Origin of the sequence: Priestia sp. BR_2 (assembly GCF_041954005.1) — a bacterium.
GTDB classification, from domain to species: domain Bacteria; phylum Bacillota; class Bacilli; order Paenibacillales; family Paenibacillaceae; genus Paenibacillus_AQ; species Paenibacillus_AQ lautus_A.
This window is the reverse complement of record NZ_JAVFHM010000350.1, coordinates 1-115,343: the sequence shown is the minus strand read 5'-3', so window position 1 is coordinate 115,343 and position 115,343 is coordinate 1. Positions and strand designations below refer to the sequence as shown.

Here is a 115,343-nt window from a genome sequence, read left to right as displayed (position 1 = left end):
CATGAACGGCAAGCGCTTCGAGCTGCAGATGGGGACAAGCTACAACAAGCCGCTTCAGCAGGATTGGAAAGAGTTTGGAGAGGATGCGTTTGTTTTTGAGATCCTGGAGAAGATTGAGCCGAAGGAAGATCCGTTCTTCGATTTGAAGGGTGCGGTCAGCAAGCGGGAAGCCTATTGGATCGAACGGCTGGAACCTTTTGGGGAAAAAGGGTATAACGGAGACGGAAAATAAGGCTTTTGTGTGGCGAACCCAGGCGTAGGACGTGAAATCATCCCCCTTCCATTTGCAATGCGCCGCAAGGGTAAGATATGATGAAATGAGCGGCTTAAATCGCTTCCATTCCTATTTCTTACTACACGAAAGCGAGACGTGAACACGATCATGAGATCCATTGCATGGGTAACCGACAGCACGAGCACTATCGACCCTGAATTCGCCAAGAAGCATCATATTTACATTGTGCCTTTGAGGTTGATTCTGGGCCAAGAGGCCTACAGGGAAGGAATCGACATATCGGCAGAAGCCTTTTATGAACGGATGAAAGACGAGCCGAAAGTCAGCAGTTCCCAGCCTCCCATCGGAGAATTCATTGAGCTTTACGAAACCCTGAAAGTGAAGTATGACGATATTATTGCGATTCACTGTTCTTCGGAGCTCAGCGGAACTTTGAATTCTTCCCTGCAGGCGGCCGAGATTGCCGAGGTACCCGTGGTTGGCATCGACTCTCAAGCGGGAGCGTTTCCGGTGCGCGAAATGATTATGTCCGGCATTCACTGGCACAGCCAGGGGGATACCGTACAGGTGATAAAGGATAAAATTCAGACCATGGTGCACAACATGTCGTTCTATCTCATACCGGCAAGCCTGCATCGACTTCATATCAGCGGCCGGGTGTCCGGTACGCAGCTGCTGCTGAGCAATTTGCTCCGCATACATCTGCTGCTCCGTTTTGACGAAGGCAAAGTCATTGTGGAGGAGAAGATCCGGACGTTTAAGAAAGCCAAGCAGAAAATGATCGATATCATGAAAACAGACATACAGAAAATTAAGAAGGTGTGCATCATGCACGCGAACAACGTGGAAGAGGCCGAGGAGATCCAGAAGGAAATCAGCGGAGCTCATCCGTCGCTTAAGACCGAAATCATGACCTTTATCCCTGTTGCAGGCATACATGCAGGCGAAGGCACCATTGCCATGTCATGGATTAAACACCATCCTGCCTATTCTTAGTTATACTTCCGCCCCAGCCTGCAGATACTATTTGCAGGCTTTTGCTTTGCTTATCGATTCTATTCTGCCCTCCGTGGTTTTATTATGTAATAGTAGGGATGAACCCAAGGAAAGGATTGAGGCAGACATGAAGGTTATTATCACGCAAGCCGAGGCGATGCAAAAGAATATATGGGACGATATCATGCTGATGTTCGGAAGAACGGAAGAGGATGAAGTGTGGGAGACGGAGCAGTTTATATTGACGGAGGAGCAAGCCCGTCAGCTCGGATTGCTTAAATAGAGAAGGAAGGGCCGCCATCGCTGCGGCTCTTTTCTTCTTGTTTTGCAACGGGGGGCTTTCGTTGTGGATTGTTTTGGCCCTTAACGAAATCATGTTATGATGGAAGGACTCTGCGGGACAGAGGGCGAATACAGTAGTGTGAACATGAAGGAAGGTGACAATGTTGAAGCGAAGGACACCATGGATGAGCTTAACGATGCTGGTTGTCATCTTGCTGCTGGTTCTGGCAGGTTGCCAGGGCCGTTCGGAGACGGGGAATGCGGGCAATGATGGCCAAGGAACTTCGCCATCGGAGGTAGGACAGGACCAGAACCCGCCTTCTCAAGAGAATGACAACGAAACCGAGCCTCCGTCAGGCAGTACCGACAATGAAAGCGAGGACGGCAGCCTGCCTCCGAACGAAACCGAAGATGAGATCGCTGAGCTTATGAACGACATGACCGTCGAGGAGAAGATCGGCCAGCTGGTACTGGTCGGACTCGAAGGAACGGCCATCGATGAAACTTCGCGTAAATTGGTGAAGGATCACCATGTTGGCGGGTTTATCCTCTTCAAAGACAATATAGAGAGCGTAGAGCAGACGGTAAAGCTGCTCAATGATCTGAAGGAAGCCAATGCTGCCAATCCGGTGCCCCTGTGGCTGAGTATAGACGAGGAGGGCGGACGGGTTACGCGTTTTCCCGAGGAATATGTAAAGCTGCCGTCAAGCGGCAAAGTCGGAAGCAAGGGGGATCTAGCGCTCACGAAGCGCGTTGGCGGCCTTATCGCGCAGAAGGTTGCGGGACTCGGGCTCAATATGGTATTCGCCCCGGTGCTGGACATTCATAGCAACCCGAACAATCCGGTCATCGGCGATCGATCCTTTGGCACTACGGCGGAGACCGTTACCGAGCATGGGATTGCCTCCATGAAGGGGATACAGGAGAAGGGAGTCGTTCCCGTCGTGAAGCATTTTCCAGGACATGGCGACACTTCGGTCGATTCCCACCTCGGTTTGCCCGTGGTGGAGCATGACTTGAAGCGTCTGCATGAAATGGAGCTGGTTCCGTTTCAACAAGCGATTAATGAAGGGGCCGATGTGGTCATGGTTGCGCATCTGCTCATGAAGAGCATCGATCCGGATACGCCATCCTCGTATTCAAAGCCCGTGATCAACGATTTGTTACGGGAAGAGATGGGATTTAAGGGAGTTGTCATTACGGACGACATGACAATGGGTGCTATATCCGGCAGCACGGACGTAGGTGAGGCTTCCGTGAAATCCGTCGTCGCAGGAAGCAACATGGTACTGATCGGACATGAATATGCGCAGGAGGAAGCCGTCATCCAGGCATTGACCAAGGCTGTCCGGAGCGGCTTGATCCCGGAGGAGATGCTGAACGACCGTGTAAGGGCGACGCTTGAGCTAAAGCACAAATATGAGCTAAGCGATGATCCCGTGAAGGCTCCCGATATAAAGCCGTTAAATCAGCATACGAAAGCAGTACTAGATCAAATGAAGTAAACGTAACATATGTAATAGGAATATATAAAAACCCGATCTCAGAGTTGAGATCGGGTACAACGGACTAGAATATATTAGAAGTTGATATAGTCTATAAAATATGCTAGAATGAAGGATAAATAACTATTGGTTTAATGTCATAATGATCTAATGCTAGATTAGCATGAAAATATGGGATTGTCAACAGGGGGGCATAGAATGGAGAACCGTCAGAGTGCGGATTTTGCATTGGAACGCGAGGTTACGGATACAGAGAAATCGGCTAATTCTCCAACAGAGGATTTTTCGGTTCACGACGATCTCTCGCTTCCGCCAGGCATCAAGATTAGCGATCCAGTTCGCATGTACCTGAAAGAAATCGGTCGTGTTCCCCTCCTCTCAGCCGATGAAGAAGTGGAACTGTCCAAACGTATAGAGGAGGGAGATGAGGAAGCGAAACGCCGTTTGGCCGAAGCGAATCTTCGTCTCGTTGTTAGTATAGCAAGACGCTATGCCGGTCGGGGAATGCAGTTCCTTGATCTGATCCAGGAAGGCAACATGGGCTTGATCAAAGCGGTGGAGAAATTCGACTACTCCAAGGGCTTTAAGTTCAGCACCTATGCCACTTGGTGGATTCGTCAGGCGATTACCCGCTCGATCGCCGACCAGGCCAGAACCATCCGGATTCCGGTGCATATGGTGGAAACGATCAATAAACTTGTGCGTGTCTCCAGACAGCTCCTTCAGGAGCTGGGCCGCGAACCGACGCCGGAAGAAATCGGCAAGGAGATGGACATCTCACCGGAGAAAGTGCGCGAGATCCAGAAGGTATCCCAGGAACCCGTGTCCCTGGAAACGCCTGTCGGAGAGGAAAGCGACTCCAACCTGGGCGATTTCATCGAGGATCAGGATGCGTTGGCACCCGCAGATGCGGCGGCTTTCGAGCTGCTGAAGGAACAGCTGGAGGAAGTGCTCGATACGCTTACAGAGCGTGAAGAGAACGTGCTTCGGCTTCGTTTTGGACTCGAGGACGGACGGACCCGTACGCTGGAAGAGGTGGGGCAGGTGTTCGGCGTAACGCGCGAACGCATCCGCCAGATCGAGGCGAAGGCGCTCCGTAAATTGCGTCATCCGAGCCGCAGCAAGCGTCTCAAGGATTTCCTCGAATAAATCTTGGTAACGTGATGAACGAATCCCTGGTTACGGTCTACGAGCCGTAATCCAGGGATTTTTTGCTATATGGCCAGGATTTCGCCCCAGATTGACACCATCCGAGTAGTTGCATCATAATGATGTAACATCCCCACATTTAGTAAGGGTTGTTGTGCCTAATGTGAAGAATAGGGAGTGACATGTCTACGATGACTTTACATACATCTGCTATTGACCGATTGTGCAAGCGCAATGTGGAGCTGTCTGCCTTTTCGACGTACGGGATCGGAGGTTCAGCCAATTATCTGGCCATGCCTGAAACGGCAGCCGACCTGGCGGAACTTTTGCAGGATTGCAAAAAACGCGGGTTGCCATGGTACATTTTCGGAATGGGCTCCAATATCCTGTTCCCGGACGAACCGAAACACGATCTGGTCTTTATCTCGCTGAAAAACCTGGTGGAGCTGCAGGCTTCGGGAGACAAATGGTACGTTTCATCCGGAACGCCGATGTCCCTGCTTTCCTTGATGGGGTTAATGGGCGGAACCGATTTGCTCGACTTTACTTTTTTGCTGCCGGGCTGCGTAGGCGCCGGCATCTATATGAACGCCAAATATAATGCGCGCCAAATCTGCGATATCCTGGATACGGTATATTATATCGATACGATGGATCCGGGCCTGAAGGTGCAGTCCATTGCGGCGGGGGACTGTTTATTCGCATACAAGCAATCCATCTTCCAGCAGCATCCATGGATCATCGTAGGCGCCGATCTCAACATACCGGTCAGCTCGGAGGAGCAGATCCATTCGACTTCGGCGCTGCTCGCGGAGTGGAAGAGCCGCGGCAGCCATCCGTCCTCGCTGCCGTCCTTTTTCTCGTTCTTTCTGGGCGAGGTCCATGCTTTGGCCGGAAGGGGAATCGAGACGCCGCAGTCGATGCTCGACATCATCAAGTACCGGACGAGTAAGCGTCATTTCGACTATCCGTCCTGCGGTTCCGTATTCAAGAACAATTACGATTACGGGGTAGCCGTAGGCTCGCTCGTGGACCAGCTGAATATGAAGGGGACCGAATACGGAGGCGCCATCATTTCTCCGCACCACGGCAACATGATTCTGAACCAGAAGCATGCAAAGGCAACGGACATTCTGTACTTGATGAATCTGATTTCGGAGTCGATCAACAACCAATTCGGGTTCGTTCCGGAACCGGAGATTGTATTGGTATAAACGCTCTCTGAAAATAATCTCTGTAAAGGAATTGGAATAAGTAGAATTTAACGCTATAATCAGATAGGTGATCATCTGTTTATTGGTATAAACGATGAAATTCATGTTGCGAGAGGGGCATTAAATATGGCTAAAACTTTAATTTTTGGACACAAAAATCCGGATACGGACACCATCTGCTCTGCTATTGCATATGCTGACTTGAAGAACCAGCTTGGTCTTTCGGCCGAGCCCGTGCGTCTTGGCGACGTTAACGGCGAAACGCAGTACGCGCTCGATTTCTTCAAAGTAGAGGCGCCTCGCCTCGTTGAGACGGTTGCAAACGAAGCGCAGGACGTCATTCTCGTGGACCATAACGAGCGTCAGCAAAGCGCCAGCGACATTGATCAGGTTCGCGTAATCGAGGTTATCGATCATCACCGCATCGCTAATTTTGAGACAAGCCATCCGCTGTACTACCGTGCGGAGCCTGTCGGCTGCACTGCTACCATCCTGAACAAGATTTATAAGGAGAAGGGCGTAGCCGTTCGCAAAGAAATTGCCGGCTTGATGCTGTCCGCGATCATCTCGGACTCCCTCTTGTTCAAATCTCCAACCTGCACGGACGAGGATGTGGCTGCTGCTCGCGAGCTGGCTGAAATCGCCGGCGTGGATGCCGACAGCTATGGTTTGGACATGCTCAAGGCAGGTGCCGATCTGAGCGACAAAACCATCGCTCAATTGATCTCCCTCGATGCCAAGGAATTCCAAATGGGCGGTGCCAAAGTCGAAATCGCCCAGGTCAACGCGGTGGATACGAATGATGTATTGTCCCGCCAAGCAGAACTCGAGGATGCGATTCAATCGATTATTACGGACAAAAACCTGGACTTGTTTGTCTTCGTGGTGACGGACATCCTGAACAACGATTCCATCGCGCTGGCGCTCGGTAAAGAGTCCAAAGCCGTGGAGAGAGCGTACAATGTATCTCTGTCGGAGAACAAGGCGCTTCTTAAAGGCGTGGTTTCCCGTAAATCGCAGATCGTTCCGGTTCTGACCGAAGCATTCAATCAATAATAGCTGGTTATAGGAACAAGCCTGACCATCGACTGAGGAATCAGCGGGGCGGGCTTGTTTTTGTTTGGCTGTTTTCTCGCATTCTGCATCATGCAGGACCGCTCCAATCGATATGAAGCGCTTTCGAAAATTGAAATATTGTAATGAATTTACATCGAAATGACATCCTTTTTACGGCGGCGATTCGTATAATGAAGGAAAGAAATAGGAACGACAAGTACATAGGTGTTTCAAATCCCAAGAATTGGGTTAATGACCATTAATGTTTGTTGAGTCGGATTCCGAGGCAGAAAGTAGTATAAATCTGATCTTTCAATAGAAGTATGAAGAGGGAGCGATGAGAAGATGAAGAAGTCGGCTTGGAAATTGGGAGCAATGATGCTGCTTGTCCTGATCATGATGACAACCGTCGGTGTAGCCTCAGGCAACAATTATGAGCCGGTTCCGAAAGCTTCGAATCAGGAAGCTGCCTACATAAACGGACTGGAGATCAAAGACGGCAAGGTCTTTCTTCTAGTAGATCCTATCGAGTGGTATGAGGGAGAGGAAGCGAATCAGGTGTTCCGCGAACGGGAGCAGGACCCTGAGATGACCGAGGCCCCCGACGGCTATTATATCGTGAACGATACGGAAGAGCATATCGAACTTCCGGTAGCGGACGATGCAGAGGTGCTGCTCCAGCTGTACGACCATACCGGACGCTATGAGGATGCCCAGATTTCCTGGAATCAGCCGGTGAGCCTGAGCAAATTCGCGGACATTTACAAAAAGGATGATATCGTGGACATGAAATGGTTTCCGTTTCATATCACCGTTGAAGACGGCGTCGTCGTGAAGATCATCCAACAGTATGTGCCTTAATTTATCATGAAAATAGAGAAGCGAACTGATGAAGAGCCGCTCCATTTCGGTTAATCCTACCGAGGGGCGGCTCTTAAGTTTGTTTGTAAGCCTAACGGCAAGCGTTAACCGGCATCTTTGCTGTAGTGCTGGTGTTTCATCGGTTTGATTTTACCGTTGACCACGTCGCTGACGAAGGGGGCTATCTTGGATTTCCGTTCTTCGTATTCTTCCTTCGTCACCTTGCCCTCGGACAGCTTCCGATCCAGGCGCTTCGTGAGTGCCTGGACTTGCTGATCAATGACGGACTGGACGGGTACGCCTTGCTCCTTCGCGATCTGGGCCAGCGATTTTCCGGATTGCAGCGATGCTTTGAGTTGGTCCGGCGTTGTCTTCAGCAGCTTGGCCAGCTCGTCGCTATCCGAGATCAGCCGGCCGTGCCGCTGATGCATCCGCTGCTTGTGCCATCCGCCCTTGGCGTCAAGCAGCTTATCCGCCGCTGCGGAGTAATCGATGGATTTGCCCAGCTGCTTTGGATGCGAAGCGATTTTCTCCTTCAGCAGCTCCATGATCTTGGCTTTCATGGCATCCCGCGATACGCCTTGCTCTTTGGCTATTTCCGCGAGGGTCGAGGTTTTGAGTTTATCCCGGAGAACTTGCGGCTCCAGCTTCAGAAACTCGGAGATGGCCTTGAACATATGGCCGGGTTTATGTTGCCCGCGTTCGTCCTTGGACGAAGGAACAGCCGGTGATTCCGATTGCTGTCCGATCGGTTCCGCCGAAACCGAGACGGGAAGATAAGCGAGGCCCATGACTAAAGCGATGGCGAGCAGCACCAACCGCTTCACTGACTTCATGTGGGTTGTCATTGTTGTTTACCGCCTTTCATGTTGTTGGTCTTACAGTCCATCATTCTTTCCCGCTAAACTGAACTCATCCTTAAAATAACCTTAAAATAGGATGAAAATACATAAATTTCATGCGAATGGTGAAAAGTGGCCATTCTATGAAACTATCGACTCTTCTCTGCTAATATGCTATCATGGAGTCTTGATAACGTATTAAAGTGAAAAAGCAGTTATGCATAGGACGAGGATTGATGCAGATCCCAGAATATGACTGCGCTTAACGTCTACGAGGGGGATTTTCTGGTGAAAAAGATAGCATCCGTGTTAGCAGGCTTCATGCTTTTATTAACGGTAGTCGGCTGTTCGAGCTCGGCAAGCGGGGGGAATGAGCTGGTGGTCGGAATTGACGACAAGTTCGCGCCCATGGGATTCCGCGACGAGAGCAATGAAATTGTCGGCTTTGATATTGATTATGCCCGCGCAGCGGCCGAGAAAATGGGCAAGGAAGTCAAGTTCCAGCCAATTGACTGGAAAGCGAAGGAATCCGAGCTTAGCAGCGGCCGCATTGACTTGATCTGGAACGGTTATACCATCACCGATGAGCGCAAGGAGAAAGTGCTGTTCACCAAGCCTTATCTGGAGAACAGTCAGGTGGTGGCGGTGCTGAACGATTCGGATATCGCAACGATCGGCGATTTGGCCGGCAAACAGGTCGGATTGCAGTCGCTATCCTCGGCAGCCGACGCGCTTAGCGCCAATGCCATTCACGAGCAAGTGAAGAACATTTCCGAATTTCCCGATAACGTGCTGGCATTGAGCGATTTGAAGAATGGACGCGTAGACGCCGTGATCATTGACGAAGTAGTCATGAAATACTACATGTCCAAGGAAGAGGGAACGTACAAGATTTTGGAGGAGTCCCTGGCACCGGAGCAGTACGGGATCGGAGTTAAGAAAGGCAATGAGGAACTGCTGGAAAGCCTGCAGAAAGCCTTGGACGAAATGAATGCCGACGGCACGGCCGCCAAGATTTCCGAGAAGTGGTTCGGGGAAGACAAAGTGTTGAAGTAGGCATTCCCAAGAGGTTGGTCATCCAACCTCCCCATAGATATTCCAAGAAACCGGACTTTGACCAAAGGCTCCGGTTTTCTGTTCCAATCGGTCGGTACAATGAAATCATCGGAGAACTTCAGCATTCCGGAAGTTTTTCCATTAGGAGTTAAGCAAATATGAGTATGGATTACATCGTTCAAATCGGCAAACCGATGCTGGAGGGCGCGCAGACCACGATCCTGTTGTTCTTGATTTCCATTCTGGTCTCCATACCGCTCGGGTTTGTGTTCACGTTAATGGTTCGAAGCGCAATCAAGCCGCTGGCTTGGTTGGCCAATGCTTATATATATGTTTTTCGAGGTACCCCGCTGCTGCTGCAGCTGCTGTTCTTCTGCTTTGGGCTGCCGGTGCTGCCGGTGATCGGAGAATATCTCGTTTTGGATCGTTTTGTAGCCGCATGCTTGGCATTCGTGCTGAACTATGCCGCTTATTTTGCGGAAATCTTCCGCGGAGGACTCTTGGCGATTGACAAGGGGCAATATGAAGCGTCTAAGGTGCTGGGCCTGAACCGCTGGCAGACGACCACGAAAGTAATTCTGCCCCAGATGTTCCGCGTAGCCCTGCCTGCGGTATCCAACGAATCCATTACGCTGGTAAAAGATACGGCGCTGCTGTATGCGGTGGCGGTACCGGAGCTGCTGCACTTCGCGTATACGGCGGTCAATCGGGATTTCACGATAATGCCGTTTGTTATTGCGGGCGTGATATACCTGCTGATGACGCTTGTGTTAACGCTGCTGTTTAAATATCTGGAACGCCGATTCAAATATGAATAGAAGGACTGTCGCGCAATGGCAATTATCGAAGTAACCCATATGAAAAAATCCTTCGGCTCGCTGAACGTGCTGAAGGACGTCAGCTTTGAGATTCAGAAGAATGAAGTGATTGCCGTCATCGGGCCTTCCGGTTCGGGAAAGAGCACCATGCTCCGCAGCCTGGTGCATCTGGAGGAAATCAACGGCGGATCGATCAAGGTGCAGGATCAGTATTTGGTGAAGGACGGCGTGTATTCCAGTCCGCCGCAGATCAAAGCGATCACGTCCCGGATGGGCATGGTATTTCAGCACTTCAACCTGTTTCCGCATCTGACGGTACAGGAGAATCTGGGCCTCGCGCCCAAACATGTCAAGAAACAAAGCAAAGAAGAAGTTAGAACGAACGGCACCGCACTTTTGCAAAAAGTCGGTTTGTCCGATAAAGCGGATGTATACCCCGGTAATCTGTCGGGCGGTCAGAAGCAGCGCGTGGCCATTGCTCGGGCGCTCATGATGAATCCGGACATCATGCTGTTTGATGAACCGACATCGGCGCTGGATCCCGAGCTGACCGGCGAGGTGCTGGCCGTCATCAAGCAGCTGGCCGAGGAGCACATGACAATGGTGATCGTGACGCATGAGATGAGTTTTGCCAAGGAAGTGGCGGACCGGATCATCTTCATGGATCACGGACAAGTAGTCGAAGCCGGAACGCCGAATCAAATATTTAACCAGCCGAAGATGGAGCGGACCCGCGAGTTTTTAAATCGGGCCGCGCATTAAAGAGGACTGGCTCAAAGCTGGATCGAAAGATCGGCTGTGGGCTGGTCTTTTTTTTGGCAAAAAATAAGGCCAATAGAGTGAAAGCGTTTAAATTATTGGTTGACGGAATCAGAATTGATCGATATCATTGTTTTAAAGATTTATAAACTGTTTCATATAAACATCTATAAAATAATAGCGAGGAGCGGAAAAAGTCATGAGTCAGGTTATTACCATTCATTCGGACGTATCCAAAGGCAAAATCAATCGCAATATTTATGGACATTTCTCCGAGCATCTGGGCCGCTGCATTTATGAAGGAATATGGGTGGGCGAGGATTCGCCGATACCCAATACGGAAGGGATCCGCAATGACGTGCTGGATGCGTTGAGACAGCTGAATATACCTGTTTTGCGCTGGCCGGGCGGTTGCTTTGCCGACGAATACCATTGGAAAGATGGCGTCGGGCCGCGGGAGAATCGGAAACAGATGGTCAATACGCACTGGGGCGGCGTTGTGGAGAACAACCATTTCGGCACGCACGAATTCCTCCGTCTCTGCGAGCTTTTGGGCTGCGAACCCTACATATCGGGCAATGTCGGCAGCGGTACCGTTCAGGAGATGTCGGAATGGGTTGAATACATGACTTTTGACGGCGTGTCGCCGATGGCCGCATGGCGTCAGGAGAATGGCCGCGAGAAGCCGTGGAACGTGAAATATTTTGGAGTCGGGAACGAGAACTGGGGCTGCGGGGGCAATATGCGACCGGAATATTATGCGGACTTGTACAGACGCTATCAGACTTACGTCCGCAACTATGGCGAGAACAAGATCTACAAAATTGCCTGCGGCCCGAATGTGGACGATTACCGCTGGATGGAAACCGTCATGAGGGAAGCGCATCCGTACATGGATGCCATAAGCCTTCATTATTACACGGTTCCGGGCGAATTCTGGACAGGCAAAGGACCTGCCACCGGATTCAGCGAACAGGAATGGTTCACCACCATGAAGAAAGCACTCCATATGGATGAATTGATCACGAGACATTCGGCGATTATGGATCAGTATGATCCTAATAAGCGCATCGGTCTCATCGTGGATGAGTGGGGCACCTGGTTTGATGTCGAGCCCGGCACGAACCCTGGCTTCCTGTACCAACAGAATACGATCCGTGATGCCCTGGTGGCGGGTTTGACGCTGAATATTTTCCACGAGCATAACGATCGGGTGGTGATGGCAAACATCGCGCAGATCGTCAACGTCCTGCAGTCCGTCATCTTGACCGAAGGCGAAAAGATGATCCTTACCCCGACCTATCATGTGTTTGATATGTACAAAGTGCATCAGGATGCCGAACGTTTGGCTACCCATCACAGCGGGGCCGATTATGAGATGAATGGCGAGAAGATCCCGCAAGTATCCGTGACGGCCTCGAGGGATGAAGCCGGCAAAATCCATGTAAGCCTGTGTAATGTTAGTCACGCGGAGCAGAGCGACGTGAAGATCCAGCTTCGGGGATTAAGCGGTGCGGTGAAGCAAATCGTAGGCCGGCAGCTTGCCGCCGATTCGCTGGACGCTCATAATACCTTTGAATCGCCGGAGGTTCTCAAGCCGGCTGCATTCACTGCATTTGAACAGGAAGGTGACGTACTGCGTGCGAAGCTGGCACCGATGTCCGTTACCGTTCTCGAGATCACGGCGGAATAAACGAAGGTCATGGCGGATAATCGGTGTAAAGGTTGTCATGACGATTACCGGGTCAGCGATGAGCAGATCACGCGCGTGCTGTCCTCCCCGATGTTCTCATCGGACCGGTGCGTGCCGGATGACGAATATGATGCCCGTCTTCGTGCGTGCTTCTCATGCCCTAAACTGCAAGGGGGCACCACGTGTACGCTGTGCGGATGCATCGTACAGATTGCCGCGAAGCTGAAAGACAAGCGCTGCCCGTGCCCGGGGCAAGACCGTTGGTCGATCACCGTTAGTGCTTCATAGAAAATAACGCATAGTCAAAGGCCTGTTCTCATGGATGGATCATGGGAGCAGGCTTTTTTAGAACGGGAAAGGTTCAATAGCTTTACAGAAACTTATAAGCTATGTTATGACTAATAAAAAAAGATCGGCACGTTAGGATAGGGTGTGACATGAAAGAAGGAGGCTTTTTATATTACTGGACCGCGCACTCGAGCATTTCGCTGGCAGGCGTTGTCTATATCATGGTGCTGACTACCTTTATGTATCAGGAATCCGGTTCGGCTTTTATTGCTGCGTTGTTCCCGCTGTTTAACGCAGTGGCGCGGTTTGCCGCCGGCTTTACGGCTCCGCTCGTCATGGAGAAATTCGGCTTCTTCAAGCTGCTGTTGAGGCTTCAGGTTCTGAAAGCCCTGCTGTTGACCACGCTGGTAGTCTTGTTCCCGTACATATCATCCCAGGTCGTGATATTGTGTATCTTCATATTATTCATAGCGTTTACCGAAGGATGGGGGAACCCGCTGATCCAATCCATGGTACCAAGAATGGTCGCTCCTGACCGGTTGGTAAAGGCCAACAGCTCGTTATCCGTGACCAGCCAATCCTTGCAGATTGCGGGATATACGTTTACGGGGTTTCTGGTCATACGCTACGGACATATGCCGACATTAATCATGAGCTGTACGCTCATCTGGCTATCCGTATTCTGTCTTTGGATTGCGGCTCGATCCATGCAGTCGAAAGCTCCTGCTGCAGCCGGACGAGGGAAACCAAGCTGGGAACTAATCCGTGAAGGCTGGTTCTATCTGTGGAGAATTCCTACGCTAAGAATCGTCACGATCATGGATATGGTTGAGGGGATAGCCGGAACCATCTGGGTGGGAGCGATCACGCTGGTATATGTAAAGGAAGTGCTGCATCAAGGCGAGGCCTGGTGGGGATTTATTAATGCCAGTTATTACGTCGGCGCCATTCTTGGCGGTTTGCTGATGCTGCTGCTGTCTTCCTTCATCCAGAAAAATTTGATACCCTGCATGGCCGCAGGTTCCGCAGTATTCAGTCTGCTTACTTTGTGGTACGGCCTGAACAGTATCCCGGTTGTGGCTCTAATCCTATGTATTGCGATGGGGCCGGCCTATCAGCTGAGGGATGTGGCGCAGCAAACCGCTCTCCAATCCAGTGTGGATCAGGAGATGCTGCCGAAAATATATGCTTCTCGGGATATCTTATTATCCACGGTAACAAGTGTATCGATTGCCGTTATTGGTCTTATCGCGGATACGCTCGGTATTCGCATGGTTTACATTGCAGGGGCAATCTGTATTGCCATATCCGCAGGGCTGTCGTTCACAATCCTGAGGCTGCAGCGGAAGCCGGCTTCAGCGGCGGAAGCGGGAGGCAGCATCTTGTCATGAGATCAATAGAAAAGAGCTGTACCAGTCTCATTCCTTTCGGAATGGATCTGCGCACAGCTCTTTTTCATGGGATCGACGCTCCGACAACCTTGAGGATGCTCTTGTCCGCGTTAGGCTTTGTTCTTCTTGCTGAACAGCGAATCAACCGAGAGCAGGCTGCTGCCGCTAAGAATAAGATGTAGGGCCATGGCCAGCAGCGCGATATCCAGTTCATAGCCACCCAGGAAACCCATGCCCAGCTTCGCCTGAAAAATCGCCACGACAAGCACGACCCCAAGAACCAGAGAAGCGATTCTCGTTCCCAAACCGATAATCAGCGCAATTCCGCCCACGATTTCGATAATGGCTACAACGGTAGCCATAAAAGCAGGGATTCCCAGACTTGCGAAGAATCCTTCGATATTCCCGATGCCGCTCTGGAATTTATCCAAACCGTGAGCCATAAAGATGACCCCCAGAATCACCCGAATAATGAAAGTGCCTGCAGAAGAATAACTACCCATGAAATAGACCACTCCTTGTCTTTTTGGTTTAAAATGTTATCAACTAACTTAAATATAGCTGAGAACTATAGGTTGTATCATACTCAATTTAACTATTGAATGTCAAGTAACTAACTAAAAATACTTGGATTTTACAATATCCGATCATGATGCCAGATGATTAGATGAAGTTCAGCCAATACAGAACAATAGCCATCCTCAAAGGGATGGCTATTGTTCTGGTACTCGATATTGGAGGTTCTTTTATGCTTTTCATGGCTTAGTGCCTGGGCCGGTATTCGGTCGGCGACTGCCCGGTCCAGCGGCGGAATTGCCTGGAAAAATGGCTGGCTGAGCGAAAACCGAGTTTGTCGGCGATTGCGTTCATCGGCAGATGGGTCGTGACCAGCAGCTCTTTGGCCAGACTGAGCTTCTGGCGGCTGATATATTGTCTTGGCGAGATCCCGTACACTTGGCGGAATAACTTGGAGCATTGGCTTCGGCTTAAATTAAGCTCTTGGGACACAGCCATGACCGATATCTCTTCGGTCAATCCCGACGACAGCTTCGCTTCGATGGCATGAGCCGCATCCGCTGCAAGCAGGGAGGATGGTTTAGGGGTGCCTGCTGCCGCAGATAAAGCGCGGGGCGGCTTCAGCGCATCCTGCCTCTTCAAGAGAGAGAGCACATCATGGATGATGAGCAGGGTGTAGGACTGGAGCAGAAGCCTGTCCTCAAATGTAAGATTGTAATCGCTCGGCTGGTTCTCCGGACGGACCGAATGGGCTGCCGGCTGGCTGCGCCGGACGATTCCTTCCAGCTCTTGAACGTAGGCAGCCAGTTTGCTGCGCTCGCTTTCGTGGTGGCGAATATGTCGGTAAGGGGCAGCGGATAATGAGCTTCGAATTTCTGCATCATCCAGATCGAAATGAACATTGAAGTACCCATACTGCTTGTTGGATGCATTCGAGGTTTGATGGGGCACCCCGGATTTGATCAGAAGCCATTCCCCTTCGCGGAGCTGAATGGAATCCCGATGAATTTCCTGCAGGACTTCGCCTTCCAGACAGTATAGCAGCTCGAACAGGTGATGGTGATGCCTCGGATAGCTCCAGCCTGGCGGCTGGGAATCAAAATGGCATCCGGTTACCTGCAGCGTTTGAATCATATTGGGAAAGCGAAAAGCGATATCCATGACAGCTGGCTCCTTTTGGGCATCGAAAACGCCGGTAATGATGCCTTATATTGTATCATAACGATGATTCGGCACAAAAGGTATAAAGAATGCCCCATTTGGAGATTGAGCAGCATGGGATTTTGATAGATGATGGCAATACAAAGCAAATGAAACGTGTTAGGAGGAAACAAGCTATGAAAGCTCAATTGAAAGCGGTTAACCAACAATTCGTGCTGGGGGATGAACCGATTCAGATTTTGTCGGGTGCCGTCCATTATTTTCGGGTGGTTCCGGAATATTGGGAAGATCGGCTGATGAAGCTGAGAAGCTGCGGATTGAACACGGTGGAAACCTATATTCCGTGGAATTTGCATGAACCGAAGGAAGGACACTTTGTGTTTGATGGCATTGCCGACCTGGAAAGGTTCGTCCGTATCGCCGGCGATCTCGGGCTGCATGTCATCCTTCGGCCGAGCCCTTACATCTGCGCAGAATGGGAATTTGGAGGACTTCCATCCTGGCTGCTGCAATATCCGGATATTCAGCTTCGATGCATGGACCCGGTTTATCTGGAGAAGGTCGACCAATATTATGATGAGCTGATTCCGCGATTGGTTCCGTTACTGACCTCCAAGGGTGGTCCCGTGATTGCGATGCAAATCGAGAACGAGTACGGGAGTTACGGAAATGATACGGCATATCTGGAGTATTTGAAGGATGGCTTGATCAAGCGGGGCGTGGACGTGCTGCTGTTCACTTCGGATGGCCCCACGGACGGAATGCTGCAGGGCGGAACCGTTCCCGGCGTGCTTGCCACGGTCAATTTCGGATCAAGAACGAAGGAGGCGTTTGATAAACTGCGGGAGTACCGTCCGGAAGATCCTCTGATGTGCATGGAATACTGGAACGGTTGGTTTGATCATTGGCTGAAGCCACACCATACCCGGGACGCGGAAGATGCTGCTGCCGTGTTCAAGGAAATGCTGGACTTGAATGCATCCGTGAACTTCTATATGTTTCATGGCGGAACGAATTTCGGATTCTATAACGGGGCGAATTTTCACGAAAAGTATGAACCGACGCTAACCAGCTACGATTATGATGCCCCTCTCTCGGAGTGCGGGGACGTGACGGCCAAGTTCGAAGCCATTCGAAGCGCGATCGCGCAGCATCAGGGGAAAGAGCTCTCCGATTTGCCAAGTCTTCCGCAGCCTGTCAAGAAGATAAGCTATGGCTCGGTAAGCATGACGCACTATGCCGACCTGCTGGAGCATCTGCCTGCGCTTTCCGAGGAGCAGAAACGCACGGCACCCGTACCGATGGAACGGCTGGGCCAAAGCTATGGCTTCACGGTATACGCAACGCATATTTCCGGGCCGCGTCAAGGGGAGTCCCTGCATCTGCAAGAGGTGCATGACCGGGCTCAGGTATTCCTGGACGGAAAGTATCAAGGGACGGTGGAACGTTGGGATCCCAAAGCCCTGCCAATCGATGTTCCGGCAGCCGGCGCCAAGCTGGAGATCGTGGTCGAGAATATGGGACGCATCAATTACGGCCCGAGGCTGAAGGATTATAAAGGAATCACGGAGGGAGTCCGAATGAACAACCAGTTCCTGTATGACTGGAGCATCTATCCCTTACCGCTTGACCATCCGAATACGGCACCGTTTCAACCGCTGGAGGGACCTTTTGAACAGCAGGACCGACCTACCTTCTATCGCGGCGAATTCTTGGTGGATGACATTGGCGATACGTTTATCCGCTTAGACGGATGGGGAAAAGGGGTCGTCTGGGTCAATGGCTTCAATCTGGGACGCTACTGGGAGCAAGGGCCGCAAGCAGCGCTGTATCTGCCTGGACCGCTGCTGAAGCAGGGACGGAATGAAATCTTGGTATTTGAGCTGCATCATACCGAAACGGCAAGCATCGAACTTGTCGACACACCCGACTTGGGTTAATTCGTCCGGAACAGACCGACGATGGATAAACAAAAGGGAGCCCTCTTGTAAGCTGAGAGGGCTCCCTTTCATGTTGATTCGAGTATCAAATTAATTGCTTGCGGACTTTTAAATAACGGTATAAGACGATACCGAATAGCGAACATAGGACGGCACATAATCCAATGAAGCCATAACCGGCCTGGAGCCCGCGCAGCAGGCCGAGCTCTGTACCGCTGCCGTACATTTGCTTGAATCCGTTCGTGATCGCGCCGATCGCGTAATTGCCGATGACGCTGCCGATCCCCATCATGGTGACGGTGAACGTAATCGCGGTGTCGCTCTCATTCGGATATCTTTTGGCAATGAGAGCCATGACCGTCGGATAGATCGGGGCAATCCCGATGCCTGCCGCCGCAAACAGGAAGGCGTAGGATTCTCCGCCGAAAATCGCGACAAACGTACATACTCCGGTCAGTCCGGACAGAATGATGATGGACAGCGTGAAGCCGATCCGGTCCGTTATCGGGCCAAGCAGCAGGCGTGCCGCCGAGAAGCAGAGGAAGAACGCGGATAGCATGCCGGCTGCCGCTGCAGGTTCCCATTTGTACGATTTTTCAAGAAAGTTGACGAGCCATCCGCCAACCGCCATCTCCGATACGACGCCGAAGGATAGGATCATGACGACCAGCCACAGCGCGGGATCTTTGACCAGCAGCTTCAGCGGAGTCCGTTCCGTTTCGGATAGATCGTCCCCGGGAAACTTACTCATGAGTGCCGGGATCATGGGAAGTATGGATAACATCAGCATGGCCAGGTACATGCCCCGCCAATCCAGCGTGTAATTAAACACGGTAACGGTCATGAGACCGGATGCAATCATCGGGGCCACCGTTGAGCTGATACCGTAGAAGAAATGGGACAGGTTCATCATCGTGCCCGTATTGCGCACAAAGATCCGGGCTGACAATATCGCGAGTCCGATCTCCAGCATACCGTTCCCAATGTACATTAAGAAGTAGGATGCGGTAAACAGCGGGTAGCTGTGGGACAGGAAGATCAACACGCCCGAGATGGCCATCGATCCGAAGGCGGCCATGCTGACCCACTTGATTCCGATCTTCCGGGTCAACAGCGCGGTGAAGGAGCACGCGATCAGGTACCCGAGCGCGTTCAGGGAGAGCAAGGTGCCGATCTGCATTTCATCCAATCGAAAATCGAATTGGATCCGCGGAATGGCGGGCCCCTTAATATTCTCCGATATCCCGAATATGATAAAGCCTAGAAAGATCGTTGCCAAATGCAGAGTGTAGTCTTTGCTCAATTTAGGTTTTGTTTTTGGTTGAAGGTCAGTATTCACGGTTAATCCCCAATCGTCATTGTTGAATTTTACATTGCGCTTGTATCGGATATCATCATATCCAGAGCGATCCGCTGCAAGCCGGCTAGATAGTCGTGTTCCCAATCGCGAAGCAGCATTTCGGGAAGATGCCGCTCCGGAACGTAGGCGGAGGCACGCTCTTTAATGGAGACAAGGGCGGAGGGCGAGAGATTATTCTCGCACCACAGAATGGCATCGGGATTGAGAATCGCGGTGAAGGCGGCACTTAGCCGGCTTAACGCATCGATTTGCTCCTGATCCGGCTCGATGAGACTGCTCATCACGGAACGATTACGTTCCAATATGTCTTGAAAATTGCTGCCCTCGCTCATCGGGACGAAGCCGATCTCGCCCGTGAAGAACGAGCGGCCGCGAACGACGTTTCCATTAATGAGCAGTCCGGCCCCCGGTCCGTTGTGACCGAGGTACACGTATACGAGGGAAGCCTCCTCCGAGCCGCTGAGATTGTGGTAACCGAGCACGGCTGCATTCATGTCATTCTCTACGATGACAGGAATGGAGAACAGATCCTCCAGGTAAGATTGGAGGTTGTAATCCTGGAATGTTCCATACGACGGCACATGGAAAATAAGACCGTCCCGCACCGCCGCAGGCATGCCAACGGCGATGGAGCGTATCTCTGGATAACGGCGGGTCCAGTTTGCCATTTGGGAAGCCAAGGCTTCCGGTCCACGATGAAGGATGCCGTCTTCAGCTTTCCGCTCGAGCAAGTCGCCGTTCCAATTAAAAACAGTGTATACGCTCTGCTCTTTCTCATAATAAACGGCGAGACCCAGCATATAATCCGGATTAAAAGCATAGCGGTTCGCACGTCGGCCGCCGCTGGATTCATCCTGCCCGAGCAGGTTGACTTCACCTTCCTGCACCATGAGCTCCATAACTTTGCTAACAGTCGGAAAGCTGATGCCGAGTCTTTCGCTGAGCTCGGCTTTGGTTCCGCTCCCCAGCTCCAGCAGCGTCGAACGGAGCGCGCGCCGGACGGCGAATTTCATGGATTGCGGCGTAGGCAAAGCTTCTTTGCGCGTATGAATCACCTCGTTCACTCTTTTTAAACGTGTTTAATAAGTCTATGGGGATGATTATTGCACATCCGATAAGACGGTGCAAGAACAATATGTTGGTTTCAAAAAGAATAGGATGAAGGATGGGAAAGCGGTTGACAACAGCCATGCTCCATGAGAAAATGTACGCGCGTACATAAATTGCAGGAGGCTTGATGATTATCGCTAGTCGTAAAGAGGTAGCACAGCTTGCCGGCGTTTCGGAAGCAACGGTATCCCGCGTCCTGAATGGTGTCGGGCCGATCAAGGAGGAGACCAAGCAGCGCGTGCTGGAAGCGGCGGATCGGCTTGGATATACCCCAAGCGCGCTAGCCCGCAGTTTTGCGCGGCGCAGGAGCGGTAATCTTGGCGTCGTTATGCCTTACCTGCCGAAAGCTCGCATATTCTCCGCCTATTATTTTTCGGAGATCCTAAGCGGCATCGGCAGTAAGGCGCTGGAGAGCAAGCATGACCTGCTGATGCTGTTCCGTGAACCCGGCGGTTCGATGGATTACTTGAACCTGTTTCGTACCCAGAAGGTGGATGCCTGCATCATTCTCGGCGCCCGGGACGATGAAGGCGAGCGCGCAGCCATCAAACAGCTGAGTGAAGCGGATCGCCCTTACTGCCTTATTAATCAATACTTTGACGGCGAGGCGTTTCACGTCATGGATGCCGATCATGTGGAAGGCAGCTATCAAGCCGTTCATCACTTGATCGGGCAGGGATTCCGGCAAATTGCTTTTCTTAATGGCCCGCCCCAGTATTCCAACAGTCGCGACCGGCTGAAGGGGTACACCCGGGCGCTGGACGAAGCGGGAATCAAGCCGGATGAATCCTTGCTGTTTGAGGGCAACTTCAGCCGCAAGAGCGGTTATGCCGCAGCCGAGCTAATCGCCGGGAAGCTGGACCGGATCGAAGCGGTGTTTGCGGCCAATGACCGCATGGCGATCGGATTACAGCAGGGCCTGCGCGCGTTAGGTATTGCAGAGGATCGAATGCCTGCCTTTGTCGGTTATGACGACTCGGAGGCTGCAGAGCTCTGCACCCCGCCGCTCACCAGCGTAAGAGTTCCTTTCTATGAACTGGGATATCTTGCCGCGGAGCATGTGCTTCGCCTGCTGGACGACTCCGATTCGCCGGACGGCAGCGGATCGAACGCCGCGCTGCATCGGCAGCTGCCTACTCGCCTGGTGGTCCGCGCATCTTCGCTTCATCAAAATCAATGAACCCTTATTCAAGGAGGAATGAAAGATGAAACAATTACGTGTCGGCATGATCGGATATAAATTCATGGGCAAAGCCCACAGCAACGCATATCGAAGCCTTCCGATGTTTTTTCCGAAGGCGCTGAAGCCTGAAATGGTGGCAATCTGCGGCCGCAATGCGTCGGCCGTGCAAGAAGCGGCGGATCAGCTGGGCTGGCGTGAAAGCGTTACCGATTGGAAGCAGCTCGTGAATCGGGAGGATATCGATCTGGTCGATATCAATGCTCCAAGCGACGCCCATAAGGAAATTGCGTTGGCCGCGGCGAAGGCCGGCAAGCATATTTTCTGCGAGAAGCCGCTCGCGCTGACCTTGGCCGACGCCAGAGAGATGCTGCGGGCGGCGGAAGATGCGGGAGTCACCCATATGGTCGGGTTTAACTACAGATTTTCTCCGGCCGTAAGACTGGCCAAGAAATTGATTGATAGCGGCAGATTGGGCCAGATCTATCACTTTCGTGCCTGGTTTCTGCAGGACTGGATCATGGACCCGCAGTTCCCGCTGGTATGGCGGTTGCAGAAGGAAGTGGCCGGCTCCGGATCGCATGGGGATCTGGGCGCTCACCTGATCGACCTCGCGCATTATCTGGTCGGGGATATGCAGGAAGTAATCGGGATGAGCGAGACCTTCATCAAGGAGCGTCCCATTGCCAGCGAGATGACAGGATTAAGCGCAAAAGGAAGCGAAGGCGGCCCCATGGGCCAAGTTACGGTAGACGACGCTACGTTATTCATGACACGCTTCGAGAATGGGGCGCTGGGCAGCTTCGAGGCAACGCGGTTTGCCGCGGGACATCGCAGCACCAATTCCTTCGAGATCAACGGCAGCTTGGGCAGCGTGAAATTTGATTTTGAACGGATGAACGAACTGGAGGTTTACTTCACGACCGACGATGAGGACGTTCAGGGCTTCCGCCGGGTACTGGCTACCGATCCCGTACACGATTATATGGAAGCATGGTGGCCGCCGGGGCATACGATCGGCTTCGAACACACCTTTACGCATGAATTTCTTGAGTTGTCGAACGCGATTTCGGAGGGACGGCAGCCGGTGCCTAATTTCGCGGACGGCGTAAAATGCCAAGCCGTCCTGGAAGCCGTGGATAAATCGATCGAAGAACGACGCTGGGTGCAGCTGTCTGAAATGTAATCATAATCATTCGGCCAGGGCTTGGCCGGACACATAAAAAAGGAGTGCTACGCATGAAAAAGGCTTTAATCGTATGGGGCGGCTGGGACGGACACGAACCGGAGCAGGTTGCCGGCATTTTCGCGGAATTGCTTCGGGGTGAGCACTATGAAGTGGAAGTATCCGACACGCTGGATGCATTTAACGATGCGGAGAAGCTGCAGGCTTTGGATCTGATCGTGCCGGTATGGACGATGGGCGAAATATCGAAGCAGCAAGTGGAGAACGTATCGCTTGCCGTGCAGAAGGGAACCGGCTTGGCCGGCTGCCATGGCGGGATGTGCGATTCTTTTCGCAATAATGTGGACTGGCAGTTCATGACGGGAGGAAACTGGGTTGCGCATCCGGGAAACGACGGAGTGGAGTACCGGGTCGAGATCAAATCCAGCTCCAGTCCGCTTGTGGAAGGGCTGCAGGATTTCACCGTGGCATCCGAGCAGTATTATCTGCATGTGGATCCGGCCGTCGAAGTGCTGGCCACCACCCGTTTTCCGGTTGCGGCAGGACCGCATCTGCTGAACAAAGCGGTTGACATGCCGGTGGCGTGGACGAAGCGCTGGGGATACGGACGGGTGTATTACAATTCGCTAGGTCATCATGCAGATATCGTCGACATGCCGCAGGTGAAGGAAATGATGCGGAGAGGACTGCTGTGGGCCGCCGAGGGCAAGTCATTGTATGCCGGCTCGGACATGAGTTTCTTTACCGAAGGTCAGGGCTACACAGGCATGGGAGATAGCCAATAAAGGCAGAAGGAGACTGGGATCATGAAGAAGGTAAAGGTAGGCATTATCGGCTGCGGTAAAATCAGCGGCATTTATATGGAAAACTGCCACAAGTTCGACATCCTCGAGCTGACGGCCTGTGCGGATATCGATCGAGCCCGTGCCGAGGAACAGGCCGCCAAATATAATATCCCGAATGTTTATACCACCGAGGAGCTGCTCGCGGACCCGGAAATTGAGCTGGTCATTAATCTGACGATTCCTGCCCTTCATGCGCAAATAATGCTGGATGCATTGGAAGCCGGCAAGCATGTGTACGTCGAGAAGCCGCTGGGCGTAACCCGGGAAGAGGGCAGAGCGGTGTTGGACATGGCAGCAGCCAAAGGGCTGCTGGTAGGATGCGCCCCCGAGACATTCCTTGGAGCCGGTATCCAAACGGCCCTGAAGCTGATTGAGGATGGACGTATCGGCAAGCCGATCGCAGCTACCGCATTCATGATGAGCCGCGGACATGAGCATTGGCATCCGGATCCGGAATTTTATTATGCCGCCGGCGGCGGTCCGATGTTCGACATGGGGCCTTACTATCTGACGGCACTGGTCCAATTGCTGGGACCGATCCGCGGTATTAGCGGAATGACCGGCGCTGCGCTTGCGGAGCGGACCATTACCAGCGAGAAGAAGCAAGGGCAGAAGATTAAGGTAGACATTCCTACGCATGTAGCCGGACTTATCGATTTTCAGAATGGAGCCATCGGCACGCTGATTACGAGTTTCGATGTTTTTGGAGGCAGCACGCTTCCTAATATTGAGATTTACGGCACCAAGGGTACGCTTCTCGTTCCGGATCCCAACACCTTCGGCGGGCCGGTAAAATACCGATTGACCGGTGAAACCGAGTGGACGGAAGAACCGCTGCTTCCGGGGTATAACGAGAATACGAGGGGGATCGGCCCTGCGGATATGGCCTACGCCATCCGGAGCGGAAGAGCTCATCGAGCGAGCGGCGAGCTTGCCTATCATGTGCTTGAAGCCATGTGGGGGTTCCATGATGCTTCCGATGACGGCAAACGGTATGAGATGTCCAGCACCTGCGACATCCCGGCACCGCTTCCGCTTGATTTGCCGAAGTACACCCTGGATCAATAATATTGCGTCACATGTTAAAAGCGGCTTACCCCAAAGGTCAACTGGACCCGGGGTAAGCCGCTTTACACTGTGTCGGGAACTCTATATTGCACTGGCTAACCTGTCTATTCCGTACTGGAATGGAGCGACAAGAGGTTATTCTTTTACGACAAGACCGAATATTTTCGTTAGCGGAATGGCTTGATGCGGCGATATAATGCATCCTTGAAGATCTTCCAGCGTCGCGCCGATATGGTGGAAGTCCGTTCGGCTTAGATCGATTCCCGCAAGCTTCGTGCCGGAGAACTGCGATTGATCGATCTGGCAGTCCATAAACTCTACCTTGCTTAACTCGGAATGATAAAAATCCGATTTGACGAGCGATGTCGATTGGAAGGATACCTGCTTCATGTTGGCAAACCGGAACGTGGCATAGTCGCCCGTACAATGGTCGAATACGACATTACGGATGGTGGCGGCCGTCAGGTCGAGCCCCAATATTTTGCAATGATTAAATTGTACCCGATACATGATGGCCTCGCTGAGATCAACATTGGACAAGTCGCAGTGGTTGAACACGAGGTCCGTCAGCTCGGCATGATGGAGCGTGACGTGCTGGAACGTCACGTTATCGAAGATCATTTGGTCGAACTGAACCTTGTTGGCCGTAACATAGACAAGCGTCTCGTCCTGACAAGCGGATTGAACGAATGAGGATTCGTCGTCAACACCGGCGTCGGACAGGATCACAGGCTCAAGCTGCTTGGGGAGCTTGGGTTTCACGATTTTGATCGGTGCCGATGAACCGGCCGTATTGGGGGGTGCCATGATTTTTTCCTCCAAACATAGGAATAAGGATTGTAATAATAACTTAACGGAACACACCGCATAGGTTTGAATAGAAGTATAACATGTCCTTATCCCATTGTCCGGTCCCTCGCATTGATGGCGGCGTCCAGGGTTCCGCCGTGCCGATTCGGTGACCATGCCAGCAGACTGACGCGGCTGTTGCCCGATAGATCAGCAAGGAAAGGCGTCGTCTGTTCTCCGGCAGCCCATGGCCCAAAACTTTCTTCCTGCCGCCCGAAGGCCGTTCCCGAGCTGTACAGGATGAACCACTTCCCTGAAGCAGGTTGAACGAGAACCAAATCTTCCAGCCCGTCTCCATCGACATCCCCTAACACCACGGACAGGGGCGAACCCAAGGGATCCTCGGCGGAATACCAAACGCCGGCATTCCGAAGCCGTGTACCGCTGCTTAGCCAGACCTGACATGCTCCGGAGGCGGAGTTCCACACCACCAGATCGTCCAGGCCATCGCCATTTACATCTCCGATGCACGGTATCATATCATTGCTCTGTAAGGAAACCTCATGCTGAATAAGGGGAGGAGAAAAGCTCCCCCCGGAACTGTAAGCGATGGCGGCTTTACCGGTGACGTCATCCCATAGAAATAAATCATCTCTGCCGTCCCCGTTAAAATCTCCCATTAAGGATTTCCAATTCAGGACTCCGGGCTCGGACAGCCAAATCCCGTCAGGTGCCAAACGGCTGCTGCCGGCGCCCAAGGCAACATGGCATATCCCAAGCTCTGCATGCCATACTGCCGCGTCGATAAAGCCGTCGCCGTCGAAATCGCCTGTCATTGCGGTGCCGCTAGGGGTTGGCGGCCAGTCGGCCAATAGCGGACGTATCGAATGTATGCCATTATGGATTCTAAGGGGAGACCGGATCCCAAGATCCATAGCGTACCAAATGTTGCTGGCCTCGTCCCGAATGATCCATCGGTTCGGGAGCTTGTTTCTTTTGGCGTGTAGAAACTTGGGACGCTTCATGCTCAACCTGTCCGACAGCCGGGTTTCCCTGAAATCCGGTATGAAGGGGAGGATGGAGGTTAAGGATACGAACGATTTACGCTCCCTATCGAAGAACCGAAGGATCCTTCTGAGCGGCGAGTGTCTGTCATAATGCACGGTGCCGTCATCAAGGAATCGGATATATGGAAATTCAAGATAAGGGTGGTAAAAGAACGAGGCCAGTTCGCGTTCACCCGTGAAATCCTTTAAAGTCTGTTCCATCCGAGCAACTTGGGCTTCGATGTTATGGCCTGAAACATAATAAAGCGGCGTGGGAACATAGATCGTTCCGTTCGTCAACGGATCGTCCGGGTTGTGCCGGAGCACGGCTGTCTTCGCATTCGGTTCGTCCGGCGGAGATTCGTACAGGACCCCGTTGCAGATCTCGATGATCTGCCGCTGAACCGGCGATGCGGCATAATGCGGCGTCTCGAACCAGGCCGCGGCAAAGCCCGCCGTTTGGAACGCTTGATGCCCCAGCTGAACCCGCCGATAGGCATAGGATTGCTGCAGCTGCAGGAGCGAAGCCACAGCCTCGGGTGGATCATCCGGCGGACAATCGGCGGCGCATTCCGAATATGCAAATTCGAATCCGTCGCCGCTTGCCGATTTCCCGTACTGATGCGTATAGCCGTGAATGCCAAGCGAGGCGCCGAGCGCTGCCATCGTGCGGAGCAGCCGCACAAACCGAAGGGAAGCTTCATCCTGCAGGTCGGCTATCGAACGGTCCGTATGTTGCGCCGGATCAACGTATCGGGGAATAACGGCCAGATGAAAGGGGATTCGCAGCTGGTGCAGGAATCTTGCGATGACAAGCAGCTTCGCTTGTTGTTCTTCCGTCCCGTACCATCCGCCAGGGCCGATATCTTCAAGCCGTATCATTGCTTTATTCATGTACAGGCCCTCCTTTCATGGGCATCCGAGCGTCATCAGGTATCCGATACATTTTATTTATGCTAGTTGTGGGCTTAGCGTCATCAGGGATGAAGCAATCAATGATAAAAAGAGGATCTTCGAGCCTCTCCGCGAATACCAAGAGATCAAGAGAGGAACAGGAGGAAGTGGAAGACCATGCAGATTCGAATTGCAAACGAGCAAGATGCCGAAGGCATTGCTAGCGTACATGTAAACAGCTGGAAAACGACGTACAGGGGGATCGTCGATGATGATTTTTTGCAAAAGCTTTCCGTTGCGGACCGCGTAGAAGGCTGGCGCAGGAAGCTTGCCAATATGCCCGAAGACGAACAGCTACTGGTTATTTCAGACGAACATGGCAAGGTTTACGGGTTTATGTCGTACGGGACGGAGCGTGAGCAGAAGATCTCCCATGAAGGAGAACTCTACGCGATCTATCTCCTGGAAGAAATTCAAGGGCAGGGATGGGGAAAACGGCTATTTGCCAGGTTGAAGGAATTTCTGCAAACGAGAGGATATCGTTCGTTGTCGGTTTGGGTGCTGGTAGGCAATAAAGCCGAGCAATTTTATAGACATATGGGCGCTCAAGAGCTGAAGCAAAAAGAGATTGTCATCGGGGGAAAAAGACATGCCGAATTGGCACTGCTTTGGAGTTCCCTTGACCAAATCCGCTCATCTTCCTGAAGGTCTTCGCTCGGTTTTACATTAATGAGAGAATCCACTATGATGGAGATATACCCCGGCGGGTAACTCGATTTTTGATTTTGCCGCATTATAGGAGGTTCGCATTTGAGTATTATTCCGATAGGTCCGTTGATGATCCGAGCCGATATTGTGATATTTCTGATCTGCGCCGCGGCCGGGTTCGCCGCGCTTCGCATTCGTTTGCGCCAAATGCCGCAGCGGGAATGGATCCTGGACACCTATTTATCCGTCATCATCATAGGTTTTCTCTCATGGAAATTCGGGATGCTGGTGTTCGATCCGATCCGCACCCTCCAGCATCCGACCTCGCTGATCTACATGACGGGGGGAGTCAGGGGAATATGGCTGGGGGTTGTCCTCGCTATCGTCTACGCTGCACTTCGCTGGAACAGGAAGAGGGGGGAGTTTGGCCTGCTGCTGAAATCGGCGCTGTTATCGGCCTTTGCAAGCGGAACGGCAGGGTATCTCTTTCAGTGGCTGTGGGCGGATGGTGCGAGTGTGACGTCTTCGTTATTCTATGCTCTGCTGTTCGGCGTCTTGCTGACGGTCAGCTGGCTTCGCTTCCAGGCACCGCTGTCCCAATTCCTTACGCTGGGTTTAGGAAAAAACAGGGCGGTCCTGGTCGTGATGGCAGCTCTCTTCGCGTGGGTCATTTATGACTTCACTTCGAACACGGCCAGCGAGCGGGAAGCAGCCGCACCGCCGCATCAAGAGGGAAGCCAGGAAATCGCAGCGGAAGGTTTGAAGCCTGGGCTTCGCGCGCCGGATTTCACGCTGACCGATTCAGAAGGCCGGGAGATCAAGCTGTCCGATTATCGCGGGCAAACCGTTCTCCTTAATTTTTGGGCCTCCTGGTGTCCCCCTTGCAAGGTCGAAATGCCTTATATGCAGGATTTTTACGAGAAACATCAGGATGAGGATGTCATCATACTGGCCGTCAATATGACCCATCTGGAAAAAAGCATGATCGAGGTACAGTCTTTTGTTGAGAAAAACGGCATCACCTTTCCCGTCCTGTACGACCAGCATGGTGAGAACACCGGGCGGTACGAGGTGGTGGCTTATCCGACCACCTACGTCATATCGCCTGGCGGCATCGTATCGGAACGGTTTCAAGGCGCGATCGACGAAGATATCATGGCTAGAGCTTACCGCAAGGCTAGCGATTAAGTAAGGTTAATGGCGGAATTTTGGTTGCATGGACTTCTATCTCTGCCGCCTTCTCCCCAGAAGGAATATAATACACAAACGCTTGGGAGGGGGAGAAGGATTGCAGCCAATACCAATTTCGGCAGAAGGATGCAAAGGTTACGTCGGCAAAACCGTTTGCGCTGTCATGCATGATGGGAGGGAAGTCGTGGGGACGATTCGCGGTGTACATGATCGCGGTCTTGAACTCGAATTTGCGAACCCATCCGCATATATATTGTCCGCCAAAGGGAAAAAGGGCAGAAAATCTTCGAAGTCGACCAAAGGCGGTGCACAAACGTCCGCATTTGGACCGTACGGCTACGGCGGTTTTGGACCATATGGAGGCTACGGTTTCGCAGGCAATGTGCTTGCTTGGGAAGCCATTGCCTTGTTGTTCCTCATTCCGTTTTTATTTATCTAAACCCGCATCAGGATATGGATCAAGGCCAGCAGTTTTCGCTGAGACAGTTGGGGAAGGTGCCCCATACTGTCTCTTTTTCTATGTCCATTTTATAAATTTCGGGTGGATCGGGTACGGTTGAAAGGTTCGGCGGATGCATCGGATTGACTGATCAGCCATATCACAGGGGTAAAGGCAACGAGAAAACAGCTGCCCGCCAGAATCGGCAGCAAGGACCATTCCGCCACGGAGTAACCGAGAAGCGTCTGCCATCCGATGGCGATCAGTCCGAATAAATAGGCGAGACCGCTGATATGGATGATGATCGGTTTAACGGCAGCATTGACGGATTTTCTCATGGACAGCCAGGCCACCAAAGGAATGGCCTGCAGTGCATGAAACCCGAGTCCGTGCAGCCAAATGATATTGCCGCCGATCCCGGTGAAACGACCCGCGTTGATGGAAATCCAGATGCCTGCCGCAAAAGATACGAGCACCGCGATCATGGCATAACGGATGCCGAGACCAAGCTCCGGATGGGCCTCTATTACACGTTTGCGGAAATATTGAGCCCCCAGGATCAGGTAAAACACGATGAGCAGAAGCGCAACGGCAGGAAAAATCGTGGAGATGACATGATCGAAGGATGAACCGTTCTGAACGAACCTCGGATCGACGCCGCGGAAATGTTGTACGGTCTCGGCGAAGTAGGTGAACAACACTAGGGGGATGTAACAGCAGCGGTAGATCGATTGGCTTCGTGGCCGCATGCCGGAAACCGGTAGAATGCTTGCGGTTGATAGGATGAATATTCCCAGGGCCGCGTTGAAGGAAAAGGCTTTGGAGACATCTCCGTCCGGTGAGACAGGTCCGCCATGGAGCAGCACCCATACCCCGCAAATTCCGGCCAGCAAAAAGCCGAGCAGACCCGTGAGCATGAGCCATGTCTCCTGTTTATACAGCCGGTATGCCCCGCTGGCCGCTTCACGTGCAAGTTGGTTCATAATGAATACCCTCTTTCGGAAAGATGAATTGTTTCTAATGTACAAGAGAACGGGAGCTGCTTTAACGGGCTGGGGATGTAATGGGCACCGTACCCCGGGATGATTTCATGGCTGGGCTTAAGCCGGGGATGAGATGGTTGTTCATCCGCATGGGGAATGAGGAGGTCAGTGCTTTTTTACTAGATCGGGACCTGATGAAAATGAATCCTTCGCTTGATTGTTCCTTTCCTGTATACCTACTAAAATTGAAAAATGTGGTTATTGCTTGGTAGTTCGGTTTAATAGTTTATGGAATTGAAATTTGTTGGTAGACTGCCTGAAGAAGCAGGGCGGCGAGACAGAAGGGGCGTCCGTATTTATGTCCAATCGAATATTAGTTACACCCGAGCAGCTGGAGCAGGTATCCGCGCAATTTGCCCAATCAGGGCAACTTAGCGGCGATATGGTGCAGCGGCTTCAGCGAAGCATTCACGAAATGGAAGGTCAGTGGGAAGGGATGACCCGCGAGCGGTTTTACGGGGATTATCAGCATGCCAGGACGACGATGCTCAAGTTTGTGGAGTGTTTGCAAACGATATCCACCGAGCTGAAGCAAATATCCGTCAAATTCCGTTCCACGGATGAAATGGTGAACGGTGCTGCAGCTGGAGGAGCCGTAGCAGGCGCGGGCATTATGGCAGGGGCGGCAACCGGAGCGGGAATCGCTGCGGCGGCAGGCGCTGCATCCAAGACTTCCGGCGTGGCCGCTAAATCCTCAAGCAACCCGCTGGATGCAGCGCTCAAAGGAGTAGAAGTGGAAGGCAGCGTAATCAAGCACGAAGAGAATGGACTTTATGCCAAAGCAATAACAGGCAGCGCGGGAGCAAGCTTATCCGAAGGAGCGCATGCCAGCGGGGCTGTTGTTGAAGCAGGCTATGCGAATGATCATGTCGAAGGATCGGTTAGCCTGGTGAAGGCCGAAGTCGAGGCGGCGGTCAAGGACGGCACGCTTAGCGTCGGAGCTGAGGCTACATTAAACAAATATGAGGGCGGCGTGAATATTCCGCTTCCTTGGACGGATAAAGAGCTGCACATCGGAGGTTCCGCTTCACTGGGCGTACTCGGCGCATCCGCGGAGGTGGGCAAAAGCGGTTTGAAGTTCCACATCCCGTTGGGACCGGGAGCAAGCCTCGTCGGAGTCGGAGGAGCGATAACGGTAAAATAGAAGGGGGCGCACAGCCGATGAGCGACAGACAAAAACGGTTCAAATACATAATGGTGATTATTGCTATTGTCGGCGTTCTGGGCACGGTGATTCCCAATCTGCTGGACACGAGTTACGCGGCAGCGGAAAAAGCCGTCATCTGCCTATCCTTTCTTATTGGCGTACCACTCGTAGTGTCGATTGTTTATTGGATCGGTAAAAAAATAATGAAGGGTTGATCAACATGGAACAGCATGAGCAAACGGAGCAGAAGCTGCTGCCAATCGGATCTGTCGTCAAGTTCAAGGATTGGGACCAGACGCTGATGATCTATGGCCGAATGCAGAACGATTCCAAGACGCTAAAGCGTTGGGATTACGTTGCCTGCTTCTATCCTCACGGAAATCTGACCGCGGATTCCAACATCTTTTTCAACCATAAGGACATCTCGGAAATCGTATTCACGGGTTACGTCAACGAGGATGAAATTGCATTCCGTGATGCATTGTTGGAAGGAATTGCGAAAGCGGATCAAATGGCGGCCGCGGGCTCCGGCTCGGACCATTCATAAATCAAATATAGCAGCTCGGTTCGTAAAGCAGCTCTGACAAGAGCTGTTTTTTTGTTTGTACGGGAGTTGCATTGAAAACCAAACAAACAAATACAATATCTTCGTTTATTTTTGAAAATACGCTATTCAAAAATAAACGGGCGTGTTAATATGGGAAACAAATGAAAGCAAATTCATATGGTCAATCGGAGGGGAAGCTTCATGGTTCAGAGCTTATGGGAACAATCAAAGGCACAGCAGGCACAAAATACATTGGATGAGCTTGTCTATCGCTCGAATTTGATTGGTGCCGACCGGCGCGTATGCAACTGGGGCGGCGGCAACACATCCAGTAAAACAACGATTCAGGATTTTCGCGGCAACGACGTCGAGGTGATGTACGTAAAAGGCAGCGGATCCGATCTGGCCACCATGAAAGCGGGCAATTTCACAGGCTTGCGCATGGAGGATATCCGGCCGCTGTTCGAACGAGATTCGATGTCGGATGAGGAGATGGTGGCATATCTGGGACATTGCATGGTAGATGCGAAGCACCCGCGCGCTTCTATTGAAACGCTGCTGCACGCGTTCTTGCCGTTTCGGCATGTGGACCATACGCATCCGGATGCCATTATCAGCTTGTGCTGCGCCCATAACGGCAAAGAATTAGCCCGGGAAATTTTCGGCGACCGATTCGTGTGGGTTCCATATGTCCGCCCTGGCTTTACGCTGTCGAAGATGATCGCGGAAGGGGTGCTGGCTAATCCGAACGCCGAGCTTGTGCTCATGGAGAAGCACGGCCTTGTAACCTGGGGCGACACCTCGGAAGCTTGTTACGCACAGACGATTCGCATCATAAGTGAAGCGGAAGCCTTCATTGAGGCCCGAGTGAACAACGACAAGCTGTTCGGCGGCCGGAAGCATGCGCCGCTTGCCGCGGAAATCCGCCGGAGCATCGCTGCGGAAGTGATGCCTGCCGTACGCGGAGCCGTCAGCGACGCGAAGAAAATGATCCTGTCCTTCGATGATCAAGACGATGTGCTGGACTTCGTCGGCGGCATCGATTCGCCGAAGCTGTCCCAAGTAGGCGCCGCTTGTCCGGATCACCTGGTTCATACCAAGGTTGTTCCCCTCTTCATCGATTGGACGCCGAACGCTGAAGATATCGAAGGCCTTAAAGCAAAGCTCATCGAGGGCATTGCGGCATACAAAGCGCAGTATCAAGCCTATTTTGAACGCAACCATCATGAAGGCGACGTCATGTTCGAAGCGGCTCCGCGCGTCATCCTGATTCCCGGAATCGGAATGATCAACACCGGCAAGAGCTGGGCGATGTCGCAAGTCAGCGGCGCCCTGTATCATCGGGCAATCGCGGTCATGCGCGGCGCAACGGCGCTCGGCGACTTCGTATCCCTGAGCGAGAACGAATCCTACAACGTGGAGTATTGGCCGCTCGAGCTGTATAAATTGAGCCTTGCGCCGGCCGAAGCGGAGTTTTCGCGGCAGATTGCTTTTATCACCGGGGGAGCCGGGGGGATCGGCAGTGCCGCGGCGCGCAGGCTGGTAGCCGAAGGAGCCCATGTCGTGCTGGCGGACCTAAATCTCGAAGGCGCGCAGCAGGTTGCCGAGGAAATCAATGCAAAGTACGGGGAGAATCGGGCATTTGCTGTTAAAATGGACGTAACCGACGAAGAGGCCGTGCAGCGCGCCTATCGCGAAACCTCCGTAACTTATGGCGGTGTCGATATTATCGTGAACAATGCGGGCCTAGCAACGTCCAGCCCGTTTGACGAGACGTCTCTAAAGGAATGGAACCTGAACATGAACGTGCTGGGCACAGGTTATTTCCTCGTGGCCAGAGAAGCCTTCTCCTTGATGAAGGTACAGGGTATTGGCGGGAGCATGGTGTTTATCGGATCGAAGAACTCCGTTTATGCCGGAAAAAATGTGACCGCATACAGCTCAGCGAAAGCGCTCGAGGCGCATTTGGCCCGCTGCATCGCTGCCGAGGGCGGGGAATACGGCATCCGAGTGAATACGATCCTGCCTGACGCGATATTGCAAGGCTCTGCGATCTGGAACTCGAACTGGAGAAACGAGCGGGCTGCAGCCTACGGGATCGAACCGGATCAGCTGGAAGAGCACTATCGGAAACGCACGACACTGCTCGTGAACATCTATCCGCAGGACATTGCCGAAGGCATTGCATACTTTGCTTCGTCCAAATCATCGAAGACGACCGGCTGTATGCTGACGATTGACGGGGGAGTACCGGCAGCGTTTACTCGATAATCGAAAGAATGAGTAACCAACCTAACGCAAGGAATCAAGAATTCTTATTAAGATGGGGCGCTGGGTTGATTCAACCCGGCTGTCCTCATTCATATGGGAGGATATGCGATGAGGCAGGACGTTGCAAGGAACTTTGAGGAAGCTAAACAGCTCTATGGACAGCATGGCATCGATGTGGACCAAATCTTGACGGAACTTGAGCGCATCAAAATCTCCATCCATTGCTGGCAGGGAGATGATGTTCGCGGATTCCTGTTCCGTGATCAGGACCTGTCCGGCGGCATCTCCGTGACCGGGGAATATCCCGGGGCAGCCGAAACGCCGGACCAGCTGAGGGCCGACCTGGAAAAAGCGTTGTCGCTCATTCCCGGATCCCACAAAGTGAATCTCCACGCGATTTATGCGGATACCGACGAGTCCGTTGATTTGGATCAGCTGGAGCCGAGGCACTTCCAGTCCTGGGTGGATTGGGCCAAGGAGCAGGGGATCGGACTCGATTTTAATCCCACCTGCTTTTCCCACGACAAGTCGAAGGACGGGTTTACGCTGAGTCATGCCGACCCGGCGATTCGTCAATTTTGGATTGAACATTGCAAGGCTTCGCGAAGAATCGGAGCTTATTTCGGTGAACAGCTGGGTCAGACCTGCGTGACGAATATTTGGGTTCCGGACGGTTACAAGGATATGCCGGTAGACCGAATGGCACCGAGACAGCGGCTGAAGGATTCGCTGGATGAGATTTTTGCCGAGGATATCAATCCGGAATGGAATTTGGATGCCGTCGAGAGCAAGCTGTTCGGGCTCGGCTCCGAAGCCTACGTTGTGGGCTCGCACGAGTTCTACATGGGGTATGGCATTCGGAACAACAAGCTGATCTGCCTGGATGCGGGTCATTTTCACCCAACCGAGAGCATTGCCGGCAAACTGTCGTCGCTCGCCCTTTTCACCGATGGACTACTCCTTCACGTCAGCCGGCCGATGCGCTGGGACAGCGACCATGTCGTCATCATGGACGATGAGCTGACCGAGATCGGACGCGAGCTGGTGCGCAATCAACTGCTGGATGTTACCCATATCGGACTGGATTTCTTCGATGCCAGCATTAACCGCATCGCTGCGTGGGTTATCGGAACCCGCAATACGATCAAGGCGCTGCTGCGCGCCAAGCTTGAACCGGTCGATCGGCTGAAGCAGGCTGAACTTGAAGGCGATTACACGACCCGCCTGGCGTTGACCGAAGAGTTTAAATCCTATCCGTTCGGAGCGGTCTGGGATTACTATTGCGAACGTTTGGGAGTGCCGGTCAGAGAAGAGTGGCTGTCCGAAGTGAAACAGTATGAACAGGACGTATTGCTGAAGCGTTCGCAAGCATGAGAAGAGATGGAATCGTCATCGGGTTCATGCCCGAACCGTTGATTATGATCTGACAAGGAGGCTGGGGAGCGTTGAGCGTTCTTGCATTTGATTTGGGAGCAAGCAGCGGCAGGGCGATGCTGGGCCAGCTGAACAGCCGCACCATCGGCGTGGAGGAAATTCACCGGTTCCCGAACGATCCCGTTCGAATCGGCGACCGCTTTCAATGGGATATCTTACGGATCTACCATGAGATGAAACAGGGCTTGCTCAAGCTGAAGGGGAAACATCGCTTGCCGTCGAGCATCGGCATTGATACCTGGGCGGTGGATTTCGGTCTCCTGGATCGGGGCGGGGAGCTGCTCATGAATCCGTATCATTATCGGGACACGCACACGGATGGCGTGATGGAACAGGTCTTCCGGGAGCTGACGCCTGGAGAAATTTTTGATCGGACGGGAATACAATTTCTCTCGTTCAATACGATGTACCAGCTTGCTTCGCTCCAACGGAAGAAACCCTATCTGCTTCAAGAGGCTGAGCGATTCTTAATGATCCCCGATTTGCTGCGCTACTTCTTGACGGGCGAGATGGCGAACGAATTCACGAATGCGACCACGACGCAGCTGTATAACCCGCACTCGGCCAGCTGGGATGATCATCTATTGAAATCAATGAAGATCCCTCATGGGTTATTTCATCCTGTGGTTCAACCCGGTACCCATATCGGGGGGTTAAGGCCAGCCGTAACCGAGGAACTGGGGCTTCCATCCATCCCGCTTTATGCGGTTGCAGAGCATGATACGGCTTCCGCCGTGGTTGCGGTTCCTGCATTGGAGCGGTCGTTCGCCTATTTGAGCTGCGGCACCTGGTCGTTGATGGGGACCGAGGTCGACCAGCCGGTCATTCATGAAAGGGCCCGTGAGCTGAACTTCACGAATGAAGGAGGCGCATACGGCACGTACCGGCTGCTCAAGAACATCATGGGGCTGTGGATCCTGCAGGAATGTCAGCGGACCTGGGGGCGGGAAGGGATGTCGTATTCGTATCCCGAATTGGTTCATATGGCGGAAGCGGCACCGGCATTTGCTTGCTTCATCGATCCGGACGATTCCATGTTCCTCCCTGCGGGAGACATGCCGAAACGGGTAAGGGAATATGCTGCCCGCACGAACCAGGGCGTTCCGCAGAACGAGGGCGCGCTTGTGCGCTGCATTATGGAAAGCTTGGCCATGCAATACCGATATGTGCTGGAGTTGACCGAGGAATTGTCCGGACGGAAATTTCAGGGCTTGCATATGGTAGGCGGTGGCATTCATAATGAAACATTATGCCAGTGGACGGCGAACGCCATTGGGAAGCCGGTATGGGCGGGGCCTGCGGAAGGCAGCGCCATCGGCAATATGGCCGTACAGTTCATTGCGCAGGGTGAGCTGTCCGATATATGGGAAGCGCGCGCAGTCATTAGGGAATCCTTCCCGGTCAAGACCTACGAGCCGCAGGATGCCCCCTTATGGGAGGAAGCTTACGGGGTGTTCGGTCAGCGGACCGGGAAGAGATAGAATATACGAACAGTAAGGATGGGCGGTATGATGCTGGTTGCAGAACGATATGAGAAAATAGTACAGTTGGTCAACGAAAGAGGGAGCATTCGAGTCTCCGAGCTGAGTCAGCTCTGCGGCGTAACGGAGGAAACGATTCGCCGCGACCTTGACAGGCTGGAGCAAGCAGGGCGCCTGCGCCGTTCCCACGGGGGAGCGGTTAGCGTGAAGGATCAACCGGAAATTCAGCGGTCTCAGCCGGAAATACCGTATGCTGAACGGGAAATCATGCATGCGCTGGAGAAGCAGCGAATCGCGGAGGAAGCGGTCAAGCGAATCCATCCGAACGACCGCATCCTGCTGGATGCAAGCTCAACCGCGTGGTACATGGCCAAGATCATACCGGACATTCCGATTACCGTGCTGACGAATTCGATTAAGGTGGCCGCTGAGCTGAGCACCAAGGAGCGCGTTCAGGTCATCTCGACGGGCGGGATCCTGGCTCATCGTTCCTTGTCCTTCGTCGGTCCGCTGGCGGAGCGTTCGCTGGAAGCTTACTACGTGGATAAAGCCTTCCTCTCCTGCAAGGGCGTGCACATGGACCGGGGCTTGAGCGAATCCAATGAGCTGCAGGCGAGAATCAAGCAAAAAATGATCGGGATGACGGATGAGACCATTCTGCTTGCCGATGCCAGCAAATTCGGCACGCAGGCTTTTGCGCAGGTCGCCGACCTCGCCGAAGTGAACCTGATCATCACCGACCGGAGATTGACGGAAGAGGAAGCGGCGCCTTATCGGGCGCTGGGTCTTCGAATCGAATCCGTATAGAGCAAGCTGCTGGATCATATCAAGATGGAATCCCCCCGTTCCGGGGGGTTCTTGCTAGAGGCCGACTCATCGGCCTATCCTGACGATTAGCGGGGTGAAGAGGTTGAAGATTTCATTGTTTGTCACTTGCCTCAGCGATGCCTTGTTCCCGCGGGTAGCTGAATCGATGGCAAGACTGCTGGCAAGGTACGGCGTGCAGCTGGAATTCCCGGAAATCCAGACCTGCTGCGGCCAACCTGCCTACAACAGCGGTTATTGGGAAGAGGCGCGCATCAGTGCCAGGACGATTTTGGACGCTTTTGACGACAGCGACTTTGTGGTGTCCCCTTCGGGGTCCTGCACGTATATGATTCATCATTATCCGGATTTGTTCAAGGACGATCTCGTTTACCTGGATAAAGCGAAAGCGCTTCAATCCAAATGCTATGAGTTTACGCAATTCCTCGTCGACGTGCTGGGCGTGACCGATGTTGGCGCCGTCTATCCGCGCAAGGTAACCTATCATCCTTCCTGCCACGGCAGCCGCCTGCTCGGGGTGAAGGACGAACCGATGAAACTGCTGAGTCACGTCAAAGGGCTGGAGCTCGTCCCCTTGCCGTTTGCCGAGGATTGCTGCGGGTTCGGGGGAACGTTTGCCGTGAAAATGGCGGATATTTCGGGCGCGATGGTAACGGAGAAAAGCGATCATGTGCTGGAAACCGAGGCGTCCGTGCTGGTGGGACTTGACATGGCCTGCCTCATGAACATTGCCGGCAATCTGCGTCACCGGGGCGAGAAGGTTCAGGTCAAGCATTTGGCCGAGCTTTTGTACGAGGGGGTGAGCGTGCATGAGCACAGCTGAGACGAAAGCGCAGACGGTGAAGGAGCGTGCAGGTTACGCTCTGAACAATGAATTTCTGCGCAACGCGGTGAAGTTTACGACAGAACGGCTGCGGCTTGGCAAAAAGCTGGCGTCGGAGGAGCATGGCAACTGGGATGCGTGGAGGGAACGGGGGCGCCAAATCCGGCTCCATACCATTGCGCATTTGGATTATTATTTGAATGAGTTTGCCGAGCAAGCCAGGGCGAACGGAGCGCATGTCCATTTTGCGGAGACGGCAGAAGAAGCGGTTGCGATCTCCCTGCAGATAGCGGAGCATAAGTCGGCCAAATCCGTCGTCAAATCGAAATCGATGGTGTCCGAGGAGCTGCACCTGAACAAGGCACTGGATTCCATCGGGGTAGAGGCCGTGGAAACGGATCTCGGCGAGTACATCATTCAGCTTGCGGATGAAACGCCATCCCATATTATTATTCCCGCCATCCACAAGAACCGTTATCAGATCGCAGAGCTGCTGTCCGCGGAGGCGGGAGAAGCGCTGCCGCCGGATACGGCGATTATGGCGGGTTTCGTCCGCATGAAGTTGCGAGAGAAATTTCTCGAAGCGGACATTGGCATGACGGGCTGTAATTTTGCCATCGCCGAGACGGGCTCTATGGTCCTGTTCGAGAATGAAGGCAATGCCCGGATGGTGACGACCGTGCCGAAGACGCAGATCACCCTAATGGGCATGGAGCGGATTATACCCTCATGGTCTGACCTCGAGGTGATGGCTACCTTGCTGCCGCGGTCCGCGACCGGCCAGAAACTGACGGTATACATGTCCGGCATCAGCGGGCCGAAGAGAGAGCTGGATGCCGACGGACCAGACGAAATGCATATTATCATTATTGATAACGGGCGCTCTCTCCAGCTCGGCGATCCGGAATTCCAGGAGCTGCTCAATTGCATACGATGTGGCGCCTGCCTGAATGCTTGTCCGGTATATCGTCATATTGGCGGGCACGCCTATGGAGGCACGTATAGCGGCCCAATCGGTGCCGTATTAACGCCGGCCTTGAACAAGAACGTCGCGGAATGGGACGATATCGCAAACGCATCCAGCCTGTGCGGCGCCTGTTATGAAGCATGCCCGGTCAAGATCCCGCTGCATGACATGCTGGTATCCTTGCGCCGCCGGAAGATTGAAGCCGGACGCGGCGATAAGCTGGAAGCGATGGGGATGAAAGGCTTCTCGGCGGTCATGGGTAATGCCAAGCGTTACCGCAGCGTGGTATCCCTCGGAAAATGGGGCCAGAAGCTGGTGGTGCGGGGCGGAGAGATCCGAACGAGAATCGGTCCTTTGAAGGGATGGAATTCGTACAGGGTGACCCCAAGCCTTCCCAAACATTCCTTCCGTGATCGATGGCCCGAGATGGAGCAGGATATTCGCAGAACCTCGGGGACCATGGATCCCGTAATCGCCGATCGGTTGAGCGAGCGGCTTCGGCAGCAGAAATCCGGGAAGGGGGAGAATGCGCATGACTAACGAAACCGATCGCGGCTGGTTAACCCGTCTAGAAGAACAATCCCGCAGGAAGCAGGAGCAGTTCATGGATGGGATCGCCGCGAAGCTGGGTAGAGATCGGATTCGCTCCGCTCCGGAGCACCCTTTCCGCGGTGCCCCGGATTTCTGGAAAGAATTTAATTGGCCGCTCGAGGAGAAAATTACGCAGTTTACCGCGAACTTTGAAGCAGCCGGAGGCCATGTGGTCAGACTGAGCCATCGCGAAGAGGTCACCCGGTTTATCAGGGATAAAGCGATGGAGATGAGCGCAGCTACGATTCTTCGTCAGCAGGAGGACGCGCTGGATCGACTGGGTCTGGAAGAGAGTCTGCCCGATGCGCTGGTTCTCTCCTGGAACGAAGCGGCGGACACGGATTGGAGGGCTGTCGCCGCCAGAGCCGACTTCGGCGTTGTCATGGCCGATTACGCTGCGGCCTACACCGGTTCGATTACGGTGAAGTCCGCCCCGCATAAGGGCCGTTCGGTCAGCCTGCTGCCGACCGTACTGATGGCTATCATTCCAATCGACAGAATGGTTACCCGATTAGGAGAGATTCTCGTACAGTTCGATCAGGCCGGACGTGAGCAGCTGCCAGCAGGAATCCATTTCATATCGGGTCCGAGCCGTTCCGCCGATATCGAGAACGATCTGACGATTGGCGTTCACGGACCCGGCATCGTATATGCCTTGCTGGTAGATTCCTACGAAGCATAATATGTAATCTTAAACGCAAGATGAGCCCCGAGCCGGGAGCAGTCCGTTGGATGCTCCCGGCTTGGGGCTCATTTAGATTATAGAAATACATAAGTTTTCAGAGAAACTGAAAATTCGATTCACACCTATTCCGCCTTCTGTTTCCGTCTTCGGTGAAAGTAGATGGAACGCTGCTTTTCTTGCGTATATGCTATTTGCCTTTGCGCGTCAGCTCGGCCAACCGATCCCACTGCTCATGGGTCACTTCGGCCAGCTCGTTGAACTGTCCTGCCCCCTGCAGCCATTCGCCGCCGTCGATGGTGATCACGTCGCCATTAATATAGCCGGCATAATCGGAAATCAGATAGGCGGCGAGATTAGCCAGCTCCTCAGCATCCCCAACGCGCTTGAGGGGGATGCGGTCGATCATTTTCTGCTCCAGTTCCGGCGTTGGGGATAATCTTGACCAGGCGCCTTCGGTTGGGAACGGACCCGGGGCGATGGCTACCTGGCGTATGCCGTATGGTGCCCATTCCACGGCCAGGGAGCGCGTCAGCGCAAGCACGCCTGCTTTGGCAGCCGCGGACGGGACCACGTAGCCAGAGCCCGTAGAAGCGTATGTGGTGACGATGTTGAGCATCGTTCCGCCTTTGCCTTGTTCGATCCAGCGTTTGCCGACCTCCAGGGTGGCATAGAAGGTGCCATGCAGCACGATGTTGAGCACGGCATCCACAGCCCGAGGAGAAAGGCGCTCCGTGGGGCTGATAAAGTTCCCGGCCGCATTGTTGACAAGCACATCAATGCCTCCGTAATGCTGCTCTGCCGCTTCAACAAGAGCCGAGATTTGCGCAGGGTCGCGAACATCGCAGCTTTTGTACCATACCTCGCAGCCCTTTTGCTTTAATTCCTCAGCGGTTTGCTGCAGCACTTCTTCCCGGCGTCCGCATATGGCGAGCTTGGCGCCCAGCAGCGCGAATTTCTCTCCCATGGCGCGCCCCAGGCCCGTGGCGCCTCCCGTAATCAAAACGACTTTATCGCGAAGCAAATCGTCGGTGAACGGTCCCATCGAAAGCTCCCCTTTCAGGCAGATATGGATTTTCGGATCCTTTGTCCGCGTTCTTTATAGAACAGGCTGCATACATTCAATGCTTATTTTCTTGCAACCGCTTACTTTAAGCGTAACATGGTTAACGAATCCAGTCACCACTTTGTTTGATCTGATATGGCGTAAGCGCATAAAGTGAACTCCTCCAAAGAAATCGGGCCGCAGCAGAACATAATCCCCTAATTCAGTTTCAGAAAGCCCTTGCTTGGTTAGGTTAATTAGAAATGCTGGTTAAAACGATACATAGTCGTAAATTCTACACCTTATACATCACGCTGCCACCTGACCCTGGGTATATGATTACATCACGAGATGAGGTACCAGACATGATTCTACAATCACTGACGGATCGGCTGATATTAAAAAAGATTACGGGCCGTACTTCCGTGGATATCACGAACCTGGAAACAGATTCAAGAGAAATCCGGCCGGGCGGCATGTTCGTATGCGTGCCGGGATTTCACGTGGACGGCCATGATTATGCCGAACAGGCGATACGGAATGGGGCTGTTGCCATCGTGGCCGAGCGGGAGCTTTCGGGACTGCCAGGAAACGTTACGCATATAACGGTGCCGGATACAAGAAGAATCCTGCCGATTCTCGCAAACGCTTTTTTTGGCGATCCTACGCGGCGATTGAAATTGATTGGAATTACCGGGACGAACGGCAAAACGACGACGACTCATATGGTAGATCAAATACTTAACGACGCCCGCCGCAAAACAGGGATCATCGGCACCTTGTATATGAAAATCGGAAATCATGTGGAGAAAACGCTGAATACGACGCCGGATACGATCCAGCTCATGCGTTATTTTCATACGATCATCTCGCATGAGGGTGAATACGGTGTTCTGGAGGTATCTTCGCACGGATTGGATATGGGAAGGGTGCGCGGATGCGATTTTCAGACGGTCGTCTTCACGAATTTATCGCATGATCATCTGGACTTCCATCAGACTATGGAGAGCTATCGCAATACGAAGGAGCTGCTGTTCGCCCAGCTGGGTAACAGTAACCGTGACATGCAGAAGAAGGCCGTCTTGAACGCAGACGATGCCGCATCCTCTTATTACGCAAAACGGACATCCGCACAAATCATAACCTATGGTATTCAGAATCAGGCGGACGTCCGGGCAACGCAAATTCATCACACAAGGGAAGGCTGCGCCTTTCATGCAGAAACGCCTTGGGGAAGCAGCGACGTTAATCTGAAGGTTCATGGAGCACACAATATATACAACGCGCTGGCTGCCATGACGACCTGTCTGCTGGAAGGGATACCGCTGGAAGAAATCCGCGAAAGTTTGGAGCAATTTGCAGGGGTTCATGGCCGGTTTCAAGAAATACAAACAGGACGCCGTTTTGGCGTGGTCGTCGATTATGCGCATAATCCGGACGGTCTTAAGGCAACCTTGCAATCCGCCAAGGCCATTACCTCAGGCAAAATGATATGCGTGATGGGCTGCCGGGGCGAGCGGGACCGCTCGAAACGGCCGATCATGGCCGATATTGCAGCCTCGTATTCGGATTATGTATTGTTCACGGCCGACAATCCGTTCTCGGAGGATCCGGAGCAGATCATGGCCGAGATGCTGGGCGGCTTAACGTCCCGCGAATCGGGGAACTGGGAGGTTGTCTTAGACCGTAAAGAAGCGATTCAACGCGCAGTGGAAATGGCCGGTGACGAGGACAGGATCATTATAACCGGACGAGGGCACGAAACCCGTTATGTTGCGGGCAGCCGGATCGAATCGTTTAGCGATGAGGATATCGTGATGAGTTCTTTGCAGGGCATAGGGCACGACATAGGGCAGGACATCCAGATGATGCACCGGAGCCTTGAATAAACCCGGGAGGTGCTGGATTTGAAACAAAAGATGTTCGGCATGATGTTTACAGCTGCGCTGCTGTTTCTTGCTGCATGTACAAGCCAGTCGTCCCCTTCGGCTGAAGAAGGAACGCAGGAGGAGCGGGGGGAGGCGGCTCCTGATTCTTCCTATCAGGTGCTTGCGGAGCAATTGAGAACGCCTTGGTCCATCGATTTTGACGGTGAGACGATTTATATCAGCGAGCGGGAAGGGAATATCGTTCAGATCAAGGACGGCACATTGAACAGACTATCGGTACATACCGAGAAGCCGGTTTCGCATCAAGGAGAAGGGGGATTTCTGGGCTTTGCGTTAGCGCCTGATTTTCGGGATTCCGGAAAAGCCTTCGCCTATCACACCTATGATCAGGGTGGAACGCTCTTGAACCGGCTGGTTCTGCTGGAGTTGAAGGGAAACCAATGGACGGAGTCCCAAGTTTTCCTTGAGTCCATCCCCGGCTCCAACGTGCATAATGGCGGCAGAATCGCGATCGGTCCCGATGAGATGCTCTATGTTACGACGGGAGATTCGGGCGAGGGCGAGCTTGCGCAAAATCAGGAGAACCTGGCAGGCAAAATATTGCGATTAACGCTGGACGGGAAAGTCCCGGCGGACAATCCGACGGCAGGTTCTTACGTCTATACGTTAGGGCATCGGAATTCGCAGGGCTTGGCCTGGAATTCGGATGGGGACTTTTACAGCTCGGAGCACGGGCCTTCCGGCACGCCGGGCGGACACGATGAGATTAATGAAATCACGGCAGGCAGCAACTACGGCTGGCCCGAAATTTATGGCGATGATACGTTGGAAGGCATGGAACTCCCGCTGTACCATAGCGGCGAAACGGCAATAGCTCCTTCCGGCATCGCATTTGACGAGCAGGACCGCTTGTACGTGGCGACCCTTCGGGGACAGAAGCTGTACCGGTTCCAGCCGGAGAAAACCGCGCTCGAGACCGTGCTGGAAGGCGAAGGCCGATTAAGAGACGTTAAGGTCCATAACGGCAAAACCTATGTCATTACCAACAATACCGATGGCCGGGGCGTGCCGTCCGATCAGGATGATCGACTGCTTGTACTGGAATAATTCCAAGAAACATACATGTCTCGTGATTCAAGAGAATAGGATAGGACAAGTGCTATAAGAAACACGTCTATCGACGTACTTTCTCAGAAGACAGACCGCATATAGCGGAAGTTTTTCTTGCGAGATAAGGTGGGTAAGCCTCTGAAGTTTATACTTTCTTATCTTTTGACAAAAAAGGGCCCCTTCCCGTATGGAAGGAGCCTGAAGTGGCAATAACAGATATTATGTTTGTTTGGCTTCGGCTTGCTTTCGGATCCGGTACACGCATTTCTTATCGCCTTTGGCAAGACATTCGGTACGTTCCACATCCGCTTCCAGCAAGGACTGAAACAGATCAAGCTCGCAGCGGCATGCATGCTGGTACCGGTTGGCTACCTGGGAGATCGGGCAGTTCAGTTCTTCAAGCACGTATTCTTCATCCGCGACTTTTTGGTAATCCACCATATATCCGTTGTCGTTCTGAATCTGGGCAAGGGCCGCGACCCGATCTTCGAGAGTCTCGGCTTTTACCGTCGGCGTGTACTTGTTCAGCAACGTGTCTTTGCGCTTGTCGAACAGCAAAGATATCATTTTGTCGCCGGCCTCGTCCTGGAGCTCGTTAAGCAGATCGAGGGCAAGCGAATGATAGTTCTTAGGGAAAAAATCCTCTGCAGATTCAGTAAGACTGTATAGGGACACGGGTCTTCCCATCGGCTGCTTCACGGTTCGATACGTGATGTACCCTTCATTCTTCAAGCTCTCCAGATGTCGACGGACGGCCATGCCCGTAATGCCCAGTGCCTCGGTAATGGATTTCGTGCTGAGTTCACCATTTATTTTCAACATTTGCATGATATACTCGCGGGTGCTGTATGCAACTTCTTGATCCACTATAATCACCGCCTTGTTTCTCGATGAATGCTTTCTTTTGCAACAAAAAAGGTTAAAAAGCAATATGTCTCATCTTATGTCTTTACCTTCTATAAGTCAACCGGAATGGCCGTTTTCAAGGCTATTCTCTCGCGGTTTGTTGACAACTGGCATGATTAACCACATAATTATGATATATTTTAGTATAAAAAGTATAGAAACCGAGCTGATGAATGAGTAATGGACTTTTCAAATGATAGCCCGGCGTTAGAATCTAGAAGATTCTTATTACACTTGGGAAGGTGGAATCACGGATGTATGTTATTGGCTCAGCTTGTATCGAAGAGAAGGCGGGAGAATGCGTAGACGTTTGCCCGGTGGATTGCATCGAAGAAGGGGACGACCAGTTCTATATCGACACCGATATATGCATTTCCTGCGGTGCCTGCGAAGCGGCGTGTCCGGTCGCGGCCATTTACTATTTTGAGGACCTGCCTGAGGACGAAAAGCATTATTTCGATAAAGCGGTGGAATATTACAAAAACAAGTAAGGCGCTCGGGCGCTCCGGTTTGAGTCAATCGGGCGCTCCGGTTTGAGTCTATCCGCTCTGTTGTCCGTCCGTTTCCGGAATGGAAATAGGCAAGGTAGAAACGGACTTCCAAAGGATCGGCTATCGGGCGCTCCGGTTTGAGTCTATCCGCTCTGTTGTCCGTCCGTTTCCGGAATGGAATAGGCAAGGTAGAAACGGACTCCCAAAGGATCGGCTATCCTCAAACCTCCGCTGGGGACTTAAAAGATTATAAGATTGAGGATTACAAGCGTTTAAATCTATAAGTTATGTGTATCAAATCAAAGCGGTTAAGATAAATTAGTCAAAATAGAGCGGTTTTAGCAGCCCTCATGCTTTGATCAAAATATGTATTCTCTATACATAAGCCATCCGGGATATTCGAGGGCCCCTCGAATTAATTTCTCGGGTGGTTTCATTCGTTTTAGGCTGATGAAACAAGGATGTCCCTAACAACCTGGGACAAAACCGAACATATCATAGATGTACTCCACTTATAGCCATTCGGGATGAAGAATGTTCCAATCATTCTTTTCTCGGGTGGCTTTATTATTGGGGTAAACGACGTTGTTACCTACATTTCAGGAAATTTTACGTCATGTTCATGTCATATTGTGCGTGATGGGCGGTCATCTGTATGTATGCAGGAGATTGAATTTCTTTCGTAAAAAAGTGAAATGCTTACATTTCCAGAATCAAAAAAAAATTTATTTAAATGTGTCATATATATTGACACTTTTACAAAACACGTTTTATTATTAATATCACTGGAGAATAAAAATATTAAAACTGATAATAATCACTGTTTTTTGATGATTTCGGATCTTTTTACTTGGAAAATTGATCTAATTAATCTACTGGTGAAATTAAATAGGGGATGTCTTCATGAAAAAGCATGATCAAGACTTTATGAAGCGGCAGAACAGACTCACAGTATTTCAAATCATCAAGAATGAACAGCCGATTTCAAGAGCCGTCATTGCCAAACAGACGGGCATGAGTCCGACAACGGTCAGCCGGATCGTATCGGAGCTGACGGAGGAAGGATACGTTCACGAAACGGAAGAGCAGACCTCGGCCGGCCGCGGAAGAAAGTCTTCCTTAATAAGGCTGCTGGATACGGCGGTCATCTCGATCGGCGTCGAGCTGGATCGGCATCAAGCGAATATCGGATTCATTGACGTTCAGGGTAACGTATTGTGCAGCGGAAGCTTTTCAAGATCATCCGATGAAACGGCAGATGTCACGGTGACCCGGATCGCGGAAACCATTGAAGAGCTGATCGCCGAATGCGATATCGACCGAAGACGGGTGGTCGGCATTGGCGTTGGACTGCCGGGCATCATCGATGTCGACGCCGGCATCGTCAATTTTTCGGTACAGCTGGGATGGAAGAATGTGGGGCTCGCCGAGAGGCTCAAGGAACTAACCGGGCTTCAAGCTGTCGTGGACAATGAGCTGAAGGTGAAGGCGTTGGCGGAGCAGCTCAAAGGTTCGGCCTACGGCTCCAACCGTACGGTGCTCCTGGGCTTCGGTAATGGCGTCGGATCGGCGCTCATTCTGGAGGGGGAGATATACCGCGGGGTGACGAACAGCGCCGGGGAAATCGGTCACACGACCGTGGACCCAGAAGGCATGATGTGCGACTGCGGGAAAGCCGGATGCCTCCAAACGTATATCAATATACCGTCCTTGTTGTCGGAAGCCAGCAAAATCAAACCCGTCCGCACGATCGAGGAGCTGTTCGCGGAGAGGCGGGCCGGAACGCGCTGGGCAAGCTATTTGATCGATCGGGCCCTTGCCTATATGGCGATTACGATCAACAACGTCGTCAGCATGTACAATCCGGACAGCGTCATTTTGAGCGGCGAGTTTCTGGACAAATTTCCAGAAGTATACGAAGAGATCACGGATCTGTGCTACTCGCAGTATATCTGGGAACCGCTTCAAGATTCCTTTTCGATTGTTCGCTCGGAGCTTCACGAGCATGGGGTCATCATCGGGTCGGGGCTTGTCGCACAGGATCGTTACTTTCAATTGAATTAATTCATCTGGAGATCGGGGGAGCATGAACATGGGATTTGTGCCATTGGTAGAGGAATATCGCGGGAACGTATTGGAGAACGTGCACTACGGCGCGATCAGCGTCGTAGACGAGAACGGAAAGGTTGTATACGCAGCGGGCGATCCGCATCATATCACCTTTCTGAGATCGGCGGCCAAGCCGTTCCAGGCAATTCCGGTAATGAAACGCCGGATTGACGAAGTGTACGGACTAACGGGGGAAGAAACGGCCTTGTTTGCCGCCTCCCATCGGGGTGAGAAGTTCCACATTGATGCATTGGAATCCATTCTGAAGAAAACCGGCATTCGGGAAGAAGCTCTTCACTGCTGCGCAACTTATCCATTGAACGAGGATGCCAAGGCACAGCGCCATCGCGATCATGAGGAGAAGCGCAGAATCTTCCATAACTGCTCCGGCAAGCACAGCGGCTTGATTGCCCTATGCAAGCAAATGGGCTGGGACGAAAGCACGTATTACAAACCGGAGCATCCGGTTCAGCAAGAAATCCTCGAGACGCTCGCTTATTTTGCCGAGGTTCCGGTTTCCTCGATCCCGCAAGGCATTGACGGCTGCGGACTTCCCATCTTCGCACTTCCCCTGGATCGTATCGGGTATTCCTTCCTCAAGCTGGCATGCCCGGATTTGATCGAGGATCCAGAGACTGCAGAAGCTGCAGCCAGAATGGCGAAGCTGATGAATGAGTATCCGGATATCATTGCAGACACCAGGTTTGTGTGCTCAGCTCTGCTCAGGGACCACAACCTGACAGCCAAGGGCGGCGCGAAGGGCGTGTACGGCATCGGTCTTCGGAAAGAGCGCTTGGCGATCTCGCTTAAAGTATCCGACGGCTCCGAGCAAGTATGGCCGTGCATTATAGCATCCATCCTGGAACGTCTCGGCTACAGCGATCAGTCTACGATTGACCGGTTGTATGAGCTGGTTCCGAATGCCATTTTCAACGATGGGGGCACGCTTGTCGGTGAACGGCGCGCTGTGTACGAATGGAATGCTTAAACGGTGAGGAACTCAAGGCGGCAGGCAGGCTGTTACATGCCGAAGCGGCGAGTGAATCTATAGATATTCACTACATCAAAGGGGGAGTAAAACAATGAGATTCAAAGGTAGAACATGGTCACTGCTCATGCTGCTGCTCGCATTTACGATTGTTGCGGCAGGCTGCGGCGGAAACAGCGGAAGCGGCGAAGGGGCAAGTGAAGGCGGCGGCGAGAGCAAGCCGGTGACAAAAGATAACAAAGATGTTGTCATTGCGATTAACGCCAACTTCATCACGCTTGACCCTCACAATGCCGGAGACACGCACTCCATTTCCGGTGCTCGCACGATGTATGAAGGTTTGATGGGCTTCAACGAGAAAATGGAACTCGTTCCCGTGCTGGCTGAAGACTACAAGATCAGCGAAGACGGCCTGACGTACACATTCAATCTGCGCCAGAACGTCAAGTTCCATGATGGAACGGATTTCAATGCTGAAGCGGTAAAAGCCAATCTGGATCGCATCATGGATGAAAAGAACAACCTCAGAATGCGCAAGAGCTTCTCAACAGTAGCCGATGTTCAAACTCCGGATGAACACACCGTTGTCATCACCCTTAGCCAGCCGTATAACGCTTTCTTGAACAAGACGGCCATGGCGCTGATGATCAGCCCGAAGGCTCTTAAGGAAAGCGCCGACATCACGAAGAACCCAGTAGGTACGGCGGCTTACAAATTCGAGGAATGGATTCAAGGCGACCGCCTTGTCGTTGTGAAGAATGAAGATTACTGGCAAGAAGGACTTCCGAAGGTGGACAGCATTACGTTCAAACCGGTACCGGAGAACGGTTCCCGGATCGCGATGCTGAAAACGGGCGAAGCGGACTTCATTTATCCTATGCCGACAGAGCAAGTGTCCGAAGTAGAAGGCGATTCCAATATCGTCATCGATAAGACTGATTCTACGATCGTGCGTTATATCACGCTGAATACGATGAAGAAGCCTTACGACGATCTGAAGGTTCGTCAAGCCATCAACTATGCCATCGATAAAGATGCTTACATTAAAGTCGTTAAATCCGGACTGGGTTCGAAGCTGACTTCTTCCATGTCCTCCATGACCCAGCACTACTCCGAGCAATCGGGTTATGATTACGATCCGGAGAAAGCCAAAGCCCTTTTGGCTGAAGCAGGATATCCAGATGGATTCGAAGCTGAGATTTGGGGAGAGAATGATTCCGAAACGGTAAAAGGCATGCAGTTTATTCAGCAGCAGCTTGCCCTCGTCGGAATAAAAGCTGAACCGAAGTCGATGGAAGGTGCAACCCTGTCCGATCAGATTAACTCGGCTACGCCGGAAAACGCGAAAATTCAGATGTGGTACGTAAGCTGGTCTCCTTCGTCTGGCGATGCCGACGGCGCGACAAAAGGTCTGTTCAGCAGCGAGTTCTTCCCGCCAGCGGGTTCCAACACCGCTTACTACAAGAACGACAACGTTGACCAATGGATCAAAGATGCTAACGCATCCGTCAAAGCTGAAGATGCCAAAGAAATCTATGCAAACATCCAAAAACAAATCTGGGAAGACGCTCCTTGGGCATTCCTCGGAGTCGATCAGGTCATCACGGGCAAACGTGCTTACCTTGAAGGCGTGAAGGCCCTTCCGGACGGATCGATCAGCGTGATCAACGCAGAAGTCAAATAATCAGGCAGCGAAGAGCTTGCTAAACGTATACCTTGTGGTGGGCCGCCTCTTGAATCAATAAGGAAGCGGCCCATCGTATTTTAAAAGCTGGCATGTTGAAAGGAGGCACATCCTTTGGGAAGATATGCAATTCAGAGGCTGCTGGGTGTAATCCCGCTGTTGTTCGTTGTATCCATCCTTGTATTTATGTTCATTCACCTGATTCCTGGAGATCCGGCACGGCTTGTTGCAGGTAAGGATGCCACCCTTGAGGAGATCAACGGGATTCGAGAGCAGCTAGGCTTAAACTTGCCGCTATGGCAGCAGTATGTGAACTACATGAGTGATCTGTTGAAGGGTGACTTGGGTGTATCCGTTACTTCCGGTTTGCCGGTGACGGACATGTTGGAAAGCCGCTTTTTCCCGACGATTGTCCTGACCTTTACCAGCCTTGGCTGGGCACTGGTCATTGGTCTGATCATTGGTATCATATCAGCAGTCAATCGCGGCAAATGGCCGGACTATATTGGGATGCTGACGGCTATATCGGGTATTTCCCTGCCAGGCTTCTGGCTTGGACTTGTACTGATTCAAATTTTCTCCGTTGAGCTGGGCTGGTTCCCTACAGGGGGCGTCGACAGCTGGCAATCCTATATTTTGCCTTCCTTTACGCTGGGAGCGGGAATTATGTCCATGCTGGCAAGATACTCCCGTACTTCGATGCTCGAAACGATGCGCGAGGATTATGTCCGAACCGGACGCGCGAAGGGCTTGCGGGAATTCGTCGTTGTCGGCAGGCATGCGCTGCGCAACTCCTTGATCCAGGTCGTGACCGTAGCGGGCCTTCAGTTCGGATTTTTGCTGGGCGGCTCGGTTATGGTCGAGACGGTATTCAGTATTCCCGGCATGGGGCGTCTCTTGGTCGATTCCATCGCGTTCCGGGATTACACCGTGATTCAAGCGCTGCTATTGCTGTTCGCGGCCGAATTTATCCTGATTAACCTGATTGTCGATTTATTGTACGGTGTACTGAATCCAAAAATCCGGTATGCATCGAAATAGGAGGGGGAGCTCATGAGCGACAATTCAACAGTGACGGTCCATTCCTCCGCACCGGAGGATATGCTTGCGAAGAGTCAGGCAACTGGCAAATTCAAAGCGTTTACGTCTAAATTCTTGAAACAAAAGCTTGCCGTTATATCAAGCGGATTTATTTTGTTACTACTTGTGCTGGCGGTGATCGGTCCGCATATCGTTCCGTATCCTCCCAATGAGCCGAACTATGATGCGATGATGCAAGGCCCGTCTGCTGCCCATTGGGCAGGCACGGACGAATACGGCCGCGACATTCTCAGCCGCTTGATCGACGGTACGCAGTTGACCATGTCGGTCAGCTTAAGCGCCGTATTTATATCCGCCGTGCTGGGCACGATTCTCGGATTGATCAGCGGGTACTATGGCGGGTGGCTGGATCGCCTCATCATGCGGGGCAGTGACGTCATGTTCTCGTTCCCTGACCTGCTGCTGGCCATCGGTATCGTGGCGATACTGGGGCCGGGCTTATCCAATGTAGTCATCGCGGTGGCGGTCTTCGGGACCCCGTCGTTTGCCAGAATCATTCGAAGCGTGACGCTCTCCGCAAAGGAATCTTTGTATGTAGAGGCAGCACGGTCCATGGGTGCCAAGCATAACCGGATTATTTGGAAACATATTTTCCCCGAGACGGTTCCCAGCATTATCGTCAACGTATCGATGAGAATCGGCGGCGCCATTCTGGCGGCTTCCTCGTTAAGCTTTCTCGGCCTCGGGGCCAAGCCGACGGAACCGGACTGGGGCGCCATGCTCAGCATGGGTCGGGATTACTTGAGTATTGCACCCCATATCGTGTATTACCCGGGGCTTCTCATATTCCTGACCGTGCTCGCATTCAACCTGATCGGTGACGGACTGAATGATGCCCTTGATCCGAAGACGAAAAACTAATAGGGGGGATAGATCGTGACGCAAACATTGCTTGAAGTTAAAGGTCTCAAAACCGAATTCAAACGCGATGGCTCATCGGTGCTTGCCGTAGCAGGAGTGGATTTTCATATCAATAAAGGCGAAGTGCTCGGGCTCGTGGGTGAATCCGGATGCGGCAAAAGCGTGACCTCCCTGTCCATCATGAGGCTTCTTAAAGACACGCCCGGCCGAATATCCGGGGGCTCGGTAAGCTTTGAGGGCAAGGATCTCGTGCAAATGTCGGAAAAAGAAATGCGCCGCTATCGCGGAAACGAGCTGGCCATGATCTTCCAGGAGCCGATGACGTCGCTGAATCCCGTCCTTCGGATCGGGAAGCAGCTGGAGGAAGCGATTATGCTGCACTTGGGATACGGCCGCAAGAAAGCGCGGCAGCATGCCATCGATTCGCTCAAACTCGTCGGCATTCCGCGGGCGGACGAGGTCGTGGATGACTATCCGCACCAATTGTCCGGCGGCATGCGCCAGCGGGTCATGATTGCGATGGCCATGTCGTGCAATCCGAAGCTGCTGATCGCGGACGAGCCGACAACCGCCCTGGACGTTACGATTCAGGCTCAAATCCTGGATCTGATGAATCGACTCAAGACGGAACAGGAGATGGGCATGCTGCTCATTACCCATGACCTCGGCGTTGTGGCTGAAATGTGTGACCGTGTGGTTGTCATGTACGCTGGCCGAGTCGTCGAAGAGGCGACGGTCGAGGAATTGTTTGAGAACCCGCAGCATCCCTACACCAAAGGACTCATTAATTCGGTGCCCAAGCTTAGACAAAAGGTGCGCCGCTTGGAATCCATTCCGGGGAATGTGCCGGATCTGAGGAACATGCCGCAAGGCTGCAAATTTGCTCCGCGGTGTCCGTTTGTCATGGAGCAGTGCCTCTCCCGGGAGCCGGAGCTTCTCCCCGTTGTAAATGAAGAACATCGCAAAAGCCGCTGCTGGCTGACACAGGAAGGTCACTCGAAGGGAGGAGAAACCGCATGAAAGAAACACCTTTATTAGAAGTAAAAAACTTGCAGAAATCATTCACGGTAAAAAAAGGGTTCTTCGGTACATCCAAGCAGCTCCGTGCCGTGGATGGCATCTCCTTCGCAATCCAAAAGGGCGAGACCTTCAGCCTGGTTGGCGAGAGCGGCTGCGGCAAATCGACGACCGGCCGGCTGGTGACCCGACTGCTGACGCCGAATAGCGGCGAAGTGATTTTTAACGGAACCGACATTAGCGGATACAACGAGAACCAGATGCGTCCGCTGCGCAAAGACATGCAGATGGTCTTCCAGGATCCGTACGCTTCCCTTAATCCAAGGATGAAAGTCAAAGAACTCGTAGCGGAGCCCTTGCTGATTCATACCAAGCTGAGTTCCAAAGAGCGCGATAAACTGGCTTGCGAGCTGTTGGAAACGGTCGGTTTGAACAGCTTCCATGCCGAACGCTTCGCCCATGAGTTCAGCGGCGGTCAGCGCCAGCGGATCGGCATTGCCCGAGCCTTGTCCGTGCGTCCCAATCTGATTGTAGCCGACGAGCCTGTATCGGCACTTGACGTATCCATTCAATCCCAGGTATTGAACCTGCTGCAGGATCTTCAGGAAGAATACGGCCTGACCTATCTGTTCATCTCACATGATCTCAGCGTGGTTGAGCATATCAGCGACCGGATCGGCGTTATGTATCTGGGCGCGCTCGTGGAGACGGCCGATAAGGATACGCTGTACGATCGCCCGCTTCATCCTTACACTCAAGCGCTGCTGTCGTCGGTGCCGGTTCCGGATCCGAAGCAGAAGAAGGAACGGATCATTCTGAAGGGGGATCTGCCGAGCCCGGTCAATCCGCCGACAGGCTGCCGATTCCATACCCGCTGTCCTTCCTGCATGGAAGTATGCAAACAGATTACGCCTGTATACCGTGAGATTGAGCCGGGACATCAGGTAGCTTGCCATTTATATGACGAAGAAATCATGAAGAAGGCGTAACAGGCATTTTTCTCATAAAAGGAGGTAAGGGCGCGATATGAACATCACCATCGATGAAGTTCAGCTGGCAGATGCTTCGATTTATGCGGTTTATGAGGGAGAGGAGTCTCATTACCGCGTAACGGAATCCCGGAAGCAAAGCCAGACGCTGACCTGGTTCTATGGACGTTCCGAGCACGAGTCGGACGATCTCGTTGCCGGAATGGGGCAACGTTCGAACCTGACTTCAGAGCAGGTGCGAAGAACGGGCGCTTCGGCCGCGAGAGCGCTGCTCAAGGAGAATAAATCAAGCGCCGTGCTGATCCGCCCGGCAGCTAGCAATGTCGGGGCAGCATCAGGGATTTCGGCGGAGGAAGAGCTCCAGGCGTGGTTGGAAGGCTGGCTCTACGGATTATATCAATTCAATAAGCATCGCGGGGTTACGGCCAATCTGCAGGCCCTTTCCCTTCATCTTCGACAAGAGGACTGGGAGGGGCTTTCCCGTGAAGATATGGAAGCCATCATCCGGACGGCGGAAATCCGGATCGAAGGAACGCAGCTCACCCGAGACTTGGTGAATGAATCACCTGAGACGTTAAATCCGGAGGCGTTTGTTGCGGTCGTTGAGGATCGTTTCAAAAAAGCGCCCGTAGACCTTCACGTATACCGCGGACAAGAGCTTCATGACCGGCAGATGAACGGACTGATCGCCGTGGGTGCCGGCAGCAAATACGAGCCTGCGATGATCGAGATTTCCTATAACGGAGCGGAATCCGGGAAGGAAAGCCCTCATATCGTGCTTATCGGCAAAGGCGTTACCTTTGATATGGGCGGGATGAACGTTAAGATCGGCCGAGACATCAGCGATGCCCGCATGGATATGGGCGGCGCAGCCGCCGTCGTGGGCGCCATGGATATCCTGGTGTCGCGGAAGGCTCCGGTACGGGTTACGGCATTGATCGCCGTAGCGGATAATTTATCGGGACCGGATGCGATGCTTCCTTCTTCCGTCGTTCACTATCCGAACGGACTGAGCGTTCAGGTAGCGAATACGGACGGGGAAGGAAGATTGATCATTGCGGATGCGCTGCTGCACGCAGCCCATCTTAACGCTGATAAGGTGATCGATATCGCCACCCTTACCGGCAATGTCGGTGCGGCATTAGGCTTGGAGATCGCCGGCATTTGGGGCGATCAGGAGATAACGGCCGATTTGGTCGAGATCGGGGAGCGCAACGGAGAGCGCCTATGGCCCATGCCGCTGATGGACGAGTATGAATCCGAGCTCAGAAGCGATTATGCCGACCTGAGGAATGTCGGCACGTCAACTTTGGCAGGCGCGATCACGGCTGCGTTGTTCATCCGTCATTTTGTGGCGGAGACCATGAAATGGGTGCATATCGATATGGCAGGCACGGTCCAGTATAAACGGGAATTCCCTCACTCCGCGGCAGGGGCTACCGGCTATGGAGCCAGGTTGCTGGCGGACTATGTGGAGAAGCAGTATCGCCCTGCATAAGCGAACCAACGACAGTAAGGAGTGAAGAACATGCTGCTTGAAATTATCGCAACATGCGTGGACGATGCCATCACAGCCGAGAAGAATGGCGCGGACCGTCTGGAATTGATCACGGCGATCACCGAAGGCGGGCTCACGCCGGGCATCGGTCTCGTGGAAGAGGTCGTGAAAGCCGTTCGGATTCCGGTCCATGTGATGGTAAGGCCCCATAGCAGATCCTTTGTGTATAACGCGCTGGATATAGCAACCATGGTTGCGGAGGTTAAGGCGATCCGCAAGGCGGGTGCGGCTGGCGTGGTCCTTGGCATGCTGACTCCGGAAGGAAAGATCGACGAGGCCGCCTTGGCCCAAATGCTGGAATGGACGGGCGATATGCAGGTGACATTCCACCGGGCTTTTGATGAATTGGAAGATCAATTCGAAGGGCTGCGTACGTTGCAGAAATATCCGGCCGTCACCCGCGTCTTGACGTCGGGAGGACCGCAGCCGGCACCGCAAGCGATCCCGAGGATTCGCGAGCTTGTGGAACAAGCCGCAGGCAGCGGGCTTAAGATATTGGCCGGGAACGGCCTGAAGTGGGAAATCATACGCGATTTCATCGACCAGACCGGCGTGAGCGAGGTTCATTTCGGCTCCGCTGTCCGGTATGGCCGATCAGGGCTGAAGCCCATTGATCCGGTTGAGCTGCGATCATTGGCTGACAGCTTACATCAATAGAAGTAGCAAACCTATCGGAAACAGGTGAACAAAAATTGCAAACCGAATTGAATAAACAGCAAGAATTTGTGGTTGGCGTTGACCTTGGGGGTACGAAGATCGCGGCAGCGCTCTTTGATTCCGAAGGACAGCTGCTGAACCGGGAGCAAATGGAGACAGCCGGAGCGCGTACGGCCGAGGAAGTGGTCGCGAGAATTACGAACATGATTCGCAGCGTGTCGGGCGGCCACCCGCTTCGAGGCGTAGGCATGGCTTCGCCGGGAACGGTTAACAGCCGGGAGGGCATTGTCATTCACGGCACGAATTTGCCGGAATGGACCAACGTCCCGCTCAAAGCCTGGATGGAACGAGATCTGAATACGGAAGTACAAGTGCTGAATGATGCCAATGCAGCCGCATGGGGCGAATATGTAAGAGGTGCCGGCCGAGGGTCGACGAACATGGTTTACGTGACGCTCAGCACAGGCATCGGTTCAGGCATCGTGCTGGATGGCAAGCTGTTTCTGGGCAGCAATTCCTTTGCAGGGGAGCTTGGGCATCATATCATTGATCCCAGCGGTCCGCAGTGCAATTGCGGCAGCCATGGCTGCTGGGAGGTGTTTGCTTCAGGAACGGCCATCGGCCTGGCAGCATCCCATCGGATGCTTACCCAGACCAGCGTTATTTCTGAACTGGCCGCAGCCGATGGAGGCGTGAACGCCAGGCATGTATTCGAGGCTAAACGTCTTCATGACCCCGTCGCAGTGGAGGTCATCGATCGTGCCGTTTATTACATGGCGCTTGGACTGGTTAACGTCATTCACAGCTTCAACCCCGATCGCATCGTGGTTGGCGGGGGTGTGAGCAGAGCAGGCGAGCTCCTTTTCCCGCAGCTTCGGGAAATGACGGATAAGCTGGTCATGCCGTCTTATTTAGGAACCTACGAGATCGTTCCTGCGGGACTGCGGGACGATGTTGGCCTGGTTGGAGCCGCAGCCTTGTTCCAATAATACATTCGTAAAGAAAAGGCAACAAAAGCCGCCCTCAAGGGCGGCTTTCTGATTATTCATGAAGAGAGCGGGAAACGGAGCGATCATATTTGCGTAAGCGAAGTCCGTAACTTGTGACAGGTGATAGGCGTAAACCGTGAGCCGTCATCCGTTTTCACTGGAGTCGAGTTTTTGGTTTCCTATTAGGTTTGTTTGTATCCGACAAACAATAAGCGGTTGCCCGCACTTTCCCGCCCGCCGACGGAATCCGCCGGCTCCAAACCCGCACGCGAGGCGGCCTGCAGGCTTGGAGCCGGCGGCTTCCGCTACTCCATGTATTTTGATGCGTCGAACGTAATCATGCTCGTATGGTTGGCATGCTCGATCAGTGAGGAGAGCCTGGTCACTTCGCGTTCCTTCTTGCGCGCCTGCGCCTGATAAGCTTCCGGATCGTATAAGGCCACGTTAAACAGCGTTACGGCGCCATCTCCGCTTCCCCGTCCGCTCTGGCGCTCCAGCTTCTTGCGGGAGCCGAGATGGGCAAGCTGTCCGATATCGCTGCGCATTTGTTTGGCGAGCTCGATCGCCTCCATGATGGTCATGTCGGAGCCGTTCCAACTAATGGTCTGCGTCGTGTTGGAGATTGCCATCAGCAGATCCAGCTTTCTGTAATCCGCTGCGGCGGCTTCGATCTCTTCCGTAATGGCATCCACGCTGCGAGCAGGATACTCCGCCGTTTCCCCTTTTTCAATGATCGTGCTGCTGTTGTTCAAGCGTTCCGACATCAATTGATTCATGAGACGGTTGATTGCTGCCCGGACTGCCAAAGCTTCAGCCATCGTGATTTGACTCATAAGCGAAGGATCACCTCTTTGATTTCTTGTCTGAATATGTAAACGTTCCGAACTGCAAAAAAGTTGCATGCCCGTTAACAAAACGTCGCCGGAGGTTCGATGGAGTGTTACATAATTGTCATGAGTATGCGAGATGGCATAATGAAAAAACATGAAAATTTTCAGCCTATACGACATTGATTAACATATAGTGATAGATTTCTAGGATATTATTGACAGCATCCTTGCTTGTATACTATATTAAGAGAAGGTTACAAAATGTTAATGAATTTTGCCGAATTTCGTTTGTGAAAACGGGGGAACCGTCTTGGGTGAATTATTCTTGTACCATAGAGAGTATAGGGAACCTTCAACCGAACCCTTAGCTAACTCCGTAGGCATCGAAGGAGAGAACATATTTTGAAGAAATTTGTCATCACATTGCTTGGGTCTGCAATTATTTTTTCTTCAGGTGCCGTATCAGCTTATGCTGATCAACAACCGAATTTTCAGCATCAAGTGAAGCAATTGGTAGGAACGCCTTATAAATGGGGCGGAACAACGACAAGCGGATTTGATTGCTCCGGATTTATTCTGTATATGTTTAGAAATTTCGACATGGATCTTCCGCGCACATCCCAGAGTCAGGCTAAAGCCGGGGTTCATGTGGATCGCGAGGACCTGAGAGTCGGAGATTTGGTATTCTTCAATACAAGCGGAAGCGGCATTTCCCATGCGGGCGTTTACATTGGAGATGGACAATTTGCGCATGCTTCCAGCAGCAAGGGCGTAAGAATCAGCAAGCTTAGCGACTCCTATTACGAACCGCGTTATGTAACGGCGCGCCGTGTATTGAGTCAAGAGAACTATGCTAAACTGGTAGGAAGCGCGAGCTAATTGGAATACGCAGTTTAGAGTTCGATACATAACCGGAAAGCCTGACAAGAGATGATCTTGTCAGGCTTTCTTTTTTTATGGAAGATTATAATTTGGGATTCTGCGAAAAGATTCACTAGATTATTCCTTTACGACAGAGGCATTCACGGCGGCTTCCATGCCATTATTATAGGAACGGAACAAGCCCAGACGCCAGAAGGCGGCACCTTTCAGATCATAGCGCTTGGCCAAGCCGAGCTTATCGTCGACGGATGTGGCGGTTTCGCTGCTTAAGCTGATGCCGAGCAGGAGCTTCTGCTTAGGAACGCCTGCCTGAAGTGCCTGCTGAATGGCTTGGTCCACCAGACTGTTGGGTTCAGGAACCTGGGCTTTGGTGCCAACCGGATTGTACTGATACGCCATGACGATGAGATCATCGGCAAGGGAGGCCAGCGTCTTGTAATCATAGCCTTTATAGGCGCTGTTCAATGGCGGAACGGCTAAGGACAGAGCAATGTCGCTCGGCAATGCCGCTTTCAATTGCTTGACGTAATCATTAAGCAGCTTCTGCTGCTTCGCGGCATCCAGTTTAAAACCGAGCCCTTCGAAATCAAGCACCACGCCGCCGAATCCGTTATCCGCGACCGCGGTCGTGATGCCCTCAATGGACTTTTGGCGAAGGCTGCTGTCGCTGAGGACTTTGGTTAATTCGCCGTTTCCGTCCAAAGCGTAAACCATAAGGTACGGTTTAATCTCCTGATCCGCTGCATCCGCAACAATCGATTGCGGAGTCACGTCGCCGGCCGCCGCAGGCAGACGATACTCGTCGCCTTGAAGCGTAAACTGACCTTCCCGATCAATGCGGCTCCAGCCGAAGGCGACTGAATTCATGGATGCTACGAGATCCCGCTCTTGGAAAGATTGCAAAGCGTAAAAGGCTCTTAGATGCATTTCGCGCTGAGGCGACACGAGGGAGACCGTGCGAGTCGCCTGATTCCAGCCGACATTGACGCCGAATTGGCTGCTGAACGAGCTGAGCGGAATCAGAACGCGGCCTTCCCGCTGGACAGGGGGAGCGGCCAGCTTCACTTTTTTACCGTTGACGGTTGCGCTCGTGCTTCCGACTTGAAGCAGCACTTCCGTCGTTTGACCTTTCACCTCGCCAATGGCCTTCACCGTTTGCGTTTTGCTGTTCCACGCGATTTGAATGCCCAGCGCTTCACCGACCGTCCGGAACGGCACGTAAGTGACCCCTTTGTCTATCCTGGGAGCTGCATCGAATGTAAGCGCAACGTCATCCAGCTTTACCGAAATGGCAGGCGCAGCCAGTACCTGGCCGCTATGGGGAGCGGTTCCGAGCAGAGATAAGGCAAGAACGGCAGCGACGGCTGTTTTTCCTAATGGTTTATGCAGCATGCTATTGTTTTCCCTCCAACCCAATAAAATAATAGAATGATTCTCTTAGAATATGGGATTTGCTCTAGCATACGCTAGTATAGCAAAATTTTCATAGAGTTCCAATTGCATGATGTCATAGAATCGATAAGAGTAAGCATGTTGATTTTTTAAACTTTCCAGTATAATAATTGAAGGAATTCATACATAACCTGATGATTACATGCATAGGGGGATAAAGGCGTGTTTAAATTCTGGAAAAACAAAAAGGGCGGGAACAGCGGAGAAAAATCGTCGCTCCCGGCAGCGGAAGAGAGAATGGAAGCCGTGCCGGACCGGATCATCGAGCTTACGGGCCGCGAGGTTCAGCGCAGCGTGGCCCCTGTTCTGGGCATGACGGTGCTTGACTTGGCCGAGCGGAATGAGGTGGATTGGAACTCTTTTTGCAAAAGAGGGACATGTGCGCGCTGCCGCTGCATGGTGGTGGAGGGAATCGAGTATCTGTCCGAACCCAATCTGGCCGAAGAACGGCGCCTGGATCCGGAAGAAATCGAAGAGGGGTACCGTCTCGGATGCCAGAGCAGGATCGAAACGGTCGGCCCAGTCAAAATCAAGCATGCTCCATACTTTTGACGATATAGAAGGACATATGACAGTAATATATATAAAGCAGGCAGCCGTACCATTGCGGCTGCCTGCTTTATTGAAAGGAAAACAAACCAAAATTCCTTCACTCCACGGCCATTTTGCTCTGTTCCCGGAACGAGCTTGGCGTTTGACCGGTAATTTTCTTGAATAACATCGAGAAATACTTGTCGTTGCCGTAGCCGACTTGGGAAGCAACCTCGTGCACCGGCATTTCGGAATCCGCCAGCAGGCGCTTGGCCTCTTCAATCCGGCGGGATATCAAGTAATTGAAGGGGGAATCGCCGACTTCTTTTTTGAACAGATGGGATAAATAATGCTGGCTGACATACATCGTATCGGCAATGTCCTTGAGGCTGATGCTCTGGGTGTAGTTGGCGTCGATAAAGTGCTTGGTCCGCAGCGCGATTTCATTCTTGCCCTTCAAGGATTGGAATTGGTGTTTAACGTCCACGATGCGATAAATCACGGTAATCAATGACATCAGCAGGTTCGTGCTCAGCGTTTCATACCCCAGTACCTGCGAATCGCATTCGCGGAGGATCTCGGAAAGATAGCTCTCCACTTTATAAGCGTATTTCTCGCAGGATATGACCGGCTCGACATAGGCCGGCAGCAGCATCCCCTGAGGCACCCCTTCAATGTGAAGCGAATCCACGCCGCAATAGATTACCTTGAAAGGCCCGTCCGTGATGGATTTCTCCTCATGGGGAATGCCGGGGTTATAGATGGCGACATCGCCTTTGTGAAGCTCATATACTTTACCTGCTATGGTGAATTCTCCGCGACCTTCAACCACATAGATGATCTCGCAGAAATCGTGGATTTGGGGCGGGCCATAAAAGAAGTCCTCGTCCACGACCTGACCGGCAAAGAGCAGCTGCGGATTTTTGATGAAGCGGAAGTGATCGCTTTTACTATGCGAGATTTCGATTTTTGGCACGGTCTCGTCCCTCCTGAAAGCAGCATCCTTTTCCTATTATAATGCATATTGCTCCTCGATGCCGAAATCGTTTGCAACCCGTTTACGCATAGGTACACTGTCTTGCTGAAATTGGGGACCGATATAACAACATAGTGGGTTATCCTTGAGCCCGAATCAACTTACAATGATGTCATAATCCTTATAGGGAGGCGTGACATACATGACAATTGAAAACGATTACAGATGGCGGGACGGGTTTCCGAAAATCGGCATTCGCCCTACGATAGATGGCAGACGGAGAGGGGTAAGGGAATCCCTTGAGGAACAGACGATGAATCTGGCCAAGGCCGTCGCCGAGATGCTGACGAAAGAGCTTAAATATCCGAATGGCGAGCCGGTTGAATGCGTGATTGCGGATACTTGCATCGGCGGCGTTGCCGAAGCGACCGCAGCGGCCAAGAAGTTCAAGAATGCCGAGGTCGGCCTGACAATAACCGTTACGCCTTGCTGGTGTTACGGAACGGAAACGATGGATGCGGATCCTTCGCGTCCGAAGGCGGTATGGGGCTTCAACGGAACAGGGCGTCCGGGCGCGGTGTATTTGGCAGCCGTCTTGTCGGCCCATGCGCAGAAAGGACTTCCCGCATTCGGCATCTATGGCGAAGACGTTCAGGATGAAGGGGATACCCGCATCCCGGATGACGTTCAAGAGAAACTCCTGCGCTTTGCGCGGAGCGGGCTGGCTGCGGCCTATATGCGCGGACAATCGTACTTGTCCATGGGCTCCGTGTCGATGGGCATCGCCGGCTCGATCGTGGACGACAGCTTCTTCCAGGAATATCTGGGCATGCGGAACGAATATGTGGATATGAGCGAGTTTACGCGCCGTATGGAAGAAGGAATCTATGATCCTGAAGAGTATGAGAAGGCGCTTGCTTGGGTGAAGGAGAACTGTACGGAAGGACCGGATAACAATCCGGATCATCTGCAGAACAGCCGGGAGCGCAAGGACCTCGAATGGGAAACCGTCGTCAAAATGACGCTGATCACCCGTGATTTGATGATCGGCAATCCGCGATTGAAGGAGCTTGGTTTCGAAGAGGAAGCCCAAGGCCACAGCGCGATCGCTTCCGGCTTCCAGGGGCAGCGCCAATGGACGGATCACTCCCCGAACGGAGACTTTCTGGAGACCATCCTCAATTCCTCCTTCGATTGGAACGGCAGACGTTCGCCCTATATCGTGGCAACGGAGAATGACAGCCTGAACGGAGTCGGCATGCTGTTCGGATACCTGTTAACCAATACGGCACAGATTTTCGCGGATGTGCGGACGTACTGGAGTCCGGCTTCGGTAGAACGGGTTACCGGCTATAAGCTTGAAGGCAAGGCGGAGAACGGCATCCTGCATTTGATCAATTCCGGTTCGGCTGCACTGGACGGAACGGGCGAGCAGGAGCTTGACGGCAAACCGGCCATGAAGCCGTTCTGGGATATTACGGATGAAGAGGTTGACCGCACGCTCAAGGCCACGCAGTGGAGACCGGCTAACCTGGAGTATTTCCGGGGCGGCGGTTACTCGACCGACTACCTGACGCGCGGCGGCATGCCGATGACGATGTTCCGCCTTAACCTGGTGAAAGGACTGGGTCCCGTCCTGCAAATCGCCGAAGGCTATTCCGTGGATCTGCCGTCGGAGGTGCACGATACGCTCGATAAGCGTACAGACCCGACATGGCCAACGACTTGGTTCGTACCGAACCTCACGGGAGATGGAGCCTTCTCCAGCGTTTATGAGGTCATGAACCAGTGGGGCGCCAATCACGGCGTGATCAGTTACGGACATATCGGAGCAGATCTTATCACCCTGGCTTCGGTGCTGCGAATTCCGGTCAACATGCATAATGTGCCCGCTAATGAGGTGTTCCGTCCGCGTGCCTGGGGCATGTTTGGAACGTCCGATCCGGAAAGCGCCGATTTCCGCGCTTGCCAGAACTTCGGTCCTCTATATAAATAAGGTCATTCGAGAGGAGAACGAATCATGCTGAATGTAGAAACGAGAAACGAGCTCTGCAAATATGCCAAAAAAATCGTCGACAGCGGACTCGTTGTAGGGCCTGGAGGGAACATCAGCGCCAGGGCAGGGGACAAAATGTATTTGTCCCCGAGCGGCTTCGCGCTGGAGGAGATCGAGCCGGAGCAATGGATCGAAGTGGATATCCCGACGGGCGATATTACCGATATGGGTCTGCGGCCTTCCTCCGAAGTGCTGATGCACCTGTACGGATACCGCAGCAACCCTGACATCGGGGCCATGGTGCATACGCATCCGTCCCATTGCATCGCCTTTACGCTGGTGGAACAGGAGCTGCCGGTGATGTTCCCCGATCAAGCAGCATTGGTTGGCCGTACGGCTTATATCCCGTACATCATACCAACGACGGATTTGTTGGCAGATGCCGTCGCGGAGAAAGTGACCACGGCCAGCTCCATACTGCTGGGTAATCATGGACTGGTCACAACCGGCCGGAATCTGCGCGAAGCGTATTACCGGACCCAAGTGGTTGAAGAGAGCGCCAAAATTTATCTGAGCGCCAAGGCGGCCGGCACGCCGGTGCCGCTGACGGATCAGGAAGTAGACGATATTGCTGCACTGGAGAGCGAGGATTATCGAATCCAGCTTCTGCAGAAGATGAAATAAATGTCAAGTTAAGGTTCGGATCTCGGGTCGTTGAAATTTGAATCGGTATCGTACTTAAGGTGAGAAAGGATGCGGCGTATGAGCAATTCATCTGCGGTGCTTGCGTTTGACTTGGGGGCCAGCAGCGGCCGGGCGCTGCTGGGCGAAATCACCGCTTCTGATCATGACTCCCCCGGCATACTGAAGATCACGGAGATTCATCGTTTTGCCAATACCCCTGTTCAGATGGGAGATCATCTGCACTGGAACTTCCCGATGCTGCTCCAGGAGGTCAAGCACGGCATCCGTAAAGCGTTTCAGGACGGTTATCGCCCGGTCAGCTATGGCATCGATTCGTGGGGCGTCGATTATGGACTGATTGACCGAAACGGGGAGCTCATCGGAGTGCCTTATCATTACCGGGACCTCCGGACGGAAGGCATGGTGGAGGAAACCTGCAAGCAGGTTGGCAGAGAGCGGCTGTTTCAAGAAAGCGGCCTGCAATTCATGCCGTTCAACACCATCTTCCAATTGAATGCGATGCTTAAGGCGAAGTCGCCGATGCTGGATATCGCGGACAAGTTCCTGCTCACGCCGGATCTTCTGAACTATTTTCTTACAGGGGTTCAAGCATGCGAGTTCACCATGGCAACCACGACCCAGCTGTATCATGTTACGGAAGGCAAGTGGAATGAACGGTTAATGGATGAGCTGGGACTTCCCTCGTCCTTGTTCCTTGAACCCGTACAGCCGGGAAGCGTGATTGGCAGGCTGCAGGATGCCGTGGCGCAAGAGCTTTGCGTTCCGGCGATCGAAGCGATTGCCGTGGCGTCGCACGATACGGAATCCGCCGTGGTGGCCGTTCCGGCGAACGCCGCCAGGTTTGCTTATCTCGTATGCGGGACCTGGTCGCTTCTCGGAACCGAGCTGCCGGAGCCGCTCGTTCACCCGGACGTGCTGGAAGAAGACTTCTCCAATGAGGGTGGGGCTTATCAATCCTTTCAATTGTTGAAGAATATCATGGGCCTCTGGATTCTTCAGGAGTGCAAGCGGCAGTGGGAAAATGAGGGACTGAAGTATTCTTATGCAGAGCTGATTGAGCTCGCGGAGGACGCGGAGCCTTTCCGCAGCCTCATCCATCCCGATGATCTGCGCTTCATGAATCCGGCCGATATGACGGCTGAAATTCGGGATTATTGCCTGGAGACCGGGCAGCCCGTTCCGCAAAGCGCCGGTGAGTATGTCCAGTGCATACTGCAAAGCCTGGCCCTAAGATACCGGGAAGTGCTTGAACGGATGGAAGTCCTGACAGGGCAAGCGTACGATGGGCTTCATATGGTTGGCGGCGGCATTCAAAACGAGCTGTTATGCCGGTACACGGCGAATGCCATGGGCCGTACGGTATGGGCCGGTCCGGTCGAAGCCAGCGCCATCGGGAACATGCTGGTTCAATTTGTGGCCAATGGCACGCTGCGCAGCAGGGAAGAGGGAGTCGAGCTCGTGAAGCGGTCTTTTCCGCTGGCCTGGTATGAACCCGAATCCAGTGAGGATTGGGAGGCGGCGTTCCGGCGTTACAAGTCCTTGATCGGACAGCAGCAGGCACAGCCGTGATCATGAGAGCGTTCAGGGACTGACAGCTCCCTGTTAAGATTCTCAACTTGCTTCAAAATCTGATAAAGAAGGATGTCGTTCCATGCTAAAAGGCATATCTCATTTGCTCTCGCCTGAGCTGCTGAAAATACTTATGGAGATGGGGCACGCGGATGAAATCGTTCTCGGCGACGCCAATTTCCCTGCAGCCAGTCACGCCCGGCGGTTGGTCCGGGCAGACGGACACGGAATCCCTGCGTTATTAAACGCCATATTGCCGTTATTTCCGCTGGATACGTACGTCGAATCCCCGGTAGCGCTGATGGCCGTCACCCCCGGAGATACCGTGGAAACGCCGATCTGGGAGGATTATCGCAAGATCGTGCAGCAGTTTCACGCCGTTCCCGTTGATTTCGACGAGATGGAGCGCTTCTCGTTCTATGAACGCGCCAAGAATGCGTATGCCATCGTGTCGACGGGCGAACAAGCGCTGTATGCCAATGTTATCCTTAAAAAGGGCGTAGTCGTTTAGACTAACTGATGCAAGTGTTAAAGAAGAGATCGCTGCGGCGGTCTTTTTTTTCGGTTTCCAATGGTTCAAGCGGTTTTCATCATCATGCGTAAAAAATAAACACAACACCGCCGGATTGAACTACAATGAGCATTAGGCCAGATAATCTCAGCTGGTGTTTATGATGATCAAGTCAATGGAGGAGAACAGGCAACGCAGGAACACAGCGGGAAAGAAAGACGCCAAGATGATTCTGGCAAATACATACCATCATAAAAATGAAGGTGAGATATTGTGAGAGGAACATACGCATCTTTATCGGTCGTATCAACGGCAACCAATTATATTATGGAGCAAGACAATGTAATGACGCGCACCTATCGTACCTATATCAAACCGAGAGAGTCCGGGCAGCTTGAGCTGAGATTCTGGCACAGCAACTCGGTAGATTCCACGTGGGATGTGGGCTCGGTGGCCAAAGGGAGTATGCCAGGGGGAGCGTGGCGGATTGAAGCGGCTTATGCTGCCGATGGCGGCATCGGTCGGGATGGGCAGGTTGTGCTTGGGACAAGCGTGCAGGTTATGTTTGACGGGAATCCGGGTAAAACGGTAGCTCCCGGCGAGACGTTTTGGAGCGATCCGTTGCAGATCGAACTGCCCAAGGGACATGATTTGGCGTTCACGTGGACGATTACGACGCTTTCATCAGGTAAAACGGTGCCATACAATACGGAGGGGCTGCTTGTAACGGCTTATGAAGCTGAAGGGAATAAGGCGGATGACGAGTTTGGAGCAGCGTTCGTCCCGGCAGCGAGCCGCTTGGTCATGCCTGCATTTGCCGGGTATGCCAGATCGGTCAAGCAGCGGATGATCTTCCTAGGGGACTCTATTACACAAGGCGTAAGAACCGCGAAAGACGGCTACCAGTACTGGGTGTCCCGCATTGCGGATGGCCTCGGGCAGGACTACAGCGTATGGAATATCGGTTCCGGCTGGGCAAGGGCATATGATGCCTCCGCAGACGGTCCGTGGCTAGCGAAGGCAGCCGAAGGAGATATTGTTGCAATAGCGCTTGGGGTAAACGATATCGATATCGGAGCGAGAAGCTCCCGGGAACTGCTGGATGATTTATCAGCGATTGTAAAGCGTTTGAAACAGAGGGGAGATGGAACAAAAGCTCGAATCATTCTCTTTACAGTACCCCCGTTCAATTTTATGGGAGACAGGGAAGCGGTATGGCGTACCGTCAACGAAGCGATTCGCACCCGCCCTCCGGAAGGCGTGGACGCCGTGTTCGATATCGCAGATATTCTGTCCTGCCCTGCTCCGGAGGAACATCGGATCGAGCCGAAGTATATGAGCTCTTCCGATGATCCGCATCCGAACGGCCAAGCAGGAGCGGTGATTGCTGATGCTTTCCTGAAGTGGTTTGAGGCACAGCCGAAAAACTAAATCCGCACAGGCGGTTGAAAATGGAGATTTACTCAGATGGAAACGGACGGGTCGGTTTCATGCCAATGGTTGATGGAGAAAACAGCGCCAGTCAGACCGTAATCGGTCTGACTGGTCGTGGCTTCATCAAACTGCCATAAGCCGATAACTGGCTGATTGGCGTCGTTCGTCACTGTACAGGCTATACCACCACTGCTGTTCCGCTGACGGCCACCATCAGCATTCCCTCACGAATGACCTCATAGTCGATGTCCACCGCTACGATAGCGTTGGCCCCCATTCGCTCAGCCTTGTCTTTCATCTCGGCAAACGCTACATCCCTTGCTTCCTGCAGCTTGTTCTCGTAGGCTCCCGAGCGCCCACCAACAAAATCGGTAATGGAGGCCATAAAGTCCCTCACTACATTAGCGCCCATAATGACTTCGCCGTTCACAATGCCGATATACCTTTTAACCGGGTAACCTTCAATGGTAGATGTTGTTGTCATAATCATATGATCGTCCTTCTTTCAAATAATTTTTCAATAGCGTTTACGAATAAAAACACTTTCACCTGATGCTGATTTGGATAGCAGTACTAGGAAATATACGATCGTTTACCAGCGTGAGTGCTTTCTTTTAGTACGCCAACAGAAGAGGATTGGTTTCATGAATGGGCGTAAGAAGACAATTATCTGATGGAAAATGCTTATTGAAGGACGTGCGGGCGACGATTAAGGCACTTTTCTTGCAATATATCCGCTGCTCTGGACTTTGAGCCTGCAAACGAGGGAGAAGAAGCGGGATTAACCGTATTTATGAATGAAAGGTATCATTATGATCTGGCCGTAAAGCTTATAAACGGGGAAAAAACGATCGTATTCAGACGTACCGTGGGGTCGCTTAGCGTAGAACAAACCAGTCGATGTCCGGAGGGGCCTGTCGTGTTACGAATCGAAGCAATGCCCGAGCATTTCCGATTCTCCATGGGACAAAGTTCATCAGAGGTCCTGAATATGGGATCAGGTGAAACCCATCTGCTTACGACGGAAGTAGCCGGCGGATTTACAGGGTTAATGATTGCTATGTATGCATTCGGCGACAATGGAACAACCCCTGCGCTGTTCGACTGGTTTGATTATGAAGTCATCGATAGCCGGGCCGAATAGTCGAATTCGATAAGATGAAAGAGAGGGGACCGTTTATTTCGGTATCATATTAAGAAGCAGAGAAAGAAGACATCTTCCTTGCTGCAGATGTCTTTTTGCGCGAACCTTGCTGCCCGCCGCAGCGGGGTATTTTGCTCACCGTTCAAGCTACCACCTGAACGGTGAGATACAGCACCTCCAGCAAGATGGGCGTTCCGGCCAGAAGCACATCGCCGGGAGAATATAAGGTTAGTGCCTCCGAAGTGATGGTGTAGATACGGCCTTCCTGAATCATGCCGTTGATATAAACGGTCGAGGAGCTGTTCGGACCTACCATAATGCTCTGGAATGCCTGGTTACCGTCGTCATCCGTAAATTGTCCGGCAGATATGACGAAGGGATCATCCAGATTAACCTCGGACATCAATACGTAAAAATAGCGAAGCGTGGTCGGCAGCACGTTAATCTCCGGCACGATGACGCTTCCGGGGATTCCTTGAGGGCCTTGCGGCCCCGTGGGCCCCTGGATTCCAGCCGGCCCATCCATACCTGGAGTGCCTGGAACGCCTTGAGGACCTTGGGGTCCCATCGGTCCGGGAATGCCCGCCGGTCCCTCCATACCTGGAGTGCCTGGAACGCCTTGAGGACCTTGGGGTCCCATCGGTCCGGGAATGCCCACCGGTCCCTCCATACCTGGAGTGCCTGGAGCGCCTTGAGGACCTTGGGGTCCCACCGGTCCGGGAATGCCCGCCGGCCCCTCCATGCCAGGGTTGCCTGGAACGCCTTGAGGGCCTTGGGGTCCCATCGGTCCGGGAATGCCCGCCGGCCCCTCCATGCCAGGGTTGCCTGGAGCGCCCTGAGGACCTTGGGGTCCCATCGGTCCGGGAATGCCCGCCGGCCCCTCCACACCTGGAGTGCCTGGAGCGCCCTGAGGGCCTTGGGGCCCCACCGGTTCGGGAATGCCCGCCGGCCCCTCCGAGCCAGGGGTGCCGTGAACGCCCTGGGGTCCTGGAGGCCCCGCCGGCCCCACCAAGCCCGGGTTGCCAGGAACGCCTTGAGGGACTTGAGGTACGAGTGTCGATACGAAGTCTTTTGGACGGCGTCCCACTTGACGTCTATGCTGGACAGCTGACGGGGTGGTCCGATGAGTGGATCTGGGGTTGCATCTCCATTTTCGTTTGCCTGTTGACACGACTCGTTTGTATCTTCGCTTCTTGCAGGTCTTGCGTTTTCGAGGTCCTGCAGTTTTTAGAATTTGATATCGTTTCCGCTTGATCACGGGAGTTTTCAGTCTTATCCCTCCTCCCCCGGATGAATGTCTGTACTTAGTTTATGTTATCGGGGAAGGACTCGAGTGGACATTTATCCTTTCTTCAGTTATATATTGACCGGAATTTTGGTTGTTAATTGTACATTTTCACTAAAATAGGGAGAATGTCAGAACCAAATCTCAGAATCTATCATTTAATGATAATGTGGCACAGCCATATTTTTTCTATCTAAGACAAGAGAGGAGTGAAGATCATGCCAGTTATTAAACCTATCATTACCGCGGTCGCATCGGTTCCCGTTGCAACAGGCGGCACGATCACCACGACGGTAACGCCAACCGTAACCCGTTATTTTGCGCTGGTCGACGAAGCGATGATCGGTGCAGACTCGATTACCATGCCGGCCACCAGTTTCATCGATGATGCCGAAGCACCCGTGACGGCATTTCCCGCGTTGACAGGCACTGAATACTTTAATGTGTATATTAACGGGATGCTGCAGCAGCTTGCGTTATCGACTTTGACAACCGCCAGCTTGGTGCTCGATACGACGGATGTTCCGGCGGGAATACCGGTACTGTTGGAAATTGCCAGCTTCACGAATACGGCCTCCGCCATCACGACACAGCCTACCATTTCGGCGCCGGTCATTACGATCATCAGTTAAATTGGTAAGCAAAGGGCTGCCCCGATTAACAAAATGGGGCGGCCTTTTGTGTATGTAATTTCTTTAATAAGGGATAATATTCTATTATTTTACTATAAGATATTATCCTTGTAAGAAATGATAAATATAGTATATTAAAATTATCCTGCAAGCCAGCTAGTTAGCATAAACCACTTACACCCCTCAGAAATTGAACCCGCTTACAAACGACTCGGCATAAAAAAATTGGAAGATCCCTACAGCCAGCGTTCAACACACTCCAAAGCTTTTTGCATAGCAACACCTTTCATATAAATGAATGAACTTCATGACTTGAAAGGAGGTGAGCATTAATGTGCATTCTTCGTCATACTTCCTGTAACACTACGGAGCAATGCGGACGCGACAAATTCGGCGTTCGTCTTGAAGTATGGGACTGCGGCAACGGTTCCGAAGAGAGATATACTTGCGGCTGTTAATTTTTTGTAAACGCATGAATCTATCACTTATAAACAGCGGAACTTCTTGTTCCGCTGTTTATATTTCACGCAGGGCATGCGGCTTCCTATTATGGTTGAAGAGTGAGGGGTCGAATATGGTTTTGGGTCCATTGCAGTATGATCGAGAACGGGTGAACAGCGAAGAAGAACGGCAAGGTGCAGTCCAAGCAAGATATCAAAGTCATCGAATGGGGGCTTGGTCCCCCTGGTTGTCGGGAAGGAGAATGAACCATGTCCATGAGCGCGCTTTGCCTTTTGTTTCTGACCTTGGTGTTTGTGTTTTCGGGAGTGTCGAAACTGTTATCGTTAGCGGATTTCAGGACGACGATCGAACGGTTGCAGATGCCTGCAGGCCGCTTACGGATTGTACCTGTTCTCATTTGCGCCGCTGAGATTGCAGCCGGGGCGGGTTTATTGTTTTCCTGGAGCAGAGCCGCTGCGCAGATCGCGATTTTTATTTTGTTGGCAGGATTCGGATACGCCGTTTATCAAGCCAGGGTGGTGCAGAATCAGGAGATCCAATGCAGCTGCTTTGGCTCATGGTCTAGTGAGGCCCTCGGCTTGAATACGGTCGTTAAGATTGCATGCTTAGGTATATTGAATGCGCTAATTTGGCTTTTGTCCGAACCCGTGAATCTCTTCCTCATGCCGGTCCAAGAGGCGGTTCTTACTATGCTGTCGGCCGGCGGCATTGCCGTTATTTCGTTGGTGGCGGTGAATGCGTATACTCTTGATTCATTACAGGCGAAGGAGGGAACGAATCCATGAATTTGATTACGACCGTGCTCGTGATTCAGTATGGCTTGATATTCAGCTTGGCTTTCTTCGTGTTCAAACTGTACCGTCAGGTTCGGGAGTTGAAGTTGAAGCCCCAGACAGTCGTGACCGGGCACGAGATGCCTGCGGTTCCGAAGGAAGGGCTCGAGCTTGGCACGCAGATTCCTCGGGCAGCCTATACGAGCATGGCCGGTGATACCGTGAATTTGTACGACGGCAAGCCCAAAATTCTATTGTTCACGATGAACCATTGCAATGCCTGCAAAGAAACGTACGGGGCCATCAAAGCGTTTATGGCTTCGCATCCGGATCTTTCGGTCACGCTATTCCTATATGCCCAGGATGCGGATGAGGCCGCAGAAATGGCGGTTGCCAATGAGTTAACCGATATGCAGGTCGTGTGGGCAGACCGGGCTATGATCGATTCGTTTAAAGTGAACCGGTTTCCGTTGGCGTTCTACCTGTCCGAGGAGCAGCTCGTCATCAACAAAAGCGTCACGAATTATTTGCATCATTTAGAACAAATGATCAACCAGCTGCCTCATGCTAAACCTTCAGCCCTAAACAAATCGGCTTAGCGACGAAGGAGGCTCAAGGTTATACAACATGAAATATGCGAACCTGATGTTCGAGGTTATGAAGCAGGTGTACCGCGTCTCTCCGCGGATGTTCACCAGATCGACCATGATTTATTTAATGCAGGCCTTTTTGCCCGTTGCCCAGATTTATATTACGGCTCAAGTCATAGACGCCGTTACCGGCGTGTTGATTCGGGATCAAGCTCCATACCAAGCATTGTATTGGCTGTTACTCCAGATGGCGGTCATTCTGATTGGCCTGGTGCTGGCATCTCTTCAAAAGTATACCGAGCGAAAGATGAATGCTTATGTATCCTACTGGTTTAATCTCCAAGTGTCGGAGAAGTTAAGCAAGCTTCCGTTCGTATTCTTTGAATCTCCGGAAAGCTACGACAAGCTGCAGCGTGCTCTTCGCAATCTGAATATCTGCGGAATTAACATGGTGTTTTACATGTTCTCGATTATTCAGAACCTCATCACGTTGACGGGTTTGCTCGTGCTCTTGTTCAGCTTTCATTACATATTGCCTATCGTTATGCTGCTTCTGATCGTTCCGCTGTTGATCATCCAGAAGAAAGAGGGGGCTTCCCGCTTCGTGGTCATTCATCAGCAGACGGCTTCGTCCCGTATGGCGGCCTACATGAACCAACTGCTGCAGACGAAGGAAGCGGCCAAGGAAATCCGGCTGTTTCATGCCAAAGATTATTTATTGAACAAATGGCGGGGCATCTATTTCAAAAATACGTATGAAATGCTGGGCGTCGAGCGGAAAAACATGAAGAATCGCCTGATCGTGGAAGGGGCGGTGACGATTTGTTCTTTTAGCATTTTAGCCGTGTTCGTCTGGCTCGGCTCACGCCTCAAACTAACCATCGGCAGCTATGTCGCCCTCTATCAAGCGGTCCAGGACACGCGATATTCCATCCAGAACATCAGTCAGAACATCGGGCAAATCTATCATGACGGTCTGTTTATCCACGAATTGTTTGAATTTCTGGATACGCCGGTTCCGCAGCCGGAAAAAGCTCTGCCGGTGACCACGCCTTTGCGGGAAGGAATCGAAGTCGATCGCGTTACCTTTTGCTATCCGAATCAAGATAAGCCTGTGCTTGACGATTTGACGATTCGCATCAAGCCCGGAGAAAAGGTTGCCATTGTCGGGGAGAACGGTGCGGGGAAGAGCACGCTCGTAAAAATCATGCTAGGCTTGTATGAACCGACGCATGGCGTTGTGCGCTATGGCGGCATCCCGATCCAGGATTATGATACCGTCAGCTTCCGCAGCAAAGTAACGGCGGTGTTCCAGGATTTTTATCGATATGAATGGACCCTTGAGGCTAACATTGCGCTGCGTGAGCATGATCCGGACGACCGGCAAGCCCATCGCCGATTGAATCATGCCATGGAGAAGGCCGCGATGACCCCGCTAGTAGATTCGCTGCCGGACGGAGTAGCAACCCAGCTGGGAACGCGCTTCTCCGGCGGGCGCGAACTGTCTCAGGGCCAATGGCAGAAGGTCGCGATCGCCCGGGGTTTCTATCGGGAATTCGAAGTGATCTATCTGGACGAGCCGACGGCGGCCGTAGACCCGCTTACGGAATCCGCGATATTCGAGAGCCTGATGTCCATGACCGAAGGCAAAACCGCCATCTTCATATCGCACCGATTGGGAAGCTGCAGACATGCGGATCGCATTCTCGTCCTCAAGGAAGGGAGAATCGTTGAAGAGGGAAAACATGAGGAATTAATCGGACAGGGAGCCCATTATGCCGAGATGTTCAATAAGCAGGCCCAGTGGTATCGCTAGCATGGGGCACCGGTTTTGAAGCGCATGCGAAAGTTAAGCGGAGCGGATCAAGAAGTCATTCTTGGTCCGCTTCCTGCGTTTAGTTTACGTTAGGAGGAGCAAGCCGCCATGGGAGACGAGAGAGCCGCTAAGATGCCGACCGATTGCGTGCCAGAAGGAGTTTCGTGTCTGAGTCCCGAATTGAATAGGGACTTGAAACGTCTGGAGGCTAAAATATGAAACGTTAAACCCCACACCTGCCGCAAGATCAGAAAAATAAGGGGGACCATATATGAGCTTGGATAAAAGAACATGGATTGTGGAAGCAACCATAGCGGATATGCAGCATGCCATGGAAGAAGGCTGGATGTCTTCGGTCGAACTGGTTCAATTGTATCTGGAACGGATCGGGTTATACGATGGATGGCTTCGCTCGATTCTAGAGGTGAACCCGGATGCGCTGCAGATTGCCCAAGAGCTGGATCAGGAGCGCAGAAACTTGGGAGCGCGGGGACGGCTGCACGGGATTCCGATACTGCTCAAAGACAACATCGACACCGGGGATCGGCTGCATACGAGCGCCGGCTCCATCACGCTGGCCGATTCGTACGCCGCCAAAGATTCCTTTGTTGCCGCAAAGCTCCGAGAGGCGGGGGCCGTTATTCTGGGCAAGAGCAACATGACCGAGTGGGCGAATTTCATGTCCTCGACCATGTGGGCAGGATACTCGTCAAGACGCGGGCTTACTTTAAATCCCTACGGTCCCGGCGAAATGTTCGTCGGAGGTTCGAGCTCCGGTTCCGGAGCTGCAGTGGCGGCGAATTTGGCTGCGGCAGCCCTCGGCACGGAAACTTCGGGATCGATTATCAGCCCTTCTAGCCAGAACAGTCTGGTTGGCTTGAAGCCGACGATCGGTCTGGTAAGCCGGACGGGCATCATTCCCATCACGCATACGCAGGATACGGCAGGTCCAATGACCCGAACGGTGGAAGATGCCGCGATTCTGCTTGGCGCGATTGCAGGTGCGGATGACCTGGACGAGGTGACCAAGACAGCTGCTCAAGCAAGGGTAGAGGATTACACGAAGTTTCTGGACGCCAGTTATCTGAAGCGGGCACGAATCGGGATTCCCCGATATTACTATAAGCATCTGGATCGGGATAGACTAGATATCGTAGAGTCTGCCATTGATGTTCTTCGCGAACAAGGCGCGACCATCATCGATCCGGTGGAACTGCCATGCCAGGGCACCCGCTGGGATGCCAACGTCCTTCGCTATGAATTCAAGAAATACGTCAATGATTATTTGGCGAATGTAGCTCCGTCGCTGCCGGTTCATTCATTAGCTGAGGTTATCGCTTATAATGAGGCACACGCCGACACAGCCCTGAAATATGGACAGGATACGCTGATTTGGGCCGAGGAAACGAGCGGTGCGTTAACCGAAAAAGAGTATTTGGAGAGCAAGCGGAAGAACAAGGAAAGGGCGGGCACCATGGGGATTGACCATGTACTTAGGGAGCATCAGCTGGACGCGCTGCTGTTTCTGGGTAATGAATATGGACCCGATCTGGCTGCCCGCGCAGGGTATCCTTCGGTTACCGTTCCCGGCGGTTATGCCGAGAATGGGATCATAGCTCCGGGAGGATACAACACCAAAGGTCCTCAGGGCATTACATTCATCGGGACGGCTTATAGCGAGCCGGTGCTGATTCGGTTAGCCTACGGCTTCGAGCAGGCCACCAAGCATCGTGTGCCGCCGAAGCTTTCATCCCAGTCATCATAGTAAAGAGAGGCGATGTTCCATCATGCCGCGCAATTTGGAGTATGTCCCATACGGCTACGAGCCCCCGAAGCCGACCACGAAAGGCACCTTGATATTCTACGATCTTTTTGAGCAGGATCAGGTGGCCCTCGAGCAGGCGGCTGCCATCTTGGAGGAACGATCCTTCGCAAAGTTGGTGTTGTATCCGCTGCACGAAGAGACGGTGAAGCGGATGTTCAAGGAGCCGGTGAGCCCTTATTACAAGCGGGAGAAACAGCTTCAGGAATGGATTGAGGAGCTTGGAAGATCTTCGGTCGTGATTGAATCGTTCGAGTCGAAGCGAAAAAAATACACGCCGATCGATACGGCGCTTCGACATCTGGCCGAGAAGTACGGAAGTCCCCATTTTCTTCTCATGACTCCGGAGGTAGCTAACGTGTTTGCTTCGTTTTCTTCCTTCGAGGAATGGATCGTGAAGCTGAGGCTGATCTTGTTGTCCGAGCCGCCGGTTCTGCATCCGAGGCTGGAGAAATTCCGCCATCGATGGGATGTAGCCGGGGAGAAGCGGGAAGAACTTTAGGGTACAATCAAGCCCGGCTGCAGCTCGTTTGCAGCCGGGCCTTTTCTATGGTGCAGACCAATCGGACAGGGTGGCAATGCGGTAAAAATGCCGAACAGCCCTAAAAACGGTACATCACGGGTTCACCGTGCCCGATCCATGCAACATGAAAAGGACTGTACCCCGTGGGAACAGTCCTATGTTAATCCGTGCGGAGACCGTTAAACCTCATCGGTTCAGGTCCCTACGCGGGTAAGTTTACTTATGATCTTGCGTACGCTTTCTCCAGACAGGAAGTAGGTCCGTTCCAATTCCTCAATGGACCGTCCTTTGCAGTAAGCGCGATACATTTCTTTATTGCGACTTTCGATGCGTTGTTTGGAACCGCTTAACTCTCCCCAGCCGGCTCTTTGCTCGCTCTGTTTCGGTATGTAGAGTAATTCTCCGTCTATATACTGTTGAATTTGCTGCAGCAGCTCGGGGGGAAGCACTTCTCTTCCGTTCTTGTAATGGCCCATCGATGCCCTCCTCTTTCTGTGTACATATTTAAGCTATCGCTGAGTTTCAAAACAATTGCATTGATCATGCTTGCCCTCCTCCTTTCGTGAAATTGGTTTTTTTAGATTTTGGTTTTATTGGAGTTGAAAATAGATATAGGGAGCCCGCGGCGGGCTCCCATTTAACGGATATTCGCTTTACGCGAATACCACCTCACGGATCTGAATCATTGCAATCAGCCTCCTTTCAGCTCATTTCGTCGGCCCGACTTCTATATTAAGCCATATGTAGGTGGAAATTTGCAAGAGATAAAACAATATTAATTGTTTTTTACCACAATTCATGGGATGAATGATCTGCACCGGCCAGGAATTCCATTCGGAATTTGGATGGTGCGTGACAGGATTATATAATATAGTTACTTCAGAATGCAAAATAAAGAAGGAGCTTGCTTGTATGTCCACTCACGACCCGCATATCCAGGAGTTAATCACGTTGAAGACGATTGCCGAAACGCTGAACGAATCCAATGAGTTAGCCCCCATGCTGGACGTTGTTATCGGCAAACTGCTGGAGCTGACCGGACTTACGACCGGTTGGCTGTTCCTGGTGGAAGAGAAGAGAACGCATGAATTCGTAGCGGGCCGGAATCTGCCGCCCGCTCTGAGACGGGAAGATGACGAACCGATGAGGTGCGGCAGCTGCTGGTGCCTGGAGCGCTATGATGACGGCCGACTGAAAAATGCCGTGAACATTTTGAATTGCAAACGTCTGGATAACGCCGTTCGTTATCAGTGGGGCGACACGGAGGGAATTACCCATCATGCTACCGTTCCGCTGCGTTCCGGAAGCCGCAGGTTCGGCGTGCTGAATGTGGCCGCACCCGGGAAGCTTCATTTTTCCAAGGAGGAGCTGGCGCTGCTGGAATCGGTAGCCTACCAAATCGGCAGCGCCATCGAGCGCATGCGTCTGTACGCGGCTGAGCAGCGTCGGGCTGATTTGTTCGCCCGGCTAGGAGAATATAGCAGCGCGCTAGGCGCTTATGCATCCCAAGCGGTGAGCCGGGCCGAATTAACGGAGCAGGTGATGAGTTTGCTCGGCCGTTATTTTGATTGGCCGGTTGCGGCGCTGCTGGAACCGGTGGGCCAGGAAATCACGCTGCGTGCGCTATACAGCGGCGGGCAGACCACGCTGCCCCATGCCAAATTTCCGCTAGCCGACATGGCTCGGACCGGTCCTGATGCAGTGAAGCGCTCAGTAGAGCCGGTCGGCGATCCGGATGCGCAGCAACTTGCGGATCAACTGGTGGAGAAAGGATGGATAGCTCCCATTCGTCGAGCCGTTGCGGTACCGCTTGCGGTTGCTTCGAACTCCTTAACCGGGATGCTTTTGGTGGGCTATGATCAGTATGGAGACCAGCATCGGGCGGACATGGAAGTCATCGAGGCCATAGCGGAGCATATCGGCATGACGCTTCAGCGCATCCGTTTGGAGGAGAACCGGCGGGAGCTCGCAAGGATGGATGAACGAAATCGCCTGGCCCGGGACCTGCACGACTCGGTAAGCCAAACCCTGTTCTCGCTGGTGATGATGTCCAAAGGTGTAGGGGGGATGATTGCAGCTGAACCGGATGGGCAGAAAAGCTTGCTCCAGGACACGATCCGCGATATCCAGTCATTATCGCAAAGCGCACTAAAGGAAATGCGGGAGCTGATCATGCAGCTTCGCCCGCCCGGACTTGAGGAGGGGCTGATGACAGGTCTAAAGCAATACGGCGAACGATTGAAGCTTCATGTGCGTACACATATCACCGGGATGCAGGAGCTGCCGCGGATCGCGGAAGAGGCGTTGTGGAGGATCGGGCAAGAGGCGCTGAACAATGTGAGCAAGCATGCGGATACGAAGGAAGTAACGGTAGCGTTGTCCTTGCAAAACGATGAAGCGGAGCTTCGGATCGAGGATCAAGGGCGCGGGATAACCAAGCAGCGATGGAACGAGCTGACGCGGCATTCCATCGGCCTGTCCAGCATGCGGGAGCGGGCCGAATCGCTCGGAGGCCAGTTCCGTTTATACAGCGTGCACCGGGAGGGAACCATCATTGAGGTTACGATACCCTTGAAGGCGGTCACAACAGAGAAAGGGGGGATAACCGATGATCCGATTGTTAATAGCTGACGATCACGCCATGGTACGGCGGGGCCTCCAGGTTTTTCTGGCGACGCAGCCGGATATCGAAATGGTGGGAGAAGCCGCGAATGGCGAAGAGACGCTGGAGCAGGCCAAACTTTTGCTGCCTGATGTCGTGTTGATGGATTTGAATATGCCTGTATTGAATGGCATCGATACCACGGCACGTTTGAAAAAAGAACTGCCTCATATCAAAGTGATCGTACTGACCTCGTTTGTTGATTACGATCATGTTCTGCCTGCGATTCGAGCGGGTGCTCGCGGCTATCTCCTGAAGGATATCGAGCCGGAGGAATTGGTAGCCGGGATCCGACGCGTGTTCCAAGGACAGGTCGAATTGCATCCGGATGCTGCCGGCCTGCTCATGACGCATGTTACTTCCCCGGCGGGAGAGGATGAGGCCAATGGGTCCAGCCATCAGGAAGCTGCGCAACTCGATAAGCTTACCCGCCGAGAGCAGGAAGTATTGCAGCTGATTGCCTCCGGGATGAATAACAGGGAAATCAGCGAAGCGCTTTATATTACCGAAAAGACGGTCAAAACCCATGTCAGCCACCTGCTGGATAAGCTGGGGGTTGCCGACCGGACACAGGCTGCCATCTATGCGCTTAAGCATGGAATCGTATAGGATTAGGGATTTGCTGCTTATGCAATATAACCGTACATAATGATCATTTCTCATACTATAGTCGTAGAAGCTCTCAGCCGAAGGCATGAGAGCTTTTGCTCGTAAAATCACTCGATATGTTGACGATTTCATGACGTGCCTCCTCTACAATGTATTTAACAAAACATTCGAATACGAATAAGGGAGGCATTACCATGAAGATCGTAATTATCGCAGGCAGCAATCGCAAAGAAGCGACAAGCACCATTTTGGCCAAAGCCTTGGAAGCGCAAATGAACCGGTTGTTCGTCGAAGTGAAGCTGTTTAATTTGTATGAAACGCCGCTCCCGTTCTATTCCCCGGACGAAATATTCAACCGGCATGAGGGCGTGCGTGAGCTGCAGCGTTTATTAATGGAGGCGGACGGCGTCATTTTGACTACCCCGGAGTATCACGGCGGGATGAGCGGCGTGTTGAAGAATGCTCTGGATCATTTGGGGCAGATGCATTTCTCGGGTAAACCCGTCTTATCGGTAAGCTCGGCAGGCGGGGCGGTCGGCGTAAGTTCACTGCAGCAAATGCAGGCCACCATACGCAATTTGCATGGTATTAATAGCCCGGAATGGATTTCCATCGGCGGATCTCAACGGGCCATTTACGAATCGGAAGCGGCTGAGGGCACGATCGTGCTGGATTATCGGGCGAAAGAGGCGCTTTCCATCTTTTTGGAGCTGGTTAAGAAGATCAGCAATAAAGTGGAGGCTGAAATCTCATGATCACCCATTTCGCCGGATTAACATTAAGGACCGTCTCCATCGAGGGAGTGAAGCAATTCTATCACGGATTGCTTCAATTCCCGGTCGTCAGAGAAAGCGAGGCCGAAATTGCATTTCAGCCTACACCCGATTTCACGCTAGTATTTGAAGAGGTGTTTGAACCCATAGCCCCTGCCCATATCGCGTTTGAAGTGGCTTTCTCCCAATTTGATTCCACCGTCCGGAGCCTCGCGGAACAGGTGCCGTTGTTGAAATGGCCGGACGGCAAGGTGGTCGAACCCTTCGATTCCGGCGTGAACGTATACTTCAGGGATGGGGATGGAAATTTGCTGGAGTTTATCGCCCATCCGGATTTAAAGGAAGGGGTCCTGACCCCGAGCGGTAAATATGGCGTCCTCTATTTGCGGGAAGTGGGACTGCCTGTCGAGGATCCGGTAGCTGCCCGACTGTGGATGCAGCGGACGCTCGGATTCACCATCGCCAAGGAATCGGAACAATTTGCTTTTGTCATCGGCGGAACGGCCCATGCCGTTGTGGTATCCACGAGGCGCAAATGGATCCCGATCTCGATGTACGCGCTGGCACCGACGCTGGAATTAACGTATGGCGTCACCGACGAGCGGTTTATAGACCGGGTTCGCTCGGCCCTGGATCGGCGGATGATCCAATCGGATAACGATGAGGGACTGCGTTTTAGAATGTACGGCTACAGCATCAGGTTGAAGATAACCAGCTTTCCCAAGGACATTGCAGCCAAGCTGAATCTGCCGAGTGCCGCTGAAGGGGAGGAGGTGAACCCGGTCATTGACGACCAATATTTGATAGACGGTCTCACGGCTTTGAGCCGCGGCGGCGAAGTCGGTTGGTTTGAAGGGCATGTCGGCGGAGCGTATTTGGCAGCGTATTACATGCAGAAGGAGCAAGATCTGCCTCAAGATGTGCTTCATGGATTGGCTGCCAATTGCCGTCATCTGCGCGCTCAGCATGAAGATTGGTTTGAACCGTATCCATCCGAGCCCGCACAGCCTGAATTGATGGATCAATTGCTGGAAGGGCTTCTGCCCAACCTGACAAGCCTGAGCACCTCGGGCCACGGCGTGACCCTGGGCGTGCTCGGACTGAAAGCGCTGCGGGACCGTCCGGACTTACTGACTCCGTCCATCGTGAGAGGTTTAATTAAGCTCATGGACGATGCAGCGAGTGAACATAAGCTTGCAAGGTATTACGGCATTGACGATTATACGCAGCTGGATCTATCGGAAATCTCACTCTCGGAAATACCGCCTTACCGGGATGCGTCCGATTTGGCATGCCGCGCACTTTCCGAGCTGGATCACGTGCTGCCGGATCAGCACGTGGATGGCCAATATTATTTTTTTGCCGGTGAGCTTGAGCATGGGATTACCCACGCACACGCGCTGATTGAGCTGGAACGGCTCGGTTATGCCCAACTGGCCAAGCTGGGCCAAGGCAATCACCGGCTCCAAACGAAACTTAACCGTCTCAGACCTCAAGCGCTTATGGCTCAGGGGATCGATGCGCCTGCCAAGGCATCCATCACGGAATCGGCCTATTGGAGCCGGCTGTATGAAGATCCGCATGCCATCAAGGTACCTTACGCCGCCATGGCACTGCTGCGGCATGCGCCTGTAGAAAGAAGGGCAGACCTGGAACGCGATGTCTGTAAGCTGCTTTCCCTGATGAAGTAGGACTGAGGCATTTTGACAATGGTAAAATATGGTGATAGGCTAAAATAAGTTACCCAATACTGAATCATGTGTGCTGGAAAGGCATAGAACTGGAGGATATCATGAACGTTGCAATCGTTGTGGGAAGCATTAGAAAAGAGTCGTACAATCGGAAACTGGCGGAATATTTGAAGCAGCGCTATTCGGATCAGATCGCCTTTGATATCGTGGATCTTCGCGATCTTCCGTTCTACGATCAAGACACGGAGTTGGACCCTCCTGCGGCCGTCAAGGAATTCAAGGAGCGGATTGCCGCTTCCGATGCCGTATTGTGGATCACGCCGGAATATAATTATTCCATACCGGGCGTACTTAAGAATGCGCTGGATTGGTTATCGCGCGTCGATAAGGTCATGAACGGGAAGCCTTCCTGGATCATGGGGGCGTCGATGGGGCAGCTCGGAACGGTTCGCGCCCAAGAGCATCTTCGGGACATTCTGTTCTCCGTTGGCATCACCTCGCCGCTGCTTCCTAACAATGAAGTTTATATCGGCGCCGTGCACGAGAAGATGGATGAGTCCGGCAAGCTGATCCATGAACCGACGATCGGTTTCATCGATATCGTGGTGAATAATTTCATGACGTGGATGAATGCCCGGAAATAAAACATGAAGTCTGGAGCCCTTTGGCAGTTGCCTGCCGAAGGGCTTTTCCTGTATTATTCACCTCGTAACACGATAAACCAAAGCGAATGGATTTGCTTTTGAACGGGGGAGGCTTTGATTGTATACGATTCTTATTGTGGACGACGAACCGATCGTAAGGGAAGGGATCCGAAACCGGATTCAGTGGTCGGAGCATGGCTATGAATGCATCGGGGATTGCGAGAACGGCAGAGATGCGTTGGAGGCCGTAACCCGCCATCAGCCCGATGTCGTGTTAACGGACATCAATATGCCGTACATGGATGGCTTGGAATTGTCCCGTCATATTACGGAACGTTTTCCTAAGACGAAGATCATCATCCTGACCGGGTTCGACGATTTCGAATACGCCCAGCAGGCGGTGAAGCTGCAGGTGACGGATTTTATTTTGAAACCGGTTACGGCGGCGGAATTAAGGGACATGCTCGACAAGCTCAAGCTGGAAATGGATGAGGAGCGCGGTCACACCGAGCACTTGAAGAGGCTCAAGAAGCAGTTGAACGAGAGCTTGGTCCTGCTTAGGGAACGTTTTCTGGAACGATTGGCGTCATCGCCGATGAAGCGGTCCGAAATGGAGAGCCGGCTGGCTTATTTCGATATTCCGCTGCGCGGGCCGCTGTATATCGCCATGGCAGCGGATATGGATGAGCTGCGCTCGGATGAACAGCACGCCGATAATGAACTGCATGCTTTTGCCTTATACAACATCATGCAGGAGATCCTGGCGGGTGAGCCTGGTGCGGCCGTGTTTCGGTACAAAGAGAATAAGGTCATGACCATTCTGTCGGGCTCCGACGAGAAAGATCTGCACGCCCGGGCCCAGGAACTGGCGGAGGACATTCGCGGCTCCACCAAGCAGTTCATGAAATTCACGGTCACGGTTGGCATCGGAACGATCTGTCGCCAGCTGCAGGACATACGATATTCCTGCAAGGCCTCGGAGGCCGCCCTGGAGTACCGGCTTCTGATCGGCCGCGATCAGGTGGTCCATATCACCGATCTAGAAAAACGCGGGAGCGGTCCTCTCCTGGATGGGATCGAAACGGAGACGGCGCTGGTTTCGGCAATCCGGGCGGGCACAGGCTCAGAGGTGAAGGCGTGCATCCGGCGGTTGATCAGCGAACTTGGAAGCGCTTCAATTTCAATCGAAATCTGTTACGTGCGGGTCCTTCGGGTCATGCTTTCCGTGCTTCAAACCTTGATGGAAATCGGCAGCAATGGGAACGAGCTGATCGGCAAGGAGAAGAGGCTGCTGTCCGATCTGTATTCTTTTCGGTCCTTGGATGAGATCGAGCGCTGGTTAAACGAGGTATGCGAGCAGGCGTTAAGGGACGTAGCCAAGACCAGAAAGGATATTACACGCTCCCAGATGCTGGAGGCGGTCGATTTCATCCAGCGGCATTATGAGGATGCGGAGTTATCGATTAAGACCGTGTGCAGCCGGATCTTCATGAGCACGAGTTATTTCAGCGCCTTGTTCAAGTCGCATACCGGGAAGACCTTCGTCGAATACGTTACGGAAGTCCGCATGGAGAAAGCGAAGGAACTTCTGAAGCATTCCTTGTTAAAAACCTATGAAATTGCGGCGAAAACCGGCTATCAGGATCCTCAATATTTTAGCGTGCTGTTTAAGAAACATACCGGAGATACCCCGACGGAGTACCGGAACAAAATGGCGACTGGCGGGATACAGCCATGAAGGCTCCGCAGCGAATCAAAAGCATTCAGTCCCGCATTGCCAGTTCCTTCGTGATGCTCGTGCTGTTCACGGCGCTGCTGCTTATCTTCATCTCCTATCGGCTGTCCGAATCCGCTGTTCGCGAAACGGCGGAAAGTTATACCTCCGAGCTGATCAATCAAGTCAATGCGAATATCCAAACCTACATTACAGGCATGAAGGACATTTCGCTGGCCGCGATGAACAATCCGAACGTAAGAGAATACCTGGCCTCGGCCGACGAGCTGGAGCCTGCGCAGCTGGCGGTATTAAAGGCGAAGATATCGGATTATTTTCACTCGATTCGCATTTCGCGCAAAGACATTGCTTCGATCAACATCTTCGGAGCGGGCGGGACCTTCATATCCGATCGGTCCAACGCGGAGTTAAATCCTTATATTGAAATATCCGATCAGCCCTGGTATCGGCAGGCGAAGGAAAACCAAGGACAGACGGTGATCTCTTCCTCGCATGTACAGCCCGTCATTAAGGGAGAGTACCGCTGGGTCGTATCGCTGAGCCGCGAGCTCAGCGGCATGGATTCGACCCAAGGGCTTGGCATCCTGCTAATCGATCTAAACTTCAAAGTGATTAACGATATGCTCAGTAAGCTCGATCTGGGGAACCGGGGGTATGTGTTCGTTATCGACCGCGAAGGCCGGATTGTTTATCACCCCCAGCAGCAGCTGCTTTACAGCAATCTGAAAACGGAGAGATTGGACCAGGTGCTGCAGGACAAACATGGAAGTTTTGTCGTGAAGGAGGACGGCGCTAGCCGGATTTACAGCATTAAGAATACGGATTTCGGCTGGAAAATCGTAGGCGTTTTTTACGAGAATGAGCTGGTGGACAATAAGAAGCAGATGCAGCTGTCTTTTGCTATAGCGGGATTGTTATGCCTCGTCGTCGGCGTGCTGTTCTCCGTCGTCCTCTCGCGCAATCTGACGCGTCCCATCAAGAAGCTGCAAGAGAAGATGATGGAGGTGGAGAAGGGGAATTTCGACATCCGGGTCCCGGTGGGGCATTCCAGGGAAATCTCCGGACTTGCCCGCAGCTTCAACGTGATGGTGCTGAAGATTAAGGAATTGATGTATCAAATCGTGGTAGAGCAGGAGATTAAGAGAAAAAGCGAGCTGAATGCCCTGCAAGCCCAAATCAACCCCCATTTTCTCTACAATACGCTGGATTCCATCATATGGATGGCCGAGAGCAAGAAGCATGACGAGGTGATTTTGATGACATCGGCTTTAGCCAGGCTGTTTCGGGCTTCGCTCAGCAAGGGGAAGGAAATGATACCGATTGCGACCGAGGTGGAGCATATAACGAATTATTTGAAAATACAACAGATGCGTTATCAGGACAAAATCACGTTTGCCCTGGATATCGATCGCGGGCTTTACCCGTATCTGACGCTGAAGGTGCTGCTGCAGCCGCTGGTGGAGAATGCCATTTATCATGGCATCAAAAACAAGGAAGGGCCGGGGACGATCACGATTACGGGGGTGCGTCGAGATACCCGCATCGAATTTCAAGTTAAGGACGACGGCATCGGGATGGATCAGTCCAAGGTGGAGACGCTGCTCACGTCCAAAGAAGGCACACGATCGAGAAACAGCGTTGGCATTGCGAATGTTCATCAGCGGATACAGTTATATTTTGGAACGGAATATGGTCTTAGCTATGCAAGCGTGCCCGGATCGGGTACAAGCGTAACGCTGGTCATTCCGGCCGTTCATGCAGATGAGTGGCAGCGTGTGGAGGGGGATGTGCCTTGAAGTCGTACCTGCGAATGCGTTATATGGTACTGCTGCTGATTCCGTTGCTTCTTCTGGGTTATGCCGTTTATCAGTGGTCCAAGGAAGAACCCGGAACCAAGAAGATCATCGTCGGCGTAAAGGCGCTGGACGAGAATGAATTCTGGCGGGTACTGATTGAAGGGGTGAACACGGCTTCCCGGGAATTCGGCGTTGACGTCTCGGTGGTAGGACCGTCTCAAGAAATCGAGGTTGACTTGCAGATTCAATTGTTGGAGGAAGCCGTCAAGCAGAAGCCGGATGCGATCGTTTTGGCCGCCGGTGATTATCATCGCCTGGTTCCCGTAGCAGAGTCGATTCGTAAGGCCGGCATCCCGCTCATTATGATTGATTCGGCCGTGAATGGCGATTACGCGCAGAGCTTGATCGCGACCGACAATGTGAATGCGGGACAGAAGGCCGGCAAGGAGCTTTCGTCGCGCCTGCCGGAACATGCCAAGGTTGCTATCATCAGTTTCGTGCAAGGCACCTCGACGCAGATCGAGAGGGAGCAAGGGGTTCGAAGCATTCTGGAGCAGCGCGGCGGCACGGAAATCGTAGGCACCTACTACAGCGAAGGCAAGGAGGAGAGGGCGTACGAAATCACGAAAAAGCTCCTGCTTGAAAGGCCTGACCTGAATGGAATCGTCGGACTGAATGAGCCTTCTACGGTGGGGGCCGGCAGAGCGATTCGGGAACTGGGGCTGGTGGGCAAAGTCAAGCTGGTCGGATTCGACAGCTCGGTGAAGGAAGTCAAGCTGCTCGAAGAGGGAGTCTTGCAATCCACGATCGTTCAGAAGCCCTTCAACATCGGTTATTTGGGCATCAAAACAGCCGTATCCGTTATCGAGGGCGACAGGATGCCCCGGCATATATACACCGATTCCGTTATCATCAATAAGGACAATATGTATACCGAGGAGAACCAGAAGCTGCTCTTTCCCTTTGTGGAGGAGTAGCTTCTTCTCTTTTGGGTTTCTGCGGCGGATCATAGATTATTCAACATCGATCAGAGAATATTCCATTCCTTCGCGGGGTAGCGGTTTGTACAATGATTCATAAAAGGTGCCAGCTAGAGAGGTGAGGGACGTTGAGCGAATGGCTGATACAGATGGAAGGGATCATGAAGGAATTTCCGGGCGTGCTTGCATTAAATAACTGCCGGTTCGACCTGCGGGCCGGTGAAGTCCATGCCCTTATGGGTGAAAACGGTGCGGGCAAGTCAACCCTGATGAAAATCCTGACCGGCGTTTATCAGAAGGATGCAGGAACGATCGAATTCAAAGGGCAGCCCGTTGAGTTATCGAACCCGAAAGCGGCTCAGGACGCGGGAATCAGCATGATTCATCAGGAGCTGAATCTGGCCCCTGACCTGACGGTCGCCCAGAATATCTTCATCGGGCGGGAGCCGCGGCGAAAGCTCCGATTGTTTCTGGACGACCGGGCGCTGCACAGGCAGGTGAAGGAACTGTTCGAACGGATGGGCCTCGACATGGACCCCTCCATCAAGGTTTCGGAATTAACGGTTGCCAAGCAGCAGATGGTGGAGATCGCCAAGGCATTATCCTACAACGCCGATGTGCTGGTCATGGATGAGCCGACGGCGGCTTTGAGCGAAACGGAGATTGAGGATTTGTTCCGCATCATACGGCAGCTTCGCGAGAGCGGAGTTGGAATCGTTTACATTTCCCACCGAATGGATGAGATCAAACGAATCACGGATCGCATTACAGTGATGCGCGACGGGCAGTACATCGATACGGTATCCACGGCTGAAGTCACGACCCAGGACATTATCTCGAAGATGGTCGGTCGGCAGATTTACGAGACCTCGAAGCCGGAGAGGACGGCTGGTGAGCGCGAGACGGTATTGGAGGTTATAGGACTGAATCAAGGCAGAACCTTGAAGGACATTAACCTGACTCTGAAAAAGGGAGAAATTCTTGGCATTGCCGGCCTCGTCGGCGCGGGACGGACCGAGCTTGCCCGGGCCATCTTCGGCGCAGACCGCATCCAATCCGGCGAGATCCGCGTGCACGGCCGCAAGGTAACGATCAAGGGCCCGCACGATGCGGTGCGGCAAGGGATCGGCTATCTATCCGAGGATCGCAAGCGCTATGGATGCGTCGTCGATCTCGACGTGAAGAGCAATGTGGCTATCGCCTCATACGGCAGCTTCCTCCGTCCCGGCGGCTGGATGAATACGGCGAAGATTCGCGAGCAGGCGGAGGATATGGTGTCTCGATTGAAGGTCAAAACGCCGCATGTCGATCAGGAGGTCAAGTTCCTCTCCGGGGGCAATCAGCAGAAGGTCGTCATTGGCAAATGGCTGACGAGGGATTGCGACATCCTGATCTTCGACGAGCCGACGCGAGGAATCGACGTTGGGGCCAAGAGCGAAATCTACCGATTGCTGAACGATCTTGCAGCACAGGGCAAGTCGATCATCATGATCTCGTCGGAGCTGCCGGAAATTCTTCGGATGAGCCACCGGATTCTCGTCATGTGCGAAGGCCGGATTACGGGCGAGCTGGATCATGAAGAGGCGACCCAAGAAAGCATAATGCATCTGGCTACAGCGAGGATGTAAGACGCCGTCGCCGTCATCTATTCACGTCAGGAGGAACAAGCAGATGAACATTCAAATCAAATCGGGCGCGCTCCAGCAAGTGCTGGCTCTTGCCAGCTTGGTCGTTCTCGTCCTATTCTTTACGTTCTCGTCCAGCAATTTCTTTCAGTTCTCCAACATCGTGGGCATTCTTCTTTCCACGGCGGTAATCGGCGTGCTGGCTTTGGGATCCACCTTTGTCATTATTACCGGCGGCATCGACCTGTCCGTCGGGACGGTCATGACGCTGAGCGGCGTTATGACCGGGGTCTGCATTACCTTCTGGGGATTGCCGGTCCCCGTCGGCATTCTTGGCGGCATCTTGACCGGCGCCCTGTGCGGGCTTCTGTCCGGGACGGCGGTGGCGAAAATGAAGATTCCGCCTTTTATCGCAACGCTGGCGATGATGATGATCGCCAAAGGTCTCGCGCTCATCATCTCCGGGGCCAAACCGGTCTATTTCAACGATGCCGAAAGCTTTGCCGAGGTGTCCCAGGGCAGCGTGCTGGGCTGGCTGGTACCGGGGCTCGATATTCCCAATGCGGTCGTCATTTTCTTCATTGCGGCGATCCTCGGCTATCTCATCTTGTCGAAGACCATCCTCGGCCGGTATAACTTTGCGCTGGGCAGCAACGAAGAGGCGACCCGATTGTCCGGCGTCAACGTGGGCTTCTGGAAAATCGTGATCTACACCTTAACCGGCGCATTCACCGGTTTGGCGGGCGTCATGATGGCATCGAGGCTGAACTCGGCCAATCCGGCGCTGGGTGCCGGGTATGAGCTGGAAGCCATCGCGGCGGTCGTGATCGGGGGAACTTCGCTCAGTGGTGGGAAGGGTACCATTATCGGAACGGTGATCGGGGCGTTGATCATGAGCGTGCTGACGAACGGATTGCGCATTCTGTCCGTGCCCCAGGAATGGCAAACCGTTGTTGTAGGGTTCGTTATTATACTCGCGGTGTATGCGGATATTTTGCGCAGACGCAAAGCGTAAGCCCTTACTAGTGCTTGCTCCGGAGCTCGGTTGGCCGTAGGTTGGCTTGATCTCGATAGAAGCTTCCATAACGGAAGATCTATAGCTGTACCAATATGTCTAAACAAGGGGAGATTGCATTATGAAAAAGCTTTCCATATTAGCTCTGATTCTTTTGCTGACTGCAAGCATGCTGGCGGCTTGCGGTTCATCGGGCAATAACGCTGCCGGAGGTACCGACAGTCCAGGCGAGGGCGGATCCGGATCAGGAGCCGGTTCTCAAGCCGAAGGAGAGATCTACATCCCGATCATTTCCAAGGGATTTCAGCATCAGTTCTGGCAGGCGGTGAAAGCCGGTGCCGAGCAAGCAGGGGAAGAGCTTGGCGTGCGGATTACCTTTGAAGGTCCGGAGACGGAATCCCAGGTGGATAAGCAGATCGAAATGCTGCAGGCCGCGCTCGACAAGAAACCAAACGCGATCGGCTTTGCCGCATTGGATAGCCAGGCCTCCATACCTTATCTGAAAAAAGCCCAGGAAAACAACATTCCGGTCATCGCCTTCGATTCGGGCGTGGATAGCGACATTCCGGTAACGACGGCTTCAACGGACAATATGGCTGCATCGGCGCTCGCGGCGGACAAAATGGCGGAGCTCATCGGGAATGAAGGCAAAATCGCCATGGTGGTCCATGACCAGACCAGCGTAACCGGGGTCAGCCGCCGAGACGGCTTCAAGAAGCAGATCGAAGAGAAGTATCCGAATATCGAGATCGTGGACATTCAATATGGCGGCGGGGATCACTTGAAGTCGACGGACCTGGCCAAAGCGATGATGCAGGCGCATCCGGATTTAAAAGGGATATTCGGCGCGAATGAAGGCTCCGCCGTCGGCGTCATCAATGCGGTGACGGAGATGAAGAAGGAAGGCCAAATCATCGTGGTCGGATTCGATTCCGGAAAAGCGCAGATCGACGCGATCAAGAACGGAACGATGGCGGGAGCCATCACGCAAAATCCGGTCGGCATCGGATATGAGACGGTAAAAGCCGCCGTGGCGGCCATCAAAGGGGAGAAGGTCGAACCGCAGATCGATACGGGGTTCTACTGGTACGACAAAAACAATATCGATAGCGACGAAATCAAAGCCGTAATCTATGAATAAATGAAATGAAGGGGAGCCCTGTAGGGGCTCCCCTTAACGCGGCATCCGCTTACGCAGATGCCACCTCCATATTCTGAATCAATTCGTTCAGCCTCCTTTCCGATCATTTGGTCCAGCCGGACATCTATATTAAACCACGGCCGGCGGCAGGACTGAAGTGAATAAACAAGCTTAATTGTTTTTTACCAGGAAGTCCGGTCGTGAAGATGCAGGGTAAGGGTTAATGGATCTTCCCCTCATCCCAAATCCGCTTCCAAATCTCTTGGGCGGTCTCTTGGGGTGTTAAATCGGAAGTATCCAGCCAGAGGCCGATTCTGGGCGTTTCGTCGGTTAACCGCCGGTTCAGCTCATGAATGCTCCAGACTCCGTAGCCTTTTTTGCCTCGATTCTGTTCCCGGGCACGGATGGTATCCTCGGAAGGATTCAGCACAACGACGAACACGGGAACGCCTCTTAACATAACGGTCATTTCTTGCAGCGCCGGGCCGAGAATGACGTCCTGCAGAACGACATGAAAACCGGCTTCGGCATAAGCTTTGGCAGCGGAGGCGGATAATCTGTAGCGCAAGGCAAGCTGCCGCTTCGCTTCGTCGGAAGCATCCGGAAGCATTTCTTCCCTGCCCTTGACCATCATTTTCCGGAACGAGTCTCCCCGCAAATGGACTCCGCGATCAAACTTCTCGGCCATCAGCTGGGCTACGGTCGACTTACCTGATGCCATGACGCCGGTGACAACGATAACGGCAGGTTGACGTGGATAGGACATCATGTTTCCTCCGGTTCTGTGGATTTCGAATGAAAGGGAGCCCTGGCATGGGGCTCCCCTAAACGCGACACCCGCTTACGCGGATGCCACCTCCATATTCTGAATCAATTCGTTCAGCCTCCTTTCCGATCATTTTGTCCGGCCTGACAACTATATTAAACCACAGCCGAAGACTGGACTAAAGTGAGCAAACAGGCTTAATTGTTTTTTACCAGCATCGAGACGAACGATTCGCAAATAAACGAAAACCTGAGAACCCTTGTCCCTCCCTATTACTTACTTCCACGTAAGTATCTCACTTATAAGTACGTACTTCCGTAAAGTAAACTGTCTACTCTACAATGATCGTGTAGTTATTAACCAATACACTCATAAGGAGAGATTGACAATATGGAACTTCAATTGGCGTTGGATTTGGTGAATATTCCGGAAGCAAAAGAAGTCGTGGCAGAGGTAGCCGAGTTTATCGATATCGTGGAGATCGGTACGCCGGTTGTTATTAACGAAGGGCTTCATGCCGTCAAAGCGATTAAAGAGGCGTTCCCGCATCTGCGCGTGCTGGCCGACCTTAAAATTATGGATGCCGGCGGTTATGAAGTGATGAAGGCATCCGAAGCCGGTGCGGATATCATTACGGTGCTTGGCGTATCCGACGATTCCACGATCAAAGGCGCGGTAGCGGAAGCCCTCAAGCAAGGCAAGCAAGTGATGGTGGATATGATCAATGTAAAGGACATTGAAGGCAGGGCGCGGGAGATCGATGCTTTCGGCGTGGATTATATCTGCGTTCATTCCGGCTACGACCACCAGGCGGAAGGCAAAAACTCATTCGAGGAATTGGCGGCGATCAAACGCGTCGTGAAACAAGCCAAAACTGCCGTTGCGGGCGGAATCAAAATGGAGACGCTCCCTGAGGTGATTCAGGCGAATCCCGATCTTGTGATCGTCGGCGGCGGAATTACAAGCCAAACCGACAAAAAGGCCACAGCGGCTCAAATGAACGAGCTTGTGAAGCAGGCATAAGTCGCCATGAGTCATAACATCTTTCAACATGCATCCGTCATTGCCAAGGAGTTATCGGAATCCGTTCAGCAGGTGGATGCTGGCCAGATCGAGGAATTGATTGAACGGATCGTGCAATCCGATGCCGTCTTCTTGGCAGGGGGAGGCAGATCCGGCCTGATGATCCGGGCTTTCGGCATGCGGTTAATGCAGATGGGATTTAAGGTTCATATCGTCGGCGATACGGTAACACCGGCCATCGGAGCGAATGACCTGCTTCTTATCGGTTCGGGCTCCGGCGAAACGCAAGGATTGGTATCCATGGCTCGGAAAGCCAAAGGGATCGGGTCCGCGGTTGCGGTCGTAACCGTGAGACCGGAATCGAGTATCGGCAAGCTTTCGGATGCGATGGTCCAGCTTCCGGGAACAACGAAGGAGCAGAATCAGGATATCCTCGTCACCGTTCAACCGATGGCTTCATTATTTGAGCAAAGCATGCTGATCGTGCTCGATGCGGTTATCCTGAGATTGATGGAAAAAAGCAAGCTTCGCTCAGACCAAATGTTTAGCCTGCATGCCAATTTGGAATAAGAAAAAACGGTGATGATGATAAGTTTGCCGCTTTGATGATATCCCCGCAACCGTTGTATACTATAGGGAAGAAGGGGTGATGCATTATGGCAAACGAGGTCAAGCAGCGAATTAATCTGAAGGAAATAAACTGCCATAAGGAGTTAACCCTGGCGGTCATCGGCGGCAAATGGAAGCTGATCATCCTCTGGCATCTCGGTTTGGAGGGCGTGAAACGCTTCGGTGAACTGAACCGGATGATTCCCCACATCACGCAAAAAATGCTGACCAATCAGCTTCGTGAATTGGAGGAAGACCAGCTGGTCCACCGCGTGGTTTACCCTGAGGTTCCCCCTCGGGTGGAATATTCGCTTACTCCTTACGGGGAGAGTTTGATGCCGATTTTGAAATTGATGTACGATTGGGGAAAAGATTACGGCGAACAAGTCATCTGGAAAGACGGCGAGTTGCCTGAGAATAAAGACGATGTACAGGCAGCGGAACAAGCGGTCGCCCAAAAGCTGTAATTTCTCGAACCTGCATGCGAATGCAAGTATGAAAAACCCTCCTTAAATTTTAAGGGGGGTTTTCGAGCGTGATGATGCTGCATTCTGAAGAATTAAAAAAAGGCGAACCAACAGGTTCGCCTCCGCTCGGTTGAGCTTCCTTAATCGATGTAATTATAGCTGGCTTTCAAGGTGTTCAGCGAGTTGATCAAAAGTACCGCCAAATCCTTGTTTCACCATTGGAGCCATTTCATCGAACGCTGCCCGTTCTTCCGCAGTCGCGTTTACGGGGCCTCCCTGCATGGTAAGCGTAGTTTTTCCGTCGATTTCTTCAAATGTGATGATATTCATAATTTCAAGCGGCCAGTTTGCGTTAAAAGGTGCACGTATCGTGTTCCCTTTCTCATCAGAGAATGATTGAACGAATACCAGCTTCTCAGGTTCGATAACTTCCTGATATACAAATTTACCCCACATGGCTTGACTGCCGTCCGGAGACTTCTGACAGCCTAGAAACATGCCTCCGGGACGTACATCCATTTTGATAACGTCTAAGGAAAACCCTTGAGGACCCCACCATTTGCCGAAGTGTTCAGGGTCGGTCCAAACTTTAAAAACCAGTTCCCGGGGGGCATTGAAAACACGTGACAGAAGTAAGCCTTGTTTGCTTTGCTCGGTCATTTGAATTCCTCCTAAGAAGAAGGGTAGCGGCAGCTACCTTTTCTTTTGTATTTTTTCCAAATAATCCTCAAGTTGATCTAAGCGCTTTTCCCAAATACTGCGGAACGAGTCCAACCATTCGTCCATTTCTTGAAGCGGTTCAGGACGTAGTTTATAAATTCGTCGATTAGCTTCCGCTTGGACTTCTACCAGTCCAGCTTCATGCAATATTTTTAAATGTTTGGAAGTCTGAGGTTGCCGGATTTGAAGACGTTCAGCAATCTGATTGACGGTTAAAGGACCTTCTCGTAACAGTTCGACCATCTGTAATCGGTTAGGTTCGGCTAGCGCGTGCAACGTTGTCTGTTTCATGGGACCTTACCCCCGATCTGGTTATTACAACGAACTTGATGCTTGAACTAATAATTCGGATAGCTGCTCATAGTCAGGAGTATCGTCTTTTCGAATTTTGAGCCATTTCCGTTCGGGTGGACCATCGAAAGTTGAAGGGACTTCTAGATTGGCTGTGTTCATGATCATAAAGGCGATTGCATCTTTGGATGGCGAAATCACGGCTGCATAGTGTCCGTTTTTGAGAAAATGCGGTTTTTTGTACTGAATCCGTTCTTCTACCTCCGGAATGGCTTCATGGACCATAAGTCGAAGCTTTTTGCCGACTTCTGCTTGCCAAGGCAAACTCAGGTTTTCAATGAACGAAATTACGTCTTGGCTCATAACGTATCCTCCTTATTTGTAAAGATTAACCAATGATTAATTGTAATATACCATTTTGAGAATATTCTTGTAAAGGAATATTATGAAATTGATTGCGGAGATTTTTTCTGCTTGTAGAAATTTTTTAAACGTGAAGGATTGACAATTTAATGGAGGGGATATATCATCATACCATAAATCGTAATTATTACGATTAAGGAATGGAGGAAGTTCATTTGATGAATTACAACAATAGAATTCCGGTTACTGTTCTTAGCGGTTACCTCGGTTCAGGCAAAACGACGGTCCTGAATCATGTGCTACATAATCGCGAAGGGTTGAAGGTAGCGGTCATCGTGAACGACATGAGCGAAGTGAACATCGATGCGGATTTGGTGAGAGGGGAAGGAAGCCTGTCCCGAACGGATGAGAAGCTGGTCGAAATGTCCAATGGCTGCATCTGCTGCACGCTCCGGGAAGATTTGGTGCAGGAAGTTCAGAAGCTGGCTCAAGAGAATCATTTTGATTACATACTGATCGAATCGACGGGAATCAGCGAGCCCGTGCCCGTTGCGCAGACCTTTGTTTACCCGGATGAGGTGTCCGGCGTACAGCTGTCCGATCTCGCCCGGCTGGATTGCATGGTAACGGTGGTGGACGCGAACCGATTCTGGAAAGATTTCTCTTCGGGGCAAAGCCTGCTTGATCGGAAGGAAGCGCTGAGCGAAGAGGATACGCGGGAAGTGGTGGATTTGTTAATCGACCAGGTAGAGACTTGCGATGTGCTGCTGTTGAACAAATGCGATCTGGTAAGCGAGGACGAATTGGCCAAGGTAGAGGGCATACTGCGAAAACTTCAGCCAAGCGCCAAAATCATCCGCACCGTGAAGGGACAAGTGGCACCTGCGGAAATTCTGAATACCGGTTTATTCGATTTTGAAAAAGCCAGTCAGTCCCCCGGCTGGATCCAGGAGCTTCAGAAGGAGGAGCACGTGCCGGAAACGGATGAATACGGCATCAGCTCTTTTGTCTATCGGAGAAGAAGACCGTTTCATCCGGAGCGGCTGGCGGCATTCATGGGTGATTGGCCGGAAGAAGTCGTACGTGCGAAAGGGATCGCTTGGCTGGCCGTGCGCGAGGATGTTGCGGCAAGTGTAAGCCAGGCTGGGCCTTCGATTCAGTTCGGGCCTGCAGGATACTGGGTCGCGGCTTTAACCGAGCAGGAGCAGCAGGAGCTGTTACGAAGTGAGCCGGATGTTCGGAGGAAATGGGATAACGTTTGGGGAGATCGGATGACCGAGCTCGTGATGATCGGGATTGGGATGGAACAGGAACAAATCGAGCGGGAGCTGGACGAGTGTTTGTTGACCGACCGGGAAATGCAGCTGGACTGGTCAACGTTTCACAATCCGCTGCCATGGATGGCCATCGAAGAGCTATCGCTGTAAGGCTGCTTATCTGTTCGATCCGATATGGAATGCGGTAATAGAATTAAAAAAGCCAACTCGTCTAAACGAGTTGGCTTTTTAATACGGATTTTAGTTTGCTTCATTATTTGTTGATCAGTTGGCCTGCATAGGCCTGCACGTTTAGCGGAGCTGTCAGGTATTTTGGAGCTTTAGCCACAAACGCCTGAAAATGGCTGCTCGCATTGTGGAGCCCCACAGCTTCCTGGTCTTTCCACTGTTCAACCATGAGATACGTGTTATCCTGCTCCGTATCTTTGAGCAGCTTATAAGATTCATTTCCTTGTTCCGCACGGGATGCTTCAATAAGTTCTTTTACGGATTCCAGAAATTCAGCCTCACGTTCGCCGTTTACTTTCATTTCTGCATGAATAATAATCATCGCTGTGACCTCACTTCCACTCTGCAATACGATCAATAGGAAGACGAGTCGTCAAACGCGCTTCTTTGGCAGCTTTACCTACCGAGATGAGCATGACCGGCACATAACGTTCCTTCTCCATACCAAATGCTTCTGCAATTCGGGATTTGTCATATCCGCCGATGGGGTTCGTGTCATATCCACGGGCACGGGCAGCAAGCATAAGCTGCATGGAAACCAAGCCGCTATCTATAAGGATCATTTCGCGGAAAGCCTGTGCCGGAATACGTCCGAATAGATCGGTATAGTTCGCCATCATCTGATCTTTTATCTCTTGCGGCAGATAACCGCGTTCCACAGCAGTGCCCATAATTTCATCTGCATTGTCGAATGCGTTCATATCTCCAAATACCGCAATGACTGCCGAAGAAGTTGAAACTTGTGTTTTGTTCCCTGGTGCAAGCTCTTCAAGCGTCGCTTTTCCTTCCGGGCTATCAACGACAAGAAATCTCCAAGGCTGAAGATTAACGGATGACGGAGCCAAAGTCGCTTCTTCCAAAATTTCAGTCATCTCTTCACGGCTGATTTTGACCGATGGGTCGTATACCCGCACAGAGCGGCGGGAAGTAATAATTTCTTTATAATCATTGTTTAGGGTCGTTACAGACATGGTATTCTCTCCTTTAGTCTCTATAAGTTAATCGGTTTTGCTTGGGTGTTTCATCTGTTGAATCTGGCTGTTCAATTTCTGTAAAGCATGAACAAGCGCAAGTCGTTCTGATTCCGTGAGGTCTGCCTGCAGTTCCTCCATAAATCGATCTTTCTCCGCCTTAAACGCTGCGACTTTACTTTTGCCCACTTCAGTTAGCTGAACCAACGTAATCCGGTTGTCATTCTCGCATCTCGTCCGCAGAAGCAATCCTTCCGCTTCCAGCTGTTGAACATGACGGGTCACCGCAGCTGGATCGATAGACACTGCCTTCTGGAGATCCGACTGGCTAATTTCGCCGCCGGTCAGTTTGCAGAGGAGTTCCAGCCGATTGGGACTAACACCGGCACATCGTTCAAACCGAGTCGCAATGTGCTTATTCAGATGCATTAGCAAGTACAGCAGGTCTTGTGTATGGCATGTAGAGATGATAAAGACCTCCTTCAATTCATTGACTGGTCAATGGTTGATGGGTCAATCATATAGGATTATTTTCTGAAAATCAAGTCTTTTGTATAAAAAAGCGAATCGAGTCCATAGTTCCCTCAGATATTCTGAATCCTGGGAGAGCCCGAGAATTCTGAATCGCATTTGATGTATAATAGGTAGTAGATTCCTAATTCATAGAATGGATGAAAGATTCGTTTTCATTGAGAATGTAATGCTGACGCATGAACAACATAAATCAGGAGGACAAGATTATGGCAAAAGCAAAAGTTCCAAAGCGACCCACTAGGGATGAGTTTGTACTGGAAGAGCTCGGAAATCAGCTAACGGAAGCTTACCAGGAGGAATCGGTCATCGTACTGACGGTCTGGGGATGGGAAGAGGCGGTCCGCGGACAAATCGATCAAATGGACTCCCGCACAGGGAAGGTGCATATGAAACAGAACGGCGTCATTACGAAGGTTCCTTTTATGGATATTATGGAAGTGAATTATCCTAGGGACTAATCATAAACGAACCGAAAAAAAGGAGATCCCTGAGGATCTCCTTATCTTTTATTCATATCCCTGCATGCATTCAAATGTCACTGCACCACGCCGCTGAGCAAGTCCTCCCACTGCTGGACAATGCGCGTTTTATCCAGGCGATGGCCGATTAACGTAAGATAGCCGCGCTGCAGCTTCAGCGTGCTGGGCTCGATGGCAAGCTGTGAACCTGCCCACTGAACCAGGGAGGGACCCGTGGAGAGCTGAATATATCCTTTGGCCCGTAGCAGGCCGGAACCGCGTGCAGCGAGAAAGGTTTCGATGAGGCTGATCTCAAGCGGGAAAGGGGTCGGTGCAGATAGAGTCAAGGTATCCAGGCCGGTATAGGAATGGCTGCCATGCCCGGCCTCTTCTCCGTGACCATGGCGATGCTCATTATGAGTGAAAGCTCCTTCATGGTTGCGGTGCCCCAGCTTGCTCCGATCTTCTTCGCCGCTCCAAGCGCTGCCTTGCAGGCGGTCCGCAGGACTCCCTTGCCGGTTGGAAGCATGAGATGAATGGCTATGATTCTCCGTTGGCTCTAGCTGAAGGGCCGCAAACATTTCATGCTCATCCAAACGGCTGTAGTCGGTTACGGACAGGCTTGCCGTCGTATTGATTTTTCTAATGGAGGTAATGACTTTATGGATCTGTTTCTCTTCGCATTCTCCCGCCTTGTTCAGGATGATCCGGTCCGCGAAGCTGATTTGTCCCCGCAGGGTACGGACCAGCTCGCGACTGGATGCAAAGAAGCTGTTATACTCGAGGAATTTGCTGCAGTCGGCCAAGGCGATTTTGCCACGGATCGATATTCGATCCACCAGTGTCGGATCCTGCAAATCCTCAAGAATCTGTTCAGGATTCGCCACTCCGGTCGTCTCGATGAAGACGAGATCGGGCTTCCGATCTAACAGGCTTTTCAGGGCTTGCCCCAGCTCGTCTCGTTTGGTGCAGCAGATGCAGCCGTCAAGCAGCTTCTCGATCGGAAGATCAGGCATTTCACCGGATAGGATATCGCCATCCACGTCCTGTTCGCCCATCTCATTCATCAGGACGGCGGTTCTCCATTGCCGATTGGCGGCATACGCCAGCAGCCTGAGGAGCAGCGTGGTTTTGCCGCTCCCCAAAAATCCGCTAATCAGCACGACGGGTATCTTGTTCATTTATTGATTACCTCCTTGGTCTCGATATCATTCGAATACAGTTCATCAAACTCTGCGACAGAGTCGGGATTCGTGAAAATGTAAGGGGATGACGGCTGCTCGATCGGCTGAATCCGTTCCGCTTGAATCTGCAGCGTTTCCTTACCGTCCGAGGTGGTGACCTGGATCGTGCCATCGATCTGAACCCACGCGTCATTCGCGAATGACGAAGCATTCGCGGCGCGCACCATGACCCCGAACGGGACGGCGTCTGCCGTGCAGCACATCACGAGGAAGCGGCTGACGGCGAAGGCGTCTTCGTTCATATGTCCATCGCGGAAAACAAATCCTTGGACGGTGATGGCCTTTCCTTGAAAATGCTGTTTGTACATATCCATGGCCCCAACGGTCTCCGAGAAAATGTCCGGCTCCACTCGGATGACGGGTAAGGTATATAAGCGCTTGGCCAGCTCCGCGAATTCCACGCTGTAGATGTCTTTGGGAACAAAACGCTCGTTCAGTGCGATGTCCTCCGCTGCCGCCAGGTCATCATTCGTTCCATGCTTCTCCATGCCCGAAACGGCGGGAGCATTCCGCTCCTCGGTTTTACGGCGAACATCGGGGTTCGGATAGGTGTAGATCATGCCTTTTTTGGCCGCCATATCGCTGCCGAGGGCTTGGTCCGGCAGGAGCAGGCCGAACAGCAGCGGCACCGTGAATAACCCGTAAACCGATATGTTTTTGATCAGTCCGCTGGGCAGGGGGTGCTCGCAATCGCACACCTCGCCGGAAGCTCCCGCAATGGCGTGCCACAGCATGCCGAAAGCTATGAACAACAGCGGCACCGGACAGAGCAGAAGCAGGGTCTGCATATGGGGAGCCAAGTAATAGTCCAGCGAATTTGATGCGTTCAGATGCATGATATAGGCGGCCAGAGCTGCGATAAGCAGCGATCGCAGTATATAGTGGCTTCGCAGGCTCAGACGGGGCTTCACGTCCCGAACACCTCCAATCTCAAGTGGATATCCGAAGGCATAACAGCCTGAAGGTGCCGTTATTCCAACCGTTTTCGTGTATTGCCACTCCAGTTTGTTTACTACACCTAACCGCCGAATAGCGCGTTGACGGCTACAGAGCCGATAAAGACAAGCGTAATCACCAGCAGGCTTAAGCCGATCACGAATTTGGTCTTGAAGGTAGCCGACAGCATGAGCAGGCTTTTGAAATCCAGCATCGGGCCGAGAACCAGGAAGGAAACCAGCGGGCCGACGGTAAAGGTGTGCGTGAATGCCGATGCCACGAAGGCGTCCGAAGTTGAGCAAAGGGAGAGGATGAAGGCAAAGCCCATCATGAACAGATAGGAGGCGGCAGGACCGTTCCCCAGAGCCAGCAGCTCCTCCCTCGGAATGAAGGATTGGATGCAGGCCGTCAGGAAAGCGCCCAGGACTAAATATTTGCACATCTCGATCAGCTCGTCTCCGGCGTGGACAAACATGCTTCTCCAGGTTTTGGGATGCTCATGCAACAAACGTTCCCCCTTGCTGGAGCCCTGTTCGGCGAACTCTTGAAAGGAACGCTTCAGGGGGCTGCTTCTTGAAAAAACATAAACGAGCAAACCCGTCGTCACCGCGACTGCAAAAGCCAGTCCCATTCGTCCGATCGTCACTTCGGGATGCGAACGGAAGGCCATGATCGTTGATGCGAATACAATGGGATTCAGAATAGGACCGCTGAGGATAAAGGTGACGGCGATATAGGCGGGCATCCCCTTCAGCATCAACCTGCGAACGACCGGGATCATCCCGCATTCGCAGATGGGAAACAGGATGCCGAGCATGGAAGCGAACAGGACGCCAACCATCGGATTCTTCGGCGTGAGACGCCGCACCCATTGCTCTTTTACGAACAACTGCAAAAGGGACGACAGCAGCACTCCAAGCAAAATGAAAGGAAGTGCCTCAAGGAAGATGCCCGTGAAGACGGTTTTAACCTGCTGCAGGTCTTGGCTGGGTATGGGGTTTAAGTCCTTCTGCAGCCATATCGTCAAGACCGGAATCACGAACACAAGCGGCAGTATAAAGGGCAGCATTTTGAAGATCGCCGGATATCTCATCAAGGCCTCCTGGAACGAATTGTTCTTAGGACATTCTATGCTTGTACCATCGGCAACATACGTGATTTCAGGCAACAAATCAAAAACTTTACGATTAAAGGGCGGCCGCATAGCCGGTGGCGCGAAGTCCAAAGTCGTGATATATTAAAAAAAGTTATCCATGTGTTACTGGCGTAGCTTGGGTTACCAAGAGGGAGCACATGGGATCATATGTCGTACGCCTGGGCAAGAGGTAAGGAGACGTTCGAGTCGCCTTGCCTCTTTATGTTTTTTAATACAATGGCGAAGGAGCGGATTAGCATGAGTAAGGAACCCGTAATTTTGGATGGAAAAAAAGTATCCGATGATATCAAGGCAAAGCTGGCGGTGAAGGTACAGGAATTGAAACAGCACGGGGTAACCCCTTGTCTGGCAACGATTCTGGTTGGCGATGATCCTGCTTCGGCGACCTATGTGCGGATGAAGGGAAATGCGTGCGAGCGGCTTGGCATCATATCCAAAAAAGTAGTGCTGGAGACATCGACAACGACGGAGGAGCTGATCGCCGCGATTCAAGCACTGAACGAGGATCCGAACGTCCACGGTATTCTGCTTCAGCACCCGGTACCGCACCATATCGATGAGCGGGCGGCTTTTGATGCCATCGACATGAAAAAAGACGTGGATGGAGTAACCACGCTCGGGTTCTCGCAAAATGCGTTTGGTTTCGCCGATTACCCGTCATGTACGCCGGCGGCGATTATCGCGATTATGGACTATTACAGCCTGCCGATCGAAGGGAAGCATGCGGTGGTGGTCGGACGCAGTCCGATTCTGGGCAAGCCGGTATCGATGATGCTGCTCAATCGCAACGCCACGGTTACGATCTGCCATTCGAGAACGAAGAACCTTGGGGAGATTGTGTCCCAAGCGGATATTGTGGTTGCGGCCGTAGGCAAGCCTAATTTCATTCAAGGGGACTGGATCAAGCCGGGTGCCGTCGTGTTGGACGCCGGTTACAATAAAGGGAATATCGGGGACTGCGATTACGAAGCCTGCGCCAAGGCGGCTTCCGCAATCACGCCGGTACCGGCGGGCGTCGGCCCCGTGACGATAGCGACATTGCTGAAGCATACCGTCGAATCGGCCGAGCGAACCGTCCAAGCTTAAGGGAATGCACTTGACTACTTGCATGTGAAGCAAGGCTGCACCCATGAATCATCCCCTTCGAATCTTTCATTTTATGCCAGAGCCTGCAAATATGGACCATGCAATGCTAGGCTTGGAGCCCGCATTTCACGGACCCCTGGACGTCATGGTATAGTTAGGAATAAGAGAAATACGAAGGGGAGAGATTCATGTTTATACGAATCATGGCCTGTTGTGCGGGACAACAGGGAGCTCCAGAGAAAGATCCGTTCGATGCAGCGCTGCTAACGGCTCCGGAGATCTTGGCATGAAGAACACGATCGCCGATATTGCCCACAAAGCCGGAGTTGCCAAAAGCACGGTCTCCCGTTTCTTGAACGGAGGATCCGTCAGTCATGCGACACGCCGCAAGATTGAGCAGGTTATTCAGGAAACCGGCTATATCCCGAATTCTTTTGCGCAAAGCCTGAAAGCGAAAAAAACGAGCATGATCGGCACCATTATGCCGCGTCTGGACTCCTTCTCCGCATCGCAGACTGTCGCCGGCATGGACGAAGAATTAAGAAAACACGGATATCAGCTACTGATCATCAACGCAAGCCAGGATTTATCCAGGGAGATCGAAGCGCTGTATGATCTCGCCAGACAAAAAATATCAGGCATTATTCTGTTCGCCACGCAGGTGACGGAAACCCATCTTGCCGCGATTCAAGAGATCGGCATTCCGGTCATTCTGCTCGGACAACAGCACGACCATGTCCACAGCATGATCTATAACGATTATGCCGCAGGTTATGACATGGGCCGGTACGTGCTGTCGATGGGACATCGTCAAATTGCCTATATCGGGGTGACGGAAAAGGACGTAGCCGTCGGAGTCAAGCGGAAGGAAGGGTTCCTCAAAGCGGTAAGCGAGTATGAAGAGGCGGAAGCGGTTCTCTATGAGAGTGGATTCAAGATGTCGGATGGTGTGAAGACGGCATGCTCCATGTTTGAGCTTCACCGAACGCTGCCAACGGCCGTGGTCTGCGCCACGGACAACATTGCGCTAGGCGTGATGAAAGCGGCGCACATGAAAGGCATCTCTATTCCCGACCAACTTTCCGTGACCGGATTTGGCGGATACGACGTAACCGAGGTGATTCATCCCGGGTTAACAACGGTGAAATATGGATATTTCCAAGCGGGCCACCTCGCGGCACAGCATATTATGAAGCTGGTCAACGACGAGCCGGTGGATTTCCTGACGGTCATGAATTGCGAGATGATTCATCGGGAAAGCGTTGACAATCTGAATTAGGTATTTTATACTTCAGATAACGGAACCGGTTCCAATCCGAGTGTTTGCTTGGTATTGGAACTGAGTTCATTATTTTTACCTTTGATTGGAACCGGTTCCACCACAGTTAAATTTATTAGCGTGCACGCGTTAGCATGATCTGTTTGATTTTTCAGCAAGCCCATTTATAAGGAGAAGAGATATGGACAGAGAACTGAAATACCGACGCCTGGATCAGGCTTCTCCCGAAGAGCTTTCCTCCATTAGGAAGAAAGTGCGATTAAGCGAATGGAGGCAAAAATTTCACGTGCAGCCCATCATGGGCCTGATGAATGATCCCAATGGATTTTCTTATTACAACGGAGAGTATCACTTGTTTTACCAATGGTTTCCTCTGGGTACGTTTCACGGCTTGAAATACTGGTACCATACTTCCTCGAAAGATCTGGTGTTTTGGCAGAACCAAGGCATCGCTATTGAACCCGGTCACCCGCATGATGCTTATGGCGCTTATTCGGGCAGCGGTATCGTGAAAGATGGCAAACTATGCCTCATGTATACCGGGAATGCCCGGGATGAGGAATGGAACAGGCAATCTTATCAATGCATGGCTGTGATGGACCGCGACGGATCCATCACGAAGCTCGATAAGCCGCTGATCGACCATGTGCCGGACGGATATACCGAACACTTCCGGGATCCGAAAGTATGGCAAGACAAAGACAAGTACCGGTTCGTCATCGGTGCCCAAAGGGTTAATCAGACAGGTGCGGCTGTCGTTTATGAATCCTCGGATCTATTGGTTTGGGAATTCAAGGGGGAGATACAAACCCGACTTCAGCATTTCGGCTATATGTGGGAATGCCCCGACTATTTTGAACTGGATGGCCAGGGCGTGCTTCTGTTTTCCCCGCAAGGGCTGCTTCCGGAGGACGACCATTTTCGAAACATTTACCAATCCGGCTATGTTTCAGGCAAGCCGCTCAATAGGGATACGCTGGAGTTTGACCACGGTCCCTTTTGCGAGCTGGACAGAGGTTTTGATTTCTACGCGCCGCAGACCATGCTGGATGAGAAAGACCGGCGCATCATGGTGGGCTGGATGGGTTTGCCGGATATCGGGTATCCCACCGATTCGCATGGCTGGGCCCATTGTTTGACGCTTCCGCGTATGCTTACGTTCCGTGAAGGCAGGCTGATTCAACAGCCGGTTCCCGAGCTTCAAGCGCTCCGCGATCATGCCGCTCAGGCAGTGGATACGCTTCACAGCGAAGTGAAGAGTTACGAGGGGGTTCAAGGAACCGCATTCGAAATGATATGCGAGTTCCAAGCCATCGAGGCGGACGTCGTTGGCATTGAATTTCGGGCTGGCGAAGGGGAACGAACCGTTATTCGATATGAATCCGGCCAACGGAAGGTTACGCTGGATCGCTCTTCTTCGGGTGCAACGATTGTCAGTGATTACGGAGCGGAACGATCCTGTATGCTGCCAACCGAAAGAAATTCGATCAAATTTCATCTGTTCGTGGACATTTCTTCGGTCGAGCTGTTCATCAACGATGGCGAAGAGGTGTTTACAAGCAGAATTTTTCCGAAGTGGAACAGCCGTAACATTCGATTTTTCGTACAGAACGGCAGTGCCGGCTTGAAGGTCGAGAAATGGGATCTGACCGAAGCCGTAAAAGATAAAGAAGGGGCTGAATGAACATGGCAGCGGATAATCGGGAAATCGCAAGGCAGGTAGTGGAAGCCATTGGCGGCAGGGAGAACATCGCTTCCTTTGCCCATTGTGCCACCAGGCTGAGAATCATGGTTCATGATCAGAAGAAGATTGACCAGAAGAAGGTCGAGCAGATCGACAAGGTCAAAGGAGCCTTTTTCAACTCCGGGCAGTACCAGATCATTTTCGGAACAGGAACCGTCAATCAGATTTTTGAAGCGGTCGAATCCCTTGGAATGGAGAGCACAAGCAAGGAAGAACTGAAATCTCAGGCGAAAAAGTCGGGGAATCCGTTTCAGCGGGCGATTCGTACATTCGGTGACGTGTTTGTGCCGATTATCCCGGTATTGGTCGCCACTGGCTTGTTCATGGGATTACGGGGGCTGCTGACCCAGGATACCGTGCTTGCCTGGTTCGGTGCGACACCGGATGATATCTCGGCTAATTTCCTGCTCTTCACCCAGGTACTGACGGATACGGCTTTCGCTTTCTTGCCCGCCTTGGTGGCTTGGTCCGCGTTCAGGGTGTTCGGAGGCAGCCCCGTGCTGGGTATCGTCCTGGGATTGATGCTGGTTAACCCGGCTCTTCCCAACGCGTACAGCGTGGCGAACGGCTCGGCTGAGGCACTCATGATCTTTGATTTCATTCCGGTTGTCGGGTATCAGGGCTCGGTCCTGCCGGCATTCTTCATTGGACTGCTGGGCGCGAAATTCGAGAGATTTTTGCGAAAACGCATTCCTGACGCCATCGATCTGATCGTTACCCCGTTTCTGACCTTGCTCGTTATGATAACCCTCGGCCTGTTTGCGATCGGCCCCGTGTTCCACTCCCTGGAAGAAGTGGTTCTGAACGCGACGACGTTCTTGCTGGAGCTGCCGTTCGGTATCGCGGGTCTGGTCATCGGTTTCTTTAACCAGATCATTGTGGTCACCGGGGTGCATCATATTTTCAACTTCCTGGAGATCCAACTCCTTGAGAAGACAGGGAGCAATCCGTTCAATGCGATCGTGACCAGCGCCATGGCAGCGCAGGGTGCAGCTTGTCTGGCTGTCGGACTCAAGACGAGAAATAAAAAGCTCAAGGCATTATCCCTGCCATCGGCATTCTCCGCCTTGCTGGGAATCTCCGAGCCGGCGATCTTCGGGGTCAACCTCCGTTACGTCAGACCGTTTGTTATCGCCTTGATCGGGGGCGGCGTGGGCGGTTTCATGGCTTCCATCTTTCAGCTTGAGGCCACAGGCATGGCCATTACCGTCATCCCGGGCACGCTGTTGTACTTGAACAGCCAGCTTCCTCTTTACATTTTGTGCAACCTGACGGCGATGGCGATTACGTTCGTGCTGACCTGGATATTCGGATTCAATGATAAGATGCTTGAAGAGGTCCGCTCTGAAGCGAAATAAAGCCATAAGCGAAAGGTCCGCCCTGAACAGGCGGGCCTTTTTTGGTCCGGATGCTGGTAAATCGTCTGGCTGACCGGCTTTCTTGTTCATTAAAATGGATATCTGAAAAGAGTGCTCTACTGCGGTTTTTTGGCGTTATCAAGGCTGACCCAGGGGAGCTTGGTAAAATTATGGCTTGCTCTGAAATGCTTTTCATCATTTACAATACAGTTACAAGCTTGAATATACGTAAAGAGAGGCGAGCGTTATTGATGAAGAAGATCCTATTTTTTGATATTGACGGTACGCTGCTGGATCATGAGAAGCAGGTTCCGGCGACAACGAAGGAGTCCATTGCTGAATTAAAGAAGGCCGGCCATATCGTAGCCATTGCTACGGGACGCGCCCCCTATCATTTTGAAGAGCTGCGGGAAGAGCTCGGCATCGATTCTTATGTTTGCTTGAACGGTCAATATGTGGTTTATGAAGGCAAACCGATCTACGGTAATCCTCTGGCGGAGGATGCCTTGCAGGAGCTGACGGAACAAGCGGTTCGGCTGGATCATCCGATTATCTATGCCGGCAGCGAAGCGATGAAGATGAACGTAACCGAGCATGTCCATATCGATTCCAGCTGGGGGGAGCTGAAACTGACGATCCCGGAATACGATCCGGAATATTACTTGGGCCGCGATATATATCAAGCCATTGTATTCTGTACCGAGGATGAGGAGGCCGATTACGTAAAAAGATTCGAAGGGCGGTTCGATTTCGTGCGCTGGGGCCCCTATGGAATTGACGTGTTACCGGCAGGGGGCTCCAAAGCCGAAGGAATCAAACAATTGATTCAGCTGCTGCGCATCGATCTGGAGGATACCGTCGCGTTTGGCGATTATCTGAATGATCTGGAGATGCTGTCGTACGTGGGCCACGGCGTGGCAATGGGCAATGCGCCGGAGATCGTGAAGCAGGCGGCCAGGCATGTCACCCGCGATGTCGGCCAAGACGGAATACAATACGGACTTCGCATGCTCGGTTTGCTGGGCAAGGAGCCGCAGGAGATTAAGTAACGGGTTTTACGATAAAAAAGCCTGGACAGCGTGTCAGTCTTAGCGCATTTTGCGGTGCGTGAGGACTGGCATGAATTTCCGTTCCGTATGCTAACGCCCCATCGCAGGTTTGACGACGGAAACAGGGACTTGCTATTATTAATAACTGACAGTGACCCGCTATATGGTAATACGAACTTTCTGGCGGAAATATACCGGAACAGGTGGAGACCCTATGTCAGCCGATCAAACGCGACAACTCATCACAAGTTGGCTATCCTTGACGCAGATTCATGCATTGATTTCCAACGAGCTGGAACAAAAGCTCCAGCAGAAGCACGATTTATCGCTGAATGAATTTTACGTGCTGTTATTTCTGTCCGAGGCTCCCGAGCAAAAATTAAGGCTTCAGCAGCTGCAAACGATGGTGGGGCTAAGCCAGAGTGCGATGTCGAGACTGGTCAGCCGCTTTGAAGCCAAAGGCTGCGGCGCCATGCAAAGGGCGATTTGCGAGGATGACAGGAGAGGAATCTACACGTCACTGACTCCGATTGGCGAAGAGAAGCTGCAAAAAGCCAAGAACACGGTCCAAGACGTGCTGGAGCAGCAATTCGCAATGCCCAAAATGAAGCATGGTCTGGAAGATGCATTGAAGCATATTCGAGGGTAACTAGATCGTTTCAACAGCCATTCTTGACGAATGGTCTTTGTTTTGCTAACTTAGATGCATGTGCATGCATTTTGTTTAAAGAGATCAAATCATGAGGATAGAAGGAGCGTGTCTCTGAATGGAACATTTACTCAGTCCATATAAATTGAAATCGTTAGATCTGAAAAACCGGGTGGTTATGCCCCCCATGTGCCAATACTCGGTAACGAACAAAGACGGCATTGCCACCGATTGGCATTATTTGCATTATACAAGCCGGGCAATCGGCGGAGCCGGACTCGTTATCGTGGAGATGACGGATGTGGAACCGGACGGCCGTATTTCCGATTATGATCTTGGGTTATGGTCGGATGAGCAGATTCCCGCTTTGGCCCGCATAGTTGAAGCGATACATCAGCATGGCGCCAAGGCGGCGATTCAGATTGCGCATGCCGGACGCAAAGCGGAGGACGCGGAAACGCCCGTTGCCCCATCGGCTATTCCATTCGATGAGCACTCGAAAACGCCAAGGGCACTCACAACCGAAGAAGTTAAGCAGATGGTGGAAAAATTCCGCGTGGCTGTACGCCGTGCGGTGAAGGCCGGTTTTGACGCGATTGAATTGCATGGAGCCCACGGCTATCTGATTCATCAATTCCATTCTCCACTGACTAACCGGAGAACGGATGAATACGGCCAGGATCTAACCAAGTTCGGCCAAGAAGTGATTCAAGCCGCAAAAAGCGAAATGCCTGAGGACATGCCGCTAATCATGCGAATCTCGGCTAGAGAATACGTAACGGGCGGTTATGGCATCGAAGAGAGCATCGCATTCTCCAGGATATATCAGGCTGCAGGCGTTGACATGTTCCATGTCAGCGCTGGCGGCGAAGGACCAATCGCGGCGGAAGGAAGACCGGGCACCCACGTCGCCTACCAAGTACCGCTAGCCAGACAGATCAAAGAAGCGCTGCAAGTACCCGTCATTGCCGTGGGCCGTTTGGATGAACCCGCCTTGGCGAATGCGGTAATAGGCAACGAAGACGCTGATCTCGTCGCTGTTGGAAGAGGAATGCTGCGCAATCCGTACTGGGCATTAGAAGCAGCAACGGTGCTTCAGAAGGAGATCGCGATTCCGGCACAATACCAGAACGGTTTTCCCAGAAAATCGAGATAGATAGGCGGCTGAACATATAGCTGCCAACGAACTATGGAGATTGGCTTATCATTCCCAGAAAGTGAACATTATCAGGAACCCGGTTATGGGTGAGCGTATTTAGAGAAGGTTATCTTACGGTCCGTCACGGCTGTAGGATAACCTTTTTTTGCGTACAAGGAAATGCTTGAATTATGGTAGCCATCAAGCTTGGGAGCCGTTAACATAAGGTTAACTAAAATATTTTTAAAAATTTATTAATTGTTTATTTACATTAGTGTGTGACGTACAGTATAATAATTTCCAGGAGATGATGATATGCCAGAGGATCAGGATATTTTAAACAGTATGGTGCAGGAGCTTCGGCGGGGTACGATCATCCTTGGTGTTCTCAGTCAGTTGTCCGAACCGCAGTATGGATATTCATTGGTGACCATATTGCAGGAGAGGGGGATCAACGTGGAAGCGGGTACGCTTTATCCGTTGCTGCGTCGGCTGGAGAAACAAGGCTTGCTTAACAGCGAGTGGGATACGAATGAAGCCCGGCCCAGAAAATATTACATCATAAGTCAGACAGGCAAGGACATATATCGGCAGCTCTACCATGAATGGAAGGATATGAGGACAAGTCTGGAAGGACTTGTGAATGACAAGGGGGACTAAGGTGATGGATCTGATTAACAGGTATATTTATGCGGTGACCCAGAAGCTGCCCGAATCGCAGCGGACGGATATTGAGAAGGAGCTTCAAGGACTCGTCGAAGACATGCTCGAAGACCGCGGAGTCGGCGTAGAGACCGCAAGTTTGGAAGAGGTGGAGCAGGTGCTGCTTGAGCTCGGGCCGCCCGGGGAAATGGCAGCCAGATACAGAGGAAGGGAAAGGTATCTCATAGGTCCGGGTTTGATTAACAGCTATTGGTCCGTCCTGAAGATCGTACTGTATTCGATAGCCGTTGCTCTTGGCATCGTCTACATCATTGATTTCTTTACAAGCACGGAACCCACTGCCGAGAAGCTGCTGGAATTACTTGTTTCGCTGCTTAGCGTGGGAATCCACGGATTTGCATGGGTTACCGTTATTTTTGCCTTTATCGAATACCGCGGGGCTCGCCAGGTCCCCAATGATCCTTGGAAACCCTCGGAATTGCCTGCAATTCCGGAACCAGCCGCTCGGATTAAACCGATCGAGCCGGTGCTCGGCATCCTGTTTTCCGTGCTGTTCTTCGTCCTGTTCACGTTTTCCATTAACTTGATCGGTGTTCATCGATTCGACGAAAACTCGATCGCCATTCCGGTGTTTGAACAGGCGGCCTTCGCCAAGTATTTGCCGCTGATATGGCTTCTTACCGCCTTCAGCATATTCAATGAAGCCAGGAAATTAATCACAAGAAAGTGGACGCCGCAGATTGCCGTCATGCATGTCATATTTAACGTTGCTTCCGTTATCGTTACGGTGATCCTGTTCTCCGATATGACGATTTGGAATCCGACATTCATGGATCAGCTCGTTCAAGCGGGTTTCGTAACACCGGGGGATGAAGCGTATGAGACCGTAAAATCAATTTGGGATCGATCCAGGGACGGCCTCATTTACGTCATTGTGATCATTACCCTTATTGATACCGTATCTGTCGTGATGAAATGGTTTCGGGGAAAGGAAGGCAATACGGCGTTAACCAAGTAAAGATAAAAGTGTTGAAGCGAAGGGCGTCCCAACGGATCTTGGATCTGGCGGGATGCTCTCTTTTTTTGTTGTCAGGAAACAAACCGTGTATTTATATGGTTGGTTGGACCATGAACGACACGACGCGAAATGGATAAGCATAGGATAAGGAGCGAGGCAAATATTTTTTTGACAAAAATGTGAATGATATGTGTCAAAATTATGTACAGTGGTGTTATAATAAGGTAAGAGCTGAATGAAAACCCTTACAGAATGAACGGAGCTGATTAATCATGAAATATGCGATCCATTACTCTACCAGAATGAAAGACGTTATTTTGTTTTCCTTTGTCCTTAGCATTATCCTGTTTCAGGTAGCCACCTTGACCGAATATTCCTATCCTTTCTTCTTCTATATGCAGATGGCCGTGAATGTCGTTGTCGTTGCGGCACTGGCTATTGAAGGTTATGCGAGATTGGTGAAGCGGGAAGTGAATATTCAGGAGAAATCGGAGACGATTTCGATCAACGGCGTAGAGATTCACGCTGAACAGATCCGCGAAATCAAGGTTTCCGGTTGCCATAAAGCCGCTTTTCAAATTAGCCTCAAGGATAAGAGCGTAAATCCGATGTACTGCTGCTTTAAATTTGAAGAGAAGAATTGTGAAGGCATTCGGAGTCTCACGCGTTGGGCCGAGCAAAATCAGGTTTCCGTGCGCAAGGTCGGACCGCAAACCCGTTCCGGCTTGGTACTCACATCTAACCATTAATAGGCTGTATGTATATTAAGAATAGAAGCATCTGAACCTGGGACTGCCCCCCGTTTGTGAGACAGGGATCAAAACACCTTGCAAGTTTAAGCAGCCAGTTGCCGGAAATGAAACGGCGACTGGTTGTTTAGTTTTGTTTGAATGCGAATTGAGTTATAGTAAGTAATGTAGTCTCGAATG

General features: G+C 52.2%; 110 protein-coding genes, 2 pseudogenes and 2 riboswitches (1 of these 114 running past the window's edge). Of the genes and pseudogenes, 85 read left to right on the top strand and 27 right to left on the bottom strand.

The window, feature by feature from the left end:
- The 8 genes and pseudogenes from RB298_RS31630 to RB298_RS31595 all read left to right on the top strand — a co-directional run.
- Positions 1-232, top strand: the 3' portion of a protein-coding gene (locus RB298_RS31630) for a GIY-YIG nuclease family protein (protein ID WP_015736172.1). Its footprint begins 122 nt before the window's first position; only the last 232 of its 354 coding nucleotides appear in the window; its start codon lies beyond the left edge, outside the window; the stop codon is at positions 230-232.
- 150 nt (positions 233-382) lie between these two features.
- Positions 383-1,231 (top strand): DegV family protein, encoded by an 849-nt coding sequence (locus RB298_RS31625; protein WP_036661431.1) that lies wholly within the window; start codon positions 383-385, stop codon positions 1,229-1,231.
- 127 nt (positions 1,232-1,358) lie between these two features.
- Positions 1,359-1,514 (top strand): hypothetical protein, encoded by a 156-nt coding sequence (locus tag RB298_RS31620; RefSeq protein WP_176502421.1) that lies wholly within the window; start codon positions 1,359-1,361, stop codon positions 1,512-1,514.
- A gap of 160 nt (positions 1,515-1,674) precedes the next feature.
- Complete coding sequence (gene nagZ / locus RB298_RS31615; protein WP_486050280.1) at positions 1,675-3,018, top strand: beta-N-acetylhexosaminidase; 1,344 nt, start codon at positions 1,675-1,677, stop codon at positions 3,016-3,018.
- A gap of 204 nt (positions 3,019-3,222) precedes the next feature.
- Positions 3,223-4,167, top strand: a pseudogene (gene rpoD, locus RB298_RS31610) (RNA polymerase sigma factor RpoD); the annotation flags it as partial.
- Between the two features lie 191 nt (positions 4,168-4,358).
- Entirely contained in the window at positions 4,359-5,381 is a 1,023-nt protein-coding gene (locus tag RB298_RS31605) for a UDP-N-acetylmuramate dehydrogenase (protein WP_192571365.1), read from the top strand.
- Positions 5,382-5,507: 126 nt separating this feature from the next.
- Positions 5,508-6,437 carry a manganese-dependent inorganic pyrophosphatase gene (locus tag RB298_RS31600; RefSeq protein ID WP_009593146.1) on the top strand — a complete coding sequence of 310 codons (930 nt, stop codon included), beginning with the start codon at positions 5,508-5,510 and terminating at the stop codon, positions 6,435-6,437.
- A 345-nt stretch (positions 6,438-6,782) separates the two neighbouring features.
- Positions 6,783-7,298 carry a hypothetical protein gene (locus RB298_RS31595; RefSeq protein WP_096774391.1) on the top strand — a complete coding sequence of 172 codons (516 nt, stop codon included), beginning with the start codon at positions 6,783-6,785 and terminating at the stop codon, positions 7,296-7,298.
- Positions 7,299-7,402: 104 nt separating this feature from the next.
- Here RB298_RS31595 and RB298_RS31590 read toward each other — a convergent pair whose 3' ends face one another.
- Positions 7,403-8,146, bottom strand: coding sequence for a hypothetical protein (locus RB298_RS31590; RefSeq protein WP_096774390.1), 744 nt, complete (start codon positions 8,144-8,146; stop codon positions 7,403-7,405).
- 282 nt (positions 8,147-8,428) lie between these two features.
- Here RB298_RS31590 and RB298_RS31585 point away from each other — a divergent pair, with 282 nt between their 5' ends.
- The 6 genes from RB298_RS31585 to RB298_RS31560 all read left to right on the top strand — a co-directional run bounded on the left by RB298_RS31585 (position 8,429) and on the right by RB298_RS31560 (position 14,145).
- Positions 8,429-9,196, top strand: a complete 768-nt coding sequence (locus RB298_RS31585; protein WP_192571368.1) for an amino acid ABC transporter substrate-binding protein — start codon at positions 8,429-8,431, stop codon at positions 9,194-9,196.
- A gap of 158 nt (positions 9,197-9,354) precedes the next feature.
- Positions 9,355-10,014, top strand: coding sequence for an amino acid ABC transporter permease (locus RB298_RS31580; RefSeq protein WP_096774388.1), 660 nt, complete (start codon positions 9,355-9,357; stop codon positions 10,012-10,014).
- Between the two features lie 15 nt (positions 10,015-10,029).
- Positions 10,030-10,776 (top strand): amino acid ABC transporter ATP-binding protein, encoded by a 747-nt coding sequence (locus RB298_RS31575; RefSeq protein WP_486050276.1) that lies wholly within the window; start codon positions 10,030-10,032, stop codon positions 10,774-10,776.
- 196 nt (positions 10,777-10,972) lie between these two features.
- Positions 10,973-12,466 (top strand): alpha-N-arabinofuranosidase, encoded by a 1,494-nt coding sequence (locus RB298_RS31570; RefSeq protein WP_096774386.1) that lies wholly within the window; start codon positions 10,973-10,975, stop codon positions 12,464-12,466.
- A 9-nt stretch (positions 12,467-12,475) separates the two neighbouring features.
- The gene (locus RB298_RS31565) at positions 12,476-12,754 is read left to right on the top strand and encodes a hypothetical protein (RefSeq protein WP_096774385.1); all 279 of its coding nucleotides are present in this window, start codon (positions 12,476-12,478) and stop codon (positions 12,752-12,754) included.
- A gap of 149 nt (positions 12,755-12,903) precedes the next feature.
- Complete coding sequence (locus RB298_RS31560) at positions 12,904-14,145, top strand: MFS transporter (RefSeq protein WP_486050273.1); 1,242 nt, start codon at positions 12,904-12,906, stop codon at positions 14,143-14,145.
- A gap of 110 nt (positions 14,146-14,255) precedes the next feature.
- On the opposite strand, the gene RB298_RS31555 is transcribed toward RB298_RS31560, so the two are convergent.
- Positions 14,256-14,648, bottom strand: a complete 393-nt coding sequence (locus RB298_RS31555) for a DoxX family protein (RefSeq protein WP_096774383.1) — start codon at positions 14,646-14,648, stop codon at positions 14,256-14,258.
- A 259-nt stretch (positions 14,649-14,907) separates the two neighbouring features.
- Positions 14,908-15,822, bottom strand: coding sequence for an AraC family transcriptional regulator (locus RB298_RS31550; protein ID WP_486050271.1), 915 nt, complete (start codon positions 15,820-15,822; stop codon positions 14,908-14,910).
- A 176-nt stretch (positions 15,823-15,998) separates the two neighbouring features.
- On the opposite strand from RB298_RS31550, the gene RB298_RS31545 reads away from it, so the two are divergent.
- Positions 15,999-17,762 carry a glycoside hydrolase family 35 protein gene (locus tag RB298_RS31545; protein WP_096774381.1) on the top strand — a complete coding sequence of 588 codons (1,764 nt, stop codon included), beginning with the start codon at positions 15,999-16,001 and terminating at the stop codon, positions 17,760-17,762.
- 85 nt (positions 17,763-17,847) lie between these two features.
- On the opposite strand, the gene RB298_RS31540 is transcribed toward RB298_RS31545, so the two are convergent.
- Both RB298_RS31540 and RB298_RS31535 read right to left on the bottom strand, forming a co-directional pair.
- Complete coding sequence (locus tag RB298_RS31540) at positions 17,848-19,101, bottom strand: MFS transporter (protein WP_015736158.1); 1,254 nt, start codon at positions 19,099-19,101, stop codon at positions 17,848-17,850.
- A 29-nt stretch (positions 19,102-19,130) separates the two neighbouring features.
- Positions 19,131-20,177 carry an ROK family transcriptional regulator gene (locus RB298_RS31535; RefSeq protein WP_486050268.1) on the bottom strand — a complete coding sequence of 349 codons (1,047 nt, stop codon included), beginning with the start codon at positions 20,175-20,177 and terminating at the stop codon, positions 19,131-19,133.
- Between the two features lie 182 nt (positions 20,178-20,359).
- Here RB298_RS31535 and RB298_RS31530 point away from each other — a divergent pair, with 182 nt between their 5' ends.
- Genes RB298_RS31530 through RB298_RS31515 form a run of 4 tightly spaced genes read left to right on the top strand, consistent with a single transcriptional unit; the run spans position 20,360 to position 24,511 of the window.
- Positions 20,360-21,412, top strand: coding sequence for a LacI family DNA-binding transcriptional regulator (locus RB298_RS31530; protein ID WP_192571373.1), 1,053 nt, complete (start codon positions 20,360-20,362; stop codon positions 21,410-21,412).
- 25 nt (positions 21,413-21,437) lie between these two features.
- On the top strand, positions 21,438-22,598 hold the full coding sequence (locus tag RB298_RS31525) for a Gfo/Idh/MocA family protein (RefSeq protein WP_192571374.1): 1,161 nt from the start codon (positions 21,438-21,440) through the stop codon (positions 22,596-22,598).
- A 53-nt stretch (positions 22,599-22,651) separates the two neighbouring features.
- Positions 22,652-23,383, top strand: a complete 732-nt coding sequence (locus RB298_RS31520; RefSeq protein WP_375120237.1) for a ThuA domain-containing protein — start codon at positions 22,652-22,654, stop codon at positions 23,381-23,383.
- Positions 23,384-23,404: 21 nt separating this feature from the next.
- The gene (locus tag RB298_RS31515; protein WP_015736153.1) at positions 23,405-24,511 is read left to right on the top strand and encodes a Gfo/Idh/MocA family protein; all 1,107 of its coding nucleotides are present in this window, start codon (positions 23,405-23,407) and stop codon (positions 24,509-24,511) included.
- Between the two features lie 135 nt (positions 24,512-24,646).
- Here RB298_RS31515 and RB298_RS31510 read toward each other — a convergent pair whose 3' ends face one another.
- Both RB298_RS31510 and RB298_RS31505 read right to left on the bottom strand, forming a co-directional pair.
- Complete coding sequence (locus RB298_RS31510) at positions 24,647-25,318, bottom strand: pentapeptide repeat-containing protein (RefSeq protein ID WP_213579117.1); 672 nt, start codon at positions 25,316-25,318, stop codon at positions 24,647-24,649.
- A gap of 89 nt (positions 25,319-25,407) precedes the next feature.
- Complete coding sequence (locus RB298_RS31505) at positions 25,408-27,240, bottom strand: DUF2334 domain-containing protein (protein ID WP_486050264.1); 1,833 nt, start codon at positions 27,238-27,240, stop codon at positions 25,408-25,410.
- 177 nt (positions 27,241-27,417) lie between these two features.
- Here RB298_RS31505 and RB298_RS31500 point away from each other — a divergent pair, with 177 nt between their 5' ends.
- The 3 genes from RB298_RS31500 (at position 27,418) to RB298_RS31490 (ending at position 29,578) form a co-directional block, all read left to right on the top strand.
- Entirely contained in the window at positions 27,418-27,945 is a 528-nt protein-coding gene (locus tag RB298_RS31500) for a GNAT family N-acetyltransferase (protein ID WP_096774373.1), read from the top strand.
- 105 nt (positions 27,946-28,050) lie between these two features.
- Positions 28,051-29,136, top strand: a complete 1,086-nt coding sequence (locus RB298_RS31495; RefSeq protein ID WP_486050262.1) for a redoxin domain-containing protein — start codon at positions 28,051-28,053, stop codon at positions 29,134-29,136.
- 100 nt (positions 29,137-29,236) lie between these two features.
- Positions 29,237-29,578, top strand: a complete 342-nt coding sequence (locus RB298_RS31490) for a hypothetical protein (RefSeq protein WP_009593131.1) — start codon at positions 29,237-29,239, stop codon at positions 29,576-29,578.
- 89 nt (positions 29,579-29,667) lie between these two features.
- On the opposite strand, the gene RB298_RS31485 is transcribed toward RB298_RS31490, so the two are convergent.
- Positions 29,668-30,561 (bottom strand): hypothetical protein, encoded by an 894-nt coding sequence (locus RB298_RS31485; protein WP_486050260.1) that lies wholly within the window; start codon positions 30,559-30,561, stop codon positions 29,668-29,670.
- Between the two features lie 358 nt (positions 30,562-30,919).
- On the opposite strand from RB298_RS31485, the gene RB298_RS31480 reads away from it, so the two are divergent.
- The 10 genes from RB298_RS31480 to RB298_RS31435 all read left to right on the top strand — a co-directional run bounded on the left by RB298_RS31480 (position 30,920) and on the right by RB298_RS31435 (position 41,389).
- Positions 30,920-31,765: a WXG100 family type VII secretion target gene (locus tag RB298_RS31480; protein ID WP_486050258.1), complete on the top strand. Its 846-nt coding sequence runs from the start codon at positions 30,920-30,922 to the stop codon at positions 31,763-31,765.
- 17 nt (positions 31,766-31,782) lie between these two features.
- Entirely contained in the window at positions 31,783-31,983 is a 201-nt protein-coding gene (locus tag RB298_RS31475) for a hypothetical protein (protein ID WP_009593141.1), read from the top strand.
- Between the two features lie 5 nt (positions 31,984-31,988).
- Positions 31,989-32,315 carry a DUF4176 domain-containing protein gene (locus RB298_RS31470; RefSeq protein WP_192571381.1) on the top strand — a complete coding sequence of 109 codons (327 nt, stop codon included), beginning with the start codon at positions 31,989-31,991 and terminating at the stop codon, positions 32,313-32,315.
- A gap of 201 nt (positions 32,316-32,516) precedes the next feature.
- Positions 32,517-34,586 carry a bifunctional rhamnulose-1-phosphate aldolase/short-chain dehydrogenase gene (locus RB298_RS31465; RefSeq protein ID WP_015736144.1) on the top strand — a complete coding sequence of 690 codons (2,070 nt, stop codon included), beginning with the start codon at positions 32,517-32,519 and terminating at the stop codon, positions 34,584-34,586.
- Positions 34,587-34,694: 108 nt separating this feature from the next.
- Positions 34,695-35,960, top strand: a complete 1,266-nt coding sequence (gene rhaA / locus RB298_RS31460; protein ID WP_192571382.1) for an L-rhamnose isomerase — start codon at positions 34,695-34,697, stop codon at positions 35,958-35,960.
- Between the two features lie 71 nt (positions 35,961-36,031).
- Entirely contained in the window at positions 36,032-37,501 is a 1,470-nt protein-coding gene (locus tag RB298_RS31455; protein WP_213579112.1) for a rhamnulokinase, read from the top strand.
- Positions 37,502-37,531: 30 nt separating this feature from the next.
- Positions 37,532-38,308 (top strand): DeoR/GlpR family DNA-binding transcription regulator, encoded by a 777-nt coding sequence (locus RB298_RS31450; RefSeq protein WP_096774604.1) that lies wholly within the window; start codon positions 37,532-37,534, stop codon positions 38,306-38,308.
- A 103-nt stretch (positions 38,309-38,411) separates the two neighbouring features.
- Positions 38,412-39,149: a (Fe-S)-binding protein gene (locus RB298_RS31445; protein ID WP_486050254.1), complete on the top strand. Its 738-nt coding sequence runs from the start codon at positions 38,412-38,414 to the stop codon at positions 39,147-39,149.
- On the top strand, positions 39,136-40,656 hold the full coding sequence (locus tag RB298_RS31440) for a LutB/LldF family L-lactate oxidation iron-sulfur protein (RefSeq protein ID WP_015736139.1): 1,521 nt from the start codon (positions 39,136-39,138) through the stop codon (positions 40,654-40,656). Before RB298_RS31445 ends, RB298_RS31440 begins: the two co-directional genes overlap by 14 nt.
- Positions 40,649-41,389, top strand: a complete 741-nt coding sequence (locus RB298_RS31435; RefSeq protein ID WP_096774603.1) for a LutC/YkgG family protein — start codon at positions 40,649-40,651, stop codon at positions 41,387-41,389. Before RB298_RS31440 ends, RB298_RS31435 begins: the two co-directional genes overlap by 8 nt.
- Positions 41,390-41,579: 190 nt before the next feature.
- Here the strand turns inward: RB298_RS31435 and RB298_RS31430 are convergent, their stop codons facing one another.
- Positions 41,580-42,434 (bottom strand): SDR family oxidoreductase, encoded by an 855-nt coding sequence (locus tag RB298_RS31430; RefSeq protein ID WP_090908383.1) that lies wholly within the window; start codon positions 42,432-42,434, stop codon positions 41,580-41,582.
- Positions 42,435-42,799: 365 nt separating this feature from the next.
- Between RB298_RS31430 and RB298_RS31425 the strand changes: the two genes are divergently transcribed.
- Together RB298_RS31425 and RB298_RS31420 are read left to right on the top strand one after the other, a co-directional pair.
- Positions 42,800-44,323 carry a UDP-N-acetylmuramoyl-L-alanyl-D-glutamate--2,6-diaminopimelate ligase gene (locus RB298_RS31425; RefSeq protein ID WP_486050251.1) on the top strand — a complete coding sequence of 508 codons (1,524 nt, stop codon included), beginning with the start codon at positions 42,800-42,802 and terminating at the stop codon, positions 44,321-44,323.
- Positions 44,324-44,341: 18 nt separating this feature from the next.
- Positions 44,342-45,430 carry a PQQ-dependent sugar dehydrogenase gene (locus RB298_RS31420; RefSeq protein WP_486050250.1) on the top strand — a complete coding sequence of 363 codons (1,089 nt, stop codon included), beginning with the start codon at positions 44,342-44,344 and terminating at the stop codon, positions 45,428-45,430.
- 222 nt (positions 45,431-45,652) lie between these two features.
- On the opposite strand, the gene RB298_RS31415 is transcribed toward RB298_RS31420, so the two are convergent.
- The gene (locus RB298_RS31415) at positions 45,653-46,300 is read right to left on the bottom strand and encodes a helix-turn-helix transcriptional regulator (protein ID WP_486050248.1); all 648 of its coding nucleotides are present in this window, start codon (positions 46,298-46,300) and stop codon (positions 45,653-45,655) included.
- A 293-nt stretch (positions 46,301-46,593) separates the two neighbouring features.
- On the opposite strand from RB298_RS31415, the gene RB298_RS31410 reads away from it, so the two are divergent.
- The 11 genes from RB298_RS31410 (at position 46,594) to RB298_RS31360 (ending at position 58,783) form a co-directional block, all read left to right on the top strand.
- A complete protein-coding gene (locus tag RB298_RS31410) occupies positions 46,594-46,830 on the top strand; it encodes a ferredoxin family protein (protein WP_009592106.1) in 237 nt (78 codons plus the stop codon).
- 903 nt (positions 46,831-47,733) lie between these two features.
- A complete protein-coding gene (locus RB298_RS31405; RefSeq protein WP_486050246.1) occupies positions 47,734-48,894 on the top strand; it encodes an ROK family transcriptional regulator in 1,161 nt (386 codons plus the stop codon).
- A gap of 28 nt (positions 48,895-48,922) precedes the next feature.
- Positions 48,923-49,927 (top strand): asparaginase, encoded by a 1,005-nt coding sequence (locus RB298_RS31400; RefSeq protein WP_486050310.1) that lies wholly within the window; start codon positions 48,923-48,925, stop codon positions 49,925-49,927.
- A gap of 94 nt (positions 49,928-50,021) precedes the next feature.
- Positions 50,022-51,611, top strand: a complete 1,590-nt coding sequence (locus tag RB298_RS31395) for a glutathione ABC transporter substrate-binding protein (protein ID WP_486050244.1) — start codon at positions 50,022-50,024, stop codon at positions 51,609-51,611.
- Between the two features lie 114 nt (positions 51,612-51,725).
- Complete coding sequence (locus RB298_RS31390) at positions 51,726-52,652, top strand: ABC transporter permease subunit (protein WP_009592113.1); 927 nt, start codon at positions 51,726-51,728, stop codon at positions 52,650-52,652.
- A gap of 12 nt (positions 52,653-52,664) precedes the next feature.
- A complete protein-coding gene (locus RB298_RS31385; protein WP_486050242.1) occupies positions 52,665-53,573 on the top strand; it encodes an ABC transporter permease in 909 nt (302 codons plus the stop codon).
- 15 nt (positions 53,574-53,588) lie between these two features.
- On the top strand, positions 53,589-54,593 hold the full coding sequence (locus RB298_RS31380) for an ABC transporter ATP-binding protein (protein ID WP_015736127.1): 1,005 nt from the start codon (positions 53,589-53,591) through the stop codon (positions 54,591-54,593).
- A complete protein-coding gene (locus RB298_RS31375) occupies positions 54,590-55,579 on the top strand; it encodes an ABC transporter ATP-binding protein (protein ID WP_096774359.1) in 990 nt (329 codons plus the stop codon). The genes RB298_RS31380 and RB298_RS31375 overlap by 4 nt, the downstream gene beginning before the upstream one ends.
- A 37-nt stretch (positions 55,580-55,616) precedes the next feature.
- Positions 55,617-57,077, top strand: coding sequence for a leucyl aminopeptidase family protein (locus tag RB298_RS31370; protein ID WP_096774358.1), 1,461 nt, complete (start codon positions 55,617-55,619; stop codon positions 57,075-57,077).
- 30 nt (positions 57,078-57,107) lie between these two features.
- Complete coding sequence (locus RB298_RS31365) at positions 57,108-57,794, top strand: copper homeostasis protein CutC (protein WP_096774357.1); 687 nt, start codon at positions 57,108-57,110, stop codon at positions 57,792-57,794.
- Between the two features lie 35 nt (positions 57,795-57,829).
- Complete coding sequence (locus RB298_RS31360; protein WP_486050239.1) at positions 57,830-58,783, top strand: ROK family protein; 954 nt, start codon at positions 57,830-57,832, stop codon at positions 58,781-58,783.
- Positions 58,784-59,088: 305 nt separating this feature from the next.
- On the opposite strand, the gene RB298_RS31355 is transcribed toward RB298_RS31360, so the two are convergent.
- Positions 59,089-59,616 carry a hypothetical protein gene (locus RB298_RS31355; RefSeq protein ID WP_015736122.1) on the bottom strand — a complete coding sequence of 176 codons (528 nt, stop codon included), beginning with the start codon at positions 59,614-59,616 and terminating at the stop codon, positions 59,089-59,091.
- 262 nt (positions 59,617-59,878) lie between these two features.
- Positions 59,879-60,012: riboswitch (cyclic di-AMP (ydaO/yuaA leader) on the top strand.
- 3 nt (positions 60,013-60,015) lie between these two features.
- Here RB298_RS31355 and RB298_RS31350 point away from each other — a divergent pair.
- Entirely contained in the window at positions 60,016-60,492 is a 477-nt protein-coding gene (locus tag RB298_RS31350; protein WP_015736121.1) for a C40 family peptidase, read from the top strand.
- Between the two features lie 120 nt (positions 60,493-60,612).
- Here RB298_RS31350 and RB298_RS31345 read toward each other — a convergent pair whose 3' ends face one another.
- Complete coding sequence (locus tag RB298_RS31345) at positions 60,613-61,887, bottom strand: stalk domain-containing protein (protein WP_486050236.1); 1,275 nt, start codon at positions 61,885-61,887, stop codon at positions 60,613-60,615.
- A gap of 222 nt (positions 61,888-62,109) precedes the next feature.
- On the opposite strand from RB298_RS31345, the gene RB298_RS31340 reads away from it, so the two are divergent.
- The gene (locus tag RB298_RS31340; protein ID WP_192571390.1) at positions 62,110-62,499 is read left to right on the top strand and encodes a 2Fe-2S iron-sulfur cluster-binding protein; all 390 of its coding nucleotides are present in this window, start codon (positions 62,110-62,112) and stop codon (positions 62,497-62,499) included.
- Between the two features lie 97 nt (positions 62,500-62,596).
- Here the strand turns inward: RB298_RS31340 and RB298_RS31335 are convergent, their stop codons facing one another.
- Positions 62,597-63,454, bottom strand: a complete 858-nt coding sequence (locus RB298_RS31335) for an AraC family transcriptional regulator (RefSeq protein ID WP_096774353.1) — start codon at positions 63,452-63,454, stop codon at positions 62,597-62,599.
- A gap of 202 nt (positions 63,455-63,656) precedes the next feature.
- On the opposite strand from RB298_RS31335, the gene RB298_RS31330 reads away from it, so the two are divergent.
- From RB298_RS31330 to RB298_RS31310, 5 genes are all read left to right on the top strand, one after another.
- The gene (locus RB298_RS31330) at positions 63,657-65,450 is read left to right on the top strand and encodes an L-fucose isomerase (RefSeq protein WP_486050234.1); all 1,794 of its coding nucleotides are present in this window, start codon (positions 63,657-63,659) and stop codon (positions 65,448-65,450) included.
- 24 nt (positions 65,451-65,474) lie between these two features.
- The gene (locus RB298_RS31325) at positions 65,475-66,134 is read left to right on the top strand and encodes a class II aldolase/adducin family protein (RefSeq protein ID WP_036661352.1); all 660 of its coding nucleotides are present in this window, start codon (positions 65,475-65,477) and stop codon (positions 66,132-66,134) included.
- Positions 66,135-66,212: 78 nt separating this feature from the next.
- Positions 66,213-67,724 (top strand): rhamnulokinase, encoded by a 1,512-nt coding sequence (locus RB298_RS31320; RefSeq protein WP_486050232.1) that lies wholly within the window; start codon positions 66,213-66,215, stop codon positions 67,722-67,724.
- 82 nt (positions 67,725-67,806) lie between these two features.
- Positions 67,807-68,235, top strand: coding sequence for an L-fucose mutarotase (gene fucU / locus RB298_RS31315; protein WP_096774351.1), 429 nt, complete (start codon positions 67,807-67,809; stop codon positions 68,233-68,235).
- Positions 68,236-68,508: 273 nt separating this feature from the next.
- Positions 68,509-69,666, top strand: a complete 1,158-nt coding sequence (locus tag RB298_RS31310) for an SGNH/GDSL hydrolase family protein (protein ID WP_486050230.1) — start codon at positions 68,509-68,511, stop codon at positions 69,664-69,666.
- A gap of 181 nt (positions 69,667-69,847) precedes the next feature.
- Here RB298_RS31310 and RB298_RS31305 read toward each other — a convergent pair whose 3' ends face one another.
- Positions 69,848-70,159 (bottom strand): YbjQ family protein, encoded by a 312-nt coding sequence (locus RB298_RS31305; protein WP_053492862.1) that lies wholly within the window; start codon positions 70,157-70,159, stop codon positions 69,848-69,850.
- A 219-nt stretch (positions 70,160-70,378) separates the two neighbouring features.
- Between RB298_RS31305 and RB298_RS31300 the strand changes: the two are divergent.
- A pseudogene (locus tag RB298_RS31300) lies at positions 70,379-70,813 on the top strand (beta-xylosidase family glycoside hydrolase); the annotation flags it as partial.
- Between the two features lie 142 nt (positions 70,814-70,955).
- On the opposite strand, the gene RB298_RS31295 reads toward RB298_RS31300, so the two are convergent.
- The gene (locus RB298_RS31295) at positions 70,956-71,900 is read right to left on the bottom strand and encodes a DUF4183 domain-containing protein (RefSeq protein ID WP_486050228.1); all 945 of its coding nucleotides are present in this window, start codon (positions 71,898-71,900) and stop codon (positions 70,956-70,958) included.
- A gap of 416 nt (positions 71,901-72,316) precedes the next feature.
- Here RB298_RS31295 and RB298_RS31290 point away from each other — a divergent pair, with 416 nt between their 5' ends.
- From RB298_RS31290 to RB298_RS31265, 6 genes are all read left to right on the top strand, one after another.
- Complete coding sequence (locus tag RB298_RS31290) at positions 72,317-72,730, top strand: DUF4183 domain-containing protein (RefSeq protein WP_096774349.1); 414 nt, start codon at positions 72,317-72,319, stop codon at positions 72,728-72,730.
- Between the two features lie 710 nt (positions 72,731-73,440).
- A complete protein-coding gene (locus tag RB298_RS31285) occupies positions 73,441-73,977 on the top strand; it encodes a MauE/DoxX family redox-associated membrane protein (RefSeq protein ID WP_486050226.1) in 537 nt (178 codons plus the stop codon).
- Entirely contained in the window at positions 73,974-74,564 is a 591-nt protein-coding gene (locus tag RB298_RS31280) for a hypothetical protein (protein ID WP_213579100.1), read from the top strand. Before RB298_RS31285 ends, RB298_RS31280 begins: the two co-directional genes overlap by 4 nt.
- Before the next feature lie 28 nt (positions 74,565-74,592).
- Positions 74,593-76,371 (top strand): ABC transporter ATP-binding protein, encoded by a 1,779-nt coding sequence (locus RB298_RS31275; protein WP_486050223.1) that lies wholly within the window; start codon positions 74,593-74,595, stop codon positions 76,369-76,371.
- A 271-nt stretch (positions 76,372-76,642) separates the two neighbouring features.
- Positions 76,643-78,136, top strand: coding sequence for an amidase family protein (locus RB298_RS31270; protein WP_486050222.1), 1,494 nt, complete (start codon positions 76,643-76,645; stop codon positions 78,134-78,136).
- Positions 78,137-78,158: 22 nt separating this feature from the next.
- Entirely contained in the window at positions 78,159-78,695 is a 537-nt protein-coding gene (locus tag RB298_RS31265) for a hypothetical protein (RefSeq protein ID WP_192571401.1), read from the top strand.
- Positions 78,696-78,910: 215 nt separating this feature from the next.
- On the opposite strand, the gene RB298_RS31260 is transcribed toward RB298_RS31265, so the two are convergent.
- Positions 78,911-79,192, bottom strand: a complete 282-nt coding sequence (locus RB298_RS31260) for a CD3324 family protein (RefSeq protein ID WP_006211013.1) — start codon at positions 79,190-79,192, stop codon at positions 78,911-78,913.
- A 436-nt stretch (positions 79,193-79,628) separates the two neighbouring features.
- Here RB298_RS31260 and RB298_RS31255 point away from each other — a divergent pair, with 436 nt between their 5' ends.
- The 11 genes from RB298_RS31255 to RB298_RS31205 all read left to right on the top strand — a co-directional run bounded on the left by RB298_RS31255 (position 79,629) and on the right by RB298_RS31205 (position 93,387).
- Positions 79,629-81,347 carry a GAF domain-containing sensor histidine kinase gene (locus RB298_RS31255; RefSeq protein WP_486050220.1) on the top strand — a complete coding sequence of 573 codons (1,719 nt, stop codon included), beginning with the start codon at positions 79,629-79,631 and terminating at the stop codon, positions 81,345-81,347.
- Positions 81,325-81,987: a response regulator gene (locus RB298_RS31250; RefSeq protein ID WP_015736093.1), complete on the top strand. Its 663-nt coding sequence runs from the start codon at positions 81,325-81,327 to the stop codon at positions 81,985-81,987. The genes RB298_RS31255 and RB298_RS31250 overlap by 23 nt, the downstream gene beginning before the upstream one ends.
- A 194-nt stretch (positions 81,988-82,181) precedes the next feature.
- Complete coding sequence (locus tag RB298_RS31245) at positions 82,182-82,742, top strand: NADPH-dependent FMN reductase (protein ID WP_192571403.1); 561 nt, start codon at positions 82,182-82,184, stop codon at positions 82,740-82,742.
- A complete protein-coding gene (locus RB298_RS31240) occupies positions 82,739-84,451 on the top strand; it encodes a VOC family protein (protein WP_486050217.1) in 1,713 nt (570 codons plus the stop codon). The genes RB298_RS31245 and RB298_RS31240 overlap by 4 nt, the downstream gene beginning before the upstream one ends.
- 101 nt (positions 84,452-84,552) lie before the next feature.
- Positions 84,553-85,095: an NADPH-dependent FMN reductase gene (locus RB298_RS31235; RefSeq protein WP_009592221.1), complete on the top strand. Its 543-nt coding sequence runs from the start codon at positions 84,553-84,555 to the stop codon at positions 85,093-85,095.
- Positions 85,096-85,213: 118 nt separating this feature from the next.
- Positions 85,214-86,833, top strand: a complete 1,620-nt coding sequence (locus RB298_RS31230; RefSeq protein ID WP_486050215.1) for a response regulator — start codon at positions 85,214-85,216, stop codon at positions 86,831-86,833.
- The gene (locus RB298_RS31225; protein ID WP_096774340.1) at positions 86,830-88,626 is read left to right on the top strand and encodes a cache domain-containing sensor histidine kinase; all 1,797 of its coding nucleotides are present in this window, start codon (positions 86,830-86,832) and stop codon (positions 88,624-88,626) included. The genes RB298_RS31230 and RB298_RS31225 overlap by 4 nt, the downstream gene beginning before the upstream one ends.
- Positions 88,623-89,603, top strand: coding sequence for a substrate-binding domain-containing protein (locus tag RB298_RS31220; protein WP_096774339.1), 981 nt, complete (start codon positions 88,623-88,625; stop codon positions 89,601-89,603). The genes RB298_RS31225 and RB298_RS31220 overlap by 4 nt, the downstream gene beginning before the upstream one ends.
- Before the next feature lie 131 nt (positions 89,604-89,734).
- On the top strand, positions 89,735-91,234 hold the full coding sequence (locus RB298_RS31215) for a sugar ABC transporter ATP-binding protein (RefSeq protein ID WP_486050213.1): 1,500 nt from the start codon (positions 89,735-89,737) through the stop codon (positions 91,232-91,234).
- 43 nt (positions 91,235-91,277) lie between these two features.
- The gene (locus RB298_RS31210; RefSeq protein ID WP_096774337.1) at positions 91,278-92,246 is read left to right on the top strand and encodes an ABC transporter permease; all 969 of its coding nucleotides are present in this window, start codon (positions 91,278-91,280) and stop codon (positions 92,244-92,246) included.
- A 121-nt stretch (positions 92,247-92,367) separates the two neighbouring features.
- The gene (locus tag RB298_RS31205) at positions 92,368-93,387 is read left to right on the top strand and encodes an ABC transporter substrate-binding protein (RefSeq protein ID WP_375120207.1); all 1,020 of its coding nucleotides are present in this window, start codon (positions 92,368-92,370) and stop codon (positions 93,385-93,387) included.
- Between the two features lie 220 nt (positions 93,388-93,607).
- Here the strand turns inward: RB298_RS31205 and RB298_RS31200 are convergent, their stop codons facing one another.
- Entirely contained in the window at positions 93,608-94,153 is a 546-nt protein-coding gene (locus RB298_RS31200; RefSeq protein ID WP_486050210.1) for a phosphotransferase-like protein, read from the bottom strand.
- A 390-nt stretch (positions 94,154-94,543) separates the two neighbouring features.
- Between RB298_RS31200 and hxlA the strand changes: the two genes are divergently transcribed.
- The 3 genes from hxlA (at position 94,544) to RB298_RS31185 (ending at position 96,252) form a co-directional block, all read left to right on the top strand.
- Positions 94,544-95,176, top strand: coding sequence for a 3-hexulose-6-phosphate synthase (hxlA, locus tag RB298_RS31195; RefSeq protein WP_015736082.1), 633 nt, complete (start codon positions 94,544-94,546; stop codon positions 95,174-95,176).
- A gap of 6 nt (positions 95,177-95,182) precedes the next feature.
- The gene (hxlB, locus tag RB298_RS31190; RefSeq protein WP_096774334.1) at positions 95,183-95,746 is read left to right on the top strand and encodes a 6-phospho-3-hexuloisomerase; all 564 of its coding nucleotides are present in this window, start codon (positions 95,183-95,185) and stop codon (positions 95,744-95,746) included.
- Between the two features lie 86 nt (positions 95,747-95,832).
- On the top strand, positions 95,833-96,252 hold the full coding sequence (locus RB298_RS31185; RefSeq protein WP_015736080.1) for a winged helix-turn-helix transcriptional regulator: 420 nt from the start codon (positions 95,833-95,835) through the stop codon (positions 96,250-96,252).
- 153 nt (positions 96,253-96,405) lie between these two features.
- Here RB298_RS31185 and RB298_RS31180 read toward each other — a convergent pair whose 3' ends face one another.
- From RB298_RS31180 to RB298_RS31170, 3 genes are read right to left on the bottom strand one after another with little or no spacing between them, the layout of a single operon-like run.
- Complete coding sequence (locus RB298_RS31180) at positions 96,406-96,912, bottom strand: SRPBCC family protein (protein WP_192571408.1); 507 nt, start codon at positions 96,910-96,912, stop codon at positions 96,406-96,408.
- A 33-nt stretch (positions 96,913-96,945) separates the two neighbouring features.
- Positions 96,946-97,263 carry an ArsR/SmtB family transcription factor gene (locus RB298_RS31175; RefSeq protein WP_096774332.1) on the bottom strand — a complete coding sequence of 106 codons (318 nt, stop codon included), beginning with the start codon at positions 97,261-97,263 and terminating at the stop codon, positions 96,946-96,948.
- A gap of 24 nt (positions 97,264-97,287) precedes the next feature.
- Positions 97,288-97,626, bottom strand: a complete 339-nt coding sequence (locus RB298_RS31170) for a DUF1801 domain-containing protein (RefSeq protein ID WP_096774331.1) — start codon at positions 97,624-97,626, stop codon at positions 97,288-97,290.
- 218 nt (positions 97,627-97,844) lie between these two features.
- On the opposite strand from RB298_RS31170, the gene RB298_RS31165 reads away from it, so the two are divergent.
- Complete coding sequence (locus RB298_RS31165; protein WP_486050206.1) at positions 97,845-99,053, top strand: GTP-binding protein; 1,209 nt, start codon at positions 97,845-97,847, stop codon at positions 99,051-99,053.
- Between the two features lie 103 nt (positions 99,054-99,156).
- Here the strand turns inward: RB298_RS31165 and RB298_RS31160 are convergent, their stop codons facing one another.
- Genes RB298_RS31160 through RB298_RS31150 form a run of 3 tightly spaced genes read right to left on the bottom strand, consistent with a single transcriptional unit; the run spans position 99,157 to position 100,531 of the window.
- Positions 99,157-99,453, bottom strand: a complete 297-nt coding sequence (locus RB298_RS31160) for a putative quinol monooxygenase (RefSeq protein WP_015736075.1) — start codon at positions 99,451-99,453, stop codon at positions 99,157-99,159.
- Between the two features lie 10 nt (positions 99,454-99,463).
- Positions 99,464-100,102, bottom strand: a complete 639-nt coding sequence (locus RB298_RS31155) for a nitroreductase family protein (RefSeq protein ID WP_096774329.1) — start codon at positions 100,100-100,102, stop codon at positions 99,464-99,466.
- Positions 100,103-100,129: 27 nt separating this feature from the next.
- Positions 100,130-100,531, bottom strand: a complete 402-nt coding sequence (locus RB298_RS31150) for a MarR family winged helix-turn-helix transcriptional regulator (RefSeq protein WP_228468886.1) — start codon at positions 100,529-100,531, stop codon at positions 100,130-100,132.
- Positions 100,532-100,842: 311 nt separating this feature from the next.
- On the opposite strand from RB298_RS31150, the gene RB298_RS31145 reads away from it, so the two are divergent.
- Positions 100,843-101,094: a YolD-like family protein gene (locus tag RB298_RS31145; RefSeq protein WP_090908448.1), complete on the top strand. Its 252-nt coding sequence runs from the start codon at positions 100,843-100,845 to the stop codon at positions 101,092-101,094.
- Between the two features lie 77 nt (positions 101,095-101,171).
- On the opposite strand, the gene RB298_RS31140 is transcribed toward RB298_RS31145, so the two are convergent.
- The 3 genes from RB298_RS31140 to RB298_RS31130 all read right to left on the bottom strand — a co-directional run bounded on the left by RB298_RS31140 (position 101,172) and on the right by RB298_RS31130 (position 104,367).
- Positions 101,172-102,275, bottom strand: coding sequence for a CobW family GTP-binding protein (locus tag RB298_RS31140; RefSeq protein ID WP_486050202.1), 1,104 nt, complete (start codon positions 102,273-102,275; stop codon positions 101,172-101,174).
- Positions 102,272-103,249 (bottom strand): TIGR03943 family putative permease subunit, encoded by a 978-nt coding sequence (locus tag RB298_RS31135; RefSeq protein WP_096774326.1) that lies wholly within the window; start codon positions 103,247-103,249, stop codon positions 102,272-102,274. The genes RB298_RS31140 and RB298_RS31135 overlap by 4 nt, the downstream gene beginning before the upstream one ends.
- Positions 103,250-103,356: 107 nt before the next feature.
- Positions 103,357-104,367: a permease gene (locus RB298_RS31130; protein ID WP_096774325.1), complete on the bottom strand. Its 1,011-nt coding sequence runs from the start codon at positions 104,365-104,367 to the stop codon at positions 103,357-103,359.
- Positions 104,368-104,521: 154 nt separating this feature from the next.
- Positions 104,522-104,601: riboswitch (ZMP/ZTP riboswitch) on the top strand.
- Between the two features lie 66 nt (positions 104,602-104,667).
- Here RB298_RS31130 and RB298_RS31125 point away from each other — a divergent pair.
- The 10 genes from RB298_RS31125 (at position 104,668) to RB298_RS31080 (ending at position 115,163) form a co-directional block, all read left to right on the top strand.
- A complete protein-coding gene (locus RB298_RS31125) occupies positions 104,668-105,516 on the top strand; it encodes a bifunctional 5,10-methylenetetrahydrofolate dehydrogenase/5,10-methenyltetrahydrofolate cyclohydrolase (protein WP_096774324.1) in 849 nt (282 codons plus the stop codon).
- Between the two features lie 286 nt (positions 105,517-105,802).
- The gene (locus tag RB298_RS31120) at positions 105,803-106,795 is read left to right on the top strand and encodes a LacI family DNA-binding transcriptional regulator (RefSeq protein ID WP_096774323.1); all 993 of its coding nucleotides are present in this window, start codon (positions 105,803-105,805) and stop codon (positions 106,793-106,795) included.
- Between the two features lie 181 nt (positions 106,796-106,976).
- The gene (locus RB298_RS31115) at positions 106,977-108,479 is read left to right on the top strand and encodes a glycoside hydrolase family 32 protein (protein WP_192571416.1); all 1,503 of its coding nucleotides are present in this window, start codon (positions 106,977-106,979) and stop codon (positions 108,477-108,479) included.
- Complete coding sequence (locus RB298_RS31110; RefSeq protein ID WP_096774321.1) at positions 108,476-109,897, top strand: sucrose-specific PTS transporter subunit IIBC; 1,422 nt, start codon at positions 108,476-108,478, stop codon at positions 109,895-109,897. The genes RB298_RS31115 and RB298_RS31110 overlap by 4 nt, the downstream gene beginning before the upstream one ends.
- Before the next feature lie 248 nt (positions 109,898-110,145).
- On the top strand, positions 110,146-110,946 hold the full coding sequence (locus RB298_RS31105; protein WP_096774320.1) for a Cof-type HAD-IIB family hydrolase: 801 nt from the start codon (positions 110,146-110,148) through the stop codon (positions 110,944-110,946).
- Positions 110,947-111,160: 214 nt separating this feature from the next.
- Positions 111,161-111,595, top strand: a complete 435-nt coding sequence (locus RB298_RS31100) for a MarR family winged helix-turn-helix transcriptional regulator (RefSeq protein ID WP_009592361.1) — start codon at positions 111,161-111,163, stop codon at positions 111,593-111,595.
- Between the two features lie 118 nt (positions 111,596-111,713).
- Positions 111,714-112,751: an NADH:flavin oxidoreductase/NADH oxidase gene (locus RB298_RS31095; protein ID WP_375120200.1), complete on the top strand. Its 1,038-nt coding sequence runs from the start codon at positions 111,714-111,716 to the stop codon at positions 112,749-112,751.
- A gap of 297 nt (positions 112,752-113,048) precedes the next feature.
- Positions 113,049-113,393: a PadR family transcriptional regulator gene (locus RB298_RS31090; protein ID WP_486050196.1), complete on the top strand. Its 345-nt coding sequence runs from the start codon at positions 113,049-113,051 to the stop codon at positions 113,391-113,393.
- Between the two features lie 4 nt (positions 113,394-113,397).
- Entirely contained in the window at positions 113,398-114,414 is a 1,017-nt protein-coding gene (locus RB298_RS31085; protein WP_277746275.1) for a hypothetical protein, read from the top strand.
- A 272-nt stretch (positions 114,415-114,686) separates the two neighbouring features.
- Positions 114,687-115,163: a hypothetical protein gene (locus RB298_RS31080; RefSeq protein ID WP_486050194.1), complete on the top strand. Its 477-nt coding sequence runs from the start codon at positions 114,687-114,689 to the stop codon at positions 115,161-115,163.
- A gap of 86 nt (positions 115,164-115,249) precedes the next feature.
- Here RB298_RS31080 and RB298_RS31075 read toward each other — a convergent pair.
- Positions 115,250-115,343 (bottom strand): IS3 family transposase (locus RB298_RS31075; protein WP_486048016.1); only part of this gene is annotated, 94 nt, incomplete at its 5' end.

What these genes read in the sequence shown, in the direction of transcription:
- RB298_RS31625 (WP_036661431.1), top strand. Translation starts at nt 383, where the DNA reads ATGAGATCCATTGCATGGGTAACCGACAGCACGAGCACTATCGACCCT.
- RB298_RS31620 (WP_176502421.1), top strand. Translation starts at nt 1,359, where the DNA reads ATGAAGGTTATTATCACGCAAGCCGAGGCGATGCAAAAGAATATATGG.
- nagZ (WP_486050280.1), top strand. Translation starts at nt 1,675, where the DNA reads ATGTTGAAGCGAAGGACACCATGGATGAGCTTAACGATGCTGGTTGTC.
- RB298_RS31605 (WP_192571365.1), top strand. Translation starts at nt 4,359, where the DNA reads ATGACTTTACATACATCTGCTATTGACCGATTGTGCAAGCGCAATGTG.
- RB298_RS31600 (WP_009593146.1), top strand. Translation starts at nt 5,508, where the DNA reads ATGGCTAAAACTTTAATTTTTGGACACAAAAATCCGGATACGGACACC.
- RB298_RS31595 (WP_096774391.1), top strand. Translation starts at nt 6,783, where the DNA reads ATGAAGAAGTCGGCTTGGAAATTGGGAGCAATGATGCTGCTTGTCCTG.
- RB298_RS31590 (WP_096774390.1), bottom strand. Translation starts at nt 8,146, where the DNA reads ATGACAACCCACATGAAGTCAGTGAAGCGGTTGGTGCTGCTCGCCATC.
- RB298_RS31580 (WP_096774388.1), top strand. Translation starts at nt 9,355, where the DNA reads ATGAGTATGGATTACATCGTTCAAATCGGCAAACCGATGCTGGAGGGC.
- RB298_RS31575 (WP_486050276.1), top strand. Translation starts at nt 10,030, where the DNA reads ATGGCAATTATCGAAGTAACCCATATGAAAAAATCCTTCGGCTCGCTG.
- RB298_RS31570 (WP_096774386.1), top strand. Translation starts at nt 10,973, where the DNA reads ATGAGTCAGGTTATTACCATTCATTCGGACGTATCCAAAGGCAAAATC.
- RB298_RS31565 (WP_096774385.1), top strand. Translation starts at nt 12,476, where the DNA reads ATGGCGGATAATCGGTGTAAAGGTTGTCATGACGATTACCGGGTCAGC.
- RB298_RS31560 (WP_486050273.1), top strand. Translation starts at nt 12,904, where the DNA reads ATGAAAGAAGGAGGCTTTTTATATTACTGGACCGCGCACTCGAGCATT.
- RB298_RS31555 (WP_096774383.1), bottom strand. Translation starts at nt 14,648, where the DNA reads ATGGGTAGTTATTCTTCTGCAGGCACTTTCATTATTCGGGTGATTCTG.
- RB298_RS31550 (WP_486050271.1), bottom strand. Translation starts at nt 15,822, where the DNA reads ATGGATATCGCTTTTCGCTTTCCCAATATGATTCAAACGCTGCAGGTA.
- RB298_RS31545 (WP_096774381.1), top strand. Translation starts at nt 15,999, where the DNA reads ATGAAAGCTCAATTGAAAGCGGTTAACCAACAATTCGTGCTGGGGGAT.
- RB298_RS31530 (WP_192571373.1), top strand. Translation starts at nt 20,360, where the DNA reads ATGATTATCGCTAGTCGTAAAGAGGTAGCACAGCTTGCCGGCGTTTCG.
- RB298_RS31525 (WP_192571374.1), top strand. Translation starts at nt 21,438, where the DNA reads ATGAAACAATTACGTGTCGGCATGATCGGATATAAATTCATGGGCAAA.
- RB298_RS31520 (WP_375120237.1), top strand. Translation starts at nt 22,652, where the DNA reads ATGAAAAAGGCTTTAATCGTATGGGGCGGCTGGGACGGACACGAACCG.
- RB298_RS31515 (WP_015736153.1), top strand. Translation starts at nt 23,405, where the DNA reads ATGAAGAAGGTAAAGGTAGGCATTATCGGCTGCGGTAAAATCAGCGGC.
- RB298_RS31510 (WP_213579117.1), bottom strand. Translation starts at nt 25,318, where the DNA reads ATGGCACCCCCCAATACGGCCGGTTCATCGGCACCGATCAAAATCGTG.
- RB298_RS31505 (WP_486050264.1), bottom strand. Translation starts at nt 27,240, where the DNA reads ATGAATAAAGCAATGATACGGCTTGAAGATATCGGCCCTGGCGGATGG.
- RB298_RS31500 (WP_096774373.1), top strand. Translation starts at nt 27,418, where the DNA reads ATGCAGATTCGAATTGCAAACGAGCAAGATGCCGAAGGCATTGCTAGC.
- RB298_RS31485 (WP_486050260.1), bottom strand. Translation starts at nt 30,561, where the DNA reads ATGAACCAACTTGCACGTGAAGCGGCCAGCGGGGCATACCGGCTGTAT.
- RB298_RS31480 (WP_486050258.1), top strand. Translation starts at nt 30,920, where the DNA reads ATGTCCAATCGAATATTAGTTACACCCGAGCAGCTGGAGCAGGTATCC.
- RB298_RS31475 (WP_009593141.1), top strand. Translation starts at nt 31,783, where the DNA reads ATGAGCGACAGACAAAAACGGTTCAAATACATAATGGTGATTATTGCT.
- RB298_RS31470 (WP_192571381.1), top strand. Translation starts at nt 31,989, where the DNA reads ATGGAACAGCATGAGCAAACGGAGCAGAAGCTGCTGCCAATCGGATCT.
- RB298_RS31465 (WP_015736144.1), top strand. Translation starts at nt 32,517, where the DNA reads ATGGTTCAGAGCTTATGGGAACAATCAAAGGCACAGCAGGCACAAAAT.
- rhaA (WP_192571382.1), top strand. Translation starts at nt 34,695, where the DNA reads ATGAGGCAGGACGTTGCAAGGAACTTTGAGGAAGCTAAACAGCTCTAT.
- RB298_RS31450 (WP_096774604.1), top strand. Translation starts at nt 37,532, where the DNA reads ATGCTGGTTGCAGAACGATATGAGAAAATAGTACAGTTGGTCAACGAA.
- RB298_RS31440 (WP_015736139.1), top strand. Translation starts at nt 39,136, where the DNA reads ATGAGCACAGCTGAGACGAAAGCGCAGACGGTGAAGGAGCGTGCAGGT.
- RB298_RS31435 (WP_096774603.1), top strand. Translation starts at nt 40,649, where the DNA reads ATGACTAACGAAACCGATCGCGGCTGGTTAACCCGTCTAGAAGAACAA.
- RB298_RS31430 (WP_090908383.1), bottom strand. Translation starts at nt 42,434, where the DNA reads ATGGGACCGTTCACCGACGATTTGCTTCGCGATAAAGTCGTTTTGATT.
- RB298_RS31425 (WP_486050251.1), top strand. Translation starts at nt 42,800, where the DNA reads ATGATTCTACAATCACTGACGGATCGGCTGATATTAAAAAAGATTACG.
- RB298_RS31410 (WP_009592106.1), top strand. Translation starts at nt 46,594, where the DNA reads ATGTATGTTATTGGCTCAGCTTGTATCGAAGAGAAGGCGGGAGAATGC.
- RB298_RS31405 (WP_486050246.1), top strand. Translation starts at nt 47,734, where the DNA reads ATGAAAAAGCATGATCAAGACTTTATGAAGCGGCAGAACAGACTCACA.
- RB298_RS31400 (WP_486050310.1), top strand. Translation starts at nt 48,923, where the DNA reads ATGGGATTTGTGCCATTGGTAGAGGAATATCGCGGGAACGTATTGGAG.
- RB298_RS31395 (WP_486050244.1), top strand. Translation starts at nt 50,022, where the DNA reads ATGAGATTCAAAGGTAGAACATGGTCACTGCTCATGCTGCTGCTCGCA.
- RB298_RS31385 (WP_486050242.1), top strand. Translation starts at nt 52,665, where the DNA reads ATGAGCGACAATTCAACAGTGACGGTCCATTCCTCCGCACCGGAGGAT.
- RB298_RS31375 (WP_096774359.1), top strand. Translation starts at nt 54,590, where the DNA reads ATGAAAGAAACACCTTTATTAGAAGTAAAAAACTTGCAGAAATCATTC.
- RB298_RS31370 (WP_096774358.1), top strand. Translation starts at nt 55,617, where the DNA reads ATGAACATCACCATCGATGAAGTTCAGCTGGCAGATGCTTCGATTTAT.
- RB298_RS31365 (WP_096774357.1), top strand. Translation starts at nt 57,108, where the DNA reads ATGCTGCTTGAAATTATCGCAACATGCGTGGACGATGCCATCACAGCC.
- RB298_RS31355 (WP_015736122.1), bottom strand. Translation starts at nt 59,616, where the DNA reads ATGAGTCAAATCACGATGGCTGAAGCTTTGGCAGTCCGGGCAGCAATC.
- RB298_RS31345 (WP_486050236.1), bottom strand. Translation starts at nt 61,887, where the DNA reads ATGCTGCATAAACCATTAGGAAAAACAGCCGTCGCTGCCGTTCTTGCC.
- RB298_RS31330 (WP_486050234.1), top strand. Translation starts at nt 63,657, where the DNA reads ATGACAATTGAAAACGATTACAGATGGCGGGACGGGTTTCCGAAAATC.
- RB298_RS31325 (WP_036661352.1), top strand. Translation starts at nt 65,475, where the DNA reads ATGCTGAATGTAGAAACGAGAAACGAGCTCTGCAAATATGCCAAAAAA.
- RB298_RS31320 (WP_486050232.1), top strand. Translation starts at nt 66,213, where the DNA reads ATGAGCAATTCATCTGCGGTGCTTGCGTTTGACTTGGGGGCCAGCAGC.
- fucU (WP_096774351.1), top strand. Translation starts at nt 67,807, where the DNA reads ATGCTAAAAGGCATATCTCATTTGCTCTCGCCTGAGCTGCTGAAAATA.
- RB298_RS31305 (WP_053492862.1), bottom strand. Translation starts at nt 70,159, where the DNA reads ATGATTATGACAACAACATCTACCATTGAAGGTTACCCGGTTAAAAGG.
- RB298_RS31290 (WP_096774349.1), top strand. Translation starts at nt 72,317, where the DNA reads ATGCCAGTTATTAAACCTATCATTACCGCGGTCGCATCGGTTCCCGTT.
- RB298_RS31285 (WP_486050226.1), top strand. Translation starts at nt 73,441, where the DNA reads ATGTCCATGAGCGCGCTTTGCCTTTTGTTTCTGACCTTGGTGTTTGTG.
- RB298_RS31280 (WP_213579100.1), top strand. Translation starts at nt 73,974, where the DNA reads ATGAATTTGATTACGACCGTGCTCGTGATTCAGTATGGCTTGATATTC.
- RB298_RS31275 (WP_486050223.1), top strand. Translation starts at nt 74,593, where the DNA reads ATGAAATATGCGAACCTGATGTTCGAGGTTATGAAGCAGGTGTACCGC.
- RB298_RS31270 (WP_486050222.1), top strand. Translation starts at nt 76,643, where the DNA reads ATGAGCTTGGATAAAAGAACATGGATTGTGGAAGCAACCATAGCGGAT.
- RB298_RS31265 (WP_192571401.1), top strand. Translation starts at nt 78,159, where the DNA reads ATGCCGCGCAATTTGGAGTATGTCCCATACGGCTACGAGCCCCCGAAG.
- RB298_RS31260 (WP_006211013.1), bottom strand. Translation starts at nt 79,192, where the DNA reads ATGGGCCATTACAAGAACGGAAGAGAAGTGCTTCCCCCCGAGCTGCTG.
- RB298_RS31255 (WP_486050220.1), top strand. Translation starts at nt 79,629, where the DNA reads ATGTCCACTCACGACCCGCATATCCAGGAGTTAATCACGTTGAAGACG.
- RB298_RS31250 (WP_015736093.1), top strand. Translation starts at nt 81,325, where the DNA reads ATGATCCGATTGTTAATAGCTGACGATCACGCCATGGTACGGCGGGGC.
- RB298_RS31245 (WP_192571403.1), top strand. Translation starts at nt 82,182, where the DNA reads ATGAAGATCGTAATTATCGCAGGCAGCAATCGCAAAGAAGCGACAAGC.
- RB298_RS31240 (WP_486050217.1), top strand. Translation starts at nt 82,739, where the DNA reads ATGATCACCCATTTCGCCGGATTAACATTAAGGACCGTCTCCATCGAG.
- RB298_RS31235 (WP_009592221.1), top strand. Translation starts at nt 84,553, where the DNA reads ATGAACGTTGCAATCGTTGTGGGAAGCATTAGAAAAGAGTCGTACAAT.
- RB298_RS31225 (WP_096774340.1), top strand. Translation starts at nt 86,830, where the DNA reads ATGAAGGCTCCGCAGCGAATCAAAAGCATTCAGTCCCGCATTGCCAGT.
- RB298_RS31210 (WP_096774337.1), top strand. Translation starts at nt 91,278, where the DNA reads ATGAACATTCAAATCAAATCGGGCGCGCTCCAGCAAGTGCTGGCTCTT.
- RB298_RS31205 (WP_375120207.1), top strand. Translation starts at nt 92,368, where the DNA reads ATGAAAAAGCTTTCCATATTAGCTCTGATTCTTTTGCTGACTGCAAGC.
- RB298_RS31200 (WP_486050210.1), bottom strand. Translation starts at nt 94,153, where the DNA reads ATGTCCTATCCACGTCAACCTGCCGTTATCGTTGTCACCGGCGTCATG.
- hxlA (WP_015736082.1), top strand. Translation starts at nt 94,544, where the DNA reads ATGGAACTTCAATTGGCGTTGGATTTGGTGAATATTCCGGAAGCAAAA.
- hxlB (WP_096774334.1), top strand. Translation starts at nt 95,183, where the DNA reads ATGAGTCATAACATCTTTCAACATGCATCCGTCATTGCCAAGGAGTTA.
- RB298_RS31185 (WP_015736080.1), top strand. Translation starts at nt 95,833, where the DNA reads ATGGCAAACGAGGTCAAGCAGCGAATTAATCTGAAGGAAATAAACTGC.
- RB298_RS31180 (WP_192571408.1), bottom strand. Translation starts at nt 96,912, where the DNA reads ATGACCGAGCAAAGCAAACAAGGCTTACTTCTGTCACGTGTTTTCAAT.
- RB298_RS31175 (WP_096774332.1), bottom strand. Translation starts at nt 97,263, where the DNA reads ATGAAACAGACAACGTTGCACGCGCTAGCCGAACCTAACCGATTACAG.
- RB298_RS31170 (WP_096774331.1), bottom strand. Translation starts at nt 97,626, where the DNA reads ATGAGCCAAGACGTAATTTCGTTCATTGAAAACCTGAGTTTGCCTTGG.
- RB298_RS31165 (WP_486050206.1), top strand. Translation starts at nt 97,845, where the DNA reads ATGAATTACAACAATAGAATTCCGGTTACTGTTCTTAGCGGTTACCTC.
- RB298_RS31160 (WP_015736075.1), bottom strand. Translation starts at nt 99,453, where the DNA reads ATGATTATTATTCATGCAGAAATGAAAGTAAACGGCGAACGTGAGGCT.
- RB298_RS31155 (WP_096774329.1), bottom strand. Translation starts at nt 100,102, where the DNA reads ATGTCTGTAACGACCCTAAACAATGATTATAAAGAAATTATTACTTCC.
- RB298_RS31150 (WP_228468886.1), bottom strand. Translation starts at nt 100,531, where the DNA reads ATGCATCTGAATAAGCACATTGCGACTCGGTTTGAACGATGTGCCGGT.
- RB298_RS31145 (WP_090908448.1), top strand. Translation starts at nt 100,843, where the DNA reads ATGGCAAAAGCAAAAGTTCCAAAGCGACCCACTAGGGATGAGTTTGTA.
- RB298_RS31140 (WP_486050202.1), bottom strand. Translation starts at nt 102,275, where the DNA reads ATGAACAAGATACCCGTCGTGCTGATTAGCGGATTTTTGGGGAGCGGC.
- RB298_RS31130 (WP_096774325.1), bottom strand. Translation starts at nt 104,367, where the DNA reads ATGAGATATCCGGCGATCTTCAAAATGCTGCCCTTTATACTGCCGCTT.
- RB298_RS31125 (WP_096774324.1), top strand. Translation starts at nt 104,668, where the DNA reads ATGAGTAAGGAACCCGTAATTTTGGATGGAAAAAAAGTATCCGATGAT.
- RB298_RS31120 (WP_096774323.1), top strand. Translation starts at nt 105,803, where the DNA reads ATGAAGAACACGATCGCCGATATTGCCCACAAAGCCGGAGTTGCCAAA.
- RB298_RS31115 (WP_192571416.1), top strand. Translation starts at nt 106,977, where the DNA reads ATGGACAGAGAACTGAAATACCGACGCCTGGATCAGGCTTCTCCCGAA.
- RB298_RS31110 (WP_096774321.1), top strand. Translation starts at nt 108,476, where the DNA reads ATGAACATGGCAGCGGATAATCGGGAAATCGCAAGGCAGGTAGTGGAA.
- RB298_RS31100 (WP_009592361.1), top strand. Translation starts at nt 111,161, where the DNA reads ATGTCAGCCGATCAAACGCGACAACTCATCACAAGTTGGCTATCCTTG.
- RB298_RS31095 (WP_375120200.1), top strand. Translation starts at nt 111,714, where the DNA reads ATGGAACATTTACTCAGTCCATATAAATTGAAATCGTTAGATCTGAAA.
- RB298_RS31090 (WP_486050196.1), top strand. Translation starts at nt 113,049, where the DNA reads ATGCCAGAGGATCAGGATATTTTAAACAGTATGGTGCAGGAGCTTCGG.
- RB298_RS31085 (WP_277746275.1), top strand. Translation starts at nt 113,398, where the DNA reads ATGGATCTGATTAACAGGTATATTTATGCGGTGACCCAGAAGCTGCCC.
- RB298_RS31080 (WP_486050194.1), top strand. Translation starts at nt 114,687, where the DNA reads ATGAAATATGCGATCCATTACTCTACCAGAATGAAAGACGTTATTTTG.